The sequence below is a fragment of the Cyclobacteriaceae bacterium genome (genome assembly GCA_013141055.1).
Lineage (GTDB): Bacteria > Bacteroidota > Bacteroidia > Cytophagales > Cyclobacteriaceae > ELB16-189.
In genome coordinates this window covers 346,029-461,371 of sequence record JABFRS010000001.1, presented here as the reverse complement: position 1 = coordinate 461,371, position 115,343 = coordinate 346,029, and the positions used below count along the sequence as shown (strand labels likewise).

Genomic DNA, 115,343 nt, shown 5'->3' with positions numbered 1-115,343 from the left:
CTCTGCCCGGCGTCACCGTTGTTGAAAAAGGAACTACCAATGGAACGGTTACCGACGTCGACGGAAAATTTACACTCATGGTCTCAGAAGGAGCAACGCTCTCTTTAACATTTATCGGGATGAAAGCCCAGGAGATCTCCATCGGAACACAAACATCCATTAACGTCAATATGGAATCGGACGTCACTCAGCTGAACGACGTCGTTGTCGTTGGATATGGTGTTGTAGAGCGTAAAGATCTCACAACCTCTGTTTCTTCAGTAGGCGCCAAGCAGCTGGTAGACATTCCTATTAATAACACAGGGCAGGCACTCGCCGGAAGGTTAGCAGGGGTGCAGGTCGTTACCAATGAAGGATCTCCCAATGCTCAGGTACAGATTCGTGTACGGGGTGGTGGATCTATCACTCAGGATAATAACCCGATCTATGTTGTGGATGGTATCCAGGTTGAAAATGCTCTCAACGTAATTGCTCCTCAGGATATTCAATCAATCGATGTACTAAAAGATGCTTCTGCAACTGCAATTTATGGAGCGCGTGGTGCAAACGGTGTTGTGATCATTACCACCAAAGGAGGTCGTGAGCAAAAAATGCAGGTTAGCTACAGCGGATTGGTAGGAGTGAGGACACTCGCAAACAAACTGGAGGTCATGAATCCATATGACTTTGTCTTTTATCAATATGAAAGAAGCAGAGGTAACTCCACCAGCGAAGGAACATTCCGCAGAAATTATGGAAACTTCAGTGATATCGATCTTTACAAACAAGTTCCTTTTACCGATTGGCAGGATGAAACATTTGGAAGAAGCGCTGTCATGCAGACACATAATATTTCTGTAAGCGGCGGGTCAACCAAAACACAATATAATGTCAGTCTTACTTCCAACACTGAACAGGGTATCCAGCTTGGATCTGACTTTGACAGAAAGCTCATCACTACCCGACTCGATCATAAATTCACCAACTGGCTAAAGGTGGGTGCTAACGTTCGGTATAATTATACAGTCGTGAATGGAGCAGGAACTTCTACAGCCGGCTCGTCTTCTACCAATCGCCTTCGTCAAAGTGTTCGTTACAGACCTTTCCTTTTCCCTGGTCAGACCACTGAAACTTACGATCCTGAGTATGCACAGGCAACGAATTCAAACAGCCTTGCACTTGTCAATCCTATTTTGCTGGCACAGGCTGAATATCAAAAGAACACCTCAGATGTCATTAACGTGAACGGATATGTTGTGGTAGATCCAACACCATACCTTTCTATCCGATCAACGCTTGGATATGATTATACCAACGGACATGTTGATATTTTCAGCGATACCATCACCAACTCTGCCAAGCAGAATGGACAGGGTCTTGCCATCGCATCTATCAATACTTCAAAAATCGGAATTCTCAATAATTCAAATGTTGCAACACTTTCATTTCATAAACTGAATGAAAACTTTGCAAAGCATAACAAGCTCGATATCATGGCGGGCCACGAATTGCTTCAGAAAGTCACCAACACCACATATCAGGAGAGTCATGGCTTCCCACGAGGAACAACGTCTTCACAGGCCCTGGCTAATATGACTACACTCGGAACCAACTATATAAATCCGAGTTTTGCTCCAACGTATGAAGTGACAGAACGATTGGTATCCTTCTTTGGTAGAGCAACTTTCTCTAGGGATGATAAATACATGGCCGTATTTTCAATGCGTGCAGACGGGTCTTCAAAGTTTGCAGAAGGCCACAAGTGGGGATACTTCCCATCAGCATCGTTAGCGTGGAGAATTTCAAACGAAAGTTTCTTTGAAGGAGCCAGGTCAACTCTCAAGCTCAGCGACTTTAAACTAAGATTGAGTTACGGTCAATCCGGTAACAATCGTATCAATGACTTTTTATATCTGCCACAGTTTGAGCAATATCCTCCTTATGATCTGAATAACGTTTCTGTTATCGGATGGGGTGTTAAGCGCGATGGAGGAAATCCCGCACTTGCCAACAACAATCTTAAATGGGAAACTACTATCACTCAGAATCTTGGTATTGACATCGGCTTCCTTGAAGGAAAGTTCCAGGCTTCAGTTGATATCTACCACAACAGAACTCAGGAGTTGATTGTAAACACACCGGTTCCTACATCCTCAGGATATGCAAATCAGTTACAGAATGTTGGTAACACAACCAATACAGGGGTAGAGGTTCAGATCACAGCCACTCCAATTCGTACCAATGCATTTAGCTGGAAATCTACTTTCAACATTTCATTCAATAAAAACAACATTGAAACACTTGGAAAGCAAAGCTTCTTCCTGGTGAATTCAGGATGGAATAACAACTCGCCGTTTGATTACAATGTGATTGCTGGAAAAGCAACCGGTACGATCTGGGGACTTGTTTCTGATGGTTATTATCAGATTGATGATTTTAATTATAGCGGTGGTGTCTACACCTTGAAACCTGAAATTGCAAGCAATCAGACGATCACGGCGCTCGTTCCAAAACCAGGTGTTATCAAGTTCAAGGATCTGGATGGAAACGGTACCATCAACGATGGTGATCGTACAGCGCTCGGTAATGCGAATCCCGATTTCTTTGGTGGATGGAATAACCAGTTTACTTATAAGAACTGGGATTTGAGCGTGTTCATCAACTTTCAGTATGGCAACAAAGTGCTGAATGCAAACAAGCTTGAATTCACAAGCGGATTCACACAGGATGCCAATTTACTGGCCATCATGAACAATCGTTTCAGAAACGTTAATGATGAAGGGCAGGTTGTCACCGATCCGGATGCGTTGCGCGCTCTGAATGTCAATGCAACATTATGGACACCGTTGGTTAGCGCCAGTTCATTCTATGTGAATTCATGGGCGGTTGAAGACGGATCATTTATCCGTATCAATAACATCACCCTGGGTTACACACTTCCAAATACGTTCCTTCAGAAATTCAAGCTGACCAGATTCAGAGTGTATGGAACGGTTAACAACCTCGCAGTATTCACCAACTATTCAGGATATGATCCGGATGTGAATACACGTCGTGGTACACCATTGACTCCAGGGGTTGACTATTCAGCTTATCCACGCAGTCATGCTTACATTTTTGGTGTCAATCTTACTTTCTAAGCCCCAAAGAAATACGACTATGAAAACAAATAATATAACCCGATACTTTTTGACATTGATCTTTACAGTGGGAGTGATTACCTCTTGTAAAGATTATCTTGAAATTCAACCGGTCTCTTCATTCGGTCCGGACGCTGTCTTTAGCGATGTAGAGAATACAACAAAAGCTCTAATAGGTGTCTATTCATCCCTGGGTGGAGATAACGGATATGGAATCCGTATCAGCATGTACTATGCTTATGATAATGATGAGATGATGGGACAGGGTGCAACACCTTATCCTGATAATGAAAGACGCGACATTGCTCATTATAGTGTTCAACCAAGTAATACTCAGCTGGCGGCTCCCTTCAATCAGCTTTATGCGGGTATAGAGAAAGCCAACATCTGTATTAAATACATTCCTGAAATGGATATGTATAAGAACGGAACAACTTCCCAGCAAACTGATCTTAAACGTCTTTATGGTGAAGCCCTTACTTTAAGAGCGCAATACTATTATGAACTTGTTCGCAACTGGGGTGATGTACCTGCACAATTTGTGCCGTCCAGTGATCAGGGAGATCTTTTCAAAGGGCGTGAAGACAGAAATGTTATTCTCGATAAGATTTTAACAGATCTTGAATTGGCATCAACACTGGTTCCATGGAGAAGTGAAGTGCCAGCAGATGAGCGCATCACACAGGGAGCCGTTCGTGGCTTGCGTGCACGTATTGCTTTGGCAAGAGGCGGATATTCCTTACGTGGAAAAGTAATGTTGCGCTCTGCTGATTTCCTTGATTATTATAAGATCGCAAGAGATGAATGTCTTGCAGTCATGCAATCAAATCAGCATAGCCTGAACCCAAGCTACAAGTCAGTCTTCAAAGATGCCATCGCTGCTCATGCATTGGAACCTAATGGAGAAATTATGTGGGAGGTGGCTATGACAGGTGGAACGAGTGCAACCGGAGACAGTAAGCTAGGTTATTATAATGGCCCGCGTGTAAACGGAAATGGAAACGGAGCACTCACAATATTGCCTACCTACTTCTATTTGTTTGAAGCAAATGATACAAGACGTGATGTCACCTGTGCGCCGTATGACGTGAACCTTAACACTACGTTTGCGGGTCGTCCTCTTACAACGATGGTGGATGGAAAATTCAGAAGAGACTGGATGACCAATCCTGCTCCATCGCCTACGTCAACACAACAGTATTTCGGTTTGAACTGGCCTGTGATCCGCTATTCAGATGTTCTCTTAATGTATGCTGAGGCAGAGAATGAAATTAACAACGGCCCAACTCCGCAGGGAATTGCGGCTTTTGAGCAAGTTAGAAAGAGAGCTTATGGGGCTAACCCGATAGGAACTACTCCACTGCTCAAAGCAGAGTTTTTCAATGCACTTTTAATTGAACGTTCATTAGAGTTGGGTGGCGAGGGAATCCGGAAGTATGATCTTCTTCGCTGGAATCTGTTAACAGCGAAGCTGGATGAAGCAAAGGCACAAATGAATGCGATGGCTTTGGGAACTGGAACTTACACAGTGGGTTCATTGCCTTCAACAACCCAGTCAATTGCTAACATTCCTGTGACCATGTACTATCAGACAACAGCTACAACTTCTACAGGTTTGATCTGGCTGAATTCATTTTATGCGCCAACGCCAGGAGTTGCGCCTGCAAATTCGACCGCGGTTTTATGGAGAGGTAATCTTGTTGGAGCACCGTCAAATGCTACAACAATCCCTTCAACGTTGCTTACATATTTCGCAATCTCTTTTACCCCTGGAAAAAGTGAATTGCTTCCGTTGGCTTCCAGTGTGATTGACTCGAATCCTGGCTTAGGACAGAATGATGGTTTTTAATTCAATGACAAACGAATACAGAAAAGACATGAAGAATATAAAACAATACGGAAACTGGTTGATGGTAGTTTGCCTGACGCTGGTAATTGTTGTGAGCTGTAAGAAAGACAGCGATGAGCTTTCATTGAAACGTCAATTCTCTCCTTCATTGGTCACAAGCAAGAATGGAGAAACTTCTGTTGAATTGACATGGGCAGCATCGCTGTTTACAATCTCTGGTGATGTTGAATATGTGGTGGAAGTATCACCTGATCCTGCCTTTGGAGCAGTAGAGTATTCGGTTACCACTCCGAATCTGACAACAACGATCTCGGATGATAAGCTGACCATTAAGAAAGATTATTATGCACGGATCAAGGCCGTTGGTAAAAATGGCGCGACGGATAGCAATTGGCTTGTAAGTTCTGCATTCAGGATCACAGGAGAGCAATTCCTCATTGCCATTAACTCCACAACGGTGACCGATGTTGCTGTTCAGCTTACATGGAGACTTAATCCCGACTTGAATAAACTCGTCTTCACACCTCCGGTAGGAGCACCTGTGGAATACACCTTAACAGCTGGTGAGAAAGCAGCCGGGTTAAAGGTGATCACGGGCCTGACTCAAAGCACTACGTACTCTGCCGAAATATTTCAGGATACCAAGAGCAAAGGATTGATCAGCTTCAAAACAAAAGCATCGATCACCGGAAATATTGTTGACCTGACCGGTACTACCGGAGATCCTAACGCATTAATAACTGCACTTGGAACAGCAGCAAGCGGTAGTATTATCGTTTTAAGAAGAGGAGAGACTTACAAATTCACAAGCTTCACTTTCACCGGCGGAAAATCAGTTAGCATCGTTACTGCACTCGGTTTTGGTACAGACTACGCCATCATACGATCTACAGGAAGCTTTACAATCGCTGCCTCCACAACAACAGATTCACTGGTGTTCCGTGATTTGATAATCAAAGGACAGAATGTTGCTACTGCACCTCTGAGCTATGATAATCACTATCTCTTCAATGTTGGAAATACCAATGTGAATGTCACGAAGATGCGATTTGACAATTGTAACATAAGGATCCTTAGAGGACTGGTAAGAGGTCAGGCGGGAACACCAGCTTCACCAGTTACAAATCCTCCAACGGTACCGTCTTTAGTAGTTACCAACTACATCATCAACAATTGCGTGATGGACAGCATACGAGAGTATGGTATAGCCAGTACATTCAATACTTCTGGCAGCTCATTTAAGAATATCACGGTTACGAATTCCACATTCTCACATTTCAGAAAATTCATCGATCACCGTGTGTATGGAAACTTATCGATCAATATTTCCAACTGTACGTTCTTTGACGTCGTTGCCGGCGCAGCTGCTCCAGCAAATGCCTTTATCGATTTCCAGACGGTAGGAGCAGGTATTGTTAATATTTCGAATTGTATTTTTGGAAGAACCTGGAATGAAACCGGAGCAGGGACTTTAGTATGGGGATTCCGTGCCTCCACTGGCTCGCCAGGAGGTGCAGGATCGTATGGTACATCAGATTTCGTAAATGATAACTTGCCGATTTCCGTAACAAGCTATGCTGGTACATCACTCTCATTGTTTACAGATCCTGTTAATGATAATTTCAAGATCAAAGACGTAACATTTGTCGGAAGAAGTATTGCAGGAGATCCTCGCTGGAGAATTAATTAAAACTTGAATCAAAATAAAAAAGTGTGATCAATCCTCACACTTTTTTATTTTATAAACAGATCGTATGAGATTGTTTGGATTAAGATTGGGAATGGTGCTGCTCGCAGTCGTGTTGGTATCTTTCATTTCAACGCCTTCAAAAATTACCATTTATCTGATTGGTGATTCAACCATTGCCAATAAAGAGATCAAGGCTTATCCTGAAACAGGGTGGGGAATGCCCTTCACTTATTTCTTCGACTCTACCGTTACAGTTGACAACCGCGCCAAAAACGGACGAAGTACCCGCACCTTTATTTCGGAAGACCGATGGAGACCTATCTCTGAAAATCTCAAAGAGGGTGACTATGTTTTCATGCAGTTTGGTCACAACGACGAATCAAAGGAAAAGACCGATCGCTACACTTCTCCTGAAGATTATAAAAAGAACCTTACAATGTTTATCCGGGAGACCCGTGCTAAAAAAGCAATCCCGGTTGTTCTTACTCCCGTTACGCGAAGGAAATTTAAAGATGGCGTAATTCAGGAAACTCATGTGGAGTATTCTGCTCTTGCCGCTTCCGTTGCAAAGGAACAGAATGTAGCATTCATTGACCTCGATAAAAAGAGCCGCGATTTCCTTCAGCAGTTTGGTGAAGAGAATTCCAAGTTGCTGTTCATGCAGCTTGAGCCAGGAGAACATCCTAACTATCCCGCGGGTAGGAATGATAACACTCACTTTACAGAACTGGGTGCACGCAAAATAGCGCAGATCATTCTTGCCGAGATCAAGGCACAGAATCTTCCTCTTGCCGACAGAATTGTAAAGGGCAACGGTAAATAATTTCAGTGATGAAGCGGTTGAAAAGATCTGGATTCGGAATTTCAGCTGGAATAATTATTCTTCTTTCATTTTTTATAAACAGTCAGGCTCAGCAATTAGCGTTTCCCGGAGCAGAGGGCGGCGGAAGATTCGCAGTGGGTGGAAGAGGTGGCTCAGTGTATGAGGTAACCAACCTCAATGACTCCGGGCCAGGAAGTTTAAGAGATGGCATCAGCGTTGCCAACCGCACAATTGTATTCCGTGTTTCAGGGATCATTCGGCTGAACAGCACGCTAAGGTTCACAAAGGATAACATTACTGTCGCAGGTCAGACAGCGCCCGGAGATGGAATTTGCATTTCAGGTTATACAATATCGGTTCAGGCAAGCAACATCATCATCCGGCATATTCGCTCACGACTAACCGACGCTACCCTCATTGAAGATGATGCGATGCATAGCTTCTCAGGAAATTATCAGAATATCATTATTGATCATTGTTCGTTAAGCTGGTCAGTCGATGAGACCGGTACTTTTTATGATATCAAGAACTTTACCCTTCAATGGTGTATTCTCAGTGAGAGTCTATATCACTCGGTACATGATAAGGGAGATCATGGTTACGCCGGGATCTGGGGTGGAAACAATGCATCCTTTCACCACAATCTATTGGCACACCACACCAGTCGGAATCCCCGTTTTGGCGGAAGCCGCTATACAGGCAAGCCGGATGAAGAGCTGGTTGACTTCAGGAATAATGTCCTCTACAACTGGGGAAATATTAACTCTGCCTATGGTGGGGAAGGCGGTAACTATAACATGGTTAACAATTATTATAAGCCCGGACCTGCCACTCCTGGCAACCTGAATACAAGTTCGGCAAGCAATAAGAGAAATCGCATCTTGAATTATACAAGCTATTACTATGCTTCGGATGCTGCAGTCTTTCCTGATACACTTTTTGGCGGAAAATTCTATATCGATGGAAACTTTGTTAAAGGTTATCCGGATGTTACGAGTGACAACTGGACCAATGGAGTTCAGAAGGATAGTTATAAGAGAGCCGCTCAGTTGATATCAGCGGCGCGTCAGAATGCTCCCTTTGCAACTGCACCTGTCTCTACTCAAACGGCAGAAGCAGCATACGTTTCTGTTCTCAATGGCGTGGGAGCAACTCTTCCGGTCCGTGATGTGGTAGATAAACGAATCATCAACGAAACGAAAACAGGAACTGCTACTTTTGAAGGGGCGACCTACGCAACAATAAACGCCACCGGAATCTCTCATCCTTCCGGAATAATTGATACGCAAGGGGATGTCGGCGGTCTGCCCGTTTACAATTCAACAGCTGCACCATCTGACTCTGATCATGATGGGATGCCCGATGCATGGGAGGTTACCAACTCATTAAATCCAAACGATGCAAATGATGGAAACATAATCGCATCAGGAGGATATACTAATCTGGAGAATTATCTCAACTCACTAACCGTAGTCCAGCCTTCGATCAATGTAATCGGAAGTGTAAGTAGCTTCTCTCAGTTGACAGGTTCACCGTCATCAGTGCAAACCTATTCTGTATATGGCACAGCTCTTTCGAATGATATTCTCATAACGCCACCGGAAGGTTTTGAGATATCTTCAGATGGAGGAACAACCTGGAATACTCACTCGTCACCTTTGACGCTGACGCAAGTCAACGGAGTTATTTCGGAAACGGTTTTGCGCATTCGCCTGAATGCTGCAATTACAGGATCTTATTCAGGCAATATTATTCATTCCAGTACAGGAGCTTCACAACTTGATTTACCCATCACGGGAATCGTAATATCCGCTATTACCGCACCGGCCGGAACATCAGTAACAGTGGCAAAAGATGGTTCCGGAAACTATACTACTGTACAAGCCGCTATTGATGCTGCTCCCACAGGAAGATCAGCGCCTTACATTATATTTATCAAGAGTGGTATTTATAAGGAGAAGATCACAGTGCCTTCCAATAAACCATTTCTTCAATTAGTAGGAGAAAGGGTAAGTACTACCATCCTGACCTATGATGATTATTCCGGAAAGGCAATGCCAGGTGGTGGAACATATGGAACTTCCAATTCGGCTTCAGTGACAATCAATGCCGCCGACTTCAGTGCAATCAATGTCACTTTTGAAAACACAACAGGTGATGCACCCCAGGCGTTGGCGATCAATGTGAATGCCGATCGCGCGGCTTTTAATAATTGCAGATTCCTGGGTGGTCAGGATACCGTGCTGGCGAATGGAAGCGGCAACAAACAATACTTCAGGCATTGTTATATTGATGGAGTGGTGGATTTCATCTTTGGAAATTCAAGAGCTGTCTTTGATTCGTGCTTTGTTTATGCGAAGAGCAGAGTTGATGGATTGAATGGAAGCTATATCACTGCTGCCAATACTCAATCCAATCAATCGTATGGTTATGTCTTTAGAAACTGTGTCTTTCCATCCAATACCGGTGTTACAAAGTATGTGCTGGGCAGACCCTGGCAAAACTCTACAGGTTCGGTTCCTCTATCTTTTCCAAGGGTTGTTTTACTGAATACCACTATGGGCTTTAATCAGATCAAGCCTGAAGGCTGGGCGATCTGGGATGCAGGAACAGTAACCAGCTCCATTTACTATGCCGAATATAAAAGCAGAAAGTTCAATGGCGATCCGGTAAACATCAGCAGTCGTGTCAATTGGTCATTTCAACTGAGTGATCCTGAAGCAGCGGTATACACGAATGCAACTCTTTTCGGAAGCTGGGATCCTTGTGCGTTTGCTACGGGCTTTTGTGACAATACTCTATCTTCTGTTGCAGTTTCAAATTTCAAAGGCAAGAAGGGGGCTACTACTTCTTCACTTACGTGGAATATCAGCTGGCCCATGAAGAACATTAAGTATGAATTATTCAGAAGCAGTGATAAGGTATCTTTTTCTAAAATCAATGAACAGGTTTCATTAAGCGACACCACTGTTAATTTTAATTATACCGATGCCGTGCCTTCCGCTGGAAGTACATTCTATTATTTTATAATTGCTTCTAAGGCAGGCAGAGATCCTCACAAAACTGAACTGGTTGAAATTTCCAGCACACCCACCATCACAACAACCGGCGCTCTCAATAATTTTTCCCAGGGACTTGGATTGCCATCCGCTATTCAGGCATACACAATATCCGGTGCTAATCTGACGAATGATGTTACGATCACGCCTCCCATCGGATATGAAATTTCCCTCAATGGAACTTCATGGACTGGCAATGCAAATCCATTGGTTCTGACACAAAGCGGTTCAAGTATTCCAACGACAACCATTTCAGTAAGATTAAACAGCCCGACAACAGGCTCATTCCCAGGAAAGATATCTCACAGAAGTGCCGGTGCGACGACTGTCGATGTGAACGTAACAGGTGATGTGCAAACAGATCCTCTTGCAGTTGCAAAGACCATTCAATACTGGCCATTGACGGTCAATGCTCTGGATGATGATCCGTCACGTGACTTAGGATTATTGACAACTCAACCAACGTTCAAGAAACTATCGCTTTCCAATGGAACGACAGTTGTTAGTATCCCTGCGTATTCAACAGGGTCGGGGCAGGCATTTGGTGCCGGTACGATCGGAGATGGTTTGTGGTCGGCGGCCAACGGTGGGCCGGGAGGAAATCTGAACCGTGGTATTTATCAACAGTTTACGGTGAAAGCTGCTTCGAATTATTCTGTGCATGTGGATTCTATATTATTGAAATCTTCATTCTACAACACGTCCTCCAATACAAAGCTTGCAATCGTTTATTCAAGATCTGGTTTTACAACTGCAGACTCCACAAGTATATCCGGCGGTGTAGGACCTGATGGAATGCCTTTACTCAGCACAGCGAACGGCGCTTTCGCAACACCCGTGCTATTGACGAATGAAACAGCAGGAACAACCAAACAGTATCGCTTTGCTTTCGCAGGTTCTGCTGGTGTCGACATTCCGCCGGGAGGGACCCTGACCATTCGTTTATACTTTAGTTGTGGAAGCACCAGTACAGGTCGCTATGGAAAGCTGAAAGATGTTTATATAAAAGGCTCTTCTTCGCTGGTTCCTGTTGTGAATACAATCGGTACACTAAGTGCCTTTACGCAAATTGTTGGAACTCCGTCTGCAACGAAAACATACTCAGTTTCAGGCAGCAATCTGAGAGGTCCGATTACCATCACGCCGCCTGCGAATTTTGAGATCTCATCCAATGGTGGAACCACCTGGAATAAAACCTCCTCACCACTTGTTCTTTCCCCTGTAAGTGGTTCTGTTGCATCGACACCAATCCTTGTCAGATTGAATGCTTCTGTAAAAGGATCGTATACCGGAAATATAACCCACGCGACCATCGGGCTAGGCAATGTTAACGTGTCAGTTAGTGGAGCATCAGCAGATCCTGTTACAGGATTGGAGGAAAACGCTTCATTAAATATTACCCTCAGTCCGAATCCCGCAAAGGAATCAGTAACTATTTATCATCCCGTATCTTCTCAGTCAAATGGACTCGTGATCCTTACCAGCACCGGTATCCGGGTCATGACTTCAGCAACAGGAACAAACGAATCCTCAACAGTCATCGATGTTTCATCTTTAAGCGCAGGATTCTATATAATGGAATTAAAAATAGATGAGAAGAATATAGTTCGGAGGTTTATTAAATTGTAGTGCCAATCGGTTTGCCATGCTAAAAATGAATTCAATGAAAGTGCTTTTTATAGTCTTATTAATAGTTAACATTTCATTTACATCGACTGCATCTCCCATTAAAGAGAAGAGAATAACAGTCGATCAGAGTGGAAAAGGAGATTATAAAACTGTTCAGCAGGCGTTTGATGCCGTGCCATCAGGAAATAAAAACCCGATAATCATTTTTGTTAAGAAGGGCATTTATAAAGAACGTTTGACTCTCGATACCCGAAAGGATTTTGTGACATTGGTTGGTGAAGACAAAAACGCTACAATCCTTACGTACAACAATCATACAGGAACCATCTTACCCAATGGAGACACCGTCAATACATGGACGTCTGCAAGTTTCTTCATCTATGCGAATGACTTCAAGGCAGAGAATATAACCTTTGAGAATAATGCAGGCTTCACAGCAGGTCAGGCAGTTGCCGTATTTGCCCATGGTGACCGCTTAGCGTTTACCAATTGTCGCTTTGTTGGATTTCAGGATGTGCTTTTTTGCAGTGGCCCCGGTGTCAAACAATTCTATAAAGACTGTTACATAGAAGGCACCACCGATTTTATCTTCGGACCTTCTACCGCTGTTTTCCAGAATTGCCATATCCATAGTAAAAAGAAATCCCATGTAACCGCAGCATCTACTCCGCGCGAAATAAAGTTTGGCTTTGTCTTTCTGGATTGTAAGCTCACAGGTGATTCAACGTTGCAAGGTGTTTCATTGGGAAGGCCCTGGACACCTTACGCAAGTGTTGCTTATCTCCGTTGTGATATCGGATCGCACATCGGTCCGGAGGGATGGAACAACTGGAGAAATCCTGCCAATGAACAAACAGCGCGTTACTCCGAATATAAATGCACCGGAGAGGGAGCGAAAAAAGAGGGAAGAGTGAAGTGGGTGAAAGAATTGACTGATGAAGAATCAAGTAAGTATACATTGAAGAACATCTTCGGTGAATGGAATCCATTAAAATGAAATGAGGTTAGGAACAGGATTCTTATTCTGGTTTACTTTCACCCTTGCAATTGAAAGCATCGGGCAATCTGTCTCTGATAAAACAGTATCGGAAACCTGGGTCGCGGATAGAGGCGATGGAACCTATAAAAATCCAATCTTACATGCTGATTATTCTGACCCTGATGTCTGCAGAGTTGGTGATGATTTCTTTTTAGTGTCTTCCAGCTTTGATGCTGTTCCCGGGTTGCCCATTCTCCAATCGAAAGATCTTGTTAACTGGAAACTTGTCGGTCATGCTTTAAAGCGTCAGCCTCCGATAGAAATCTATGAAAAGACTCAGCATGGCAATGGTGTCTGGGCACCCTCTATTCGTTACCATAACAATGAGTTTTATATCTACTATCCTGATCCCGACTTTGGTATTTATTTAACAAAGGCAAAGAACGCAACAGGACCCTGGAGCGAACCGGTTCTTGTTCAATCAGGAAAAGGATTGATCGATCCATGTCCTTTGTGGGATGATGATGGTTCTGCATATCTCGTGCATGCCTATGCAGGAAGTCGAGCAGGCATAAAGAGTATTCTTGTCGTGAAGCGAATGAATGCAAACGGGACAGCCATTGTCGATGCCGGTACAATCGTTTATGATGGACATGAAACTGATCCAACCATTGAAGGCCCAAAATTATATAAGAGAAATGGATACTATTACATCTTTGCTCCGGCAGGTGGCGTATCAACAGGATGGCAATGTGTATTAAGATCAAAGAATATTTATGGTCCTTACGAAAGAAGGGTCGTCATGGATCAGGGCTCAACAATCATCAATGGTCCGCATCAGGGTGCCTGGGTAGATACTCAAACGGGTGAAGATTGGTTTATTCATTTTCAGGACAAGAAAGCATTTGGAAGGGTTGTTCATCTTCAGCCCATGAAGTGGATCAACGACTGGCCGGTCATCGGGCTTGCCGGTAAGAACAATAAAGGCGAGCCTGTACTTTCTTATAAGAAACCCAACGTAGGAAGATCTTTTCCGGTTGCTTCCCCCGATGAAAGTGATGAATTCTCAACTTCAATAGGATTACAATGGCAGTGGCAGGCTAATCATGGTGCGACCTGGTCATTTATCAATCAAACAGAAGGAGCATTAAGGTTATATGCACAGAAGGTCCCTGAGCAGGCAAAGAACTATTGGGATGTTCCCAACATCCTGCTGCAAAAGTTTCCATCCGAAGAGTTTGTGGTCACAACCAAAATGACATTTCATCCCAATCAAAAACTGGAAGATGAGAGGGCGGGACTTATTGTAATGGGACAGAGTTATGCGGGTGTTTCCCTGCGAAGTAAAAAAGATGGCACTTATCTTGTTTATTCAGTGTGCAAGGATGCTGTTAAAGGGAATGCTGAACGTGAAATAAATGTTCTGAAGGTGACCACGCAGGTGATTTACTTCAGGGTTAAAATATCCAGAAATGAAATGTGTGTCTTTGGCTACAGCCTTGATGGAAAAAAGTTTGTGGATTTTGATGACACCTTTCAGGCCGAGCCCGGAAAATGGATAGGGGCGAAGGTAGGTTTGTTTTGCACCCAGACAACAGGGAGCAATGATGCTGGCTATGCAGATTTTGATTGGTTTAGAATTTCGAAATTGTAAATGAGAGCTTATGAATTATAAATTAAGATCATTCATCATTCTATCCCTTCTTTGTTCAGCGATCATTGCTAACGCACAGACAGCAACCATTCATTTTGACTTCACCGTATCAAAAGATGATAAAGCTGATTTTAAAACAGTACAAGAAGCGATCAATGCCGTTCCCGACTTCAGAAAAAATGTCACGACCATCAGAATCAAAAATGGTATCTATAAAGAGAAGCTTACCCTGCCCGCCACAAAAACAAATGTCAGACTCGTAGGTGAAGATCCTCTCAGGACGATTCTCACCTACGATGATTTCTACACAAGAAAGAATCGCTTTGGTGAAGATATTGGAACAACGGGATCCAGCAGCTTCTTCATTTTTGGCGATGGATTCACAGCAGAGAACATAACGTTTGAGAATTCCGCCGGTCCTGTTGGGCAGGCAGTTGCTGTCCGTGTGGATGGTGACCGGCAAACTTTTATCAATTGCCGCTTTATTGGAAATCAGGATACCTTATATCCCCATGCTGAAAAGAGCAGACAATACTATAAGGATTGCTACATTGAAGGTACAGTCGATTTTATCTTTGGACCTTCTACCTGTATTTTTGAGAATTGCACCATCTTCTGCAAGAAAGAAGGCTTTGCGACAGCAGCTTCAACCATTGAGGGTACTCCTTATGGATATGTGTTTCTAAACTGCAGGATCACCGGCGACGCGGCACAGAATTCATTCTTTCTTGGAAGACCCTGGAGACCTTTTGCAAAAACGGTTTTTGTGAATTGCTTCCTTGACAAGCATATCAAACCGGAAGGATGGAATAACTGGAATAAGCCGGATGCTGAAAAGACTTCATTCTATGCCGAATATAAATCCACCGGCCCTGGAGCAAGCCCTAATACAAGAGTTGCCTGGTCACACCAACTTACGGATGACGAGGCGAAGCTTTATACAGTGAAAAGTATTTTTGTGGATTGGGAACCGGGCAAGTAACTCTTTTAGCAAGCTCATTTAGGATCCTCAAATTCTCAATTCAATTCTGCCGTCTGACCGGCCTATTCTACCAATCTAAGAAAAGCGGTGTCTGAGATCAGGGCTTATGTATAATTTAAGTTTCGAACTTGATTCTTAAACCAAGCCCAAATGAAAAATCTTTACTATTCAGCATGCATCCTTCTGTTGCTTACTTCAGCATCAGGAATTGTCCTTGCTCAGGAAAACTCAGGTCTGGATCCATCCAATCCTTTTTACACTCAAAGCACCTTGCCATTACAGGCACCTGCATTCAATAAGATCAAGAATAATCACTTCGGACCTGCTATAGAGGAAGGAATGAAGCAGCAATTAAAAGAGGTTGAAAAAATTGCCGGCAATACATCCGCTGCATCGTTTGATAATACATTGATTCCAATGGAAAAAAGCGGAAGACTTCTCAGCAGGGTCAATGCCGTGTTAAGTGTCTATACCGGTGCTAATACAAATCCTGAGTTGCAGAAAGTAGAGCAAGACATGGCTCCAAAGCTTGCCGCGAATCGCGATGCTATCTATCTGAACTCAAAATTATTCAAAAGAGTAGAGTCACTCTATCAGAAACGCGATCAGCTGAAGCTTGATGATGAACAAAAAAGACTGGTAGAGATCTACTATCAGAATTTTGTGCTTGCCGGAGCTCAGCTTTCAGATCCCGACAAGGAAATATTGAAAAAATTAAACCAGGAAGAAGCTTCCCTGCGTGCAAAGTTTGGTAGTCAGTTACTGGCAGGCACCAAAGCAGGTGCGTTGGTAGTTACCGATAAAGCTGAATTGGCAGGAATGTCTGATGCGGCGATTGAAGCTGCAGCACAGAATGCCATTAAGAATAACATGCCCGGCAAATGGATGATCACACTCCAGAATACAACCAATCAGCCTGAGATGCAGGTGCTCACCAATCGTGCTACACGCCAGAAACTGTTTGAAGCATCCTGGATACGGACAGAAAAGAATGACGCTAATGATACGCGCCCAACCATTTCAAGGATCGCACAGATCAGAGCACAAAAAGCAAAACTTCTTGGATTCAAAAGCTTTGCAGAATGGAAACTTCAGAATCAGATGGCAAAGACTCCTGAGATCGTGCAGACATTCCTTGATAAGATGACTCCTGCAGCTGTTGCGAAAGCCAATATGGAAATTGCCGATGTGCAGACATTAATTGATCAGCAGAATGGCGGATTCAAACTTGAATCATGGGACTGGAGCTTTTATGGCGAGCAGTTGCGTAAAGCAAAGTTTGATCTGGATGAAAATGAGGTCAAGCCATATTTCGAAATAGATAACGTTCTCCAAAAGGGAGTTTTCTATTGCGCCAATCTTCTTTACGGATTGACTTTTAAAGAACGTAAGGATCTTCCCGTATATCATGAAGACGTGCGTGTGTTTGATGTCTTTGATAAGGATGGCAAACAGCTCGCATTGTTCTATTGCGATTACTACAAGCGCGATAACAAAAGGGGAGGTGCCTGGATGAGCAACATGGTGGGACAATCAAAGTTACTGGGAACCAAACCTGTAATTTATAATGTCTGCAATTTTCCTAAACCTGCTGCCGGTGAACCACAACTCATTACATCAGGTGCCATGCGTACCATGTTTCATGAATTTGGTCATGCCCTTCATGGGATGTTCTCCAACCAGACCTATCCTATGTTATCAGGTACTGCGACCGCAAGAGACTTTGTTGAGTTCCCTTCTCAGTTCAATGCACATTGGGCAACAGATCCAAAAGTGATCCGCAACTTTGCTGTTCACTATAAGACCGGAGAACCTATTCCTCAGGCCCTTATTGATAAGATGGAAAAAGCAGAAGGCTTCAACCGCGGATACTCTTTAATTGAAGCATTGTCTGCCGATAATATTGATCTTCAGTGGCATAATCTCGGCCCTGATACTCCTTTGCAAGATGTTGATAAATTCGAAGCGGAAGCGTTAAAGAAAACTGGGCTTGACTTACCTCAGATCAGACCACGTTACCGCTCTACTTATTTCTCTCACATCTGGGGAAGTGGATACGCTGCCGGATACTATGCTTATCTGTGGACAGAAATGCTTGCTTATGATTCCTACTCATGGTGCAAACAAAACGGAGGACTCACACGCGAGAACGGTGAGCGTTACAGGAACATGGTGCTCTCAAGAGGAAACTCCATTGAACTCTCAAAGATGTTCAGGGATTACAGAGGCCAGGATCCTGACAGCGGACCAATGTTGGGCAACATGGGATTGACACCTAAGTAGTTTAAAATAGAATGTAAATCATGAATTGATCTCAGAGTTGCGATACTCTGAGATCAATTTTTTGTTTTAGAGAGAGACTCCTCTCTTCCATGGAATAAAGTCATCCTGATTTAAATCTACAGCCTTAGCGGTAGCTCTTCCGCTGGCGATCTCAACAATAAAATCAAGGATATCTTCACCTACCTTTTCTATTGTCTTTTCTCCTGAAATGATGGAACCTGTATTAAAGTCGATGATATCCGGCATCTTCTGGGCAAGCTTTGTATTGGAAGATACTTTCACCACCTGGGAAATAGGATTGCCTGTCGGTGTACCTAATCCGGTAGTGAAGAGAATGATTTGAGCGCCGGATCCTGTTGTACCGGTTGTACTCTCGACATCATTACCCGGTGTGCACAATAAGTTAAGTCCAGGCTTCTTGATATACTCAGCGTAATTCAAAACATCCGCAACAGGAGCAGTGCCGCCTTTCTTTGCTGCACCGGCAGACTTGATAGCGTCTGTGATGAGGCCGTCCTTGATATTTCCGGGAGATGGATTCATATCAAAACCGGAACCCACTGCTTCCGCCGCACTGGAGTATGAACGCATCAGGTTCATGAACAGCTCTGCAGAATCATTGCTCACACACCGGTTGATGATCTCCTGTTCTACACCACACAATTCCGGAAACTCAGAGAGGATCGTGCTGCCACCCAGCGTAACCAGTAGATCGGAAGTATGACCAATGGCAGGGTTGGCAGAGATACCGGAGAAACCATCCGATCCACCGCATTTCAATCCAACAACAAGTTTGTTTAAAGGTGCCGGCTTGCGTTCCTGCTTGTTGGCTTCCATCAGTCCGACAAAAGTTTTCTGTATCGCGAGCGTAAGCAATGCTTGTTCTGTTCCTGCTTGCTGCTGATCAAGAATGAAGACTGGTTTGGAAGATGTCGGATCGAGTTCAGCGAACTTCTTCTGAAGGATTTCAATTTGTGCATTCTGACATCCAAGACTTAGTACCGTTGCACCGGCAACATTCGGATGATGAATATATCCCGCCAGCAATTTGCACAGCGTTTCTGAATCCTGACGTGTACCACCACATCCGCCTTCATGCAAAAGCATTTTAACACCGTCGATGTTCTTAAAGGTTTTTGATTGACCGTTGGGCTTGCTCTCCTGAAGTGAAAGGGAAGCAATCGCATCCGCCTTGCCATCATTGTATAGCTTTACCAGCTCATTCACATAATTCTTATAGGGATCAGGTTTGCTGAATCCTAGTCCTTCTTCAAATGCTTGCCGGATAACATTCACATTTCTGTTCTCACAGAATACTAATGGGATAACCAGCCAGTAGTTGGCAGTTCCTACCTGACCATCGGCACGATGAAATCCCATGAACGTTCTGTCTTTCCACTTTGAAACATCCGGTGGCGTCCATGAATGACTCTTCGTCTTTCCTGAATAGGGGGAAGCCTTGTGCTTAACATTATGTGTTCCGATTACGCCACCCTTCTTGATAGGCTGAGTTGCCTTACCTACAAGGATACCATACATGATCACTTCCTCATCCGGTGCCAGGTCTTTTTCTACAAACTTATGCTTGGCAGGAATATCATTTACCAGCGTAATGGATTGACCATTATGAGTGACTGATTCGCCACTTTTCAAGTCAGTTAAGGCTACCAGAACGTTATCCGATGGATGGATTTTTAAAATTTTATTTGACATATGAAGAAATCAAGTATATTGCGCAATCGATTGCGCATGCAAGGTATTAATTTTATCATTATTTAACAGAAAAAATTGCTTTATGAATCCCGGGGATGTTATCGAAAAAATGAGCTCCACAGGCCTCATCGCCGCCTGCCACCCCGGCAACGAAGCATCTATCCTTAATATCATAAAAGCCTCTTATAAGGGCGGCCTGCGCGTTTTTGAGATGAAACATCACCGCGAAGATCGTTCATTTTACCTGTTTAAAAGGATCCAGGAGGAGACAAAAAACCTCCATCTTCTCTGCCTTGGTGCAGGGGGTGTTCCCGATGCAGCTTCCGCAGAAATTTACTTGCAGAATGGTGCGCATTTTATCCTTTCTCCCTTCCTCAACAAAGACATGGCAGCCCTTTGTTCCGACCATGGAAAACTCTGGGTACCCGGTTGTGCCAGCCTCAAAGAGGTTGAAACCGCCGTCAACATGGGAGCACAGGTCGTCAAGATCCAGACTGCCAATCTCCTCGGCCTGAGTTTTTTTAAAGAGGTCAATCATTACTTTCCTGACTTGCATCTCATACCTTCAGGAAGTATTTCCGACAAGGAATCTGAATTGCTCAGCTGGTATCGAGCAGATACGCTGTGTGTGCAGATCACCCACGAACTCTTCAATAAAGAAAGCGTCGGTCTGAAAGACTGGGCAGGAATAGAGTTCCGTGTATTTAGCTTTATGCAACGCATCAAAAGAATAAGATCTTCCATGAATACTTTTGACAAATCAATAAGAACTGAGTTAACCTTTAAATCAATAAATAGTTAAGAAATGGTAGTAACATTTGGTGAAATTATGCTCCGCCTTGCAACACCAGGATATCTGCGTTTTGCACAGGCAACAGAATTGGAAGCAACGTATGGCGGCGGTGAAGCAAACGTCGCTGTATCATTGGCGAACTATGGCATCGACGCCAGCTTCGTCAGCAGCTTACCCAACAATGATATCGGCGATGCCGCGATCGCTTCATTAAGAACACACAACGTAAAAACTTCTCATATTCTTCGTGCCGGAGACCGTGTCGGAATATACTTTCTTGAATCCGGTGCCGTCAGCAGAGGAAGCAAGGTTATTTATGATCGCGCCAACAGCTCTTTCGCAAAATTGAAGAAGGGATCGATCGACTGGAATAAAGTGTTTGAAGGTGTTACCTGGTTTCACTGGACAGGCATTACACCCGCCGTTTCAGAAGGCGCCGCCGACGTGTGCCTCGAGGCATGTGAAGCTGCTTCAAAGAAAGGCATCACCATATCAACCGACTTGAACTACCGCAACAAACTCTGGAAGTGGGGCAAGACCGCCGGTGATGTAATGACTCAACTGGTCAATCACTGCGACATTATATTAGGCAATGAAGAAGATGCAGACATGGTATTCGGGATCAAACCTGAAGGAGTGGATGTCACCTCAGGTCATGTGGAAGGTGCAGCCTTTGAATCTGTAGGCAAGCAGCTCATGAAGAAATTTCCGAAGGCAAAGAAAGTGATCATTACATTAAGAGGTTCTATCAGCGCCAGTCATAACTCATGGTCAGGTGTTCTTTGGGATGGTAAGAAATTATTCGAAGCTCCAACCTATCAGATCACACACATTGTTGATCGTGTAGGAGGGGGAGACTCTTTCATGGGTGGATTGATCTATGGATTGATCACCTATCCAAAGGACGATCAGAAAGCATTGAACTTCGCTGTAGCGGCTTCCTGTTTGAAGCATACCATCAAAGGTGACTTTAACCTCGTTACTGTAGATGAAGTTGAAAAGCTGATGAAGGGCGATGGTTCAGGGCGTGTTTCAAGATAATTAACTGATAATGAAGACTTTTACCAGTGATGCAATACAACAGACCATGCGCTCTTCGGGCATGGTTCCTCTCTTTACTCACGAAGATCCGGGTGTAGCAAGAGACGTAGTGGAAGCTGCCTATCTCGGTGGTGTTCGGGTGTTTGAATTCACGAACCGTAAGAAGAATGCTTACGACGTGTTCGTTGAAATGCTGAAGTACTTTGAAAAGTATCCCGACCTTATGCTGGGTATCGGGACGATCATGGATGCCGCCACCACCAAAAAATTTGTCGATGCCGGTGCGCATTTCATCATCTCGCCAATCGTAAAACTTGAGATGGCAGAGTACTGTCTCAAAAATGATCGCCCATGGATTCCGGGATGTGCGACCCTAACAGAAATTGTTCTGGCAAAAGATAATGGCGCGAAAGTGATCAAGGTATTTCCAGGTTCTGTATTGGGACCAGGCTTTGTATCTTCCATCATGCCGGTTGTTCCCGATCTTCAATTGATGATTACAGGTGGTGTTGAACCAACCGAACAGAACCTCTCATCCTGGTTCAAGGCAGGTGCAATGTGTGTCGGAATGGGCTCACAGCTTTTTACCAAAGAAATCGTTGATACAAAAAACTGGATGCTGCTTCAGAAGAAAGTAACGGATTCTCTGGCGATCATTCAAAAAGTTAAAAAGTAAATCCTCCCCATGGAAAACAAAGCCAATGCTATAGGAAATTATCGCTGGACTATTTGCAGCCTTGTTTTTTTCGCTACGACTATCAACTATCTTGACCGTGCTGTTATCAGCTTATTGAAATCGCCTCTGTCCGTTGAGTTCAACTGGAATGATGGTGACTATGCTAACATAGAAATTGCTTTCAAGCTTGCCTATGCTCTTGGAATGCTGGGAGCCGGAAGACTCATCGATAAGCTTGGAACAAAGATCGGATATCTGCTGGCTACCTTTCTGTGGAGTGTAGCAGCCGTCGCGCATTCTCTTGTGAGTAGTACATTGGGTTTTATCGTTGTTCGCTCTGCACTCGGGGTAACAGAGTCAGGAAATTTTCCTGCGGCCATCAAAACAACAGCAGAGTGGTTTCCTAAGAGGGAACGGGCTTTGGCAACGGGTATCTTTAACTCGGGCGCAAACATCGGAGCCATTGTTGCTCCGTTAAGTGTTCCGTTCATTGCAGAAGCCTGGGGATGGAAGTGGGCATTCATCATCACCGGTTCTCTTGGTTTCATCTGGATGATACTCTGGTTTTTGGTTTATGAAGTTCCTGCCCGTCACAAAAAACTTCAGGAAGCCGAGTTTAAATACATTCACAGCGATGCAGAAGAAGTCGCGGAAGATGATGGCCCTCGTGTTTCCTGGTTTAAGCTTCTGAGCTTTAAACAGACATGGGCATTTGTATTGGGCAAGTTCCTTACTGATCCGATCTGGTGGTTTTATATTTTCTGGCTACCGGATTTTCTGGAAAGTCAGTATGGATTGAAAGGCACCGAGGTAGCATTGCCCGTTGCATCGGTCTACATGCTTTCAACATTCGGAAGTGTGGGTGGGGGATGGTTGCCCTTTGCATTTATTAATAGTGGAAAGCCTGTATTTCAGGCCCGCAAGACTTCCATGCTGATCTATGCATTTTTTGTTTTGCCTATTGTCTTCGCCCAGATCGCTGGAGAAGTCAACATGTGGCTGGCCGTTGTTGTTATTGGTATAGCTGCTGCCGCCCATCAGGCGTGGAGCGCGAATATCTTCACGACCGTATCAGATATGTTTCCTAAAAAATCAGTGGGCTCCGTAACCGGTATCGGCGGAATGTTTGGAGCATTGGGAGGGATTGTACTTTCACTCTTTGTTCAGAAGAACATGTTTGTTTACTACCGTGGTATCGGACAGATTGAAACAGCGTACTACATTATGTTCTTCATCTGTGGTGCTGCCTACCTTCTCGCATGGCTGGTAATGCATATCCTCGTTCCGAGAATGGAGCGGATTAAGTTGTAGTATAATATATTGTTAGCCGATTTGCTTTGTTGTTCTGGTGCGACGGCTCCGCCATGTGCTACTGTAAACCAATTCATACCCTCACAGTTTCGCCAGAAAGCCCTGGGCTGAAAAATAATCTGAACTAAGGTTTACCGTTCATCATATCCGCCTAGTCAATGTTTCTGGATTAGTGTAATCTTATTATACCCTAGTAATTCAGAACCTCCCTAAGTAGTTTGTTCATGCGAAGCATTTTGTGGGCCCAAATCGGGGTCGTCTTACTTTTATTATGCTCTGTCCTTTGCTTTGGACAAGACACAAAGATCGTCCCACCATCGCGATCCAAGGGAGACGTGGTCAATATTGTGAATAAATTTGCAACAGAAAACGGATGGGCAACAAGAGAGAAGTATAATATTCAGATAGCAAAAGATGCAAATAGTAATGTATTAAGTAACACGTTAGATTTTAAGAAAAAAAATGGAACGATTGTATCAGTCCATATGATAAATATGAATCAGAATGATGCAAGTGCTAGAAGATTTCGTACTGATAAAGCCTTCATTCCAACTATTTCCCCTCTTTTAAAAACGAAAAAATGAAAAATATGTTGAGTTTATATTTTAAAATTGGCGTTCTAACGTTTCTCTGTACGAACTGTAGGGGCCAGGATGTATTACATAAGAAAGCGATGTCCTATATAGAAAAAGATACTGTTGCTTTAAAATACATGTCCGAAATAATTAAGAGTGAACCCTGTGTAATTACTGGTAGAGGAGAAGCATATACTGGGCCAAAGAATGATAAAATTGTGCTATCAGAAAGAGTTATTTTGAATTCCCCTTATTCATGCTTGTGCGACATTTTACAAAAAAAGTATGGATTCACTGGAAAGTGCACAGAAGAAATTGGATTAGACGGCAAATTGGCAACGAGTGTAAGTGATTCTATTAATTTTGAGTATAGAGATTATCAGTTTTTGCCCAAGGGAAAACAAATAGAATTTGTTAATCAGTTCGTTCTGGAATTTTCTAGTGTATATAAAAACACAATATTGGCAAATCTTATGTTTGTTTGTTCTTCTAAATCTATTGGTACGTCAATAAGTTTCTATTTCATATTTGACAGTAGTAATCATATAAGTCAGGTCTATCATGGAAAGATATACAAACATTGATAAGTCATCATCATTGGGACTGGCTGAAGCATAATATTTACTTAAATAGCGAATGTTGCCAGCTAGTCAGGATATGCTTTTATCCCGCTATCTCCCGCTAGACCGCTGGTCGGGATTTGCAATTCCCACTAGTCCGGATCTGCCGCCGGTCGGGTTGTGTAAACCCGATCTTACTATTGAACACATTGTCGCCGAAGCCTGGATCTGTGATGCGCCCAATCTTTACTTTAACTACGCTCGGCATGAGTTGATAAGTCGTTGGGTAAAACTGATCTCCACTTTGTCTGTTTTGGGTTAATGCCAACAATGGCGGGGTTGAAGAAGATTTGTTATATTGAATAGTGGGCTTCGTATGCCGGGCATTCTAAATTTTAAGTTTAGGAGCGATCCCAAATGATCGGCATGCGAAAAGCCGTCACCCCAGGGTACAACGACATGTCCCTGAAGCTTTTTTATTCTCTTTTCTATTCTTAGCTTTTGCTTAGAATAACAATAAGATCATTTCCAGTGAGTAAAATTTTCTACACCATCGCATTTCTGACATGCTGGACCAATTTAGCATACGCTCAGCCACCCAGGCCCGTAACATTTACTTCGTCCAATCTCCCAATCATAGTAATCAACACTTCCAATCAGGAAATTCTTGACGAACCCAAGATCACCGCTGACATGGGGATCATTTATAATGGAGTAGGTGTAAGAAATAATGTGAATGATCCCTTCAACAACTTCTCCGGAAAGATCGGAATCGAAAGACGTGGATCTACCTCTCAAACCTTATTCCCTAAAAAGCAATACGGCATCGAGCTCCGTGATAACGCCGGCGAGGGTATCGATGCTCCTCTGCTCGGCCTTCCAAAGAAAGATGACTGGGTGCTCTTTGCGCCTTACAATGATAAGAGTCTCATGCGTGATGTGCTTGCCTACAAGCTGGGTCGTGACATGGGTGACTATGCATCGCGGTCGCGCTACTGCGAACTAGTATTGAACAATGTCTATCAGGGGGTCTATGTTCTCCTTGAAAAAGTAAAACGGGATAAGAACCGTGTTAACATTGACAAGCTTGATCCTGCTGAAATATCAGGCGACAATCTTACCGGTGGATACATCGTCAAGATCGATAAGACCACCGGCAGTGGGGGCGATGGCTGGTCCTCAACCTTTCCGCCCATTCACAGAAGCGGAAATCAAACTACCTTCTTTCAATATGATTACCCCAAGCAGGAAGACATTGCTCCCGAACAGAAAGCATACATTAAAAATTACTTTGCCTCTTTTGAGACAGCTTTAGCAGGTGAGAATTTCAAAGATCCTGCCAACGGATACAGGAAATACATCGACGTAAACTCCTTCGTTGACTATTTCATTGCGAATGAACTGTCGCGCAATCCTGATGCCTATCGCCTCAGTACCTACCTGCATAAGAAGAAAGATTCTGATGGCGGAAAGATCTTTATGGGGCCTATCTGGGATTTCAATCTCGGCTTCGGCAACGTAGACTTTTGTATCAAAGGCGGAACGGAAGGTTTTGTCATCGACTACAACTACACATGTCCCACCGACGGATGGCTGACTCCGTTCTGGTGGAACAGACTGTTTAAAGACGAAGCCTTCAAAGCCCAGGTCGTTGCGAGATGGAGTGACTTGCGGGCCGGTCCGTTCCAGACTTCAAAGGTGATGACCTACATTGATTCGGTTGCTACCGTACTCAACGTTGAATCTCAGCAACGGAACTTTCAGGCATGGCCCGTCCTGGGTGCTTATGTGTGGCCTAATTCATTCGTCGGCAATACCTACCAATCAGAAGTTAATTTCTTAAAGGACTGGACCACCAAGCGTCTTCAATGGCTGGATGCAAGTATCCCGGGTATCACGACTGGAGTCGAAGAATTCAATACTTCAAAAAGTTTAAGAGTTGCCGCCTTTCCAAATCCTTTCTCAAGTCAGCTTCAGGTAGAGTATGAGCTAAGCGTTGCCGGAACAGTAGGGGCAGAGATCCTCGACCTTGCAGGAAGGAAACTTTATGAGGAAAGCCAATTTCGTGAAGAAGGAAAACATCAGGTCACATTCTCCCAGACGCATCTTCCTTCAGGGATTTACTTCCTCAAAGTAAAATTCGGGCAGGAAGTGCAAGTGATTAAAGTGCTGCGTCAATAAACAAATGAGGAAGGCATGAGCCTTTACCCATGAACTCTTAACGTGAGTTGATTAAGTCGTCATTGTTGAGTCTGACTGAAACATAATAATTATCTTGAATAGCGAACGTTGTTCGATAGCCGTGGCGCGTGGACGTCCACGAACGGAGCGGCGTAAAGCGACGTAACAAGTGATCAGAACAATTGCAAATCGATCATCGATGCGCAGCGTTCGTGGAGCCCTTTCTTTTGCCTTACTTTTCTTTGGGCAAGCAAAGAAAAGTAAGAAGAGTTAATGTTGGGAACTGGATGGAAGCTTGTGGTTGCTATCAGGGTGAATGAACTATCTATAACTTCGGTGAGATTACTATTGAAGATTTGTTACATTGAATAGTTGTGATCTGGAATGACAGCACTCAATAAACAAATGAGGAAGGCATGAGCTTTCACTCATGACCTTCCTCATTTAAGCTAGCTCCCTAAGATCCACAGGCACCACGCGTGAGATACCTTTCTCAACCATGGTAATTCCGTAGATCACATCCGTAGTGGTCATTGTACGTTTGTTGTGTGTCACAATGATGAATTGTGAATCCTTGCTGAAGCTTCGGATAATATTATTGAACTTATCAATGTTGGCGTCATCCAATGGAGCATCCACCTCATCAAAAATACAGAACGGTGCAGGCTTCAACAGATACATCGAGAACAACAGCGCAGTAGCCGTTAAGGTCTTTTCTCCTCCGCTCAGCTGGTTGATTCCCAACGGACGTTTTCCCTTTGGCTTTGCAATGATCTCAATTTCCGATTCCAGTGGTCTTGAAGGATCGCTAAGCTTGATATCGCAATCATCACCCTCGTTGAACAGGGATCTGAATACTCGTACAAAGTGCTCCTTGATGCGCTGGAATGCATCGTTAAATGTCTGACTGGCAACACCTTCTATCTCGCTGATCGTATTGAAGAGCGATTCCTTTGCCTTGATAAGATCATCTTTTTGTGTAATGATAAAGTCATTGCGCTCCTTGATCTCATTATATGCTTCCATGGCCATCGGATTGATTGGTCCCATGTTGTCAAGCTTTTCACGGATCTTGCTTACTTCATTGCGAAGCTTCTCTTCGTTGGTCCCTGACAGCTGTGCGTTCTCTTCTTCTGTGATCTGTGTGATCACATCGTCCATCACCACATTGAACTCCACGGAAAGTCTTTCCTTAACGGAATTGAGTTCCATCTTGCTTTCATTCAGCTCATTCTGAAGCTGCATCAGCATGGCATCAATTCCTTCACGCATGTGCTGAATGCTTCTCAGGTCTTTCTCTACCTGGTCGATCTCTCCACGTGCTGCATAGTAATCTTTCTCCGCTTCATTGAGTCCACGCTCCATTTCATCTTTCTGAGCGTAAAGCTTGATCAGCTCTTCGTCTCCGGATTGTGTGCTCTCGAAAATCGTGCGGATCTCATCTTCGTTGTGCTTCAACTCGGAAGAATTGGCCGTAACACGTTGTATACTTTGCTCAACAGCTTCCTGCTTGAAGCGTATCTCTTGTTCTAAACTCTTTACCCGGTTGGATTGCTGATGGAAGAAGATGTTCTGCTCATTGAATGCATTTGCCTTTTGCTCCAGCAGATCATTCTGTGTGAATAGCTCATCCGCCAGTTGCTTCACTCTTCCTTCAAACTCTTCCAGCTGACTGAAGATGAACTGTGCCTTCGGTTGAAGCTCTTCCAGCTCTCTTACCAGCACATCGATCTTCTCAAGAATGTCTTCCTTGCGCAGGTCGGCATTGTTGATCATTTCAGCAAACTGCTCTTTCTTGGTCTTTACAGAGATGTACTCATCATTCACCTGCTTGGCAGCATTCTGAGCTTCTTCAATAGCAACCTTGAAATTGTTATTTCTTAAGTGTTCCAGCTCACGCTGACGGTCCAGCAATGAATGACGAACTTCTTCCAGTTTCTTATTGAGTTCTCCGATCTCCTTGTTGAGCTTCTCAAGATTCTTGGCACGACCGATCTTCTTTCCTTCAAATAATCCTACAGAACCTCCTGAAAGACTAAAACGACGGCGTGTGTACTTGCCACTCTTCGTGATGAATGTATTATTATCATCCGCTTCAACTTGCTTCAGATCTCCTTCGTAGAAGTAAACCCTGTCAAGGATAAATGACATCAGCTTGCCGTACTTCGGATCAAACTCAATGATCTGTGTAGCCGGGTATGCGTTCTGATAGATCTGGGTAGGATGGGAGACAAATCTCTCGAATGCATCCAGGATGAAGAAGTTGGCCTTACCCTTGCTTGCATCGCTCAGAATATTGATCGCATCGTAAGCTTCCGCTTCGTGATCAACAATATAATAATTGAGGTATGGCTCCAGATAGTTTTCAATGGCTACCCTGTATTCTTCAGGACAGGTAAGGATGTCGGAAAGGAGTGGAGCATTCTTTGTCCATTCAACTTTCTTCTTCAGAAACTTGATCGCTTCTGGAAATCCTTCAAGATTCTCTACAAGTGATTTCGTTAACTGATATTCGTTCTGACGGGCGTCGAGCTTTCTACCGGTCTCGGTAAGCTCCTCGCGGATCATCTCAATGGTCTTCTCCAATGAGCTGATGCGTGCCAGTCCCTCGTTCTCTTCATACTTGATCTTGTCAAGCTGAGCAGTCTTCTCCTGGATCTCCTCCTGTAATAAGATGAGCTTGTTCTCAAATTCAACCAGACTTGCACTTCTCTGTGAAGTATCAGTTGTAGCGCGATCAATCTCCTGTTTCAGTGAAGTGATCTGTATTTCACGGATCTCAAGATCCTTGTTGGTCTGAAAATGTTCTTCCTGCTTTGCGCGATGAACCTGGCGTAATGAATCTACATCAACCTGCAACTGTGAAGTAGCAGACTTCTGTGATTCGTACTCCGACTTGATCGTATCCGCTTTGGAAGCGATGTCATCGAGGATCGTTTGTGAAGAAAGTTGCTCTGTCTGAAGACTGTCAATGGCGAAATGTCCACGTTCGGCACTCTTCTTGTCCTGATCGATCTGATCTCTCAGGCTGGAAGCACGATCATTGAGGAAACGAAGACGTTCATTGTTGATCTGCTTCTCACTTTCATGATGACGGATGTTCGTCACATGATCATTGATCGCTTTTTGTCTTGTAGAGAGAGTCTTTTCCTTTGTGATCAGACCTGTCTTCTCATTCTCAATCAACGCTTCTTTCTCAGCGATCTCTGCTGTAAACTTCAGCTTCTTGTCATTCTCCTCTTCGATCAGCTGATTGACATGATTGAATTTTTCCTTCTGCTTGTTGACGACAACTTTCGCCAGCAAAATGCTTTTCTCTTTATAATCTTCCTTGGCTTTGTAATACGTCTCTGTCTGCTTCGCCTGTTTCTCCAGGCTCTTCATGTTCTTTTCAATCTCAAAAAGAAGATCGTCGACGCGCTCTAAGTCGGCATCAGTATCTTCCAGCTTCTTGAGGGTTTCCTTCTTGCGCTTTTTGAATTTTGAAATCCCAGCGGCTTCTTCAAACAACGTGCGACGTGAATTGTCGCGGTCATTCAAAAGATCATCCACCATTCCCAACTCGATGATCGCATAACTGTTGGATGCAACACCGGTATCGAGGAACAGGTTGGAGATATCTTTCAGACGGCAGGTCACTCCATTAAGGAGATACTCACTTTCACCTGAGCGGTACAGGCGGCGGGTGATCGTGATCTGAGCGTATTCTGTAGGAAGTAGATTCTTGGTATTGTTGATCGTCAGAGACACTTCAGCCATCTGCAGGGGAGAGCGTGATTGCGTACCATTGAAGATGATATTTTCCATCTTCTCAGAGCGTAATGCGCTGGTTTTCTGCTCGCCCAGCACCCACCGTATCGAATCCACAACGTTAGACTTGCCGCAACCGTTTGGCCCTACAATTCCCGTGATTCCCTCGTCAAAATTTATTACAATTTTATCGGCAAAGCTCTTGAACCCTTTGATCTCTAATTTAGCTAACTGCATTCTCTGAAAAGTGGTTATTCTTAATAATAAAGTTGGCAAAGATAGAAGGAAATATGAATCGCAATGGGTGTTTTTTTTGCCCTTAAACCATTGCTTTAATCAGTAAAAAACAGGGTTAATAAACTGATTAATTTGATACCTTTGGAAACACATGGATGAGTTAAAAATCTTAGTCTGGATCGTCATAGGCATCGTATATCTTTTTGCCCGCAAAAGGAAGAAGGACGCTGAGGCAGCACAGCCGAAAAGAAGGCCGGTAGAATCTGACTACGAAACTGAAACTCCCCCCGTCAGCAAGCCCGTTACGTTTGAAGATCTGCTCCGTGAAATAGAAGGCTCCAAAAAAGCACAGCGCCTTCCTGAGCCTGTGCCCGAATACGTCGAAGAGGAGAAAACCGACTGGAAGCCGTACGACTACGAAGAAGAAGTCGTCGAGAAGAAGAAACCCATTGAAGATACCAACTACGACTACCGTAAGCACGACAAGATTTACGAGACGTATGAGAACGCAACGAAGTATGCTTTCGTAAAGCCCTCGCTTGAAGAGACGATGAAGTTGGAAGACACTGTTGTTCGCTTCAACCAGTTTAAAAATTATCAGCCTGAACCAAAGTCGCGCATCCGCGAAGAGATCCTCAGAGATCTTAAAGATCCCAGAAGCTTTAAGAAGGCATTTATTCTGAGCGAGATACTTCAGAAGAGGTTCTAGACATCCTAAACTTTCCTGTTTAACCTTCTGCGGCCACTACCTGGCTTCAGATCCTTTAACTTTTTCATCCCTTCCCTGACATCGTCTGATCACTTTACAAGAAAAGCTATTCAGTATAGTGACAGGCAGCATTGTGAATGATATTTAAAGGTTTCTTAATTGAAGGATAATTGGAATATCTCTATTACTTAACTGATACCTATTAAGAACCTAGGTATAACCTAAGTAGAACCTAATTGGAACCTAGTTAGAACCTAATTAGAACCTAATTAAACTCCGAAAAGTGTACGCTAAGTATCTGATTTACAATAGATAAGCGATAATCATAGATGCAAAATGTGGGTTTAAGCGCTGAAAATGACCTTTTTCTTCCGATTCAAAGATGATCTTTAAGCTGAATCGTGAGTGTTCTTCGAGAGCCTTGGCGGGTTGGTACTCTTAAATCTGAGAAGAGTATGAACAGGCGGGCCTGTTTTAATTATCCACTGTACTGTGCTCTGTATATAATTGGGACTGACTGAAACATAATCTTCAACCTGAACACCGAACGTTCTCCGTTAGCCGTGGCGGGCGGGCGTCCACGAATGGCGCGGCGCAAGACGATGCACTAATGATCAGAAGAAAGGCAACATAATCATCGTCGCGCAGCATTCGTGGGGCCTTTTCTTTTGCCTTACTTTTCTTTGGGCAAGCAAAGAAAAGTAAGAAGAGTTAATGTGGGTTACTCTCAAAATCCTTTATGAATACTACCAAGGACCTGATCGAATCCTCAATGAATGATTCTTTAACAGGTTAAAATGACTTTAGAAACCTCATTGTATCCACTCCATCAGCATAGTCATTAACCTGAGGGAACTGTGCCGTTCCAAACGGAATACTCTTTTCAAACCATCCCTGTGCCGATGTGATCACCTGGAGCTTGTCGCGATGCTGTTCGATCTTCTTTTTAACTTCCTCCTGGGTTTTGTATTTCTCAAAGAAGATCACAGAAATAGGAGAGACGAGTGCTTCACTTTCTTTCAACAGATAAAACCCACTGTCCCAGAACACTTCCTGATTCAACAGCAGTATCGATTTCTGATAGGTGTAGTTGTTGGCGAACTTATGATGATTCGAAATATCCTGAAATGATTCCCAGCTCTTCATCAACGTTGCCAGATCAAACTCTTCAGGAATATAGATCTTGGAGACATTGCGGCATCCCAACCCGAAATAGGAGAACACATCGTTACCCAGAAGTTCAAACTCTTCTTTTGGCTCTTCTCCAAGTATAATGGCGCACGATGCACGATTCTTCCGGATGATGTGCGGCACCTTTCTGAAATAATATTCAAAGTATCGTGACGTGTTGTCGCTTCCCGTAGCAATCATCGCATCCACTCCGTTTAGTTTCTCTTCTATTAATATGCTTTCTGCAAAGTCAGGCTCTATCGTCAATAGCTTTTCAATGATAAACTTCATAAGAACAGTATCCTGAGAGCTGAGCTTTGCTCTGAGTTTGTGACCCGACAAGAGCACGCAGAGGAAATCATGAAATCCAACAGCAGGAATGTTGCCTGCCATCGCCACACCCACAGCCTTTGCGGTAGCAGGCTCCGGCGAATAGGAGTTAACCCATGTTGTGAGCTTGTCTTTCTCCAGCAGCACTTCAATTCCTTTAAGCGAAAGCAATACACTCTCTTCGGTAAACCACTGGTTCTGATATTTAACTCTTTCAGCAAGTGCTTTACGATCGTTCAGCTCCATCTCACGTATACTATTGCCTAAGCTGCAAAAGGCATTCAATCTTTGGGATAACTTCATGGTCGGCTAAACTTTCAGGGCGGGAGTTGTGTTTTGACAATAATTCAAAGGGTGGTATTTTTGCAGCAAAATTACAGGAAACCAGTAAAGAATGGCGATTAAGATCACAGAGGAGTGTATTAACTGCGGAGCATGTGAGCCGGAATGCCCAAATACTGCCATTTACGAGGGTGGCAGGGAATGGAATTGGGCCGGCGGTACAAAGCTGGTCGACCTGGTGGACGTAGGCGATGGTTCCAAAGTAGAAGCTAAATCCTTACAGGAGCCTGTCTCAAATGAGTTCTATTATATCGTTTCCGGGAAATGCACGGAATGTACCGGCTTTCACGAAGAGCCACAGTGTGCAGCAGTTTGTCCGGTGGATTGCTGTGTTCCTGATCCTGATCATGTAGAAACCAAGGAAGCCCTTTCATTGAAGAAGTCCTGGTTGCATCAGGAGGAACTTCAGGCATAGTCCTGAAAGTACCCGGTATCTAAACTTATTTCATTTTGGAGCGCTTGAGCAGATAGGTCTGCAACACAGTAAAGTAATCGGTCTGTGTATTGGCAGAGATAAAATCGATCTTCAGCTGATTGCACTTCAACTTCAGATTTCTGTGAAACTCGTCCAGTGATCTGGTATAATTTACTTTGATCTCCGCCGGATTGAGCTTCAGCTTTTCTCCACTCTCGAGATCCACAAACTCATAGGGTCTTTCCTCAAAGTTAAAATCAAGTTCTGTCTCATGATCACTTACGTGAAACAGAAGGACCTCATGCTTGTTGTGCTTCAGATGCTGAAGTGACTTAAATACATCTTCCGGATCTTCCGCGCCATCAAACATATCGCTGAAGAGGATGACGAGCGATCTCTTATGAATTTTCTCAGCGATGCCATGCAGCACTTCCGATACCCGCGTGGCTTTCTGGGGTTGCACACCTGACTCCAGTGTTTTTTCCAGCAAGCCAAACACCTTTTCAAGGTTTGAAGCAGTGGATTTTATGGGAGTGAGCTCATCGATCTTATCGGAGAACAGGCAAAGGCCTACAGCATCACGTTGCTTGTGCAGTAGATAGGCGAGGGCCGAAGCGGCGTTGACGCTAAAGCGAAGTTTGGCCAGCGTCTTCGATGGATAATACATGGACGAAGAACAATCCAGAGCGATGAGGCATCGGAGATTGGTCTCTTCTTCATATTGCTTGGTATAGAGCCGGTCTGTTCTTGCAAAAACCTTCCAGTCGATGTGACGTGTGCTCTGACCTTCGTTGTATAAACGGTGCTCTGCAAACTCAACAGAAAAGCCGTGGTAAGGAGACTTGTGAAGGCCGGTTATAAAGCCTTCCACCAGCTGTTTTGCCAATAATTCCAGGCTTCCTGTCTTTCGAATGTTGTTTAAATTAGAGGCCACGGGCTTTGAAAAGTGTAATTATAAGCTTTATTTGAAGGTTGTGGATCAAAAGTAACGCAACAGCGCCGGATTTTATTGGCATGTGTTTGCTATAATTTTTGAAACCATTATCTTCGAATATACCTTGACCCAAACAAACCTAAACCTAGCGATCTGTGGAAGAGAATAAGAATGGAAGAGATGAGATTTACTCCGAAAAAGTAAAGGCAGGAAAGCGAACCTATTTCTTTGATGTGAAGTCGACACGCTCAAACGATTATTATCTTACAATCACCGAAAGTAAGAAGCGGTACAACAAAGATGATGAAGGTTTTACCTACGAAAAGCACAAGATTTTTTTATATAAAGAGGACTTTAACAAGTTCATGGATGCTTTGAATAATACTGTTAATCACGTCAAGAATGAACTCATGCCAGGAGTTGATTTTACACAGTTCGACCATGCAAGGGAAGAACGGGAAGAGACCGTGGTGGCAGAAAATGCAGAGTCCAAAATCGTTACAGTTGATACTGAACTGAAATGGGATTGAACTGAAGTAACTATACCTAGTACCTAAACCTAAAAACCCTGGAGCGATCCGGGGTTTTTTATTGCAGGCCGTCAGAAGTAGGGGGAAACTTCGGAATTTTGATCTCTGAACATAGAACTTATCTCTATATTTGCGCCCTGATTTAAAGAATTATGGGTTTAAAATGTGGAATCGTAGGTCTGCCAAACGTAGGAAAGTCTACTCTTTTCAATGCTCTTTCAAATAACAAAGCAGAGGCTGCCAATTTTCCTTTCTGCACAATAGAACCAAACGTAGGTGTGATCTCCGTTCCTGATGAACGCCTGAATATCCTTGCCGAACTCGTCCATCCTAACAAGCTTGTGCCAACCTCTTTTGAGTTTGTGGACATCGCCGGTCTTGTGAAAGGCGCTTCAAAAGGTGAGGGGCTGGGCAATCAATTCCTCGCCAACATCCGGGAAGTGAATGCCATTGCACACGTCGTAAGATGTTTTGAGAATGATAATATCATCCACGTTGACGGACGCGTGAATCCTGTTGCCGATAAAGAGATCATCGACACAGAACTTCAGCTGCGCGACCTGGATTCAGTAGATAAGAAGATCAATAAAGTTGAACGTACGGCCAAAAGCGGAGATGTAAAGGCAAAGAAGGAACTCTCTGTTCTTCAGTTGTTTCAGACTGCCCTGTCATCCGGTAAGAATGCCAGAACAGTCATTACGGATGCAGAGGATCGCAAGGCCATTGAAGATCTACAGTTGCTCACTGACAAGCCTGTGATCTATGTTGCTAATGTTGAACAGGCTGCTGTTCACACAGGCAATAAGCATGTGGAGGCTCTGAAAAATCTTGTAAAAGACGAAGGGGCAGAAGTTGTGGTTGTGTGTGCTGCCATAGAAGCGGAGATTGCTGAAATGGAGAGCCTCGAGGATCGTGAGACATTCCTTGCCGAGTATGGCCTGAAAGAATCAGGATTGTCAAAGTTGATCCAGGCAGCGTATCACCTGCTCGACCTTATCACCTATTTCACTGCGGGTGTGCAGGAGGTAAGAGCATGGACCATCCACAAAGGCTGGAAAGCTCCGCAGGCTGCGGGTGTTATCCACACCGACTTTGAAAAAGGATTCATTCGGGCGGAGGTGATCAAGATACCTGATTATCAAAAGTATAAGACAGAAGCTTCCATCAAAGAGGCGGGTAAACTGGCAGTCGAAGGGAAGGAATATGTTGTGCAAGACGGGGATGTCATGCATTTTCGATTCAATGTTTAATATTTATAGTAATTGTTAAGTTGGTCATTTTCAGTATTTTATATTGAAATTGAAATATTCCTGTTGCGCTCACTTTCATAGCGCCTGATTTTTAGTACTTTAGCTACTCGCACATTCAATTTTTTGCGACTACTGGACTAAGATTTTTTTCCTTTTATACATATTCTGTGAGAATCAGGATCGTTTTTTCGCTTAAGAACAAGGGTGCTTTTGTCCCCTTCCATCATCAGTTTTTACTGGCACAAACAGTGAAGGGATTGATCGTTGCAGGAAAGGATCCGCTCTATCAGCAGTTCACTCATTTCAATTTCTCAGGTCTCAAAGGACAGACGAAGATCAGTCGTAAAGGACTGCACTTCTATTCATCCCGTGTGACGCTGGTATTCTCCACTTCTGATAAGGGATTTCTGGATTACTTCCTGAAGATATTATTCGAGCACAAAGAGATCATGATCGGAACACTGCAGCTTTCACCGGAGGCAATCGAACATGAAGAGCCGGTAGCAGTATCAGACAGCGTTAAGTTCCTGTGCATCTCACCAATCGTTCTGATGGGTGCAGCATTTAATGATGAATCAGGAAAGCGCTTTATTCCTCCTGAAACGGATGAGTTTTCAGATCTTCTGTATGACTCTACCATTGCGCAGATGCAAAGCTCTGGTAAGTTCACCCCGGAACAGATCACTGGGTTTTATAAGTTCCAGCTTGTTCCCGATAAGGATTACCTGAACAGAATACAGTCTACTCACAAGAAGTTCGCACGTATCTATCCTCTCTATGATTCCGATATCAAGTATGAGGTGAGAGGATACACTTTCCCGTTTACGCTGTTTGCTCCGCCGACTGTTCAGCAGTTTGTGTATGAGCATGGCCTTGGGCAATTCTCACACAAGGGTTTTGGTATGCTTGACATGGCCAATCATAACCCTATCCGCAAGGAAGCAGACCTTGAGTTGGTCTACGCCTGATCATCCTTCAATATCCTATTAGAGATTTACCGTGCGTTAGCGCGCATTAAAAGGAATGGCATAATATCCAACCAGCAGATCTGCGTTTGGCTGAAAAGGTCTGTAGTACACGAAGACCTCGTAGACATTTTCTGTCTGAAAGTAGTTTCCTTCTACCTGGTTTGGATTCTTATCTGAAGAATCTACAAAGTACTGATAGTTGTAGAAGCCCTGCTTCAGGAGCATCCGGCTGGTATAGAAACCATCTTTATACTGCATCCTGTTTTCATCATTCCGGGCCCATCCATTGAATGCACCGATGACGTAGACATTTCCTTTCAGCTGAGGCGACTTCAAACCGAAGTTCACATAGAGATAGTTGCCGCTGATCCAGGGCTCCTGCTGATAGTCTTTGTTATCAGGATCAAAATTTCCATTCATGTCGGGGTATTGGGTGTACGACTGTGATCCACGCGGCATATCAGGGTTTACAAACAGGTCGTAAGGTTTACGGGCCTTATCCAGCTTCATTGTATTCTGTCCCGGATAGAGGAGGGATCTGAAGTCAACGAACCTGAACTCGTTGCCGCCTTCAAAAGTCTTGTCAACATCAAAAAAACGAAACTCCATCTGGCTTTTATCTTCTCTCAGGAAGCTAGGTTTCACATCCACTTTTGCATTGTCCCATCGCTGATTCTGCCGCACCACTACATGAATGCTGCCCATGGGATTGATCACCTCGGTGCGTCCGTAGTTGATGACAAAATTCAAAGGCTGGTTAGTGTTGCGGATATTTCCGAGACCTGAGATCGTCTCATCCTGTGCGAGGTCGAAGCGTGGCTCAAAGATGGATATCCTTCTGGAAAGGATCAGGTCTTTTTTATCTCCATCCCTGTAAATAATCACGACATAATTTCCCGGCAGTTTGACGGGAGGGATGGGCATTCGATAATGAACATAGGGAACATGAGTGTTGAGTGAGAACGCATAGTCGTTGATGATCTGCTCGTTGTAATCCCGCATGAAGTCAAGGTCCATTAACGTTGATTTACTCCAATCGAAGTTGCAATGGATCAACCGTATGTAATAGTTGTTGCGATTTTCCGCGAGGTCGTCAAACTCCAGCATCAGATTTTGCCTGCCGATGGATGCGACTGCGGGAAGGAGATAACTCCCGGGTGTATTGGTGTTTAAATAGCATTGAACAGACTTTATTTGTTGTTCGTAAATTTGGTCCTGAAGAACAAGCTCTTTCTGGCACCAGCCGGAGAAAGGGATCAGAAGAAGTATCAGAAGGGCAAACCGCATCGTTTAAATAACGTTAAAATTCGTTGAATTCGTATTCCAACCAAATGATGAAGAGCTGTGTCTAACCGGTATATCGTCGGAATGATAAGCGATGAAGCACTCATTAAGGGCTGCGTTAAGAATGACAAGGCCTGTCAACAGGCTTTGTATGCGCGCTATTCCCGGAAAATGATGATGATCTGCCAACGTTATACGCGCAACACGGAAGATGCGGAGGATATCCTTCAGGAAGGCTTCGTAAAGTTGTTCACGCATATCAGTTCATTCAAAGGTGACTCCAAACTGGAGACCTGGATGACCAGGATCTTCATCAATTCGGCGCTTAATCATCAAAGACAAAAACTGTACCTCTTTCCAATGGTGGATGTATATGAGACGGATATCTCCCAATCAGAAGATGTAAGTCTCAATGATTTTCATGTGGAGGAATTACTGACGATTGTAAAGTCGCTGCCTGATGGTTGCAGGGTAGTCTTCAATCTTTTTGCCATTGAAGGATATCCTCACAAAGAAATTGCCTCCATGCTGGATATCAGTGAAGGAACTTCCAAGTCGCAATACAACCGCGCAAAGATGTTATTAAGAACACGTTTATCAGAGTATCAAACCAATTATGAAAAACTCGGAAAGACAACCCTTTGAGGAGCAATGGCAGCAGGCCTTCCAGGGCGCCGAAGCAGCGGCTCCTTCTGAAGAGGTGTGGCTTTCCATTGATCAGACCCTGACGCAGGCAGAGAATGCAGGCAATAAGAAGAGAGTGATCTTCTATCAAAGACTTGCTGCTTCATTGCTGATCGTCGCGGCATCGTCAGCATTCATTGCTTACTGGAAATGGGAAGATGCTTCTGAATTACAAACCAAGGTGCCGGCAGTAGAAACACCGGATTCGCAATCACTAAATTCAAAGTCAATTAATTCAAAGTCGCTGAATTCAGAGTCACTGACTTCAAATCCGAAATCATCAGTATCGGATAACGCAATTGCTTCATCAGAGAATGATAATGATCCTGGCTCAGAGAATTCCAGCAATGTCTTAAAGGATGAAAGCAGAAATAAGAGCAACGGCAATTCTAAAAAATCAAAAAGAGTTTCTGCAAGAAGGGGAGGTGTTTTTCCTGTAGCTGAGAATTCAAAAGATGAACAAGCTGTAAAAGATTTTGCTTCTGCGGATAAAGAGGAAGTCAGATCATTGGCGGATTCATCAAATCTAAAAGGAGCTTTGATAGCAGAGCAGACAAAGGTTCTGACACCGGAAGAAGAAAAGGAACTTATTAAAAAACTGAAAGGCGACATTGAAGAAGATCAGCCTGAAGAGAAGAAATCAGTGAAGGCAACGTGGGCGGCACTTAGCTTTGGAGGTGGCAGTTTCTCTTCTTCTAATCTTCAGTATCCTTCATCCTTTGGTGTTCTGGACAATGTTATGGCGCAGGGTCTATCGCCTGCTCCACCGAATCAGAAAGCAGTGGATAAGCCTTCTTCGGGAGTTTCTTATTCTGTTGGGGTGCTCTTTGGAAAACAGCTGGCGAAGCGATGGATCATTCAGACAGGACTGACGTATCGGAAACAGGAATCTGATATGGAGTCGAATATTATTCAGTTTACAGGAACGGAAGCATTAAGTGCGGAATACACCGCTGCTGATAACAGTCTTTACTCTTTTGCGTCACCCTATACGATTCACAGATCAACAGAGTTTATTTCGATACCAGTTCAGATTGGTTATGTTATTGTTGACCGGAAGTTCGGCTGGATGGTGAACACCGGTGCATCCTCCGATCTGTTTATACACACCACACTTTCTGATAAGAGTGGGCAGTATAAAGATAATTCGGAAGGATCCTCTTATCGTCCGGTTTCATGGTCGGGTTTGCTGAACACTGAATTGAGCTTAAAATTAAACGAACACTATCGTTTTGCTTTGGTTCCTGGTGTTCGGTATTCTATAACCAATCCAAATAAAAATGATTCCGGCCCAAATCCTTTGGTCTGGGATATTGGATTGAGGTTCCGTTACATTTTCAAGTAACTATTGACTAAAGGCGGTTACAAATTCTTCCGCAAGAAGATCAATGTCCAAATTGAAATGTTATGCAGGCTTTAAATTCAGCTGTGAAAAAGCGCATCGCACGTTACCTGGACGCTATTTTATTCATCTCCGCTTTACTGCTCGTAAGCTCAATACTTGAAGTGATCAGGATTTAGATTCGAGCTCTTCCATTTCGAGGACAAGCTTCTCCCATTGATTATTTAAGTCATCAATCTGATCAGTGATCTTTTTCAACTGTATCTGGTGCTTGTTCAGATTTTCAAATTTTGAGTACACTTCCGGCTTTGTCAGCTCAAGCTCTACATCGATCTTTTCCTTTTGAAGCTTCTCTATCTTCTCTTCAGCAGCCTTCAACTCCTTTGATAGTTTTTTGAGTGCCTGATCCTGAACAGGAGTGTTCTCATTCTTCTTCATCGCTGGTTTAGGCTTGGAAGGTTCGGCTTTTACAGAAGACGACGCATTGGCCTCATTGGTTTTGCGCCAGTACTCATACTCATCGTACGTGCCTGGATACTCCTTGATCTGATGATTGTCGATATACCAGATCTTATTGGCGATCTGACTGATGAAATAACGATTGTGAGAAACTACCACGAAGGTTCCTGCATATTGATTCAATGCCTGTATGAGGATGTTTTCTGAAATGAAGTCCAGGTGATTGGTAGGCTCATCGAGTAAAAGGAAATTCGCTTCCGAGATCAACGTCTTTGCCAACGCTACCCTGGATTTTTCTCCTCCTGAAAGCACTTTGATCTTTTTGAACTGATCATCATCTGAAAAGAGGAAGCAACCCAGTATTCCTCTCAGCTCTTGTTCTGTCTTACCGCTGCCAGCCTGCTTGAGTTCTTCCAGGATCTCATTCTCTACGTGCAATGCTTCAAGCTGATGCTGTGCGTAAAATCCCTGAATGACATTGAAGCCCAGTGTGCGTTCACCTTCCACAGGCTCTGAGCCGGATACAATCCTGAGTAAAGTAGATTTACCTTTTCCGTTGGCACCGATCAATGCAATTTTATCGCCTCGTTCAATGATGGCATTGGTGTTCTTTAATATCTGAACAGGACCATAAGCCTTCGATACATTTTCAAGCGTCACCACATTCCTGCCGGAAGGCTGCTTGAATTTGAATTTGAAATTGACTGCTGCACTATCATCCACGACTTCTTCAACAAGATCCATTCTGTCCAGTGCCTTCACACGGGACTGAACCTGCTTTGCTTTGCTGGCCTTTGCTTTAAACCGTTCTATGAATCGTTCCGTCTGACGGATCTTTGCCTGTTGATTTTCGAAAGCTCCCTGCTGGATGGTTTCCCTCAGTTCTTTCTCTTTGAGATAGAAGCTGTAGTTCCCTTCATAGGTAACTAATTGCTGCTGCGTAACATCGACAGTCTTCGTTACAACATTATCAATGAACTGACGATCGTGAGAAACGACGATCACGGCTCCATCATAATTTCTGAGATAGTTCTCCACCCACTCAATCGAAGGAAGATCCAGGTGATTGGTAGGCTCATCGAGCATGAGGAGGGAAGGCTTTTCAAGAAGGAGCTGAGCGAGCATCACACGCATGCGCCACCCTCCGGAGAATTCCCGTAAAGGGCGATGCAAGTCGGCGGTATTAAATCCGATTCCTTCCAGCACCTCTTCCGCTTTCGACTGCATGGTGTATCCATCGAGTTGTTCAAACTTTTCCTGGAGCTTGGTGAGCTTATCGACGAGATCTTCTGAGTATTCGGTTTCGAGCTTGTGTAAGATCTTTTCTATCTGACGTTGCGTGTCCACAGCGTCTTTAAATGCCGCCATCGCCACGGTGAGGATGGCGTCGTCACTCTGGAATGAAAGCAGATCCTGGTTCAGGAATCCGATGGTGCACTCTTTGGCTTTGCTGATGCTTCCTTCATCCAGCTTCATTTCGCCCACGATGAGCTTGAGCAAGGTGGACTTTCCACGGCCATTAAGACCGATCAGTCCGATTTTATCGTTGGGCTTGATAAACATCGAAGCATTGAGATAAAGTGGTCTGCCACCGATGTAGTAAGAGATATTTGAAATAGAGATCATGAATTTCCTTGAAAAATGCCACAAAGATACTATTTAAGTGGGCAAAAAAACCGATGGGAGGCATCATTGCTTGAGGTTCTTGCCCTAGCTTTGTAAATGAAATCTATGATGATGAAAACAACCCGGATTATACCATTGATTGCTTTGCTGGCTTTGTGCTGCAACAGCACGCCAAAAGAAAATACAGAAGGAACGGATACACCTGTGACAACAGATCAGGGTGGATCTCCTGCCATTACGGATGCCAGCGCTGCACTCCCTTTAAATACCCTCAAGCTGCCGGAAGGTTTTAAGATTGAAATATATGCTGAGGTTGAGAATGCCCGTTCTATGGTGATGAGCCCTTCCGGAACCTTGTTCATCGGAAACAGGAGTGAAGACAAAGTGTATGCGGTTAAAGATACCGATGGAGATTTCAAGGCTGATAAGAAATGGGTGATTGCATCAGGCTTAAACATGCCGAATGGTGTGGCTTTCAAAGATGGTGATCTGTACGTTGCTGAGGTAAGCAAGATCTCAAAGTTCCCGGGCATCGAATCCAAGCTTGCCAATCCTCCTGCAGCCGTTAATGTTTATGACAAGTTCCCAACGGAGACTCACCATGGATGGAAATACATTGCCTTTGGTCCTGATGGAAAGTTGTATGTGCCAGTAGGCGCACCTTGTAATATCTGCGAATCAAAAGAACCGATCTATGCGAGCATTACAAGAATGAATGCAGATGGTACAGGTCTTGAAGTTTTTGCAAGCGGCGTTCGTAATACAGTTGGATTTACCTGGCACCCGGAAACAAAAGATATCTGGTTCACTGACAACGGCCGTGATATGTTAGGAAATGATATGCCTCCATGTGAATTGAATACAGCACCAAAGGCCGGAATGCATTTTGGATATCCATATTGCCATGGTGGAACGATCAAGGATCCTGAATTCGGTAACAAGCGCCCTTGCAGTGACTTTACCGTGCCCGCACAGAACCTGGGAGCACACGTAGCGCCGCTTGGGTTGAAGTTCTATACTGGATCTATGTTTCCTTCACAGTATAAGAATCAGCTTTTCATTGCTGAGCATGGATCATGGAACCGCGACAAGAAAAGTGGTTATAAGGTAAGCCTTGTTAAAGTTGACAAGGGAGCCGGAACCAGCTATGAGACGTTTGCAAGCGGTTGGATGGATGAAGCAACTCAGAAAGCCTGGGGACGTCCTGTGGATGTATTGCTTTTACCGGATGGATCAATGCTGGTGAGTGATGATCAGGCAGGTGTGATCTACCGCATTTCCTACAAGTCTTAAAAATCGTTAGCGATATCGTCGATCTTTTTGCCCTTATCTACCAACATCATCTTGAGAACAGGATAATAGCGGTAGGTAAGGCGAAGTTCGCTTTTGGAATGATCTTTAAAGGTCAGGCTTAAGCTGTCCGTTTTCCAGTTGTAGGTATCTGTCGGAATAATGTAGACAGGCTTGCCAAAAGATTTTTCAAGTCCTTTCATGAGTCTGGAATCTTTTGCTGTGATCACATCGATCTCGTAGACGAAATCTTTATAGGTTTTGATCTCAACCTTCTTAACCTTCACTTCTCCGATGGACTTATACTCGTTGTTTGAAACGGAGTAGAGCTTTACAGGGAACTCATTCTTTTCCTTTAAGTCTTTCTTAAATGAAGTTACCTTGACGCTATCCAGGTGTGATCCCAACTTGAGATCTTTAAAGCCCTTGCGACGGGCAAGTTCAGCCAGATCCTGACCAAATGCTGAGGTAATAGAAAGTAAGAAAAGTAGGAGGTAGGAGAGTTTCATATTTTGGGTTCGAGGAATTGCACAGGGATAACAACTTTCGTTTTATCCCAGCTCATAATTAATTCAGCTTTATCATTTCTCTGATTGATAGTAATGGTAAAGGCATCATAAACGATATCGGTAATAGGTTGTGTTGGCACATCGAATCTTATAACGTCAGACTTGGTTGTATAATTATAGGATCCCCATAATCCGAGATCCGAATTCAGGATAATGGTCCATGAATTTTCCTTTGGAATGGAGAATACAGAATAGGTACCCGCCTTAAGATCGAGTCCATTGATTTTAAGATCACGGGTAAGAGTGATTTCAGTAGCTTCATTGGCACCGGTTCTCCAGACCTCATTGAAGGGAACCAGCTTTCCGAATATCTCTCTGTTATGTTTCTGCGGCTGGCTGTAAGTGATCTTCAGGTATGTGTCTTTATAGTGAGTAGAGACGACTGCCAAAGGGCTTGGGCGAAGCTTCAGTGCTTCCTGGGCAAAGGAGGAAACCGTTAAGAGAAAGAGTAAAAAGGTGAAAAATTGCTTCATTGTGGAAGTTTCAAAAAACAAAATTAAGAATTTTGTTTCCATTCTTTACTTTGCAGGATGATGCGACCCGCCTTTGATGATATTTATATGGAGCTGGCAGTGAATCTGGCCAAGAGATCACACTGCATCAAGCGGCATGTAGGGGCGGTGCTGACGAAGGATACGCGCATCATTTCTATCGGGTATAATGGCCCACCGTCAGGCACACACAATTGTGATGAGGAGTGGCCCCAGGCTGGTTGTCCCCGTGATTCAAAGGGCGGCTGTTCGCTCGCTATTCACGCCGAGCAGAATGCCATTTTATATGCGGTGAAGAACAGTACTTCTGTTGAGGGTACTACTTTATATGTAACACTATCGCCATGCCTTGCCTGCGCGCGCATCATTTACAGCACCGGAATCAAGAAGGTGATCTATCTGAATTCGTATGCTGAGCATAAAGGACTACCCACCGATGAGGGCGTAGACTTCCTTAATAAGTTTGGAGTAGAATGTATTCAATACAGAGGGACGTTGACCAACGTCACTCACATGAATTAAGCATCAGCTTTCAGAGCTTTCTCAAGATCAGCAACCAGTTTTGCAGTTACTCCCTTTGTCTTTTTCGATAGCTCAGCTTTGAAGATGATCAATGAACGTTCAACCATTTGATAGAGTCCGATAGGATTCTGATCATTCTGGAAGCTTCCAAGGCACCAGTTTATCTCTGATTGAAGTTCGTGCTCGATGTTTAATTCGTTCAGCTTGGTAAGTGATACTTCGCATGCTTTTACGATCAATTCAATAGGAGAGCCGGCTTTTTTAGGTGCTGGTGTCTTTTTAGCAGTCGCTGCAGGAGCTTTTGAAGGTGCTTTGGCCATAATTGTAAGGTTTGAAGATGCAAACTTAGAGATATGTTCACTCCGTAACCAAGGACTTTGATACAATATTTTACGCAACCGTTGGCGAGATTTTGATGAATCGGGCTTTTATGGCTGTTTTCTGTTATTCGGTTAGAGGGAGCTGGTTGATAAAGCAGATGCAGATAATCATCATTGATTCAATCTTGCAAGCAACGAACAGCGGGTATTGAACAACTATTGATTGTAAAAGCAAAGAGGGAGTCAATCCTTGATTGCTCCCTCTTTAGAAGTTAGGTGTTACCCTAATTACTTCTTTTTCTTAGCTGCTTTCTTTTTCTTCTTAGCAGCCTTCTTAGCTTTTTTTGCCATAGCGTTTTAATTTTTAAGTTAATTAATCATTAAACGTATTTCGAAGGTATAATAAAATAGTTATGATCAAAAGGTTTTCGCACTTTTTTTTAAAGTATGAAAAGTTTTGTTAGAGTCAATGACATTGATTTATCATCGATGATGAGATATGTTTATCACTCAAATGATATTCACTTCAGTATGAATCGTGATATCGAATTTTTCTTTCACTGATGATTGAATTTTCATCGCGAGTTGAAAAATTTCTTCGCCTTTTGCATCATCATAGTTCACCAACACCAATGCTTGTTGCGGATGAACGCCCATGTTTCCAAATCTCTTTCCTTTCCATCCGCATTGTTCTATCAACCATCCAGCAGGTATTTTAACTTTTTGATTATCAGCAGGATAGGAGGGTATTGAGGGATACTGCGCCTTCAATGTTTCAAACTGACTGACATCAATGGTTGGATTCTTGAAGAAGCTACCTGCATTACCAATGATCAATGGATCTGGCAACTTGCTTCTTCTGATTTCAATCACCGCATTGCTTACATCCTCTATCGTTGGTTGATCAATATGTTGTTGTTGCAGCACATCTTTGATTGCTCCGTACTGAATGTTGAGTTGATGGTTTTTTCTGCTCAACCTTAAAGTAATACTTGAAATAAAATATTTTTCCTTCAACTCCTGTTTGAAGACACTTTCACGGTAGTTGAAGCGACAATCAGAGTTGCTGAAGACCTTCGGTTGACCGGTTAGTAAGTCTATTGCTTCAACACTTTCGATCACATCTTTTATTTCCACACCATATGCGCCAATGTTTTGAATGGGTGATGCACCCACTGTGCCCGGTATCAATGAAAGGTTTTCAATTCCTCCATAGTTATGCTTGATGCAATGCATCACAAGACTATGCCAGTTCTCACCGGATGCAGCATGGACCAATACGTGGTCATCATCCTGCTCTTCTGCTTTAATTCCCGTAATGGAAGACTTAATGACAAGTCCGTCAAAGTCCTTTGTAAACAGAATATTGCTGCCTCCACCAAGAATCAGATGGCGTTGTTCTTTGTAAACAGGATGTGCAATGACTTCCTGGAGCTGCTCTCTTGTGGTTACTTCCACAAATTTCTTTGCTCTTGCTTCAATACCGAATGTATTGAGATGTTTTAAAGATATATTATCCCTGATGCTGATCATTTCAGTATCTAAGGAATAAAAAAATACTTCAATTAGAAAATCGGATGGATTGGCTCACTTCTTTATGGAGCCACTCAAGGTCTCCTTTGAAAGTTTGAACAGACAAATACGCGGGAAGCGACCTGCTACATAGGTAGTGCCACATACTGCCAATCCTGCGTCTGCTGTTGCAACGATGTTGGTTACTTCAAAAGGATTTGAGAACCCCAGATAATGACTACCGGCAAAAGCTCCGGTGGTCTTATCATAGAAATACAAAGCGATCTGCCTGCTTCGCGTGTTGCTTGCATACACAAGCACTTCCTTGCCGGATATGGTTGTTTTAATGATCCTTACGGGAGCATCCCCAACAAGTTCCGGGAAACTATTCCCACCCAGCTTGTCAATTCCGCTCAACCCTGAAGTATTGATGGTGACATTGGGAAGAATGTAGTTATCACCGAAGTTAAAACGGGCGGCCGCGAAAGTATTTCCTTCCAGTGGCAGCAACTGACTAAACCCACCATTGTCCAGATAGCCGTTTGCTGTACCCATCGGTGTATCACTGTTCAAGTCGGTGAACACGAGGCTGAGGGTATAGTTATAAAATCCGTTATAGAAGTACTTTCCATCACCCGACTTGCCCACCTGGTAGGGAAGCTGCTTGCCAGTTCTCAGGAAATGATTCTTGATCGACTTCTCGACCTCATCGCGTGCTTCAATAACGAAGCCTCTTGACTTTTGAATATTCCCGTTGGGTGTAATGATGGAAACCAGGCTTTTCTTATTAGCGACGTCATAACCCAGCAGCAGAAAATTGCCATTGTCCATCGCGGAAGCACAAGGATACGTGCCTCCGATATTAAGAGTATTCGTGATGGTACCGGAATGATCCACGACCATCAGTTGTGTTTGAAAGTTCTTCATGCAGAAGAAATGGAACAAGCCATTCTGTTCAAGCAGTGGCCCGATCGGCCCGATCATGGATTTATCCAACTCAGTGTCTGAAATGAATTTCCCCCATTCGTCTACCTTCATAAGATAAACGCCAGGCAGATCATCACCTGGATCTACGTCACTGAGTCTTCTTCCTCCTAGGATGAGATAGCCGCCGTCACTGGTCTGGCGAACGTCGATAGGGAAGTAGGATGAATTGAATCTTGTGTTGTCATAGATCCTGACGAATTCTGATTTATCGATAGCAGGATCAGAATCATTTGAGCATGAGAATACAGCGAAGGCAATAAAAAGGAGAGTGAATATTTTCTTCATGCTATTATCGATCTAATGTTTTGAAACCGGTACCTAAAAAGCGCATCGGGAAAAGACAGCCAACGGAAATAACGATGTTGTTGAGCTTCATATCATCCATGGCATCACCAATACCATTGAGGCGGTCGTTGCTGAACCGGTTGGTAGTGTTGGTCACATTGCTCATTCCCATACGGTAAGTAACATCCAGCACTAACCTCACATTACCGAGGTTGTAATCTGCTCCTGCGCCTCCAATAAGTCCCCAGTAGCCTTTGTAGTAGAGATCCGTAGCTCCGACAATGAGCGGTTCGTTGGAGAATGTGTTTGTGCCACCGGATGCAACATCAGTTCCTTCTACGGTAACTGATTTCGTAGCGTTGATTATCGATGAATAGAATACACCTGCTTGAACATACGGCCTGAGTTTGGTCTTCGTGAGATCGTATTTAACGATCAACGGCAGATCGAGGTAATCAACTTTGTTCTCCTGCTTGTAGTTCAAGATGAGATGATAGTTTGGATTGCTGGTGTCTTCCCATTCAAACTGGTTGGAATAGGTAAAGCTTGAATGACGATAGGTTGGCTGAAAGCTGAAAGAGAATCCTTTCATGTAGAAAGTAATTTCCACTGAAGCCTGACTGCCGGCCTTGCCAAAGCCTTCATAAACTTTATCAAGCTGCCCGACAGGATAGTTCGTTGTTCCGGATAAAACACTGTATCGCTGACCCGGTACTGCTTCCGTAAGATTCAGTCCGCCCTTAAGACCAATCCACCATTGCTTCTGGAGGAATTCATCCTGTCTTCTGTTCTTGGTGTCCTGATTCTTGAATTTCTGTTTCCGCTGGCCCTGGGCAAGAAGCTCAGCGGAAATTAACAATGCTATCAACAACGTAGAGGTTCTGATCATATCAGGGAGTGATTACGAGTTTCTTCGATTCTTTTAAAAGTCCGGACTTGATGTGATAAATGTATAATCCGGGTTTAAGGTCGGACAGGTCGGAGGTGATCCAATGTTCTCCGGCATCACGTCCCTCATCCATCAGATTTTTTACAACTCTTCCGGTGTTATCAAGTATTGACAGCGACACCTGGCGTGTTGAGTTGATCCTGAATCCAAAGGATGCAGAATTTTTTGCCGGATTCGGATAACAATCCATGAGTGCAAAGCGATCGCTGATAAACGATTCTGAAACTCCGTTGATAACCTGTGTGGCAAGCGGAAGCGGTTCATAGTTTCCACCACCTTCTTCTCTTGGTCCATTCAGGAAATCCTTGAAGAAGATATCGTTGTTGATCTTTGATTCTTCTACGAGCATCCAGTCTCTAAGCAGATTAGCATATACCTGACGGTAATCGTACTGCATCTCTACATTATCCTTGGTCATATCCGGCACCTTTCCGATAACACCCGGCTGCACACCCTTTCCGAATATAAACATCGGACCACCGGTACCATGATCTGTTCCATAGCTTCCGTTGGAATGAATTCTTCTTCCAAACTCTGAAGTAGTTACTGTAAGCACGCGATCTTCCAATCCTCTGGCACGCAGGTCTTCCTGAAAAGCTTTCATGGCGGAAGTAATGTGATACATCAATGCTGCATGTTGCCCCATGGTAGGATCATATGACTCAACCTGCTCGGCATGTGTATCAAAGCCACCGATTTTTACCAGGAATACTTTTGTCTTTACTCCCTGACCAGCGCCACCGCCGTCGAGTAGTCTGGCCACAAGCTTTAACTGAGGAGTCAGTCCGTTGTGATAGCTTCCTTTTGGTGCATGATAAGGATACGTTTCCGGATACACGACCGATGAAGGAGAGGAGCGTTCATAAACAGCAGCGAGACGATCTGCATAATTTTCTGATTTCTGCTCAAGACCCAGGATCCAGTTAAGTTCTTTTCCGTAAGGTGAATTATCCAGTGCTACGGGAGGCTTTCCGCGTGGATCAATGCCCTGATCCTGGAAGCCTTCCAGTGAATCTACCAATCGAGCAAATGATTCGGGATCATTCAGTGATATGGAAGTTGGAATATTTCCCTGCTGATGAAAGATAAGAGACACATCACTGCCCATTTCGATGGCTAATGGATCCAGCATATCCGGATTTGGAAAATCTGCAGGGTACACTTTCGGTGCAAACTCCTGCTGAAGATACCGGCCTACCCATCCAGATGAAAAGTAATCATCGAAGCTTCCACCCATGAAGGAGATATCACGTCCACGAAAGTGGGAGCCGTTGTTATTTTTATAGGAAACACCCTGAACAATACACATGCGTGCCTGATCATACATGGCTTTCATCGATAACATGTCAGGATGCAATCCAACCTGCGCATCGGACTTTAATGTGCTGTCGAGTTGAATCATTTTGCGCACGCTGTTCTTTGAAGGGATGGCAATGTTTGGCCGAACGCTGTAATACTGCTCATACTTATCCACGGGGATAATAGCATTCATACCATCATTACCACCATGCATCTGCAGAATGACGAGTACGCGGTCATTGGTACTCTGTTGTGCCATCCGTGTGAATGCGTTTTCCGCCAGCGTTCGTATGGGAATTCCACCCAACGTTAACGGTATGGCAGCCATCGATAATTTCTGGAGGAAGCTTCTTCTTTTCATTCTTTATCTCTTTTATCGGGCTTTCAGAACAACTGATATTCAGGTGACTGCATCATGGCATTGAAAAGACTTTCCAATTGACGTGTCACTACTTCGGGATCAACAGGATTATTCCATCGGAACGTCCATGCTCCTTCAGGATCAGCGTCAATTTGTGGTGACTTCAGAAAAGCAGTAAGGAAATAGTTCATTCGTTCTGCAGTAAGACCTGATGAATCATCAAGTGCAGGATTATACGTCAGATTTTCATTGACAGGAAGCAGGTACTTTGCCAGTTCAATGATCAGGTCTTTGGCATTGGAGGCAGTAGCATTGGAGATTTTGATCCTTACAAAATTGACTACATCTATCTTCTGTGCCATCATCGGATTTTCAGATACCAGTTGCCTGATAAAATCATATCGGTTGGTGAGATAGTTGGTAGAGATCCAGCTTCGATGATAGATCGGATACTGGTGATAGGCATCATAACCTGCTACATCGAAGGGTTCGTAGAAGTGCATGCCCATAGACGTAAGATCATTGACCATGCTGCTGGTCTTTTCATACAGTTGACTGGCGGAAGTCTGCGGATCAGGAACACTCTTCTCAAAGAACCTCATGGTTCCGATCATGAGATCAAGGGGTGATTTGATGATGCCGCCGAAATTATCATCGTTGACCCCGGCAGCAGCGTCATAGAAGTGCTGACTTTGAAACAGATCTTCCAGTACGGATTGAATTTTAAATCCGCTGGTGCGGAAAGTATCAGCCATCACTGAAATGATTGCCGTGTCCAGGGCAGGAGTTATGTCATGATAAACATAATGGCGATAGACCCTCCGGCAAATGTTCAACGCAGTTTCAGGCTTTGCATAGATCTGTTCTACCAGCTGACTGATCTCGTCCAATGCGCTGGCTTCTGTTGCATTGCCTCCGTTCAGCAGTGTTGGATTGGGTTGAATAACGGCATTGGCAAAACGATCGCTGAATTGTTTGATGGTATTGTCGTGACCGGAAGCATTGGTGGTGGAGCCTCTTACTTTTCCGCGGGGCAAAAGTGTATCCGGGTCGATGGTTGTAAAGGTTGCATCAATGTCCCAGCCACCCAGAACTTTCGCGGCAGCCTGTACATCCGTTTCGCGGTATAGAAAATAATCACCTGGATCAGTAATGGGAGGAAGCGTTCCTTCCAGTCCGCGACCAATGGTATAGAGTTCATGGAATTCGCGCGCGTAATTTTCGTTTGGACTTCCTTTGACGTTCAGGTTTCCATCCAGAAGTCGAAGCATGGCATTGTCAACACAGATCTTTTTGGAGAGCTCTTTAAAATTGAACCTCGCGCCGGCGGTTCGGTCAAAGGCGAACATTCTGAAAAGCTGATTCTGAAAATAGAGAGATCTGCTGTTGTCAACTTTGGTTTGAATGGTAGTGAAGACTGTATGAAGAAAGAAGACGATCTTTTCCCTTACGGAATAAGGCATTGTTAAGCCCGGAGTTACACCCTGACTAAGCATCTGAGCCAAATACCATCCTTTAAAGAATTCCTGTAGGTCGCTGTCGCCGCTGTTGGCACCTGTCACCCCGGTGGTCATCCATTCAGTTCCGGTTTCGGGATCGATGGGTGGAAGCGGAGTGGGTAACGGAAGTTGAAACAATTGCGATACAGCCTGAGCAGCAGTAAGTCCTGCGAAAGAATCAATCTCATCCTTGTTAGGTCCGAAGGAAGCGCGGCGTAGTAAATGCGCAGCTCGTTTGGGTCCTAAGGTTCCGGCAAAGGGGGGCAGCGGCATAATCTTAAGTCTATTTGGTGCAATTAATCCCAGAAGTTGATGCCTGCAGGTGTATTTTCAGTTGAATCGACATTAACAACGATCTATTGTATGAATTTCTCCACAGTATAAGTTTACCAGAACATTAATCTTTGATTCTTTTTTGAATTCGTTGCTGAAAATATTCACACATAAATTTTGTTTTAATGAGATAACTATCATTTACCTCCAGAGCAGGATGCTGAATTGAAGTTATATTTGGGATACTTAGTAGCTTTAATTATGAAAATCATTGAGTGTCCAAGAGATGCAATGCAGGGAATGGAGAAATTCATTCCTACCTCAGAGAAAGTACGCTATCTCAATCAGTTGATGAAGGTAGGATTCGACACCATCGATGCAGGAAGCTTTGTATCGCCGAAAGCCATTCCGCAGATGAAGGACAGTGCAGAGGTTTTTGAGAAAATAGAATTCGGAAGCAGCAAGTCAAAACTTCTTGCCATTGTTGCCAATGTGAGAGGAGCGGAAGAAGCGAGTCGTCATTCCAATATTACATATTTGGGATTTCCGCTGTCCATATCCGAGACTTTCCAGAAGCGCAATACTAATAAGTCCATAGCGGAAGCACTTGAAACGCTGAACGATATCCAGGAGGTTTGTGTCAAGACCGGAAAGGTGCTGGTGACTTACATCAGCATGGGGTTTGGCAATCCATATAATGACCCTTATGATATTTCAGTGGTAGGAAAGTTTGTGGACATCCTTTCAACACTTGAAATAGAAATTGTTTCACTGGCAGATACCATTGGTGTTTCCAAACCGGATCAGATCAAATACCTGGTGACCAATCTGACTACAGAGTTTCCTTTTATTGAATTCGGAGTACATCTTCACTCCAATCCGGCGACAGCGATTGAAAAGATCCAGGCGGCAGTGGATGCGGGGTGCAAGCGTTTTGATGGAGCGATCAATGGCTTCGGTGGTTGTCCCATGGCAGAGGATGAGTTGGTAGGGAACCTCGCTACGGAGACGATACTTTCCTATCTGGATTCAAAGAACATTCCAACAGGACTGGATCAGAATGAGTTTGTCAAATCAATGCAGATCGCTGCCGGGATATTCTGATCTTCGTTCCTTCTATTTTGCTCTGTAGAGTTTTCCCGGAAGGGAGATGACCATATTCTTGAATTCAAGGGATAGCAAATGGGAGGCAAGCAATCCCTGACCGAGTCCGGTAAGAAAACTTAATTCATCCATAGCAACAGATGTTCTTTTCTGAATCAGGATCGTCAGAACTGCCTGCTCATGTGGTTCAAGCAATGACAGATCCAGGCTTAATTGCTGAGAGGTACTTTCATTTTCTGTATTCCAGTTCATGATGTACTCAAGATCTTTGACGGACATGAACAGGTTTGCTTTATTGATCTTGATCAGCTTATTACATCCTTCGGAAAAGGTGTTTGTCAGGTTTCCAGGAATTGCGAATACATCTTTATTATAGCTATTGGCAATTTCTGCCGTGATCAGCGCGCCACCTTTGGCAGCTGCTTCCACAACGACGAGAGCATCGCACATACCGGCAATGATCCTGTTGCGGGCCGGGAAATTATGTGCGTCAGGCTTGGTGCCAAACGGATTCTCAGTTACAAGTCCACCCTGATTGATCATCTTCTTTGCAGTTTCCCTGTGTGCAGAAGGGTAGATGACGTCAATGCCGCTACCCATTACACCGATCGTAGAGAGGCCATATCGAAGTGCCAGTTTATGCGCGTGAATGTCGATGCCGTAGGCAAGTCCGCTGATGATCAGTGCCTGATGAGGGACGAGGTCTTCAATGATCTTTTCAACTTGTTCCTTTCCGTAGTCTGTTGCCTGACGTGAGCCAACGATGGCAACGGTTTTGAGTGGATTGAGATTGATGTTGCCCTTTACATATAAGAGAGGGGGAGCGTCTTCAATACTTTTGAGTCTGGCGGGGTATGATTTATCTGTGAAGAAAAGTATGCGGGTGTCTTCACGTTCTGCTTTACGAAATTCTTTTTCAGCATTATGACGTGCTTTGCCTTCATGGATAGCGTTGGCGGTGACTTCGCCGATGCCGGGTATTTTTAGAAGCTTTCCTTTTGATTGCCGGAACACCTGCTGAGCGGAACCGCAGTAGCTTATCAATTGCTTTATTAAGAAGTCGCCAACGCCGGGTACTAAATGCAACGCCATAAGAGAGATTCTTTCCTGATCCATGGAGAATGAAATACGGGGAATGAATAACGCAGCGCAATCCGGAAAACATTACAGAATTTAACTGGAGGGCAACAAAAAAGGGTCCGATTTCTCAAACCCTCTTTCGTATTTAGGTATTAGGTAAAGCTATTGGATCTTGTCCCGCACCTCAGTGAGGAACTTTCTGATCTTTCTAAGAGAGTCGATGACCTCCATTTTGTCTTTCACTGCTACAGAATCCTGTTTCAGCATTTCTTTCGCACCATTGAGGGTAAATCCTTTCTCTTTTACAAGGTGATAGATCAAACGTATCTGATCGATATCTTCCTTTGTAAACTGACGATTTCCTTTACGGTTTTTCTTTGGTTGAAGAATGTCGAATTCGGTTTCCCAAAAACGAATCAGCGAAGGGGCTACATTAAACTGCTCGGCAACTTCACCGATAGAGTAATATAATTTTTCTATTTCTTTTTCTCTGTAGGCCATGGGGTCAATTAGCCGTGATTTTTTACAATCACATCATGCAAAGTAGCAATTCTTTTAGCTTCCAAGCAATGAAGTCAAATTTATTTCATCTACAAGATTTCAACATCAATTTGTGGATTTCCTAACCCACCCATCATTGCCTATGGTAATGGTAGATTCAGGAAAATCTTCCTTTGAAAGCTCCTGAATGCGATGGAGTACCCTTTTTTCAGTATCTATCTTCACCTTTTGCCGGGCACTCTGGTCAGTAGAGGTGATATGTGCTTTGTAAAATTCACCTTTTGGATTAGTATACACTTTAATTATCGGCGCCAGTCCATTCACGCCGGTAATGTTCATACCATAGGTACAAAAGTTACCCAAGCTATAAGCGATGAAGCGATTTTTGTAAACTTCCACACCGCGAGTGTGGTGAGGGCCATGTCCTAATACGATATCCGCTCCGGCATCAATCACCTGATGAGCAAATTGATAGACATTTCCGCGGTTTTCTCCATGAAACAATTCCGTCTTGCGAAGCACATGCTGATATTGAGGTCCTTCAGCTCCACCGTGAAATGAAACGATCACGATATCAGTCAATGAATCAAGGTGCGCGACCCATTTCTTTGCATTGGCAATGTCATTCAGCGGCACTGTATTGCTGTTCGGTGCAAAGGCAATGAATCCATACTTTATTCCTCCTCTTTCAAACATTACCCAGGGCTTTTGCAGCTGACCGGCATATTCAATACCCGCATCCGCAAGGGTAGACATACTGCTTTTTCTTCCGAGGTCACCAAAATCGCCTGCGTGATTGTTGGCAATGCTCATTACATCGAAGCCAGCCTTTGTAAGATTCTGAACATACTTCACCGGGGTGCGAAACACATAACATACACTCGGGTCCTTGCAGGTTTTTGCAACACCTCCCTCGTTTAACAATACCCCTTCAAGATTTCCCATGGTGATATCTGCGTTGGCAAGGATGCTTTCAACATCCGCCATCAGTCCGGCGCCGCTATCCGGAGGCAACATGCCAGTTCCATGGTTGCTTCCCATCATGATGTCACCTACACCGATAACCGTTACGGTATCTTTTTTAAGAGCGGTGGAGTCAGCAGGAGCTTGTGCGCTGGAAAGGACAGAGATCAACAAAAAGACAATCGATACTGGAATAAACTTCATAGGTGGAAATGGATAAGCTGCAAAGAAAGGAAAAGAAAAGAAGTGGTGCGGTGAAGAATGAAGGAAGTGAAGAATCTTTTGATGGTAAAGCAAATTCATAACCCATCTTTCCTAACTCATAATTCTTTATTTTTGCCCTTTGATCGCTATTTCAACATGGATTCTGCTACAATACGAAGGAAGTTTCTCGAGTTTTTTGAAAGTAAAGGACACCAGATCGTGCCATCCGCACCGCTGGTGCTTAAGAACGACCCATCTCTTCTTTTCACCAATTCCGGTATGGTGCAGTTCAAGGATTTCTTCCTTGGCAACAGCGTCTCCAAATACAAGAGAATAGCAGACACACAGAAATGTCTTCGCGTAAGCGGAAAGCACAACGACCTGGAAGATGTAGGTCTCGATACCTACCATCATACCATGTTTGAAATGCTTGGTAACTGGTCCTTTGGAGATTACTTCAAGAAGGAGGCTATCTCATGGGCGTGGGAGTTACTCACGGAAGTATACCAGCTTCCTAAAGAGAGATTATATGTAACGGTTTTTGGCGGAGACAAAGGTGATAACCTTCCCGTTGATGAGGAAGCCAAAGAACTCTGGAAGCAGTTTATCGCTGAAGAGAGAATCCTTCATGGCAATAAGAAGGACAACTTCTGGGAAATGGGAGAGGCCGGCCCTTGCGGACCGTGTTCTGAAATACATATTGACCTTCGTTCAGAAGAAGAGGTTAAAAAGACGCCAGGAAAAGAACTGGTAAATAACGATCACCCACAGGTGGTGGAAATATGGAACCTGGTCTTCATTCAGTTTAACAGACTTGCTTCCGGAGCATTGGAATCATTGCCCGACAAGCATGTTGATACCGGTATGGGTTTCGAACGACTGTGCATGGCGATCCAGGCAAAGAAGTCGAACTATGATACCGATGTGTTCAGACCGTTGATGGATTTCATTGCGCTTCACGCAAACGTGAAGTACGGTGCTGATAATAAAACAGATATTGCTATTCGTGTAATGGCCGATCACATTCGTGCCGTGGCTTTTGCTATTTCAGACGGACAACTTCCTTCCAATACTGGAGCGGGTTATGTGATTAGAAGAATTCTGAGAAGAGCTGTGCGCTATGGATATTCTTATCTGAACTTCAAGGAAGCATTCATGTATCGCCTGGTGCCATTACTGGCTTTGCAGTTCAAAGATGTCTTTCAGGAATTACACAAGCAGCAGGATTATGTCAGCAATGTGGTTCATGAAGAAGAAAAATCTTTTCTGAGAACGTTAGAGAAAGGTTTGAAGAGAATAGAATCATTAAAGACGATCAGCGGTGAACAGTCTTTTGAACTTTTCGACACGTTTGGATTCCCGTTTGATCTTACATCCCTCATCGCACGCGAGCGTGGACTTACGATTGATGAAAAGGGATTTCAGTCAGAGATGGAGAAACAGAAATCCCGATCCAAAGCTGCTGCGGTTAAAGAAACCGGAGACTGGGTTCTTGTTGGAGAGGATAGCAAGTCAGAATTTATAGGATATGATCATCTGACGTCAACATCGCGAATTGTTAAGTTCAGAAAGATCAAGCAAAAGAATAAAGAGCTGTTTCAGCTGGTATTGGATAAGACTCCTTTCTATGCCGAAAGCGGCGGTCAGGTAGGGGATACTGGTATCATTGAATCAGCGAATGAGAAAGTATGGATCATTGATACCAAAAAGGAGAATGATCTGATCATTCATTTAACGGAGGCGCTTCCTGACAAGCTGGAGGGTGAGTTCTATGCTTCTGTCAATGAGAGTAAGCGCAGACTTACGATGAGCAATCACTCAGCCACGCACTTACTGCACGCTGCCCTTCGCCAGGTGCTGGGAAAACATGTTGAGCAAAAGGGTTCGCTGGTGAATGAAAAGATCCTACGCTTCGACTTCTCCCATTTTGCCGCGATGACCGATACCGAGATCGCAAAAGTTGAAGCTATCGTCAATGAAAAGATCCGTGAGAACATTCAATTGAATGAAAGGAGAGGTGTGCCGATCGCTGATGCGAAATCGCTAGGCGCGATGGCATTGTTTGGTGAAAAGTATGGCGAGTTTGTAAGGGTCATAACATTTGATCCCAATTTCTCAGTAGAACTTTGTGGAGGAACTCATATTCCTGCTACAGGAAACATTGGAATGTTCAAGATCGTTTCTGAAAGTTCGGTTGCTGCAGGCGTAAGAAGAATCGAAGCAGTCACGGCAGAAGGGGCGCAAGAGTTTGTCAACGGATCGCTGGCAGTGTTGAATGAGGTAAAGACTCTTCTGAAGAACCCCAAGGATCTGTCAGCGTCTATCCAGACACTGATTGAAGAAAAACATAGTCTTGAAAAGAAGCTTGAAGCATTTAATCAGCAACTGGCAAATCAGATAAAGGAAGAGCTTGTAAAGAAAGCCGTGAAATCAAATGGTCATACATTGATCCTTGAAAGAGTTTCGGTTCCCAATGCCGATGCGTTGAAGAACATTGCTTATGGATTGAGGAACCAGTTTGATGACCTTCTCATGGTGCTGGCTGCGGACATTGAAAGCAAGCCCCAGGTAGCGGTGATGATCGGAGAGAAGCTGGAGGCTAGCAAGAAGTTCCACGCCGGCAATATGGTTAAAGAGCTTGCAAAGGAAATCGATGGAGGTGGCGGCGGTCAGCCTTTCTTTGCAACGGCTGGAGGAAAGAATCTGGAAGGACTTAATGCGGTGCTGACGAAAGCCAGGACATTGATTGGATGAGTCATTCAAAATACACCACCATCATCGGTCTGGAAGTGCATGCTCAGCTTTCCACCAAAAGCAAGATTTATAACTCCGATTCGGCGGTGTATGGTCAGGCACCCAATACAAACCTGAGTGTCATTACCCTCGCTCACCCCGGAACATTACCAAAACTCAATAAGCGCGTAGTCGAGTATGCCGCTAAAATGGGCCTGGCATGCCATTCTTCTATCTCCAGGGTTCAGATTTTCGACCGGAAGAACTATTTCTATCCTGATCTTCCTAAAGGATATCAGCTCACACAGGACCGCACACCAATTTGTGTGGGAGGATATATTACCATCAATTCAAAGGATGGTGAGAAGAACATCAGTCTCAACCGGATTCATATTGAGGAAGATGCAGGTAAGTCGATACACCTTGCCAATGAGGCCGATACACTGGTCGATTTTAACCGGTCGGGTGTTCCGTTGATTGAGATCGTAACGAATCCTGAGATAAAAAGCTCAGAGGATGCGTATGCATTGTTAACAGAGATCAGGAAACTGGTGAGATACCTTGAGATCTGTGATGGCAACATGGAGGAAGGATCCCTTCGATGTGATGCCAATGTATCGATCATGCTGAACGATGCAACTGAATTAGGAAAGAAGGTTGAAGTAAAGAATATGAACTCGATCCGGAATGTGCAGCGTGCGATCGATCATGAGGTAGAGCGTCAGATACTTCTGGCGGAAAAAGGAGAGGCGATCATTTCTGAGACCCGGACTTTTGATGCCAACACAGGAAAGACGCATAGCATGCGGACGAAGGAAGAGCTGAATGACTACCGTTATTTCCCGGATCCTGACCTCAGCACTCTGGAGATCTCTGAAAACTGGCTTGATGAAATAGAATCAAGCATGCCGGCATTGCCACGTGAGCTTCATCAGCGATTTGTTACTGAATATAAACTCTCAGACTATGATGCCCAGGTGCTGACAGATACCAAAGAGATAGCATTGTATTTTGAAGAGATATGTCGTCATACTCAGAATCATAAGGCTGCTGCTAACTGGATCATGGGTCCGGTGAAGTCCTATCTGAATGAGCAGAATAAAGAGATGAATTTGTTTCCCTTGAAGGCAGTTCAAATGGCGGAGATGATTGCATTAATTGATGCCGGAAAGGTTAATTTTGCCATTGCCTCGCAGAAGATCTTCCCGGTGCTGTTGACCGCACCCGATAAATCATGTCTGGCTATTGCTCAGGAAATGAATCTGATTCAGGATAGCAATGTGGATTCTATCCTTCCGATCATTGCAGAGGTTATTAAGGAGTTTCCGCTGAAAGTGGAGGAATATAAGAACGGTAAAAAATCAATCGTCACCATGTTTATGGGTGAAGTGATGAAAAGAAGCAAGGGAAAGGCTGACCCTAAAGTGGCCACTCAATTATTGGAAAAAAAACTAAGTGAACAATGAAAAATTATAAGCTCGTATTTATTCTGGCATCTGTGATGCTGCTAGTGATCAACTGTTCTCCAAAGAAAGAAGAGGCTGCCGGAAGCAGAAGTATCACTGTTAAGGGTAAAGTGCAATCTCCGCAATCCGGAATCATTACACTCACTGAGATCCGTCAGGATGATCAGAAACCTAAGGAAGACACGATCAAGTTGAACACTGATAACACCTACGAGAAGACGGTAACAATCGTGGAGCCGGGATATTACAGAATGAATTTCTATGGCAGACAGTTTGTGAATGTCATTCTTGACAGAAGCAATCTTGAAGTCAATGTTGACGGAAATGACTCCAATGGATTCTCAGAAGTAAAGGGTTCGCCCGATATGGATATGATGATGAAGGTTCAGACCATGACGCAGGCGGCACAAACATCTGAGGAAGCTCAGAGAATTCAGGCTGACTTTCAGCTTGCAGTAGGTCAGAATGATGAGAAGAAAATCACGGAGCTTCAGCAGGAATATCAAAAGATACTGGATCATGCCAATCAGCAGCTTGCGGATACCATCAACAATCAGCCGGCATCTCTTGGTTTGATCAACCTGCTTCAATTCAACAATCCATTGGATAAGGACAAGTTCTTTTCAGTGTACACAAATGCTGCTGCCAAGTTCACAGGAGAATGGGAGAAGAATTATTATGGAAAGGGATTTGTGAGCTTTGTGGAGAACATCAAGAGAACGGCAATTGGTCAACCTGCTCCTGAGATCTCTCTTCCGGATCCGGACGGAAAGGTCATTTCACTTTCATCGTTGAAAGGAAAGTTTATCCTGATAGATTTTTGGGCAAAGTGGTGCGGACCCTGCCGTATGGAAAATCCCAACGTTGTGAAAGCTTACAATACCTATAAAGACAAAGGATTTGATATTCTAAGTGTTTCGTTGGACAAGACAAAGGAAGATTGGGTAAAAGCAATCAAGGAAGATGGCCTGGTGTGGAACCACGTTTCTGATCTGAAGTATTTTGAATCGCAGGCAGCAAAAGATTATAACATTACAGCAATACCATTTTCAATTTTGGTGGATCCTAATGGAATCATCATTGCAAAGAACCTTCGCGGTCCCGGCTTGCAAATCAAGTTGATGGAAGTGCTGGATAAGAAGTAATTGAGATTTTAACTAGTCCCATAGCAATGGCATGGGACTAGTTACCATTAAATGAATAGGAGATAATGTTGGCTCCCATCTGAAGAGCTTCCAGTCGTTTGGCTTCCGGGTCATTATGAATGCGCGGGTCTTCCCATCCGTTGCCGAGATCACATTCAAAAGAATAGAAGACCACCAGTCTGCCTTCATACAGCAAACCAAAACCCTGTGCAGGTTTGCCATCATGTTCATGGATCTTAGGAAGTCCTTTCGGGAAATTGAATTTCTGATGATAGATGGCGTGATTGAACGGAAGTTCCACGAGCTCCAGTTCGGGAAACACTTTCTTCAATTCAATGCGTATGAATTTATCCAGTCCGTAATTATCGTCAATGTGAAGAAAGCCACCAGCAACAAGATAGTTGCGCAGGTTCTGAGCTTCCTCTGTTGAGAACACCACATTGCCGTGGCCTGTCATGTACAAATATGGGTAGGAGAAGAGATCCCTGCTTCCGACTTCAACGGCATCTTCTTCTGCTGACAAATTCATACCGAACTGTTCGTTGCAGAATTTGATCAGGTTGGGAAGCGCTGTTTTATTGGCATACCAGTCGCCGCCACCGCCATATTTGAGCTTGGCGATCTTGATCTGACCGAGACAGATGTTCTGGGTTACCAGCACCACCGCCAGAATCATTAAACCATTGTAGATGTAAGGAATCCCTGTTTTCTTCATGATTAGCAGCTTTTTAAATTATTTCTTTGTACCCATTAAACCTTGAATGATGGGGGACATCTAAACTCCAAAACAAACGAAAACTGACCACAAAACTATGAAAAACTCATTCTCACTTAAGGGCCTGACATACCTCGCGATGGCGTTTGTCATGTTCTTAGCTTCTTGTAAGGATAATGATAAGATCGACTTTACAAGTAACGATGCCTCTAACGTAGAGGGCGAAACAACCGCTGATGCATTCTCCAATGATGCAACAGATGTGTCAACAGATGCGGTGAATGGTATCTCAGATACTGACTTTGGTAGCCGTAAGGTTATCTCTTTTGCAGCAAATGACCGCCTTAAATGTGCAGAAGTTACAGTAATTCCTTCTCCAAACTCTACTGTTGACATACCTTCTGGTGTGATCACAATTGTTTATCCTTCGAATGGTTCATGCACCGATGCAAGAGGTGTTGTTCGTAAAGGAACGATTACAATTACTTATAGCGGTAAGAGATTTGTTGCAGGCTCAACGCTGATCACAACATTTACAGATTATACTGTTGGCGGTATTAAAATTGAGGGAACTCACACCATTACCGCTCTTGCTCCAAGCAGTGCAGGTAACCTGAGATTCAATGTGAAGATCGCTGGTGGAAAAGTTACATTCCTTGGAGGTAAGACCATCACACGTGAGCAGGACTTCACACGCGAATGGCAACGTGCTGCTAATCCATTACAGGATAAATGGGTATTGTTGAAAGGAAGCTCTGCACTTGGAACCACCCGTAACAGCACAACCTATGTTATGGAAGTTACAGAAGACATAGTTCATTCACGCGCTTGCTGGATCTCTGACAAAGTTTTCATAGCAGTGTCTGGTGAAAAGAAGTTTGTCACTGAAAACAAACTGGTGACGATCAATTTCGGAACAGGAACATGCGATAACACAGTGACTATTTCGATCAACGGTAGGTCAAAAGAAGTGAATATCGCCGGAGACGGAAATTAATAATAGTGGAACAAGGATTTGAAAACCTGTCTGGTAAACGGACAGGTTTTTTTATGACTTTTTTGTCTTTTCGTTCTTAGAAACAGTGGTAATAATTTGCGAAGTTTGATTTCTGAATGAGAGATAGATGAAGCAGTTTCTGGACCTGGAAAGACATATTTTGGAAAATGGTACGCAGAAGACAGACCGTACGGGTACTGGCACTCTTTCTGTTTTTGGATATCAGATGCGCTTCAATCTTCAGGATGGCTTTCCAATGGTGACAACCAAAAAGCTCCACCTGAAATCAATTATTTACGAACTACTATGGTTTCTCAATGGAGATACCAATATCAAATATCTCAAGGATCATGGGGTTTCAATCTGGGATGAATGGGCAGATGAGAATGGTGAGCTGGGACCTGTTTATGGATCGCAGTGGAGAAGCTGGCCTGCACCAAATGGTGAGCATATAGATCAGATCACCAAGCTGATGGATCAATTGAAATCCAAGCCAGACTCCAGACGTCATATTGTTTCAGCGTGGAATCCGGCGGAAGTTGATAAGATGGCATTGCCTCCCTGTCATGCATTGTTTCAGTTCTATGTTGCTGATGGAAAACTATCCTGTCAATTATATCAGCGATCCTGCGATACATTTCTGGGATTGCCATTCAACATTGCAAGCTATGCATTGCTGACGCACATGATCGCACAGCAGTGTGATCTTGAAGTAGGAGATTTTGTCTGGACGGGAGGAGACACACATCTTTATAGTAATCACCTTGAGCAGGTTAACCTTCAGTTGTCACGTACACCTTTTCCATTGCCAACTTTGAGTATCAAGCGCAAGCCTGCATCAATCTTCGATTATCAGTTTGAGGATTTTGAGATCCTTAACTACCAGGCGCATCCAGGCATCAAGGCTCCGATTGCAGTCTAATCCGTAGAATTTTATACGCAGGTTGAAGTGAGCGCTTCCCAGATGCCTCTCAAGGACATCCCCATGTCTTTACTATGTCTTTCCAGTTAAAACAGGGGGGTGACCACTGGGTAGCCACTGGGTGGCCAGTGGTCGGCCACTCTTATTGGCATTTTTCTGCGAATTGATGCTGGAAACGCTGGTGCACGCTCAAAAAAGTGTGCAATTGAGCAAATTATTAGGTTTTATAACTTTCAATTTGCCCGTCCCGGTGAGTCCTGATCGCTATTCTGGCGTCCCGGAAGGCTAATATAATCTCCAAACGAGGCTATTGTAACGTTGAGCCAATTAAAAAGATGACAAGAAATCTATTGTGAGATAAGGCTGAATCAGTCATTTCGCTGGCATGCTAATTATACCATTCTGTATAAACACAGTGAATATGAACATCAAGAGAATATTTGGCTCAATTCTGACTTTACTCGGTATTGTCGGATTGATCTATGGAGCAGTCCTGTTTGTCAATATGAACAATGGCAACAAGGATATCAGAGCACTCGTGATTTATGGTATTCTTGGACTTGTGTTTCTGTTCTCGGGAATCAGTCTTGTCAGAACAGTCAAAGACGAAGCTTAGCTATAAAAACTTCAGGTAAGTCTTGCTTTTCCTGCAAAGCGTTCTACTGCTTCATCAACGATCATATCCGCTTCTGTAATTTTTGTCCGTAAGGAAATTCCTTCCAGTGTCTTGCATCTACTAAGTGCGACATAAAGCTGACCGTGAGCGAATGCTCCCTTTCCCATATCAATAATTACCTTTTCGAAAGTAAGTCCCTGACTTTTGTGAATGGTGATTGCCCAGGCAAGCCTGATTGGAAATTGAGTGTAAGTTCCCTGCACCACAGAAGTAATGGTGTTGGTAAGCTTATCCCATGTGTATTTTTTATTCTCCCAGGCAACGGGTTCTATCTTATGAATAGTACCGTCTGAAAATCTCACCACTATTTCTTCCGGGGTAACAAATTCAATTTTACCTATGCTGCCGTTGACCCATTTTCCTTTTACATCATTCTTAACCATCATAACCTGAGCACCAGCTTTTAATTTCAAAAGCGGAGGGGCAGGGTAGAGTCGTTCGTTAAAAACACCTTCTGTCTTTGCCTCGAATGCAAAGGAAGGGCTGATCAGGTTCATGAGCTTCAGTTGATTTACTGTATCTGCAATGTTGTTTACGGAAGTCAGTGTGATGGCGAAATCATTATCATGGTCAGTGTCGGGATCAAGTCTTTTGTTCAGCTCTTCGAGTTCATCCTTGCCGGCCAGACCCATCCTGATTCTGTTAAGCAGGTATATAAAGTCATCGTTCTGCTGGCGGTATATTTTAGTTAGTTCGATGATAGCAGGTCTGCAGGAACGATACGCATCCGAGCTGAAGAAGTATGGATCGGAATAATCTGCATCTTCTATGAACTGATAGTCCTGCTGGTTAATCACCGGTGAAAGCTGAAACACATCACCGATCAGAATCACTTGCTTGCCGCCGAAAGGAAGATCGTTTTCCAGATTGAGGCGAAGGGATTGATCGATGCCGTCCAGAAGATCAGCACGGACCATAGATATCTCATCAATGATCAGGGTATCGAGCTTTTTGAGAATTCGCAGTCGCGGATGTCCCTTGCTCCATTTGATGATCTCAGGATCATGTTTCATAAGAGTTCTCAGCGGGAATCCAAAGAAGGAGTGAATGGTGCTTCCGCCTACCTGCAAAGCTGCAAGACCTGTAGGAGCGAGGACAACATGTTTCTTTACGGTATTCTTTCTGAAGTAATTCAGTAGTGTCGATTTGCCGGTGCCCGCACGACCGGTGAGGAAAAGTGAATCACTTGTAAACTCCATTTGACGGTATGCAAAGGAGAGATCATCATCAAATTGAAATCCGGGAGGAATAATGATGGCATCTTTTTCTGCTTCTCCCTGTGACGATTTGATCATGTTTCAAACTATCTATAATAAACAGATAATGAAAGAATGAAGGAATTAAAAAATGAAAGAGTTGACAATGTGAGTTATCTTCGCAGAAATGTCATTGTTTATCACATCGCTGAATTCGGGAAGTAACGGCAATTGCTATTATGTTGGCAATGAGAAAGAAGCGGTGCTCATTGATGCGGGTATATCGTGCAGAGAGACAGAGAGAAGACTGCTTCGTCTGGAACTATCCATTAAGAAGATAAAAGGGATTTTTATCACCCATGAACACTCGGATCATATCTATGGAGTTTCACGATTGTCACGCAGGCATGAGATTCCGGTATACATCACGCCCACTACCATGGCGCGTGGAAGGATCCACTTAAAGGATCATCTGATGAAGGCTTTTCGTCCTTATCAAACCATTTCGATTGGTGACCTGGTGATCACGGGTTTTCCAAAACTTCACGATGCTGTTGATCCGCACAGTTTTATGGTAAGCTGCAGGGGAATCAACGTGGGAGTGTTTACGGATATTGGAAGATCGTGCAAGCATGTGGCAAAGCATTTTGAGCAGTGTCATGCCGCCTTTCTGGAATCCAATTACGACGTAGAGATGCTGGATAAGGGGTCGTATCCTATTGCTTTGAAGAACAGGATTCGTGATGGCCGTGGACACTTATCCAATATGGAAGCGTTGCATTTGTTTGTCAACCACCGTCCTGCCTTCATGACTCACTTATTGCTTTCGCATCTTTCTGAGAATAACAATAAGCCACAGATCGTTGAAGAACTTTTCAACAGAATGGCGGGGAGAACGGAGATTATCATTGCTTCCCGCGATAACGAAACTCCGGTATACTCAATCACCAGTGAGGATCTTCAGCGAATTCGCTTAACGCCCAAGCCGGTTGCGGCTCCTTCACAGATGCAGCTGCCGTTATTCCAATAATCAGGAAAACCATTAAAATAACAATCAGGTTAAAAAGTAGCGCAATCCGACGTTCATTCGTCAAGAAGTTCTATTTTTGCGGAGATTTTAAGGAATTGTGTAATACCTACATCCTTTTAGGGTGATTTTCCGTATTCAAGCCGTATGCCTGAGAAAAGCAGTGTTTTTGATATGATTGGTCCTGTCATGATTGGCCCATCCAGCTCTCACACGGCAGGCGTCGTCCGCATTGGACTGGCGGCATACAAAGTACTGGGTGACACACCCGACGAAGCAGAAATCACCTTTTATAATTCCTTTGCCAGAACCTATGAAGGTCACGGCAGCGACCGGGCCATCCTGGGTGGTCTCATGGGATTCAAAACTGACGATAAGAGATTAAAAGATTCGGTTGCTCTTGCTCCTGAGCAGGGTCTTACCTTTCATTTTAAGTCCGTTGGAAATGCATCAACGCTTCATCCCAATTCCGTAAGGGTAAAAATCCGCAAAGGAGAGAAGACCGTTGAGATCCTGGGCGAAAGTCTGGGTGGCGGCGTTATCAATATTGCCGAAGTGAATGGATTTAAGGCAGATTTTTCAGCCAATTTACATACCGTGATTATCACAGCAGAAGATGTAAAGGGAAGTGTGGCATTCATCGCCAACGTGCTGGCACATGATGATTGCAATATTGCTACCATGTCGGTTTCCCGACGCGGTAAATTTGATCTGGCTTGTCTCGTACTGGAAATGGATTCTGGCATCAAGGCTGTAACATTAGAGTACCTGAAGAGTCTTAGCTGGGTAAAGGAGATTATATATATACCACAAATCTGAAGTTTGTTATGAGAAGAGTTTTACTATTGATCGTTGTTCTTTTGAGTGCATGGACGTTGACCTTTGGTCAGGGTGCGAAAAAGACAATGAAGGAATGTGTGGATATCGCACTGGAGAATAACCTGAGAATTAAAAGAAGCGTCTATAACGTTGAAACATTCCGCGCCAATCTGATGCAGGCGAAAGGAGCATTTCTTCCTTCGATCAATGCCAACGGATCGTACGGAGAAAACTACGGTCGTTCTTTGAACCCTGTAACCAACAGTTTCATTACCCGTGATGCGAGCAGCATTAACGTTCAGCTTAACAGCAGCATTACAGTTTTTAACGGACTTCGTATCCAGAATACATTCCGCCAGAACAAACGTGATGTTGAATCTGCTGATCAGGATCTTCTCAAAGCAAAGAATGATGTAATTCTGAATGTGGTGACTTTGTATACCAATGTGATCTTCAATCAGGAGCTTTTTGAGAATGCCAAATATCAGTTGAATTCAAGTCAGCAATTGCTGGACCGTATTACAAAGCAAGTAAATGCAGGTTCACTGGCGATGACCAATCAGCTTAATCAGGAGGCACAGGTTGCTACGAATGAATTGAATGCGATCAATCAGGAAAATGCCCTTAACCTTTCTATTCTACAATTGAAACAGGCGATGCAGCTTCCTGCATCAGAGCCTTTGGAAGTTGTGGTTCCTGATCTTCCGTTAGAAGATCTTGTGCTCGAGCAGAATGCTGAGGCAGTTTATCAGATAGCCCTTAACAACATGCCTGAAATCAAGAGTGCCATGCTCAAAATGGAAAGTGCTGAGATGGCATTGAAAGCTAACCGCGGAAGTTACATGCCGAGATTAACTTTTAACGCAGCGGCAACTTCGAATTATTCCAGCCTCGTTAATAAAGACAGATCAATAGACAACGGAGTTTTTACATCAGCGCCTTTCGCATACTTTGGACCAGCGCCGGATTTGAATAATCCTCCTGGGAATAATGTGTATCTGATCTCTCAGGGAAAGACAACCATTCCTGAAAAGTATACAACAGGAGATCAGTTGTCGGACAACTTGTTTAAGAATTTAAGTGTACAGCTTACCATTCCTATTTTGAATGGATTTGCGACAAGAGCTGCCGTTCAGCGGTCTATCATCAATCGCGAGATTGCCAACATCACTATTAAGGAAACACAGAATACATTACGTCAAAGCATTGAGACTGCTTATAATGATGCCAATGCGGCGTCACGTTCTTATGGATCCTCGTTGAAGGCAGTAAATGCTCAACAGGAAGCTTATAGAATGAATCAGCAGCGCTTTGAAGTAGGAGCATTGAATATCATCGAATATCAGATATCCGGTAATGATCTGTTTCGTGCCAAGTCAGATCTGACGCGCGCGAAGTACAATTTTATTTTTAAGAAAAAGATCCTTGACTTCTATCAGGGAAAACCAATTGATTACTAACCCTAACTATTAATTTTCTTTACGAATGGCAAAGCAACAAACAAAGAATTCAGGCCGATTGATGTATTATCTGATAGGGGGATTAGTCTTCCTGATCGCCTTACTCTTTATCGGTAAAAACCAGGGATGGATTGGTAAATCTAAAGAGCTTGAAGTCGAACTGGCAAAAGCGAAAAAAGTTAACATTGTTGAAAAGGTAAGTGCTTCAGGAACGGTTCAGCCTGTGATTGAAGTTAAGCTTGCGCCTGAAGTATCCGGTGAAATTATAGAGCTTAATGTTGAGGATGGTGATTCAGTGTATCTGGGTAAGTCCCTTATCAAGATCCGTCCTGACACCTGGTTGAGCCAGTTGGAAAGATCAGAAGCTTCTCTGAGCCAGCAACGCGCCAACCTTGAATCTTCTAAAGCGAATCTTAGTCGTGCGGAAGCACAGTTTACAAGAGCAGATCTTGATTACAAACGCCAGGAGAAATTGTGGAATCAGAAAGTGATCTCTGAATCTGACTGGCAATTGGCAAAACAGAATTATGAAGTATCAAAAAATGATTTTTCAGCATCCAAACAATCTGTAGAAGCAGCAAAGTTCATTGTGAACAGCACAGAAGCTTCTGTTCGTGAGTCCCGTGAGAATGTTCGCAAGACAGCGGTAGTGGCTCCTCTTACAGGAATTGTTTCAAAGCTGAGTGTTAAGAAAGGTGAGCGCGTGGTAGGAACTGCTACTATGAGTGGAACTGAAATGATGCGTATCGCAGATCTTAATAAAATGGAAGTGCGTGTGAATGTAAATGAAAATGATATCGTTCGGGTTCATTTGAATGATTCAGTTTTGATTGATGTGGATGCATATCAGAATATAGGAAAGCAATTCAAGGGAATTGTTACCAATATTGCGAACACTGCAAAAGACAAACTTTCAGCTGATGCGATTACGGAGTTTGAAGTGAGAATTCAAATTTTGAGATTCTCTTATGAAGATCTTATTAAGAAAGGAAATCGTTATCCTTTCCGTCCTGGAATGACTGCAAGCGTTGAAGTTCTTACCAATCGCAAGAGCGGTATTCTCTCTGTGCCATTGGCTTCTGTAACCACCCGTAACCCGGATGGTAAGGAAGAAGTAAATAACAACAATAATGGCGGCGGTGGCGGCCCTGGTGGTGGTAACAATAGCAACCGTGCTGTTGTGGATGCCAGCAAGAAAGTCGAAGTCAAGAAGGACAAGATTGTTGTCTTTGTAAATGAGAAAGGCAAGGCTAAGATGATCGAAGTGAAAACGGGTATCAGTGATTACGATAACATCGAAATCCTGTCTGGTCTGGAAGAGGGTCAGGAGGTAGTGATAGGTCCATTCCTGGCAGTGTCAAAGCGCCTGAAGGATGGAGAGGCCATCAAGCAGGCCGAGAAGAAAAAGGAAGAGAAGAAAGATGATTCAAAATAAAAGAGACCCCGCACCAGCGGGGTTCTTTATTATTACCTTTATCGTATGATAAAACATCCCTGGCATGAAGCGCCCATTGGTCGTAAGGTGCCTGAATTTGTAAATGGAATTATAGAGATATCTACTGGCATGCGTGCCAAGTATGAGGTAGACAAGGAAACAGGCTTATTGAAGCTTGATCGTGTTCTCTATTCATCCGTGTATTATCCTGCCAATTATGGATTTATACCACAGACACTGGGTGAGGACATGGATCCATTGGACATCATGATCCTTTCACTGGTTCCTATTCAACCTTTATGCCTTGTTCCCGCGCGCGTCATTGGTGTTATGCTGATGGTGGATCAGGGATTGGCAGATGAGAAGATCATTGCTGTGGCTGAACAGGATCAAAGTGTTGGGCATTTGAACGATGTCAGCGAGATGCCTCCGCATTTCACAAAAGAACTGAAAGAGTTTTTCGAGAGTTATAAGAAGCTCGAGAATAAAGTAGTAACAGTTCCGGATTTTCAGGGTAAAGAGACGGCGATGAAGATCATTGAGAAGTCAATTGTCTACTACGATCAAAAAATAAAGGGAAAAACCGCCTGACCGCCTGTCGGCATGAAGCAACCTGAGTCAGTACTGATCATTCAAACAGCATTCATTGGCGATGTGATTCTTGCCACTGCGCTTCTGGAATCCTTACATCATAAATTTCCTGAAGCCAAAATTGATTTCGTTGTTCGAAAAGGCAATGAAGCATTGCTTCAGGGGCATCCGTTTATCCGAGAACTTTTTGTATTTGATAAAAAGAACAAGTTCCGGAACCTCATCGGACTCATTGGGAAGATCCGTAAAAAGAAGTACGACTATGTGATCAATGTCCAGCGTTTTGCTACGACAGGTATCATGACGGTTCTTTCAGGTGCAAAGGTGACAGTGGGATTTGATAAAAATCCTTTGTCGTTCTTGTTTTCAAAAAAGATCACCCATCAGCAGGAAGGCCTTCATGAAGTTGAACGTAACAACAGACTCATTGAATTCCTTACCGGCTCTAAAGAGAAAAGCAAACCAAGATTATATCCTACTCCTGATCAATTTGAGAAGGTGAAGGAATTTACTAAGGATCGGTATATAACGGTTTCTCCTGCATCGGTCTGGTTTACAAAGCAGTTCCCGGTTGAGAAGTGGATTGAGTTTGTTTCTGAAGTTCCGGATCATTTCAGAATATTTATCCTGGGTGCGCCATCTGATAAGGAATTAGGAGAGGAGATCATCAGGTCCGTTCCTTCAAGAGATATTGTTAACCTTGCTGGCAAATTATCTTTATTGGAGTCAGCTGCTCTGATGAAAAACTCGGAGATGAATTACGTCAATGATTCTGCTCCAATGCATTTATCATCTGCTTTGAATGCACCAGTATCTGCAGTTTATTGTTCTACGGTAACGGATTTTGGATTTGGTCCTTTGTCGGATAAATCATTTGTCATCGAAATTATAGAGGATCTTGATTGCCGGCCATGCGGGCTTCATGGTCACAGGGAGTGTCCGATGGGGCATTTTAAATGTGCATTGAATATTCAGAAGGAGCAATTGCTCGCCACCATCATAAGACAGGAGCCGTCTATTTAATTTCTATTCTCAGAATTTTAATAGATGGGAGTACACCTTATGCATCGGCATACCCATCACTGTAAAATACGAACCGTTTATTTTTTCTATTCCTACCATCCCCAGCCAATCCTGTGCCCCATAAGCTCCTGCTTTATCAAAAGGTTTATAGTGATCAACATAATATTCAATCTCTTCTTTGGTGAGTTTTACGAAAGTCACTTTCGTGCGATCATCGAAGAGATCCATTTTTTCCTTTGAAAGCAGACAGACCGCTGTGATTACCAGATGTGTTTTTCCGGATAGGGATGACAGCATACTGATCGCTTCAGCTCGGTCGGCAGGCTTGTTCATGATCTTATCTTTAAGAATCACGACCGTATCAGAGGCCACAACAATCTCATCGGTAAGTTTTTCCTGAAATGTTTTGGCTTTCTTGGCTGCCAGGAACATTGGCACTTCTTCCAAAGCCATAGTATCAGGGAAGTCTTCGTCACCTTCAGGTTTTTCTATTGTGAATTCAAAGCCAGCTTCTTTCATCAGAAATTGTCTCCGTGGAGAAGTGGAAGCGAGTATCAGAGGTCGTTTGAATTCCATTTCTAAAAAGGAGAGTAGGGTGGGGTTTTGAATTCGTCTTCCTGGATCGATCCAAAAAGAAAACCGCAAATCACTTTTGGATAAAAATAGGTTGACTTCTGCGGCATTGTATGTCCGCTTTGACAAACACGTTTTACATCTTCAATAGATACTTCCTGCGTGATAATTGCCATCTGTGCCTCTTTCCGGTTCACACGGGCAAGGCAATCCGAAAAACTTCTGTCAAAGTCGAGATAGTTTGATTCGCGTTGTTCTTTTCCCGTAATGCCCAATGCTTTTTCTATTATAAAATAGTGCATCACCGTCAGATCAAGTTTTTTGATAAGGTCAGGGAACGGCCAGTGAAAATCAAAGAAAGCTTCTGGCTGCAATCTTATTTTGTAAGCATTCTCTCCAAACAATAATCCGAATGTCCAGGGCTTGCCATGAATAATTTCATATACCGATTCGGGATCTTCTACCGGCTTGATGGAAAAGTATAGTGCCAGCTTTCTCAATACTTTCTCTTCCGTGAAATCAGGGAGATTCTTGATCACACGATGTGTTGGTAAGATGCGAAGGTCATCTGTCTCGGTATTGGATAAAAACATCATGTGAAAATTATATCCTTCATCTCCTGTAGCCTCTGCTGCTTCCCTGAGTTTTTTATGCTTGAGAATCAGGGAGCTTTCATAGCGATGGTGTCCGTCAGCAAGAATGATCGTCTTGTGCTTAAGATTGTTTATGATCTTATTAATCACTGCAGCATCCTGAATGATGGCAAGCACATCCCGAACACCCTGATAATCTTCAGTTTCATAAATTGGATTCAGGATAGCCTGATCCATATATCCTTCTATTTCATATGTTGGATCGGTGTAGAGTCCGTGAGTAGGACTTGCATGCAGCATCGTTTTTTCCAACAACTCTTCGCGATCGTTTACCGCTTTAGGAATTGTATTCTCATGGCGAAGAATGACTTTCTGATCCCAATCGTCTGCGCGGATATTACAGATGATGCCCTTGCGGCAAAACTCTTTTGCGGAGCCAGCAAATTTGAAGTATTGGAAGTAGACATAAATTCCGGGAAGATGATCCTGTATAATGATCCCTTCGTCCTTCCACTTTTGTAAAGTTTTTGCTGCGCGGTCGGCCGGATCAGGTTCAAGCGGGACCGATAAGTGGATGCTGTTAAATGGATTTTTATAAAGTGCCTGTCGCTGTTTCTCAGAAACGACATCAAAAGGGGGTGAGGTCAACTCATCGATTGATGCTCCAAGCTTGTTATTATATCTCCATGCACGGAGGGGCTTTATTTCGGCCATTGCGGAAATTAAGAATGAATAAAACTGAATTACTTGCGATTGGTCACCCATTGACCTGGTCGTGTTGACGAAACAGTGCCGTCGTTTGTGATTTTTTGCCCTGAATCTTCCATGATCTTTGAAGCCAGTGCCGCAGCAAGCATGATGGCATCAGGATCGGAGTCTACGCGATTCAGAACTTCCGGCTTGAAGTATTGTTCAACGAACTTTGTATCAAAGTTACCGGAACGGAATGCTTCATGATTCATTACAAACCTACAGAAGCCCAATGTTGTTTCTACGCCTGTGATCTGATATTCATCAATCGCACGGATCGTCTTATGAATCGCTTCCATGCGAGTATCCGCGTGGCAGATCATCTTTGCAATCATTGGATCATAGTAGAACGGAATGGTCATGCCTTCCTCAAAACCATCGTCAACACGGATGCCATGTCCTTGTGGACGGCGGTAAGTTTTCAATGTGCCAATGTCAGGCAAAAAGTTGTTGGCGGGATCCTCTGCGTATACGCGGACTTCAACAGCGTGGCCATTGATCTTTAAGTCTTCCTGTTTGAATGGGATTTTCTCACCCTCCGCAATTTTGATCTGAAGTTTTACAAGGTCAATGCCGGTGATCTGCTCCGTTACAGGATGTTCAACCTGGAGACGGGTATTCATTTCAAGAAAATAGAAATTCAGTTTCTCATCGAGAATGAATTCAACTGTTCCTGCATTGAAGTATCCGCAGGAGCGGGCAACATTCACAGCCGCTTCACCCATTTTCGCGCGAAGCTCAGGAGTCAATACAGAAGATGGCGCTTCTTCCACTACCTTCTGATGTCTCCGCTGAATTGAACATTCCCGTTCAAACAGATGGACAACATTTCCGTGCTGATCGCCGAAGATCTGAAATTCAATGTGACGTGGTTTGGTAACATATTTTTCAATGAAGACAGAGCCATCTCCAAAGGAAGAGATCGCTTCGCTGACAGCGCGTTCCATTTGTTCAGAAAACTCTTCTTCGTTTTCTACAATCCGCATTCCTTTTCCACCACCACCTGCGCTGGCCTTGATAAGAATTGGATAACCTATTTCTTTCGAGAGCTTCTTTGCTTTGACAATATCTGTGATGGGTTCGGCGGTTCCGGGAACGAGCGGTACTTTAAAATTGGCAGCAGCATTTTTTGCAGCAAGCTTGCTCCCCATAATTTCAATGGCCTTTGGCGGTGGGCCAACGAAAATAATTCCGGCATTGATCACCTCCTGACAGAAATCTTCATTCTCAGAAAGAAATCCATAACCTGGGTGGATCGCATCAGCTCCTGTCTGCTTTGCAGCTGCGATAATCTTTTCCATTCTCAGGTATGATTCGGAAGAGGCGGGAGGTCCGATACAAACTGCTTCATCTGCAAATCGCACGTGCAGAGCATTGCGATCAGCTTCACTATAAACTGCTACGGTTTTAATGCCAAGTTCTCTGGCACTTCGCATTACACGAAGAGCAATTTCTCCGCGATTGGCAACGAGCAGCTTGGTGATTTTACGAGGTGTGATCATCGGACAATTTTAATGTATTTCCGGGAGATTTAATGCATCGTCTGAGATGAGTGGGGCTTTCTGTACAGAGTTATGGAGAGTAATTTTAACTGTAAAAATCGGAGACTATGATTTATCGGGATACCGCACGAATCGATTCTGCGAGGTGCTTCCTCCATGAACGGAACTTAAGGTCCTTGTAAATCGTGCCAATGAAAACCTTAACACCGTAAGAATAGTACATTCCATCAAAGTCTGCATTGATATCATAGGTTTGGAGTGACTTTCGATAACCAATAGAGCCACCCAGACCAACCCACCGAATGGGAATCAATACTAATTCTACACCCGCACCAGAAGGGATGAATAAACCATCTTTGTGGACCAGCACTCTTGTCTCGGCTTCATTCTTAATGGTATAATCAATCATTCCGAAACCAATAGCAAGCTCGGCACCGGCCTGAATCCATTTCTTGTTGAGAAAGATGTAGCGGAAGTTGGGCATCGCAAAGTACATATCAAGCTCGCGATTGGTAATCACATCATCTCCTGATACTGAGGTTTTCTTGGAGGACTTAAAAGTCTGATAGGGCGCAATCACCCGATATAGTCCAAGACCGTATCTGAATTTCCCATTGACGAGGATTGCAGGGTTAAGTCCCTCAATAGAGATCGCCTGATTTCTGATGAATGAATTTCTATTGTCAAATTGAAAGTCGAATGAGACTCTCTTCTTGCTGTATAATCTTAAGGAATCAAGGTGGAACTGATCCTTCAGAATACGAATAAGACTATCCTGATTTTGTGCCTTACCTGAATACCAGGATATCAGGAGGATAAGAAGACACAGTTTTTTCACGAAGCAGGATTAGGGGATGAAGGTAATCTCAAAATTCTGTGATTAGACTAAAGTAAAGTGCCTGGGTTTATTCATCGAGTGAGGAGTGCCTGGGTTTTTAGGATGAGGGTATTTTTTTCTATTTTTGCCCCAAATTGAAACAAAAACTGCGAAAATGGTTGATTTATTCGATAAGCTAAAGATGGAAGCAGGGCCATTGGCCAAATATTCACACCTGCCAGATGACTATTTTTTCTTTCCAAAACTAGAGGGCGATATCGGCCCCAGGATGAATTTTCAGGGACGGCCAGTCCTGAACTGGAGTTTGAACAACTATTTAGGTCTTGCCAATCATCCTGAAGTTCGCAAGGCTGACGCAGATGCTGCCACAAGATATGGTCTTGCCAGCCCGATGGGTGCACGCATGATGTCAGGTAATTCTGACCTTCACATGGAATTTGAAAAGCAGTTGGCAACGTTCGTTCAGAAAGAAGACGCAATGCTTTTGAACTTCGGCTACCAGGGAGTTGTGTCGATCATTGACGCGCTGGTAGATCGTAAGGATATTATTGTTTACGATTCAGAGTCTCACGCTTGTATTATTGATGGAGTTCGTCTCCACATGGGAAAACGTTTTGTATTCCCTCACAATAACATGGAGAACTTTGAGAAGCAGCTTCAGAGGGCTACCAAACTGGCGGAAGAAACTGGCGGTGGTATTCTTGTTATCACTGAGGGTGTATTTGGTATGTCGGGTGACATGGGTAACCTGAAAGACATTGTAGCCTTCAAGAAGAAGTATAATTTCAGATTGTTTGTAGACGATGCTCACGGTTTTGGAACCATGGGCAAGACAGGTGCAGGCGTGGGTGAGGAGCAAGGTGTTCAGGATGACATTGATCTTTATTTCTCAACCTTCGCGAAGTCAATGGCGAGCATTGGAGCCTTCGTAGCGGGTCATAAGCATATTATTAAGTTCTTACGTTACAGTACCCGTTCCCAGATTTTCGCAAAATCCCTGCCTTTGCCACTGGTTGTGGGGGGCATGAAGAGATTGGAGCTTTTGAGGACAAAACCCGAAATGAAGGCCAATCTTTGGAAGATTGTGAACGCTTTGCAGGCCGGTTTGAAGGAAAGAGGCTTCTATATGGGGGCTACCCAATCCCCGGTTACACCGGTCCTTTTTAAGGGGGGTGTCGGAGAGGCAGCCAATATGGCTATGGACCTCAGGGAGAACTTCCATATTTTCTGCTCTGTGATCATCTATCCTGTTGTGCCTAAGGGAGTTATCATATTCAGAATCATCCCTACCGCTGCCCATACCATGGCAGACGTGGAGGAGACTTTAACGGCCTTTTCCAAGCTAAAACACAAGCTGGATGAGGGCTTTTACCGCAAGGAAGAATTGGTCTCAGTAACGAAGAATATGTAAAAAATAGGGTTTTCTACTTGTTTTTAAGCCATTTTACATACCTTTGAGTTATAAATCCTTTGTTTCAACCAAACACTAAATAGCAATGAAAAAATTTGAAGAATTAAAAACCCTTATTGCCGCAATCGAAATGGATGCTGACAAGTTCTATAACAAGGGCAACAGCGCCGCAGGTACTCGCGTACGCAAAGGAATGCAGGACCTTAAGAACCTTGCACAATCTATCCGTTCTGAAGTGCAAGAACTGAAAAACAAAGAAACAAAGTAGTATTTACTTAAGGCATAAAGCCTAACAATAGGGGACAGCGATTATCGTTGTCCCTTTTTTGTTGCTGTATAAGCAGATCTGATTTTTGAAGAAAGCTTCTCACTGGCTTTCAATAGCGGTAAACGCACAAATGGTCTACAGATTCCCATTTCTGTCATCAATTGTTTCACACCCACAGGATTTCCTTCTTCATACATAAGTGGATTAATGTCCACCAGTTTGAATAGTTCTTTCTGTGCTTTTGAATAATCATTTTTAGAAGCGAACTCTTTCAATCGTTTGAACTCAACGGGAAGGGCATTTGCCAGAACGCTGATCACTCCTTCAGCACCGAATGCATACATCGGAAGCGTAAGCATATCGTCACCTGAAATCAACAGGAATGCTTCTGGCTTGTCTTTGGCAATCTTCATGCATTGTTCCAGATTACCTGATGCCTCCTTGACTCCGATAATATTCTTGTGTCTGGCCAGCCTGAGGGTGGTCTCTGCTGAAATGTTGGAAGCGGTTCTGCCTGGAACATTATAAAGGATGATCGGCAGAGTGCTCGCGTCTGCTACAGCAGTAAAATGCTGAAATATGCCTTCCTGAGTAGGTTTGTTATAAAAAGGACTAACAGAAAGGATGGCTGTTACCTGGCTCAGATCTGTCTCATGGATATCGTCAATTACCGCCGCCGTGTTGTTTCCACCAATTCCATAAACGATTGGCAGCTTTTTAACATTATTCTTAATGACAAACGACAAGACCTGTTTTTTCTCTTCTTTGGATATGGTGGCAGCTTCACCAGTGCTTCCCATCACAACATAATAATCTACACCCTTCGCAGTGTGAGCCAATACATTCTTCAATGCAGGAAAATCAATGCTGCCGTCTTTATCAAATGGGGTAACCAGGGCAACGCCTGTGCCGTGTAATTTTTTCATTTCCTATCGAAGTTGTTTGGTGTATTTGTACATGTTCTCAATGAGTCCTCTGGTGGTGCCATTACTTTCAATCATGAATTCAAAGTAATCAAGATTTTCATTGTCGTGCTTGCCAACGCGGCATTGTGCCTTGCTTTCCGCAAGCATATTCAAGATTAAAGGATTGTGTTCGTTATCAATATAAAAAAGATAGTCAAAGGGTGTCTGACTGAAGCCTGTCACTTTGGGATTATTGATCTTACCCCAGAAGTTTAGATCCTCAATGGTGAAGAAATCAAACAGGAATTCATAATTGTCTTTCTTCTTGGGAAGAAATTCCATCACTTTCACCTGCTTGCCATCCTGTTCGAGGTGTTTGATAAACTCCTTGATATCATCATGCTTCTGTTTGTCTTCAACACTGAAAACAATACCGATAGCATTTGATTTTTTATATGCTGTGCTGGTACGAAGGCTTTTGTTCTTACGCAAAGCCGATTGTGTACGCCATTTTAGAAAAGTCTGTTTCAATACCTGGGGTGTTAAGCGACGGCTAAATTATCGGAAATTTCTTCAATCGCATCAGCCTTTCAGCATCTTTTGAAATTCATCCTCTGAAATGATCTTCACGTTAAGCTTTTCAGCCTTCTCACGTTTGGCAGGTCCCATGTTTTCACCCGCTACCAGATAATCCAGCTTGGCTGAAACACCAGATAGTACTTTACCTCCATTTGCAATGATGACGTCCTTGATAGCATCCCGTTCGTAATTGACGAAAGTGCCAGAGACAACAAATGATTTACCTCCAAGTGAATTGCTTTCAAGTTCGACTTCTTTCTCAGAAGACACAAAATCCAGACCTGCCTTCCTTAACCGGTCAATCTCTTTCAGGTTGTCGCGTACCTTAAAAAAGGCAACAACACTTTCGGCAATCTTTTCACCCACTTCAGGGGCATTTAACAATTCATCATAAGTAGCTTTCTGAAGATTGTCCATATTCTTGAAATACCGGGCAAGTTTTTCCGCAACGGTCTTTCCAACGAAGCGAATGCCATTGGCAAATAATACCGACTCAAATGGGGTGGATTTTGAATTTTCTATCCCTGCCAGTAGATTTCTTGTTGATACTTCTTTAAAGCCCTCCAGTTTCATGACAGATTCTTTTGTCAGGTCATAGAGATCCGCAGGACTTTTTACAATGCCGAGTTCATACAACTGGCTGATGGTCTTTTCCCCCAATGAATCGATGTTCATTGCTTTGCGCTGAATGAAGTGCTCGATCTTTCCCTTGATCTGAGGAGGACAGCCTTTTTCATTAGGACAATAATGGTTTGCTTCACCTTCTTTGCGGACCAGTCCGGCTCCGCATTCAGGGCATTTGGTTATATAGTTAACAGGTTTCGTTCCTGATTTTCTTTTAGCAATATCTACACTGGTCACTTTAGGAATGATCTCGCCGCCCTTTTCTACAAACACATAATCACCGATGCGAAGATCAAGACGGGCAATCTCATTGGCGTTGTGAAGGGAGGCGCGCTTAACCGTAGTGCCTGCGAGTAGTACCGGTTCCAGTTCGGCGACAGGAGTGATGGCACCTGTTCTTCCTACCTGATAGGTAATGCCATTGAGTCGTGTGCTGAGGCTTTCGGATTTGTATTTAAAGGCAATTGCCCACCTTGGACTCTTTGCAGTAAGACCAAGTTGTCTTTGCTGCTCGAGATTGTTGACCTTTATAACAACGCCATCCGTGTCCAATGGAAGGCTTTGACGTCGGCTATCCCAGTGATTGATATATTCCAGAACTTCTTTAATGTTCTTACATTTTTTATATGTTGGAGAAACACTAAAGCCCATGGCTTCGAGTTTTTTGATCCCTTCCTCATGTGTTTCAATTTTGTTATCTGCTCCAAGAAGATAGTAGGTAAAACAATCCAGTTTTCGTTGAGCGACAGTTTTGGAATCCTGCATCTTCAGTGTTCCTGAAGCGGTGTTGCGGGCGTTGGCATATTTCTCTTCACCAATATCCTCCTGCTCTTTGTTCAGTTTTTCAAATACTTTCTTTGGAAGAAAGACCTCGCCGCGCACTTCAAAAGAGGGTGGGAAGTTCTTTCCTTTTGCCCGGAGGGGTATAGAATGAATTGTTTTCACATTAGCAGTAACATCATCACCCCGGACACCATCACCCCGTGTGATGCCACGCTTCAGCATTCCCTCTTCATAGATGAGACTAATGGAAACGCCATCAAACTTCAATTCGCAAAAATATTCGTAGGGATCGCCATCCAGCCCTTTTGCAACTCGCCCGTCAAAGTCCTCGAGCTCTTCCTGAGAATATGTATTGCCCAGTGAAAGCATTGGATATTTATGAACCACTGTTTCAAATTCCTTGGTAATGGTTCCACCGACACGCTGGGTAGGAGAGTCAGAAAGTTTGAGTTGAGGAAACTGATTTTCAATTGCCAGTAGCTGTTCTAAAAGCTTGTCAAATTCGAGATCGCTGATCTCAGTTTTACTCTTTTGATAATAGAGCTCGCTGTGATGATTGATTTGCTCAGTGAGCTTTGTGATTTGCTTTTTAGCCTCAGAAATAGTCATGACGCTAAAGTAATTTGAAAATCTGTAAATCTGAAGATTGATTCTGTGAAGAAAAGTGCTTCACGAAATCAGGGTTACTGATTCAGTAGATTGAGTGTCATTAAGGCTGCGAGTCCGGCGGTTTCTGTCCGGAGGCGGGAAGGGCCAAGACTTACTTTTTTAAATCCTGAGGCGATGGCGAGTGATAGTTCTTCTTTGGTAAAATCTCCTTCAGGGCCAATGGTAATCAGGTAATCTGATCCGGACATTGCAAGATTCTTCAACTGATCCGGGTTCTCATGATCAACGTAGGCAATGAATCTTTGAGACTCTTTTGCGTCAGCGACGAACTTTTCAAAAGGGATCATGTAGGATAACATCGGCAACCAGGCTTTCTGTGATTGCTTCATGGCGCTGATCACAAGCTTTTCGAGTCGCTCAATATTGATGCTCTTACGCTCCGATGTTCTGCATTGGATGAATGATATTTTTTCGATACCTATCTCCACAGCCTTTTCAACCATCCATTCGATTCGGTCTGCATTTTTGGTGGGAGCGATGGCGAGGTGAATGGAAAAGTTCCGCGGAGGGATGATGCTGATTTTTATAATGCTGAATCCGCATTCGTGAGGATCCGCCGTTGTAATCTTGCCAAGATAGAAACCACCTTTTCCATCCGTCAATTCAATCTCAGTTCCTTGCTCCAACCGCAAGACCCTGATAGCATGCTTCGACTCTTCTGCCAGCAGATGTCCCAGGGTGATGTCAGGTTGATAAAAGAGATGCATCTGATCTCAGGTAATTGATGAGTGAATTCTATTTATACTCTTTCTCCAGTCTTGCAACGAGATCCACATAATCCTGCATTGCCTGGTCTTTAGTTTTACCCTTGATCGCTGCCCAGGCATCGTATTTGGCGATAGCTTTGAAATCAAATCCTCCCGGGCGATCGCCCGTCACATCCCCATCCGTTGCCTGCTTGAATAATGAATAGATGCTTAGTAGTTCTTCGTTGGAAGGACGTTTTGTAAAATCCTTGGAGCGTGATGCTGCGGATTGGAAGTCTTCTTGTAGTGCCATGGTTTTTCGGTTGATAGGAAATAAAAAACAGTTGACAAAGTTTGTTCAATCGAACGGCTTTGTCAACTGCCTTCTGTTTAATAATGGATGTATTTATCGCTTGGCGATTTCTACATAAGGACGCAATTTCTGTCCAGTGTAGATCTGTCTTGGACGCCCGATAGGTTCCTTATTCTCACGCATTTCTTTCCATTGTGCGATCCATCCTGGAAGACGTCCCATGGCAAACATGACGGTAAACATGTCTACCGGAATGCCTAACGCGCGGTAAATGATACCGGAATAGAAATCCACATTAGGATAGAGTTTGCGTTCTACGAAGTAAGGATCTTTCAATGCGGCCTCTTCAAGCTTCATGGCGATTTCGAGAACCGGATCATTAACACCCAGTTTCTTTAATACGTCATCGGCAGCTTTCTTGATGATCTTGGCACGTGGATCAAAGTTTTTATAAACGCGATGACCAAAGCCCATTAGGCGGAAGCCACTATTCTTATCTTTTGCTTTGTTAATCCACTTCTCAGTATCGCCACCATCTTTCTTGATCTCTTCAAGCATCAGGATCACTTCCTGATTGGCGCCACCATGCAGTGGTCCCCAAAGTGCATTGATACCCGCTGAAATGGAAGAGTAGATGCTGGCCTTTGATGATCCCACCATACGTACGGTAGAAGTAGAGCAATTCTGTTCGTGATCAGCATGAAGGATCAGAAGCTTATCAAGAGCACCTGCTACCACTGGATCAACTTCATATTGTTCTGCCGGTAAAGCATATAACATCTTCAGGAAACGTGCACAATAGTCGAGCGAATTGTCGGGATAGTTAACAGGATGTCCGACTGCATTTTTGTATGCCCATGCCGCGAACGTTGGCATTTTAGCCAAAGAACGAACGATGCTTAGATAAACTCCTTCGACCGAACGATTTGGATCGAGTGACTCTGGATAGAAAGCTGTTTGTGCACAGAACATAGATGCCAACACACCCATAGGATGGGAAGTGGAAGGGAATCCGTCAAGTATTTTTTTGATATCCTCGTGAACCAGAGTATGCGTCTTGATGTCATTGGAGAATTTACCCAGTTCTTCTTTCTTAGGCAGTTCACCAAAGATAAGGAGGTAGGCAACTTCCAGGAAGCTGGATTTGTCAGCAAGGTCTTCAATAGAATATCCGCGGTAGCGAAGAATGCCTTTGTCTCCATCAAGGAAAGTAATTGCACTTTTTGTAGCGCCTGTATTCTTATAGCCAGGATCCAGTGTTACGGCACCTGCTTTTTCTAAAAGATCACCAATCTGAATACCCTGTTCATTTTCTGTGCCTTCAAATACGGGAAGTTCATATGTTTTTCCGTCCAAAATCAATTGCGCTGTCTTTGCCATGATAAGTCTATTTTGCTCTAAAGTAAATCGGGGTTTTTGTAGTTGGAAGTCCTTTGGGTTAATTATTTCCTAAAATCAAAGGCATTCCATCCTTACCTGATCCTATAATCACCACTTTTGAATTGGGAGATTTAGAAAGCTCCAAAGTTGCCTCTATACCTCTCATTTTCAATAATTTGTCAGACAAGCTGTTATTGATAATGTTATTGGCCCGTGATTCACCTTCAGCGGCAATTCTCTTTCTTTCTGCTTCGCTCTTTTCCTTATCAAGGCGGAATTGGTAAGCCAATGCCTCTTGTTCCTGTTGGAGCTTGTTTTCAATAGCACCTTTTATTTGCTCAGGAAGGACGATGGATCGGATAAGGACAGCAGTTGCGGTGACGAAGTTTGCGGTGAGAATCTTTTCAGTTTCATTTTTGATCGCTCCTTCAACTTCAGGGCGTTTCGTTGAGTAAATCTCCTCCGCTGTGTAACGGCCCATGACCTGTCTCACTGTAGAGCGAACCTCAGGAATTACAAGTACATCCACATATGACTGAGTGAACTTCTGATGCACATATCCGATTTGTTCGGGGATTGGAAAATAACGAACGGTGATGTCCACGTGAATGGAGAGGCCATTTTTATCAAGAATGTCCATGTTCTCATCAGAGGATTGCTCATTGACCTTATAGATATAGATCTTGTTCCAGGGTGCTTTCCAATGAATACCCTGATCAATTACATTTTCCTTGTCAAGTCCAATGGTAAAAGGGTAGAACATGACTGCTCTTTCGGTTGATTCAATGGTAAAGAATAAGCTTGAGGATACTGACATCAGAATTATGATGCCTACCACTCCGGCAATGATAATGGGTAATCTGCGGTTATTCATATTGATTAGTTAATTCCAGGTTAGAGGAGCGTTAAAGTTAGTAAAATTGATCGTTCAGAATAAGGAGACTTTGCCCTGGATCCTCAGGATTCTTTGGATTCTTCCTGACGGGGCAGGCCTAAAAGACGGCCGATGATGAGCATTCCATAGATGTTTCCCCAGACTGCTTCAATTGTGCTGATATTACGGATAAGACGTGTTGGCTCCAACCCTGGGTCAACACCTCCCAAAATGCAGAAGCTATAAGTAACACATTCAGAGTAGTTGGGAAGTCCAAGTTCAATGTCAGCGCCAAGAGAGCCAGGATTAATGATGGTAAGAAGATCGTAAAGGCTTCCGAAAGAGATTCCTATCATAAGAAAAATAGAGGCCGCTCCCCAGAGTTTATCGCCGGACATAAAGCCGCCGGAGAAGATGTCCCGGATGGCAAATGAAATGACAGTGACTTCAATTGGAAAGAGGAGACTATGGATGGTCAGAAGATACGCCTGGCGATTGGCAATGTGTATGGTTTGATAGTATGGGAATTCAACCAGCGATCCAACGACGACAATTCCCAGTAAAACAAAAAAGATCGTGCGGATGAGCGTCTTGTTGGTGGTGAAGTCTCTTAAAAGATCCCATAGTAGAAAAGCATAGGTGGCACCGAAGAAGGAGAAGACAGCAATGATGAATTTAGATGCATCACTTTTTGAATCGGTGAGAAGCGGTTCTGAAAGCGTGAGACCGAATACTATAATGAGGATCTGGATCAGAACGATGTTACGGTAGTCTTTTGTCTTTTCGCGCTGCAGCTCGCGTTTGGAAAGAACCCGGTCAAGAGAAAAATTAAACATAGGAAAGGATGTAGTGCAAGGTAGGTTTTTTTGACTATTTTTTTCTGCTGGCGGGAATGGAAAACGCGGCACGAAACCGGTTCCTGAAATATGGAATAAATGAAAAAAGCGACCTTATGGATCGCTCTTTTATGGTTATTAAAAGGAGTTACTTATCCTTTGGTGTATCCATCATTGAAATCCAGCTTTGCTTGCTCTACTGAATTTTCAACTGCAGTTTTAACTTCTGATGCTTTATCAACAACGGCAGTTTTCACTTGACCAGCCTTTGCAATCACATTCTTCTTAACAGACTTTGCTTTTTGAGTAACCGCTTTCTTAACAGTCCCTGCTTTTTTCACTACTGCTTTTTTAACTCCGGCAGCTTTCTTTGTTACTGCTTTCTTGATCGATTTCGCTTTCGCGCCGAGCTTTCTTGCAATAGATTTCTTTGCTTTTTTCACAGCCTTTTTAGCCGCTTTTTTCACAATCTTCTTCGCTTTTTTCTTTGCCATAGCAACTGATTTTTAATGGTTGTTTTCTGATTTAGTGCATCAGAATTTCTGATGTGGGTATAAAGTTACATAACTGTTTATTTCTAAAGTTATGATCTCTGATTTTTTTATACAACTTTAGGTGCTTATACCTATGCAACGAAAATACGTCGTACTCATTCTCCTCTCGGTGCTGTCGGTAATTACCTTCCTCGATCGTAACGCAATCTCCCTTGCCGGACAACGGATCACAGAAGAGCTTCAACTAACCGATGGTCAGTTTGGATGGATATTAAGCGCTTTTACCATTGCTTATGGTGTCTTCGAAATCCCAACAGGTCTTATGGGAGATCGGTTTGGTGCTAAACGCATCTTGATAAGGGTTGTATTATGGTGGTCATTCTTCACAATCATTACCGGATTTGCAGGAGGTTTTGCTTCCCTGTTTATCATCAGGTTTATGTTCGGCGCAGGTGAAGCAGGAGCTTATCCCAACACTGCTATCGCCATTCGTGGCTGGTTTCCTGCTGTTGAACGTGCAAGAGCTCAGGCTCTCATCTGGATGTCTAGTCGTATCGGGGGAGCAATTGCACCGTTTCTTGTCATTCCATTGCAAATGCACTATGGCTGGAGAGTTTCTTTCTATGTTTTGGGAGCAGTGGGTGTGGTCTGGGTATTGATATGGACCATCATGTATCGTGATGCCGAAGAAAACCATGAGCCTGTAACGAAGTCAGAGGATGGAGTGTCATGGAAAGTATGGTTGTCCAATGGCAATTTCTGGTTACTGATGATGATGTATTTCTGTTATGCGGGGGGTGTATTCTTCTTTATATCCTGGCTTCCGAGATACTTGCAGAATGGCAGGGGCATCACTGAAGATCAGCTTGCCTACTCTGCATCGCTTCCATTTTTTCTGGCCGCTATTGGCTGTCTTGCCGGCGGATCGATCAGTGATTTGCTTGTAAAGAAGATCGGAATGAACTGGGGCAGGAGGCTGGTACCTTTAATCGGATTGATATTATCGGGATCCTCCATGCTAATGGTAGCCATGATCACTGATAATTCTGTAGCAATCATATTCCTTGCACTAGGGCTCGCATTTATGGATGTCACTGCGCCCGTCTCGTGGGCAGTTGCCACAAGCATGGGAGGTAAGAATAGTGGAGCGATCACTGGCGCTATGAATACAGCAGGTCTGCTTGCCGGAACGCTTATTTCGGTGGGGGTAGGATATGTGGTCACATCATTTCATAGTTATACAATTCCTGTTGTTGTGATCGGAGCTCTATTAATTTTTGGAGGATTCCTCTGGCTTTTCATTGATGCCGATCGCAAGCTCTAAACCCATCGGTCCATTATAAAAGATTTGCATTATCTTTTCGCTATGGAAAAATGTCAATGCAGTCAGTGTGGGTCAACTGATTTCACAAAAGAAGATAATGAATTTCTTAGATGCAATCATTGTCATAGTTTGTTCCGCATGTTGAATCCTCCCTCGAATGCCAAACTGATAATCAATAAAGGAGCAAATGTCATTTTTGGAAAGACATCCAACGTAGTCATCAAAGGGGGAGTGGAGATCAAGGAAGGAGCCAACGTGGAATTTCTTGGCAAGCTTGAAATCATCACGAAATCTTCCGATGAAGAAATTGAAAAAGCAAAGCACCACCTCGCTCTTGTAAAAGAGAAAAAATGAGCTTTGCTCTAAGTTGATTCTATTTCTTTAAATCAATCTTTTCTTTCTTTCCGAACTTACCTCCAAAGAAATCATTTGGATTCCAGGAAGGGCGCGTCGTTTCCTGATTGATGAAATGCCCGATGAGGAAATTTACCTTAACGTGCATGGCTGCTGCATTGAAATCAAATGCCTGGCTCATATCATCCTGAGGTGTGTGATAGATTGTGCTTCGCCACGCCAGATCAGATTTTGAACGGTCGACTTTGTCTTCCGGAACGGTCATAAAGCCGCTCTTTATGAATAGTGCGGGAATTCCTTTCTTAATAAAACTATAGTGATCACTACGTACAAATACAACCTGCTCTGGAAATGGATCAGGACTGATCTTTAGATTGAGATAGGTTGCAGCTTTTTCTACCTGTTTTGAAAGACTGGAGTGCTGAGCACCATAAGGGACTATATCAAGAACAGGATGGAAGAAGAAAGGCATGTCGATGGCAAGATTAGCGACAATGCTTTCAGGTTTGATCGATGGATTGTTGATAAAATAATCTGATCCCAATAATCCATACTCTTCTCCCGTCACTACGGCAAAAATGATAGAGCGTGCTGGAGGTTTTGGATAATTTCGAAATGCCTGAGCGATGCCCAGGAGAATAGATACCCCCGAAGCGTTATCATGAGCACCATTGTAAATGGAATCTCCTTTAACTGGCGCTCCTTTTCCAAAGTGATCAAGGTGGGCAGCATAGACAATGTATTCGTCTTTTAGTTTTGGATCAGAACCGGGAAGTACGCCTACAAGATTTGATCCCTGAACAAAACTATGAGCGGTCTTTACTTTAATGGATGCTTCTGCATTCAGGGAGAATGACCCGGGCTTATCTGATTTTGCATTAAGCAATACAGTTTCAAGTGTTTTACCGGAACCCGTGAAAAGCCTGGAAGCAAATTCAGGATTAAAACTGACAGAAGCTTTTAGCTCATCAGCAGCATTAGCAGGTTTACCTTCCTTGTTCAGCCATTTGAATGATCCTTGTTTCGTTCTTCTTACCATTGCCTCCCATGAACTTCTGTTATCAGTGGGTGTGCTGAAAGAAATGACTCCAACAGCCCCGCGCATAATAGCCTCTGTTAATTTCGATGCAGAAGAAAAGTACGCTCTCTCGTTGGATGGAAATCCCGAAGGTGCTCCATTGAGATAGACGACAATCTTTCCTTTAACATCAACTCCCTTATAATCATCATATGATAATTCTGGTGCTGAAACTCCAAAGCCAACGAAGACCAGAGCTGCCTTGACTTCTGATTCTGTTTGAGGAAAGTATGGATTGACGATAAAATCTTTTCCAAGTGTCAGTGTCTCCTGCTTGCCTTTGATCGTTAATACAAAGCTGCTTCCGGCTTCATCAACAATGCCTTTGCGAAAGGGTACAGGCTGGAGGTAAGAAACGCCATCGACTCCGGGTTGCAGTCCAAGTGAAATAAACTGTGTTTCGATATATTTTGAAGCAATGGAAAATCCTTTTGTTCCAGGTTGACGTCCTTCAATGAGATCGTCGGCGAGGAAAGTCATATGGCCTTTAATCGCATTTGCATTAACATCGGTCAGTGTTTTTTCAAGATCCTGATCAGCCTGAGAAAATGAACTGCTGAAATGTAAGGTGAGGAGCGAGGCAAGGAAAAGTATGATCTTTTTATTCATGATAAGATAAGATTAAAGTGATACGATATTTAATTGCATCCAAAGTTGCCGGAAATTTTTCTGTTGATGTTCTTTTTGGTTTGGATATCCATCAAAGCTATGTCATTGAATGTGACTTTAAATTTTCCAGACACATTTTTTAATATCACAACTTGTCCTGAAAGTGCGTTGTAATTTTTACCATCAAATAACTCGCCGTTGACATGGATTAAGACCTGCCCTTTACCAATCGGTTCTTCAAAAACTGTGGTGTATGTGCCGCTGACAGGTTCCGGGGTATTAAACTGGATCTGACACATACTGGCGGAAACTGTGTTGAAAGCGGCGATGGAGAGACTTTTTCCATCGGAACTTAAGTCGGTAGAGCATTGAGTGTCGTCAATTTTAATTCCATTCTCGCCGTAGCTCAGTATGGGCATTGTTTGCATCAGGTTGTCTCTGGACTTGAAACCAGGAAGAGTTGCACTTAAAGCAAATAGAAATACCAATATCGATCTTCTTACTTTTTGCATTTATGAAGGTCCGCTTTGTTTTTTTAAAGATAATTAAAATGGTGTCTTATTGGATTCGCAATATAAACGCGGTTGTTATTGCCAATGACCGGCTGTATTTGGCAGATCACCGATAGCACCCTACCAAATAACGAATCGATCCATCCTTGATTAATGAACTTAAATAAATTATTTACCTTTGTAAAACAAACCAACATTCTATGAAAAAAATCTTATTAATGCTATTTGCAGTGTTGACTGTTTCGGCAGCATCTGCTCAAATTGAAAAAGGAACTGTGCTGGTGGGAGTTAATTCAGCGTTTTCGGTTACACGAAGCATTCCTAGTACAGGTTCGGGTTCGACAGATTACAATCTTAATCTCAAGGGCGGTTATTTTCTTGCTGAGAATTTTGTGTTAGGTCTTAACCTCGGAGTATCGGGTTATAGCACCGATGCATCAAGCGGAAGTTCAACTTTGGTGGGTGTATTCGGACGTTACTATTTCAACGGAAAGATATTTTTAGGTGCAGGTGTTAACTCTTCTTCAAGTGGTGGCTCCAGCTCAACCTCAATTCCTTTGGAAGTAGGCTATGCAGCATTTATCAATAAATTTATAGCTGTTGAGCCAGCAATAAGATTTGTGAAGTATGACAATGGCAGTACCATCGGTCTGGGTGTCGGATTTACTTTCTATCTGAACAGGGGAGAGTAATGGTTTAAAAGATAAAACCCGATGAGCGCATCAGCATTCATCGGGTTTTTTATTGGTATGAACTTCTGATTTCTAGTTAATAGCTTCGCCCTTCTCAAGTTTTTTCACCATAACGTCAATTGCAGTTTTAACCTGAGGATTTGTTTCAGCTTTGAAAGCATCCTGCATAAACTTCAATGCTTTTTTATTATCCCCATTTGCAGAATAACCACGCGCCATACCCGTCAGCGCATTTGCATTACCTGGATTGCGTTTGAGATTTGTCTCAAAAACTACCATCGCATCCTTGGGTCTTTTCTGAGTGATCAACGTCCGGCCATAATTTGATATTTGACCCGGAGTAGCATCTGGCAAGTTGATAGCTTCTTTCATCACGGCATCAGCTTCAGCTTGTTTCCCCTGCGCTGCCAGAACATTTGCTTTTGAATTATAGATCGGGAAATAGCGAATGTTACGGTCGATCAGACTTTGGTCCCAGGCAAGAGCTTCGTCAAGATTTAGTTTTTTGCCGGCAAAGAAGTTTGTTGCGGCAACCACATTCAGCCAGTTGAATCCTTTAGGGCCACTTAACTCCTCACGGATCTTCTTTACATATAAGTCATCTCCGTTTGGTACACTGATCTTGAAGGGAACGGCAATTTTCTCCCACTTTAATCGTGCTGTCGTACTGTTCTGCTGGCGATCAGAGAAATCATAAGTGAGCCACTCTGTAAACTCGCTTGCGGCTGGCTTTACATTTATCCGTAATACATCTTCAGAAGGAATATAGAAAAAACTTCCCCATGCTCCGGCGTTGCTTGAGAATATGATGATCCATTCATCCGTTCCTGGTGCCATGTGCAATCCATACGTTCCTGCTTTCAAAGGTTTGCCTTCAACTTCCACATCCGTAGTGAAAGTTATGGTTGTGTTTTCATTTGCACCGGCTCTCCATGGAGAGGGATTTGTATCAGAACTTCTGAATCCGCCAAGATTGGTCATGCCATAGGGAACAAGCTTGCCCCAGATCTCCCGACCGGCTACATCAGGACTGCTATACACAATGGTAACTTTAGATAAGCCCATGTATTGAGTCACTTCACTTTTTTGATTGTTTCCGCTCGGTGGCAAAGTCATCTGGGACCATGCGACGCTGACGACCAGGAAGCACAGAGCAACAAGCGAGAGTAATTTCTGTTTCATTTTTAAGAGGAGTTTATTTGATATTAAAGATATGGATGCTTCTTTTTTCGATGAGTAGAATTTATATGAATCGTGACATTAAGATTACTAATGGAATGAGCAACGGCAATATCCCATCAGGTGGGTTAGATTTATTAATCGATTGTCTTTCCTGAAAAAGCTTTATTAGCTTTCTCTTTTCCATGTTCGGTCCTTTTGTCAAGGAGCTTTTTGTTAGCTACCAGTTCGTCCCCCATAACTTCCGGGTCAGGTTGGATCAGAACAAATTTGAATTCCCTTAAAATATCCTGTGGTAGTCTCGATTGAGATTCAAAGTCATACGCTTTGATAGGTAGATTGATATTAGCTTCCCTTAGCTGGGCAAGAATGTCATTGATCTTCAGAAACCATTCAGAATCATTATTGGTGATCTCGTTTTGAGATATGCTGACAACAGACCGCAGTGCGATCTCGGCCATGTTGTAATTCTTTAATTTTTCCGGATCGACTGAATCTACTTTTGTGCTGCAGCAATTGACGATGATGATTGTATATTCTGAGGCAGCATCAAGTTTGATATCTTTAATTGCATCGCCAAGCGGAACTACTGTGCGAATGCCACCATCGACTGTATTACTAATAACGGTTCCGTTTTTAGTGGTGATCTTTTCAACGGGTTTCCAGATGATTGGCATCGAAGCAGACGCCAGGATTGCATTTTGAAAATCCTCATCTGTTGAAAAATCTTCAGCCCCAAAGGATTGATATTTACCCTGATCGTTGAGGGTTGCCAACCCACATTTAAAATTGGTCTTCACAGCTGCTCTTGTTACAGTGTCCTTAAGCTTCTGATGCAGGGGAGCTATGTCGGCTAGAGCCTTGGTTTCCTTTATCAGCTTTTTTATTTTGAAGAGCAAGATGATCTGTTTCCAGAAGGAGAATTTTCGAAACTCCAGCTTATCCGATTGTGATTTTGTATCAATGTATTCAGAGGTGAAAACCTCTTCTGCGCCGTTGTCAGACAACTTCTGCCAGAACTTTTCCAGTTCCTCAAACCTTTCCGATGCAACGAAGACCCCATTCAGCGCGCCGACGGAAATCCCTGTTACAATATCAAACTTCATAGGTGTACTATACGTGGGAAATATCTCTGCCCAGTGAGTGTTCATGTATTGCAGTGCACCCATTTGAAAGGCTCCGTTAAATGCTCCGCCACTCAGCACGAGCGCGATTTTTTTTGCTCCCATAAAGTTAAGTTGAGTTAAAAATTTTAAACGAACCCTTTAATTTACCCTATAATTTCTTTATTATCACGTCTCTGACCTCCCATTAGCACTTTTTTCTATCCGGTTTCATAAATCAAAAGAGCAAACCTATGTCTGCTGAGAAAGCAATTGTTTGGTATTCTTACTCGATTGTCGCCTTTTGTGTAGTCGGAGTAACATTTGTTCATATTCCTCCGGCGATGGGATATGACTGGTCATCGTATAAAATATTTTGTGATTCATGGGTCTGGGGAAGTCTTGTTATTCATTTTTTTGAAACACCTGTTATATTTTTTAATCTCTACGTTGCCTACTTCGGTCTCAAGAAGCTGACACCGGAGACCCGCGAAAATTATCTCTCCTTACTGAGCAGTTCATTCACCACGAACTTTGGTTTTTTTACGATCGAGTGCGTCCAGCTCTTTTTCAGCTTTCCGAATCACGCTGCCGGCTGGGAAAAGACTACCTACGTTTCAATTGTAGTGCTGATGCTTGGAGCACTGATCTTCCTGCTTTATGTGAAAAACCTTCTGCTCAACCAGAAAACGGGTTTTGGATTGGAAGTTCACATGGATGGATTTTATCATCCTTCTACTGAGGAAGAGATCGTTTATCTTGTAAAAGAGGCCGCCACCAGAAATGTTAAGATCCGGTGCAGAGGTGCTGCGCATTCACTATCTCACGCCATCTATGCAGGTCCATTGGACTATCCAAATAAAGTCTCTCTACCTCATCCATCCAGGTCAGAGCATATTAATATCATGCTGGATCGATATAAAAAATTCAGGTGGCTGGATGATAAGACCGGAGTTGTAGAAGTGGAAGCCGGTATTCATTTAGGTGATGATCCCAATGATGATCCTGGACAATCCAGCTTTGAGAATGGATTGCTGTATCAGATCAAGGCGAAGAACTTTACGCTGGAAGATCTTGGTGGCATCATTCACCAGACATTATCAGGATTTCTGATGACAGGAAGTTCAGGTGGATCTTTGCAATACAACATTATTGATAATATCGAAGCCTTCTCCATGATTGATGGTGAAGGAAATGTTGAGTGGTTTTATAAAGGTGAGGATCATTTCAATGCGCTTCTCACTTCATTGGGTGTTCAGGGGATCATGAGCAAGATCCGATTAAAGCTCAGCCCGATGTTTATCATTGAAGGTGAAGAGAAGACGGTTGCAATGAAGGAATGTGAAGTTGATCTGTTCGATGAAAAGACTTTGGACAAGAAAGTTCCTCTGATGGACTTCTTTAAAAAGAACGCCTATGCAAGATTGCTCTGGTGGCCGCAACCCAAAGTAGAGAGAGTTGTTATCTGGAAAGCAGATCGCCCACAAGACCCACCAGAAGATAACTTTGAGCGGCAGCCTTATAGTTCGTTGAGCAAGTATCCGTTCACGGCGCTTTTTCTTCAGACAGGAGGTTGCGTGATCTTCACCATGCTGAAGAACAGGTATTTTTTTAAGGCCTGGAAAAAACTTCTGCCTGTATTCATGGCCTATAAAAACAGTGTCTATCAGATATGGGGAAGCACCTTTACAGCATGGGTAGCAGCATGGATCGTAGTGTATTTATTGATGATCGTTTGCTTCGCGATTTCTATTTTATTCTTTATTGTAAAAATCTTCGAACCCAAATCCAATCCATGGCTTCCAACATGGGTTGTAAAGATGTTCCAGGGAATAACGAAAAAAGGTCAAACGAGAACGTTCTCAGATTATCCATGGGGAAGTCTGGCAATGGATAATGAGATCAACGACACAATTCTGGCAACTGAGTTTACGGAGATGTGGGTGCCGATTGAAGAGGCAAGTAAGGCAATGAACTTCATGAGAAGAAAATATGAAGAGAACCGATATAAGGCCTGTGGTTATTATGCCACTGAATTATATGCTACTGAGGAGAGTGACATTTGGTTAAGTCCTTCCTATGGAACCAAGGTCTTAAGAATCGATCTCTTTTGGTTTACGCACAATGAGGGTGACCCATCCGCTGAAACAAAAGGGGAGGATGGCTTCTTCAATCAATTCTGGGATGACATGAAAACTGAAGGAATCACGTTCAGATTGCATTGGGGGAAATTTCTACCGGGTCATAAAATAGCTGGAAGCACACAAACTACCTATCCTGAATGGGCCACTTATCTTAGCAAGCAGTATCCAAGATGGGATGACTTTATGAAATTGAGAGCGAAGCGCGATCCGAAGAATATCTTCATGACAGATTACTGGTCTCTTCATTTGTTTGGTAAATAATGAAATTAAGAGATCTTTTTTATTGTCTTGTACTGGTCATCACTTGTCTGGGGCAATCGTATGGACAGGTAAAGATCACTGATCCTACAGTGTTGTATGACAATTCAAAAGGACTCCAATATTGTCTTTCCAAAGGAGCAAAGAGCATTCAGCTTGATACTTCGGATTTTGTTTCAAATGTTCCTTCGCTAACAGAGAAGCTTAATAATATTATATGGGTGAAGGGCAGTTTCACTAATGTTACTCAGGAGAAGACTGTCCTGGGGGTATTGAATGCCACAATCGATAGTCTTATAGTTTATATCAAAGAGAATAACTCCCTTCGTGAACTTGCCATTACAGGAGATCGGTTTCCTTTTTATGACAGGAAGTACAAGACTGAGTGCTTTATGGTGGATATGCCTGCTTCTGACAGTGTGCAGACATTCTATCTGAAGATCAAGGTAAAAGAGCTGACGGAAATTCCTGTTTTTTTAGGTAGTCAGGATGCTTTTAAAGAGCGTTTCCATACTACTGATATAGGAGTAGCAATTTTTCTGGGAGCCATCCTTATCCTGATCATTTACAATCTCTTCATTTGCATTGCGACCAAGGAGTTGAACTACCTCATCTATGCAATGGCCAACTCTTTTGCCTTGCTACTCATCCTTACGTTGGATGGATATTCGTTTCATTACTTCTGGCCATCGTCGCCTGCACTGAATGACTTCGTTCCATCGATAGCGGCATTGAACAGTGCTTTGTATTGCCTGTTCTTTATATCATTCACCAATCTTAAGACGTATGAACCGAAATGGAGAACATATTTCGTCTGTGTTATCCTGTTCTTTGTTTCTCTCGTTCCGTTGAATCTCTTTTCTTACAATTATCTCGCCGCCTATTTGTATCAGGTATGCGCAATACCGTATATTTTTATTCAGTTGTATGTTGTGCGTAAAGTAATTCAGAAAGGATATACACCTGCCAGATATTTCTTCTGGGGCTCCTGTCTTTATTCATCTGGCGGCTTGATGTTCATCATGTATAATCTTAACATCCTTCCATTGGATTTTCCCGTTGGACTTTACCTGAAAGTCTCTCTTCTGCTGGAAGCCTGTCTTTTGAGCTTCGCCCTTGCCGATAAGCTTAACTTCCTTAAAAATGAAAATATCAGGATCACATCCGAATCCAATTCAAATCTTAAAGTAAGCAACACCAAGCTCAAGGATGCTCTCGAATCTCTGGATCTGTTTACCTACCGCTCTGCACATGATATACGTGGACCATTGATGAGACTCAAAGGATTGATTAATCTTTTGTCAACGGATCAACAGTATTTTGATACGTATGCTGATAAGCTGAAGCGCACCGCAGATAACATGGAGGCTATTCTGGACAAGCATATCATATTGAATACCCTCAAGAATTATAAGATCAGACTGTCGGATGTAAAAGCAAAGAAGATTATCGAAAGAATCGGAGTGGATTTGAATCTGCCACTTGACTCCATTTCATTTGAAGAAAAGGAGGATATTACTTTTTATTCTGATGAGTATCTGCTTTCTCTCATCTTCAAGGAAATGATTTCCAACAGTAAATTATTCGCACAGGAAAACGTTCCGTTAAGGATCAAAATAAGAGCAGCAAAGGAACGGGATAAAATACTTTTTCATTATTCTGATAATGGAAGCGGAGTAGAGGAAGCCAGCAGAGGGAAGATCTTTGAAATATTTTTCCGGGGATCCCAGGTATCTCAGGGGTCCGGAATCGGACTTAATATCGTCAGTGAGGCGGTCAGTCTTCTCAATGGAATGATCATTCTGAAGGAAAGCAAGATGGGATTAACCGTCTTCGAAATACGAATCCCGTACTCTGTAAATATCAGTGTTGGATATGCTTCCCGCGGCAGCGTTGAATCAACATCATAAATTCTATCATAATCTTAAATTCTGATGAAGATGAAATTAATTTTTACACTCTTGCTCATTTCAACTCTCTCAATTACTGGCTCTGCGCAACATCATTTCAAAGCGCCTGGAAATAAGATGCTGGTGGTAAGCGGTGGTGGTGCAAGAGGAGCGTGGGGCGTAGGACTTATCTCGGAGCTTTATAAAAAGAATGGTGGATATAAAATTGTATATGGTACCAGTACGGGAAGTCTGATGGCTCCTTTTGTATTGTTACAGAAATTTGATACCCTCAAGGAAGCTTACAGCAAGGTAAATCAGCATACAATTTTCAACATAAGTCCATTTAAGGTTAAGTATAATCCCACCACCAAAACGGTCACAACGAAGCTTCGTGTCCTCAATGGATTGTATCGCGGAATTTTTAAAAAGACGCTTGGAACAACTGATAATCTTAAGGAACTGATCGAGGATTGGTTTACAAAAAAACGTTATGACAGCCTGATTGATTTTTACAAAAGCAATAATATGATGCTGGCAGTGGCAGTTACGAATATGCGAACCGGTGCGCTTGAGATAAAGACGGATTCATCCTACAGCAAGTCGAAGGAACACTATGAGGAAATGGTAAACTGGATCTGGGCTTCTTCCAATGAGCCGTTATTTATGTCGTATGTTGAAATGAACGATCCTGCAGGAAAGAAATCATATTATGTTGATGGTGGGCTCAGGAGGGTGATACCCGTAGAGGAAGCTCTTCGCTATGCGATCAACCATAATATTGATACGATTGATGTGGTAATCAACAATTCAAAGATCCCTGAGAAGCAAAACTGGGATAAGGAGAAGGAGAGTCTCATGGGAGGATTGCTGAGGATATTGAGTATTTATAATTCAGGAACGGTCACATACAATGTCAACTATGCTGATCTTCTAAGAAATTATATTAATGACTGCGGCAAATTTCCACCACCACCTCCCAAGCATCTGAATGTATCGATATTGGCATCTGATGGTGTTGCATCTTTAGCAAATGCTGAGGAACGTGAAAGGCAGATCGTCATGAAATTTTACTGGATGGCCGATGATGTTGCAGCAAGATATCCTGACGAGCTCGGTTTTATTGAGGAAGCCATGATCGATTTAATAAGGGAAGGGGAGATCGCAGCTAAATCCAAAGACAATCGCATGGAGTTTATTATCAAGGAGAAGTCTGTGAGAGAAGTGATCAACAATACTCTCAAGTAAGCATTGACAATCTTATGGCTTCGTGCTCCAGTGTGTCAATCCTTCCTTTCTACCCTCTGTATGATCCTTTGCCAGTGTCCTGTTGATTTTTCCTGAACCGTCACTGATCCACTTCTCAGTGAATACTTTCTCATCGATTCCCGATCCTACATGTGGATGTATCCGATGCCGTATGTGCTCATCGCCCTGGTAGCTGGCATAGTAATCAATGGTTGCCTCTTCATGCTCCAGACTTATGACTGCATATCCGTTGTAACCAATATCCAGATCTTTGCCACAGATTGCACCTGGTTTCTTTAGAAAAGTGTCGGCAGTTCGTTTATCATATATCTCAAGATTTCTTGACTTCGCTAATTTCTCATCAAGATATCTTCTCTTGGAATGCTCATCAGGCATGCCGCCATTACCTATGCATCTTGCATATGTCGAGATTGAAGTTTCAGAATGGCTGAACTTTCCATACATGGAGAATCGATGTTCATGACCCCATATCCAGATGACCTCACGACCGGGTAAAAGTTCATGCAATTGACTTGCAGGATTTTTAAACTCATGCTCACCATGGAAAGCGCTACTGTTAGGATGGTGGGTGAGAACAATAATGCCTCGCTTGTTTGACTTTATGTTTACTTTTTTGATGAGCCAATCGATAACAGATTGTTTTAGCTCCAGATTTAGTTTATCCGGGTGAATATGAATGGGGATCAATCCATGTTTTAAAGAATCATATCCCGTATCAAGACCGAGTATGCACCAATGTTCTGTCTGCAGACAAAAGACGGGTTCATGACCCTGATTATTTATGCCAAGGTTCCTGTTGGTTGCTTTGATCAGATTATAGTAAGGCCGGCCCGATGAGAACATCTCATGATTTCCAGCAAGAACGAAAGTCCCTTTGCTGCCACGCGGCCATATTCCATCATCAGAATTACCTCTTCCAAAGCAGGCAGCAAGCTCTTCATCTGATCCGCAGTAATAAGTATCACCAAGATGGATGGTATAATCAGGTGCGGTTTTGTTTGGACCTTTTTCCCTGATACAATTCCCAATGAATTCTGATTGCGAAGTATTGTTAGCCCAGTCAGCGGCAATAGCAATCGTGATGGGATTGCCAGAACTGCTCTGCAACAAAGCAGGAGGATTGTCAATTGAAGAGGGATACTCATAAGATTTATGAACCCAGAAATCTTTCAGCCACAGGATGCTGTTGCGGAAATACCGTTCAATGGTCTTGCCTGCCTTGGTAAGTGCAGAAAGATCTTCTTTGACTTCGCTCGATTTTGATGGGTCTTTTGGAATTTCGTATGGATTCGCCCGGGTAGCTCTTTCGTTGGCGTAGGTCGACCTTGAAATTTGAAAGTATTGTTTCAGATTACGCTTAGCCATAAACGATGATATTCTTCAAGTTATCGAAAAGCGTTAACAAAAAGAATATCAGCAGAGCTGAAAGACTGTCAAATTGAGAATTTTATTTTGTGATTCTCCAGTACAGATTAGTGATTCGTATTTCCTGTGCTTTTCAAAGCCCAGTAGACAAGAACGGGCTGAAAGAATAATCGCAGGAATCTCTTCCGATCAGTATCGAGACCAAAGCCATCTCTCTTTTGTGTGTATTGAGAGATGTTACCTGGAAAGACAGTAATGAAAAAAGCAGCTGCTATTTTTCCAATGCTTTTTCTATGCTTTTGATTTGAAAAAGCAATAGCACTACCAAGCGCAATTTCTGCCATGCCGGAATACACAACGGTGTCATCCTTTTTTAATGGAACCCAATCCGGAACCTGTGCCTGAAATTCTTTTCTGGCAAAGGTAAGGTGACTGATGCCTGCCAGTATCAGACCCGCACCCAACAGGATGCGTGCTGCATTTTTTGTATTCTTTTCCATAATGATCGGGATACAAATACTATTCCATAGGGTGCCGCAGAGTCTGTTGAGACCCTGCGGTTAAACACTATGAACACACCCCAATTATAAAACCATGCTCACCGAAAAATTCATCGCGCCAAATTTCCATTGATCATCTCCAAGTCCATTGACCTCAACGCGGGTATTCAATTGCTGATAAATGATCTGCAGATCCACGGCCTTCGTTTTGTTTTTGAAAGGTGTCAATGAATATCCTGCACCAATGCTTGCTCCAAATCCTATTCCGAACTGATGAAAGAAACTCTGCTCACCTTCAGTGTTGGTGAAACGATTCTTGGTGAGCACCGATGCCAATCCTGCATCTCCTTTAAAGAACAGATTATTCTTCTCAAAGGGATAATATTTAACTGCTGGTCCCGCCGTAATGAAATTGAAAAAGTATCCTTCTTCATATCCACCCTGAGCCGGTTGTGATCCTGTTTGAGAGTTGCGCACCATTGCACCCAGCATAAGTCCTTTGATTCTTCTCAAAGGCTTATAAAATCCTACATGAAATGAGATGCCGCTCAGCGCTGGATATTTTCCAACACTCTTGCGATCTCCATTTGGGTTCCGGAAGTAGCTTAAACCCTGAGTTCTTAAATTTTCAGAACGCAACAGTTCCTGTCCACTCATTAAAGAGGGGATAGTAAATCCAAATCCTACCTCTGCCTGGGTAGTTTGTGATAAAGGATTTTGCGCAAGCAAAGAATGAGTTGACAGGCACAGCAATACCGCTGTGGCTGCTTTTGAGATGTGATGTACCATGATTTTTTGTGTTTAATGTTGGTACAAATCTCCCGATCCGGCCAGCCGATTTCGTTCACATTTGTTAAGAAAGGAGTTCTTTAAACCTTAATTTGAGGCTTCTTTTCTAAGGCGGCTCAGGGACTGAGGCTTAATTCCGAGGTAGGATGCGATATAATACTGAGGTACCCGATTGACAATTTCCGGCTTCTCTTTCATCATCTTATAATAGCGATCTTTTGCATCCAGTTGAGCCAGGTCAGCGTTATGCTGGACAATGTCCGTGAATGATCTTTCAACAAAAAAGTTCTTGGCGACCATAAACTTTGGCTGCAGGGTAAAGAGTGCCATCAGATCTGAGTGGGATATGCAAATGAGGACACTATCTTCCAGCATCTTTATTCCCATATCCGATACCGACTGATTGGTAAAGCTCTTGAGATAGGTCACCCAGCCATTTTCAATCGTGAAATCACGTGCGACCTCATCGCCATTGATGGTTTGATAGTGCATGGCCAGTCCTTTCTCAATAAAGGCAAGGCTCTTGCTGACTTTTCCCTCTTCAAGAAAATTCTCTCCCCGCGATAAGCTCAGGCGATCCAGCTTTGACTGAAACAGATCTAAGTCTTCTGTTGAAAATTGATCAACCGACTGGAGGCTTTCAATGATCCTGTTAAACATCTCTAAAGAAATTGACTTGAATTTACCTAAAAAGTATTGTGTTAAGCCAATCTCTAAAGGCTCAAATAGTTTTTTAGTTCTTCACCACCCTGGAAAGGATTTCAGCTTTCTTTTCGCGGCTCATCGGTAGCCGTTTATTTCCGGCAATGACTTCGTTGCCATCGATGGAGGAGATTGCTTTCACAGAAACGATGAACGATTTGTGAATCCTTATAAAGTCTGACGAAGGCAACGTGTCTTCGACTGTTTTCATACGCAGTAATGTCACGTATTTCTGCTGAGTAGTGTGGATGACTACATAGTTTTCCATTCCTTCAATGTAGAGGATGTCGCTGAAGAATATTTTCTCATAGCGATGATCGCATTTTATAAAGAAGTAATTCTCTTTCGCACTCTCACCTGATGTAGCGCGGGAGGTAAGCTCAAAGAAATCACGGGCTTTGTTTGCTGCTTTTAAAAACCTGTCGAAAGGAAACGGCTTGACCAGGTAATCCAGCACATCCATCTCATATCCCTGAAGGGCAAAGTTGGGATAGGCTGTGGTCATGATCACCATTGGAGGGTTCTTCAATGATTTTAGAAAATCAATTCCGGTGAGCTTGGGCATCTGAATGTCCAGGAACATCAGGTCGACTGGTTGTGTTGCCAGAACCTTGTTCGCATCAAGGGCATCCTCACAGACATGCTGCACATCCAGAAAATCCACATCTTTTATATAGGCAAGCAGTCCCTCTCTTGCCAGTGGCTCGTCTTCAACAATTATGGTTTGTAATCGGATCATTCTATTTCCAATGTTAGCACTGCCTTGTATGTGTTCCCGGAGTCGGTCAGTTTTAATTCATGCTTATTCTGATAAAGAAGATCCAGACGGCGCTTTACATTTTTATGACCAATTCCTCCAACCTCATTCTTTATATTATGATCGGTGCTGTTGGTGAATGAGGCAGTAAAGATATTATTCTGCCGGTCGAGATGAATTTCTATTTGATTCAGATGATCGTTCTTAGTTGACACGTATTTAAAAGCATTCTCCAGAAACGGAATCAGCAGGAACGGTGCAATCTGGAACCCGGAAAGATTTCCTGTTAGTCTGAAGTCAACACTCACTTTTTCTCCTTTGCGGATCTTCTCAAGGGAGATAAAGTTCTGAAGATATTCAAGTTCCTTTTCGATGGCAATCTTTTCATCAGAGCAATCATATAGCTGAAAGCGAAGCAGATCCGAAAGCTTGATAAGCGTCTCTGCGGCAAGATTGGGATCTTTCTTGATCAGAAAGTAGACGCTATTGATAGCATTAAAAAGAAAGTGAGGATTAACCTGCGCCTTGAGATACTGCAGCTCGCTCTCCAGTCTTTGCTGATCCATCGTACGGTTATGGCGATCATATTTTATCCTGTCAAAGATCAGTTTACCACCGCTCATCAGTCCCGCAAGGGGTACAACTGAGATCAACGATAACTGAAACAGAAGCTGAAGGCTGGCCATTTCCTTTGGAATATAATCCCAGAAGAAGGCATAAAGGGTGGCAGTCAGCAAGACGCAAAGTGCAAGGAGAAGTATTCCCGAGAGCAGAAAGAACAGAATGTATTTATTCTTATTAAGGAATCGGGGGAACAGGAAGTACCCAATGATGTAGAACGCTGCAGCATTGAATACAAAGTAGATCGTGATGGCCATTAATAAAATGGCGGCGCTTGGATAATAATCTTTATAAAAGACAAAAAAGAAGGCATAGTACAACACCCACATCAGTATGTGATGGAATTTGTACTTATAGAGCCATTCCCGAAGCGTAAGACCTTTTATCATGGAGCTAAAATTACCACCCAGGTAACGACTTTAAAATTTCATTGACGAAACGTAGAATATTCTTGAGCAATGGTAAGATACTGTTTAATAGTTGAACGTTCAGGAACACTTATTGGATTGAATTCCTTAATTCCAGTGAAATTCTACAAATAGTTTTGTGAAAAAAACAGGATGCCTGTCCATGAATTGACCGAATCTGCAGTTGGTCATTTCTTATATGCAGGTAGTCAATAAAAGTTCTCCATCACCTCACCATTACCGTTCCTTTGAGTATGTCAAAACACAAAAGACAAACCATTATGAAAAAGATAGCAATTGTTTTGCTGGGTATTATCGTATCACTGATATCTCTGAACTATACAGCCAAAGCTCAGAGTTACTTCTCAGTGGAAGTAAAAGGTAAAGGAAAACCAATGATACTGATTCACGGCTTGTATTGTACAGGCGAGGTATGGAAGGAAACGGTGGACCGGTATCAGAAGAACTACCAATGTCACATTATTACTGTGGCTGGTTTCGGAGGAAGCAGTCCCAACCTGAATGATCACTTTCTGGAATCTGTAAAAGACGACCTGATCACTTATGTGAAGAATAATAAATTAAAGAAGCCGGTTCTTATCGGACATAGCATGGGTGGATTTATATCTCTCTGGGCTGCGGCAAGTGCTCCGGGTCTTTTTGATCGTGTGATCTCAGTGGATGGTGTTCCATTCATGCCTGCCCTGCAAATGGCTGGAGCTACTGCCGAAAGCTCACGTCCAATGGCGGAAAACATGCGTAAGGGTATCAGTAATGCAACGCCTGAGCAAACTCTTCAGAATTCAAGAAGCTATCTCCCGATGATGATGCGCGATAAGGAGCGGGTAGAACAGATCGCCCAGTCAGCGATGAAGTGCGATGTAAAGACTCAGGGTGAAGTTCTTTATGAAATGTTTACAACCGATCTTCGTGAAACAGTCGCAGCCATTGACTGTCCTGCTTATATCATGGGAGCGTGGATTGGCTATAAAGATTATGGCACCACCCGTGAAAGCGCTTTGAAGGGTTATCAGGACCAGGTAAAGGCTATTAAGAATTGCACCGTTGAAATCTCAGATACTGCCAAGCACTTTATATTCTATGATGAGCCTGCCTGGTTCTTCTCAACGATGGATTCATTTCTGAAGTAACAACGAAATAATAATTCAATCACTCTTTAATTCTACACCATGGAATTCTTACAACAACTAGCTAAAGAGAAAAAAGATTTTCTGATCCGTGCCAATGGAGGTATCGGTCTGCCTGCTGCTGGAACAGTTTACTGGGTTGCTCTTGCCATTGCAGGAACAAAGTTAACACCTCAGCAATGGTATCCTGTAGCAGCGGCTGCATCAGGCCTGATCTTTCCTCTTGGTATTCTATTAGCCAGGCCATTGAAGTCGGATGTGCTGGCAAAGTCTCCGCTGACATCACTCATGCTGCCTGCTCTGATCGGCATGTTGATGTTCTGGCCTTTGGCAATTGCAGGAGCATCAATTGATGTTAGCTTTTTTCCTCTGGCCCTGGCAGTAGGGATGGGAATGCATTGGCCAGTAGTAGGATGGATGTATGGTGGTAAGATATTTCTGTTTCATGGAATCGCACGGGCAGTAGGTTGTACATTCCTTTGGTTTGCTTTTCCGGATGAAAGGTTTGTATGGATACCGATCTACGTAGCAGTGATCTATTTCGTAACGATCCTTGGAATCAGGAGAGAAGTAAAAATAGCAATAGCCGAAACCAGTCAGCAATAAATTTATTACCGCAGTTGTCTCCTCAGACGCTGCGGTAATTCCATTAAAAATAGGATGGCCGGTAAGGGTGGTTTTGAGTTCAAGTCGTTAATTTGAACACTCAAAACCTAATTCTATGAAGAAATTTCTACCCTCTCTCGCGCTGGCAGCCGCATTGCTTCCGGGTATCGCCTTTGGGCAAAAGCCAGAAATGGTCGATACTACCATCGTTTCAAAAATCAAGAAAGAAGGACTCGATCGTTCTCAGATCATGGATATCATGTCTATGCTCACGGATGTCAACGGTCCACGTCTTACTAATTCAACAGGATATAAGAAAGCAGCAGAATATGCAAAGACTACTCTTACAGGATGGGGTTTGCAAAATGTGGTGTTCGACCAGTGGAGTGAAGAGTTTGGTCGCGGCTGGGACCTGAAGAAGTTCAGCCTGAGCAGTGTTGGTCCAGTCAATTTTCCAATCATCGCGTATCCAAAAGCATGGTCACCGGCAGTAAAAGGTACGATCACAACGGATGCTGTTTATCTTGATGTTAAAACAGAAGCTGATCTTGCCAAGTACACCGGCAAGCTTAAAGGAAAGATCGTTCTCTTCGGTGCACCCGTACCAGTAAAACCTGGATTCAAACCGGATGCTACCCGTTTCAATGATTCAACATTGTTAGTCTTATCAAATGCAGGAGTAACAGAACCTTTTGGTGGCAATCGTTTTCAAATGAATGCCGCTATGATTCAGCAACAGAAGCTCACGTATATGAAGTGGGATCTTTGTATGAAGGAAGGTGCGATCGCTGTGCTGGAGCCAAGTCCTGCAGCACGCCTTGAAGATGGTACCGTATTGGTTGGAGCTGCTACCGTTCCATATCCTGCAGAAGTTGCTCAGGACAAAAGAGAGCGTGCACAGAATCTTAAGACTGCTAAAATATTACCACAGGTGATCGTTGCAGATGAAACATACAACCGTCTTGTGCGTCAGATCCAGAAAGGTCTTGCTGTTAAACTTGAAATCACTCTGGATGCTGAATTCACTAAAGAATCAACACCTGGTTTCAATGTCATTGGAGAAATTCCCGGAACAGATCTTAAAGACGAAGTTGTTATGATCGGAGCTCATTTGGATTCATGGCACAGCGGCACGGGTGCTACTGATAATGCTTCGGGTTCAGCGGTGATGATGGAGGCAATGAGAATTATCAAATCATTGGGCATCAACCCAAGAAGAACGATTCGTATCGGTCTATGGGCAGGTGAGGAGCAGGGATTGATCGGATCACGCTCTTACGTGACACGCGTTCTTGGTGTTCGCAATGATAAACGTGCACCTTATGATTCAATTGTAAGAACCGCAGCAGGAGAAAAGCTTTCTGTCTACTTCAATATGGATAATGGATCAGGAAAGTATCGTGGCGTTTATTTACAGGGCAATGAAAACGTTCGCCCAATCTTCCGTGCATGGCTGAAGCCTTTTGCCAGGATGGGTGCCTCAACATTAACGTCTCAGAATACCGGAGCAACTGATCACGTATCTTTTGATAATGTTGGCATACCAGGATTTCAATTCATTCAGGACCCACTCGAGTATTCTTCACGCACCCACCATACCAGCATGGATGTGTATGATAAAGTTGTGGAAGCAGACCTTAAACAGAATGCTGTGATCACCGCCGCGTTTGCGTGGCTTGCCGCCAACCGCGATGCGATGCTTCCTAAAAAATAGATTTGTTGGATTGTTTTTTTAAAAGAGCCCCTCATTCAGGGGCTTTTTTAATCCCTAACCGGTCATCGGGCGGATATGCCTTTCAAATAATGAAACCCGGCCTTGGCCTTTGTTATCCCTGAATTTGCCCGGGATGTCTATACCTTAGCGCACCGTGATCAGCTTTCTGTGAGCATTATAAAATGGCATGCTTTTGGAAAGTAGATCATTCATCAAAACTCAAACAAACAAAACAATTTAAAACTATGAAAAAACAAGCCTTTTTATTGGCCGCTATCGCGCTTATTGCTGCTGTCAGCTTTACGACGGTTCAGGCTCAGGACTGGAAAATTGCAGATGGTTACTCCGTAAAATTTGATGGCGGCGATCCTTCAGGAGAATTCACTGGATTGAAAGGAACCATTAAGTTTGATGAGAAGAATCTTGCCGCATCCATGTTCAATGTAACCATCGATGTGAACACGATCAACACCGGCAATGGTATGAAGAATCAGCATGCAAAAGGTGCTGGTTGGTTTGATGCAGAGAAATATCCTACGATTGCATTCACTTCATCTGCTATCACTAAAACAAGCACTGGCTATGAGGCAAAAGGAACGCTTGATATGCACGGTGTGAAAAAGGAGATCACATTGCCATTCACTTTCATGAATAACATCTTTGCTGGGGGCTTTGAAGTAAACCGTATGGATTTCAACCTCGATGATGGCAAGCACGCCAAGATGGCGCCTACATTGAAAGTATCTATTACCGTTCCTGTTACAAAGTAATTGTGACCCGGACAGTTTTTATTCAATCTTTGGTTGCTGGAATATTGGCTGCGATCGCAGCCAATATTTACAACCAGATCTATTTCTTCGCTACACAGGTTGATTACTCTGCCATTATCAATCCGCTCAACCTGGTTCTGATGAACCTTGTAGTTTCACTACTGGCAGGATTGCTTTCTAGCGGACTCACAAAACTTTTCAATGCCAGAGGAGCGATTGCGTTCAACTTTATCTACAGCATCGTTTCATTCGCCTCGCTCATCATTCCGTTGGCTATCACACTTCCGCTTTCAACTCCGTTTCCTGAGTTGTTTCCGGGACTGACTGTACCCATGGTCTTCTTCCCGGTGATCTCCTGGATGACAATAGACCCTCTCTTTAAGAAGGCTTTTTCTTCAGGATCAGCGAGCTGACAAAAGCCACTACCAATCCGATCGGAAGTACTTCAGCATAGGAGATAAGAACTACAAAGAGCGGATTCTTATACATTTCTTTAAACTCTTTCATCTCTGTCGCCTTCTCTGCCAACTTAGCTGCATCAGCACCATTTCGGGTGGCTGAACTCATAACATGCACGGTGTACTTGTCAATAAAATCGGGAATGAAGAGATAATAGTAGAACAACCATGTGACGACATAGATGGTTGACCCAACGAGTGCAATCAGTGCACCGGTCTTAAATCCCTGTCCGATGGAGATCACTCCGTTAAGCTCTTTGTTTCGGTAATTTCTTATTCCGAAAAATGTCAAAGAGAATACCACTACCATCGCAGCATACCCTACGACATCGTTACCCTGAAAATCAGGATTGTGATAGACAAGGTCGATCATGTAAACCATGTGGACCGCCATGATGGTCCCCAGGATCAGTCCAAAAATTAATACGTTTCTTTTCATAGATTTTTTCTTCAAACGTAGCTTCCGCTGCAATGGGCTGGTTCATACTTAAGTACCGATTTTCGATGAGGGTAGTCTTTAGTACCAAAGTACACCCGCTCTAATGCGTGATTTTCAGTCGCTTGGCTTTTTCCAATGCCTGAGTCCTGTTCTTCACTTCCATCTTCACCAAAAGATTTGATACATGGGTCTTGATGGTGCTGAGCGACAGGAAAAGCTTGTCTGCGATTTCCGCATTCGTGCAGCCTTGTGCCAGCAGTGTGAGCACTTCATGCTCACGATTGGTAAGATTCAGATTCTTAATGGCAGCTTCATCAAGAGCGACTCCAGGTTGTGGGAGATAGATCTCTTTCTCAACTACAATGGTCTGCACTTTGGGTTTGATCAGCTGACTGGCTCCCCACAATCCCAGCCCGGTGAAAAAGACAGATATCAATCCAATATAGATATCAAGGGAATTATCTGTGATCAGAAATTTCCATTGTAGCACCTTCAGCACAAATACCAGAAGGGCCATGAATGCACCGTAGAAAAGAATATTCTGGGATCTTGTAAATATATTTTTTATGAACGCCATTGGTTGCTTACTCTTTCACACATATTATTAAATGCACTTATTTAAGTTTCTCACTGAAGAAATCAACCGTTCTTTTCCAGGCGAGTTCTGCAGCGGCCTTATCATAACGGGGCGTGGTATCATTGTGGAAGCCATGATTGACATCCGGATAAACGAATCCCTGATACTCTCTTTTATTTTCAATGAGAGCTTTCTCATAAGCGGGCCATCCTTCATTGATGCGTGTGTCAAGCCCTGCATAGTGAAGCAGGAGAGGTGCTTTGATGTTGGGAACATCTTCTGCTGTGGGTTGTCCGCCATAGAATGGAACAGATGCTGACAGGTCAGGAATCCGTACGGCCATCATATTCGCGATCCATCCTCCAAAGCAAAAGCCTACAACTCCGATCTTGCCATTGCAATCTTTATTTGTCTTGAGATAATCAAATGCCGCGATAAAATCCTGAAGCATCTCATCCCTGTTGCGCTTGCTTTGAAGTTCGCGACCAGCATCATCCGTTCCTGGATATCCTCCCAGCGGAGTCAATGCATCCGGTGCAATGGAAACGAAGCCAGCCAATGCAGCGCGTCTTGCAACATCTTCAATATGCGGATTCAGTCCACGGTTTTCATGCACCACAATAATACCGCCGAGCTTCTTTTTTGTATCCACTGGCTTTGACAGCAATGCCTTGATCGTACCTGCACCTTTCGGTGAAGAATAATTTATGTATTCAGATTGTAGTCTCGGATCATCGGCCTGAACCTGAACCGCACCTTTATAGTCAGGCATGAGAAAGCTCATCAAAGAGGTGACGGTAACTCCACCCACAGCATATGCTGACAACCTCTCCATAAAATCCCGCCGGTCAAGACGGTTATGAGCATAGTCATCATATAGGTCAAACACTTCCTGCCTGACATCTTCTTTCTTGATTTCTTTCATGATATATCTTTTATGGTGTTCAAATATAATTCAAGGTCAGGATGGCTGTACCGCTTCTGCTTTCTTTTTGATGAGCTTCAGAATTTCCATCCGGATCAAACCACTGAAGGGCCTGATGAAAAACCAGTAGAATGAAAATTTGCGATGGGCTTTTTTCCCAAGACACTTGACTCGTGTTTCGGTTTCAAGCTTTGTGATCTCATTGTTCTCAGAAGTAGCTTTGAAATTCCATGTGGCTTTTAAAAAACCATCTGTGTTAAAATGGTTGAATTCATCAGGCGTGAGCTTTTTAAGGTTACCCTGTGGCTTCCAGAATTGTCCGACAAGCCCCAGAATTATTTCAGAACCCACCTGCTGTTCCAGCACTGTGAAATTTCCGTTGAGAATACATTTTAAATCTTGTCGGCCAGAACCCAGACCGCGAAGTGAGAAAAGGAAATTGATCAACCATGACTCCCGGATGTCGATCGAATCAACGAGTGAAAATATTTTAGCGGGTGTCTGATGTATAGAAATACTGTGGGTTTCTGTGAAGTCAAACTCGGGCAGATATTTCTCCTGGAACATGTATAAATGTATTTAATTTATTTCTTACCCTACGGCACTTCACCGAAAATTCAGAAGTGAAATTCTCAGGTTACCAATTTGTCGTTATATTTAGAGATAGTGAATATTTGAATTGAATACTTAACATTGATCCAATGCCGGACATTCGACACGAACTGCTTATCGGTGCACCTGCCGAAAAGATCTACAATGCCATCACACATCAGGAGGGATTAGCCGCCTGGTGGACACCTGCAGCGACGGCACAACCCGAACTTAATACCATTGCCCGCTTTCCGTTCGGCCCTGATTATCATAAGGAGATGAAGGTCACAGAACTGAAACCCGGAAAGCTGTTAAAGTGGACTTGCATTGCCGGCGCAGAGGAGTGGGTAGGAACTCACATTTCTTTTGAATTGAAATCAGGTGATAAAGACTCCATGAAGGATTCTGATTCTGAACTCTCAGATCAGCTGAGCCAGCAGAAAGATCAAAAGATAACGCTCTTAAGCTTTCATCACGACGACTGGAAAGGCCATACTCCGATGTTTGCAGAGTGTAACTATACCTGGGCATTGTTTCTGAGGAGCTTGAAATTATTATGCGAAACCGGTAAGGGGAGACCCTGGCCAAATCAGCATCGTGTTGAATAATCATCAGGTGAGGATGAAACTCTAATTCTATCCATGACCCCGCAATCATTATATCAGATCACATGGTGGATAAGTCTCGGCATCCTGCCCGTATTCTTTATCATGGAGATCTATTGGTTTGTCAGGATGCACAGACGCATGAGTGACATCCCAAAGCTGTTACGCGGCTTCTTTCTTTATAACCTGCCTGTTATTCTGCTGATCATCTCCATGATGTTTCAATCCATTCCTGGCCTTACCTTCAGCTGGATCCGGTTGAGCACACTGTTGATCATTGTCATCAGCGACTTATATCTTCATTGGATTGATGACAAGAGCGGCGAGATAACAGGATTGCTCCATGCATACTTACTGCTTGGATTTGTACCTCTTCTTATAATTCAGGAGATCTGCGTCCGCTTTATTGGATAGCAGTCTGATTCACCGGAAATTTATTTTCAAGATACGCTGTCGGCGTGAAGCTGGTGAATGATTTGAACTCCCGGATGAAATGTGACTGATCGAAATAGCCGCAATCAAACGCAATGGAAGTCAATGGTGATTCATTCTTTGAAACCAGCCTGAGACTGCGTTGAAACCTGCTGATCTTATTGACAAATTTTGGTGAGAGTCCCGTGTGCTGAAAGATCAGCTTGTGCAGGTATCGTGTTGTTATTCCAAAATGATCCGCTACAGCGGTAAAGCCGTTTTCAGAAGAAGCTTTTTTAACACTGGTCAGGAGATCGGCAATCTTTTCGACTTTGTTGATTTTCTTTTTGCTGACCGACAGCCTATGGATAAGAAATGTCTCCACCAGTCTGATCCTCATCGTGGCATTCTGGCAATCCAGTAACTGATGATGCAATGATTTCACTTCATTGCCCATTACATCCGCCAGGTCAAAGATCTGATTATTGAAATTTTCAATCTTGTCATGAAGGAAATACACGGCAGAGTGAGGGAAAAATCTCACACCGAGCATGACATGCTTTCCTTTTGAACGGATCGGCAGTGGTCCTGTCACTTGTCCCCATAGCTCAAGGGGAGGAGTCCGTTTGAATTTAGCTTTGCTGGAAGATTCCCAAATGCCGGGGCCGAGATTAAAGATCATCTCCATAGTGCCGCTGGGAAATACAACGTCACTGAATTCAGAATCTTTATCTGATGTGAACAGATAAAAAGATTCGACATATGATTTTAATGCCGGTGAAGGAACAAACTGCCTGAATTCCATGATCGAAATTTAGTGATTGATCCGGTTACTGCTGAACGAATCGCGGAACATTTTCCAGCCTTCAGGGGTTTTCTTCCAAAGCACCAGAAATTTACCGTCGTCGAATAACTTTCCATTGACGTCGAAGGATTGCCAAAGACCTTCTTCGGTAACATATTCTTTTGCGTCACCATAGACTGCAGTGGTAATGAACTTGCCATTTCTCATCCCGTAATCGGCATAAGCAGCTTTAAAGAAATCGGCCGCAGCCTGTGGTCCGCACATCGCAGCACTGTTGGGTGCCATGATGCATGCATCTTTAGCATAGCGTGCAATAAAGATGGACGGATCATTCTTCACAAAGGATTGAAAGTAAATATCATTGCTGACAGCGATTGCCTTCTTAGCTTCTTCCAGTGCAGGATTATTCTGTGCGTATGAGTTAAATATTGCAACTGAACAAAAGAGTATTAAAGAGATGATATTTTTCATAGATGTAATTTTTTAAAACAGACTTTTGAAACTTTTGTCACTTAAGATTCGCTCAACAGAGGATTCCATTTGTTTATAGACGTTCCTGCTGAGGAATGGTCCCATGCTGATTCTTTTCACTCCGGCATTTTTCATTTCATTGAAATCAGGAAGATTGGGCATGCACATGACATTGATAGGTAGCTTCGATTTTTGACAAACCTTTCGCATGTCTTCAATGGCCGTGATGCAGGGAACGAACAATCCGTGTGCCTGTGTACTTTGGTATAACTCTATTCTTGAAAGAACTTCTTCCAGTGCATTGGGTAAGCCGAGGATAAATGGATCACAGCGAAGATTGATGAACATCTTTATGTTGCCCGCATTCAGAATGCTGATGACACGACTTATTTTCTCTGTGAATTTTTTAGCGTCTACGATAGATCGGTTTCCATCAACGATTTCAGAATCTTCAAGATTCACGCCACAGACTCCCGCTGCATGCAGCCTTTGTAAATTGGCGGCAATCCCTTCCGGAGTATCTGCATATCCTGATTCCAGATCTACCGATAACGGAAGCTTTGAATGATCGGCGATATGTTTGACAACGAACAGATATTCGTCAAAGCTCATTGCCTCGCCATCAGCATATCCGAGTGTCTCTGCTACAGATGCACTGGATGTGCCCAGCGCAGCGAATCCCTGCTTCTCAAATACGATTGCGCTCGGAACATCCCATACATTGCCGATCAGCAATGGTTCTGATTGTTGGTGCAGTGCAAGGAACTCTTCAAATCTGTGTTTCATGTTTCTTATTTTTTGATAATTATGCTGCCAATATACTTACACTATA

102 protein-coding genes (1 of these 102 only partly in view) are annotated in these 115,343 nt (G+C 43.4%); 53 read left to right on the top strand and 49 right to left on the bottom strand.

What is annotated here, in order from left to right; all coding sequences use genetic code 11:
* From HOP08_02095 to HOP08_02055, 9 genes are all read left to right on the top strand, one after another.
* On the top strand, positions 1-3,119 hold the 3' portion of the coding sequence (locus tag HOP08_02095) for a TonB-dependent receptor (protein ID NOT73691.1). The gene continues 118 nt to the left of window position 1, outside the view; only the last 3,119 of its 3,237 coding nucleotides appear in the window; its start codon lies beyond the left edge, outside the window; the stop codon is at positions 3,117-3,119.
* 19 nt (positions 3,120-3,138) lie between these two features.
* The gene (locus HOP08_02090) at positions 3,139-4,968 is read left to right on the top strand and encodes a RagB/SusD family nutrient uptake outer membrane protein (protein NOT73690.1); all 1,830 of its coding nucleotides are present in this window, start codon (positions 3,139-3,141) and stop codon (positions 4,966-4,968) included.
* 4 nt (positions 4,969-4,972) lie between these two features.
* A complete protein-coding gene (locus HOP08_02085) occupies positions 4,973-6,658 on the top strand; it encodes a fibronectin type III domain-containing protein (GenBank protein ID NOT73689.1) in 1,686 nt (561 codons plus the stop codon).
* A 64-nt stretch (positions 6,659-6,722) separates the two neighbouring features.
* A complete protein-coding gene (locus HOP08_02080; protein NOT73688.1) occupies positions 6,723-7,481 on the top strand; it encodes a rhamnogalacturonan acetylesterase in 759 nt (252 codons plus the stop codon).
* Between the two features lie 8 nt (positions 7,482-7,489).
* Positions 7,490-12,169 (top strand): T9SS type A sorting domain-containing protein, encoded by a 4,680-nt coding sequence (locus HOP08_02075; protein NOT73687.1) that lies wholly within the window; start codon positions 7,490-7,492, stop codon positions 12,167-12,169.
* 34 nt (positions 12,170-12,203) lie between these two features.
* Positions 12,204-13,166: a pectin esterase gene (locus tag HOP08_02070; GenBank protein ID NOT73686.1), complete on the top strand. Its 963-nt coding sequence runs from the start codon at positions 12,204-12,206 to the stop codon at positions 13,164-13,166.
* Between the two features lies 1 nt (position 13,167).
* Positions 13,168-14,802, top strand: coding sequence for a glycosyl hydrolase 43 family protein (locus tag HOP08_02065; GenBank protein ID NOT73685.1), 1,635 nt, complete (start codon positions 13,168-13,170; stop codon positions 14,800-14,802).
* Positions 14,803-14,812: 10 nt separating this feature from the next.
* On the top strand, positions 14,813-15,784 hold the full coding sequence (locus HOP08_02060) for a pectin esterase (protein ID NOT73684.1): 972 nt from the start codon (positions 14,813-14,815) through the stop codon (positions 15,782-15,784).
* A gap of 150 nt (positions 15,785-15,934) precedes the next feature.
* Positions 15,935-18,067 carry a M3 family metallopeptidase gene (locus tag HOP08_02055; protein ID NOT73683.1) on the top strand — a complete coding sequence of 711 codons (2,133 nt, stop codon included), beginning with the start codon at positions 15,935-15,937 and terminating at the stop codon, positions 18,065-18,067.
* 66 nt (positions 18,068-18,133) lie between these two features.
* Here HOP08_02055 and HOP08_02050 read toward each other — a convergent pair whose 3' ends face one another.
* Positions 18,134-19,780 carry an altronate dehydratase gene (locus HOP08_02050; GenBank protein NOT73682.1) on the bottom strand — a complete coding sequence of 549 codons (1,647 nt, stop codon included), beginning with the start codon at positions 19,778-19,780 and terminating at the stop codon, positions 18,134-18,136.
* A gap of 82 nt (positions 19,781-19,862) precedes the next feature.
* Here HOP08_02050 and HOP08_02045 point away from each other — a divergent pair, with 82 nt between their 5' ends.
* The 7 genes from HOP08_02045 (at position 19,863) to HOP08_02015 (ending at position 26,917) form a co-directional block, all read left to right on the top strand.
* The gene (locus HOP08_02045; protein ID NOT73681.1) at positions 19,863-20,582 is read left to right on the top strand and encodes a hypothetical protein; all 720 of its coding nucleotides are present in this window, start codon (positions 19,863-19,865) and stop codon (positions 20,580-20,582) included.
* A 3-nt stretch (positions 20,583-20,585) separates the two neighbouring features.
* Positions 20,586-21,614: a sugar kinase gene (locus HOP08_02040; GenBank protein ID NOT73680.1), complete on the top strand. Its 1,029-nt coding sequence runs from the start codon at positions 20,586-20,588 to the stop codon at positions 21,612-21,614.
* Between the two features lie 10 nt (positions 21,615-21,624).
* Positions 21,625-22,290 (top strand): bifunctional 4-hydroxy-2-oxoglutarate aldolase/2-dehydro-3-deoxy-phosphogluconate aldolase, encoded by a 666-nt coding sequence (locus tag HOP08_02035; protein ID NOT73679.1) that lies wholly within the window; start codon positions 21,625-21,627, stop codon positions 22,288-22,290.
* Between the two features lie 9 nt (positions 22,291-22,299).
* Positions 22,300-23,601 (top strand): MFS transporter, encoded by a 1,302-nt coding sequence (locus HOP08_02030; protein NOT73678.1) that lies wholly within the window; start codon positions 22,300-22,302, stop codon positions 23,599-23,601.
* A gap of 347 nt (positions 23,602-23,948) precedes the next feature.
* On the top strand, positions 23,949-24,185 hold the full coding sequence (locus tag HOP08_02025; GenBank protein ID NOT73677.1) for a hypothetical protein: 237 nt from the start codon (positions 23,949-23,951) through the stop codon (positions 24,183-24,185).
* A complete protein-coding gene (locus HOP08_02020) occupies positions 24,182-24,760 on the top strand; it encodes a hypothetical protein (GenBank protein NOT73676.1) in 579 nt (192 codons plus the stop codon). The genes HOP08_02025 and HOP08_02020 overlap by 4 nt, the downstream gene beginning before the upstream one ends.
* A gap of 507 nt (positions 24,761-25,267) precedes the next feature.
* Positions 25,268-26,917 carry a T9SS type A sorting domain-containing protein gene (locus HOP08_02015; protein NOT73675.1) on the top strand — a complete coding sequence of 550 codons (1,650 nt, stop codon included), beginning with the start codon at positions 25,268-25,270 and terminating at the stop codon, positions 26,915-26,917.
* A 444-nt stretch (positions 26,918-27,361) separates the two neighbouring features.
* Here HOP08_02015 and smc read toward each other — a convergent pair whose 3' ends face one another.
* On the bottom strand, positions 27,362-30,904 hold the full coding sequence (smc, locus tag HOP08_02010; GenBank protein NOT73674.1) for a chromosome segregation protein SMC: 3,543 nt from the start codon (positions 30,902-30,904) through the stop codon (positions 27,362-27,364).
* Positions 30,905-31,055: 151 nt separating this feature from the next.
* Here smc and HOP08_02005 point away from each other — a divergent pair, with 151 nt between their 5' ends.
* Complete coding sequence (locus HOP08_02005; GenBank protein ID NOT73673.1) at positions 31,056-31,613, top strand: hypothetical protein; 558 nt, start codon at positions 31,056-31,058, stop codon at positions 31,611-31,613.
* A gap of 792 nt (positions 31,614-32,405) precedes the next feature.
* Here the strand turns inward: HOP08_02005 and HOP08_02000 are convergent.
* Positions 32,406-33,416 (bottom strand): acyl-CoA reductase, encoded by a 1,011-nt coding sequence (locus HOP08_02000; protein ID NOT73672.1) that lies wholly within the window; start codon positions 33,414-33,416, stop codon positions 32,406-32,408.
* Positions 33,417-33,507: 91 nt separating this feature from the next.
* On the opposite strand from HOP08_02000, the gene HOP08_01995 reads away from it, so the two are divergent.
* On the top strand, positions 33,508-33,870 hold the full coding sequence (locus HOP08_01995; protein NOT73671.1) for a 4Fe-4S dicluster domain-containing protein: 363 nt from the start codon (positions 33,508-33,510) through the stop codon (positions 33,868-33,870).
* A gap of 25 nt (positions 33,871-33,895) precedes the next feature.
* On the opposite strand, the gene HOP08_01990 is transcribed toward HOP08_01995, so the two are convergent.
* A complete protein-coding gene (locus HOP08_01990) occupies positions 33,896-34,804 on the bottom strand; it encodes a DUF58 domain-containing protein (protein ID NOT73670.1) in 909 nt (302 codons plus the stop codon).
* 155 nt (positions 34,805-34,959) lie between these two features.
* Between HOP08_01990 and HOP08_01985 the strand changes: the two genes are divergently transcribed.
* The 3 genes from HOP08_01985 to HOP08_01975 all read left to right on the top strand — a co-directional run bounded on the left by HOP08_01985 (position 34,960) and on the right by HOP08_01975 (position 37,552).
* On the top strand, positions 34,960-35,334 hold the full coding sequence (locus HOP08_01985) for a DUF3276 family protein (GenBank protein ID NOT73669.1): 375 nt from the start codon (positions 34,960-34,962) through the stop codon (positions 35,332-35,334).
* A 152-nt stretch (positions 35,335-35,486) separates the two neighbouring features.
* Positions 35,487-36,584, top strand: a complete 1,098-nt coding sequence (gene ychF, locus HOP08_01980) for a redox-regulated ATPase YchF (protein NOT73668.1) — start codon at positions 35,487-35,489, stop codon at positions 36,582-36,584.
* A gap of 167 nt (positions 36,585-36,751) precedes the next feature.
* A complete protein-coding gene (locus tag HOP08_01975) occupies positions 36,752-37,552 on the top strand; it encodes a CRISPR-associated protein Cas6 (GenBank protein NOT73667.1) in 801 nt (266 codons plus the stop codon).
* A 36-nt stretch (positions 37,553-37,588) separates the two neighbouring features.
* On the opposite strand, the gene HOP08_01970 is transcribed toward HOP08_01975, so the two are convergent.
* Positions 37,589-38,839, bottom strand: coding sequence for a DUF5103 domain-containing protein (locus tag HOP08_01970; protein ID NOT73666.1), 1,251 nt, complete (start codon positions 38,837-38,839; stop codon positions 37,589-37,591).
* Between the two features lie 81 nt (positions 38,840-38,920).
* Between HOP08_01970 and HOP08_01965 the strand changes: the two genes are divergently transcribed.
* A complete protein-coding gene (locus HOP08_01965) occupies positions 38,921-39,481 on the top strand; it encodes a sigma-70 family RNA polymerase sigma factor (GenBank protein ID NOT73665.1) in 561 nt (186 codons plus the stop codon).
* Positions 39,453-40,865 carry a PorT family protein gene (locus tag HOP08_01960; GenBank protein ID NOT73664.1) on the top strand — a complete coding sequence of 471 codons (1,413 nt, stop codon included), beginning with the start codon at positions 39,453-39,455 and terminating at the stop codon, positions 40,863-40,865. Before HOP08_01965 ends, HOP08_01960 begins: the two co-directional genes overlap by 29 nt.
* 165 nt (positions 40,866-41,030) lie before the next feature.
* Here the strand turns inward: HOP08_01960 and HOP08_01955 are convergent, their stop codons facing one another.
* Complete coding sequence (locus HOP08_01955) at positions 41,031-42,947, bottom strand: ABC-F family ATP-binding cassette domain-containing protein (protein NOT73663.1); 1,917 nt, start codon at positions 42,945-42,947, stop codon at positions 41,031-41,033.
* Positions 42,948-43,058: 111 nt separating this feature from the next.
* On the opposite strand from HOP08_01955, the gene HOP08_01950 reads away from it, so the two are divergent.
* Positions 43,059-44,240 (top strand): sorbosone dehydrogenase family protein, encoded by a 1,182-nt coding sequence (locus tag HOP08_01950; protein NOT73662.1) that lies wholly within the window; start codon positions 43,059-43,061, stop codon positions 44,238-44,240.
* Here HOP08_01950 and HOP08_01945 read toward each other — a convergent pair.
* Both HOP08_01945 and HOP08_01940 read right to left on the bottom strand, forming a co-directional pair.
* Complete coding sequence (locus tag HOP08_01945; protein ID NOT73661.1) at positions 44,237-44,746, bottom strand: hypothetical protein; 510 nt, start codon at positions 44,744-44,746, stop codon at positions 44,237-44,239. The genes HOP08_01950 and HOP08_01945 overlap by 4 nt on opposite strands.
* A complete protein-coding gene (locus tag HOP08_01940) occupies positions 44,743-45,279 on the bottom strand; it encodes a DUF2911 domain-containing protein (GenBank protein NOT73660.1) in 537 nt (178 codons plus the stop codon). Before HOP08_01940 ends, HOP08_01945 begins: the two co-directional genes overlap by 4 nt.
* A 57-nt stretch (positions 45,280-45,336) precedes the next feature.
* Here HOP08_01940 and HOP08_01935 point away from each other — a divergent pair, with 57 nt between their 5' ends.
* A complete protein-coding gene (locus HOP08_01935; protein ID NOT73659.1) occupies positions 45,337-45,819 on the top strand; it encodes a dCMP deaminase family protein in 483 nt (160 codons plus the stop codon).
* Here the strand turns inward: HOP08_01935 and HOP08_01930 are convergent.
* The 6 genes from HOP08_01930 to HOP08_01905 form a co-directional block, all read right to left on the bottom strand.
* Entirely contained in the window at positions 45,816-46,139 is a 324-nt protein-coding gene (locus HOP08_01930) for a hypothetical protein (protein ID NOT73658.1), read from the bottom strand. The two genes, HOP08_01935 and HOP08_01930, sit on opposite strands and share 4 nt — an antisense overlap.
* A 510-nt stretch (positions 46,140-46,649) precedes the next feature.
* On the bottom strand, positions 46,650-47,672 hold the full coding sequence (gene murB / locus HOP08_01925) for a UDP-N-acetylmuramate dehydrogenase (GenBank protein ID NOT73657.1): 1,023 nt from the start codon (positions 47,670-47,672) through the stop codon (positions 46,650-46,652).
* 54 nt (positions 47,673-47,726) lie between these two features.
* Positions 47,727-48,923, bottom strand: a complete 1,197-nt coding sequence (locus HOP08_01920) for a hypothetical protein (GenBank protein ID NOT73656.1) — start codon at positions 48,921-48,923, stop codon at positions 47,727-47,729.
* 4 nt (positions 48,924-48,927) lie between these two features.
* Positions 48,928-49,812, bottom strand: coding sequence for a PorT family protein (locus tag HOP08_01915; GenBank protein ID NOT73655.1), 885 nt, complete (start codon positions 49,810-49,812; stop codon positions 48,928-48,930).
* A 1-nt stretch (position 49,813) separates the two neighbouring features.
* On the bottom strand, positions 49,814-51,532 hold the full coding sequence (locus tag HOP08_01910; GenBank protein NOT73654.1) for a DUF1501 domain-containing protein: 1,719 nt from the start codon (positions 51,530-51,532) through the stop codon (positions 49,814-49,816).
* A 23-nt stretch (positions 51,533-51,555) separates the two neighbouring features.
* A complete protein-coding gene (locus tag HOP08_01905; GenBank protein ID NOT73653.1) occupies positions 51,556-53,304 on the bottom strand; it encodes a DUF1800 family protein in 1,749 nt (582 codons plus the stop codon).
* Between the two features lie 261 nt (positions 53,305-53,565).
* Between HOP08_01905 and HOP08_01900 the strand changes: the two genes are divergently transcribed.
* Positions 53,566-54,408 (top strand): hydroxymethylglutaryl-CoA lyase, encoded by an 843-nt coding sequence (locus HOP08_01900; protein NOT73652.1) that lies wholly within the window; start codon positions 53,566-53,568, stop codon positions 54,406-54,408.
* A 12-nt stretch (positions 54,409-54,420) separates the two neighbouring features.
* Here the strand turns inward: HOP08_01900 and dprA are convergent, their stop codons facing one another.
* From dprA to HOP08_01885, 3 genes are all read right to left on the bottom strand, one after another.
* Positions 54,421-55,524 (bottom strand): DNA-protecting protein DprA, encoded by a 1,104-nt coding sequence (gene dprA, locus HOP08_01895; GenBank protein ID NOT73651.1) that lies wholly within the window; start codon positions 55,522-55,524, stop codon positions 54,421-54,423.
* Positions 55,525-55,650: 126 nt separating this feature from the next.
* A complete protein-coding gene (locus HOP08_01890; GenBank protein ID NOT73650.1) occupies positions 55,651-55,989 on the bottom strand; it encodes a MerR family transcriptional regulator in 339 nt (112 codons plus the stop codon).
* 105 nt (positions 55,990-56,094) lie between these two features.
* The gene (locus HOP08_01885; protein ID NOT73649.1) at positions 56,095-57,156 is read right to left on the bottom strand and encodes a CapA family protein; all 1,062 of its coding nucleotides are present in this window, start codon (positions 57,154-57,156) and stop codon (positions 56,095-56,097) included.
* Positions 57,157-57,312: 156 nt separating this feature from the next.
* Between HOP08_01885 and alaS the strand changes: the two genes are divergently transcribed.
* The 3 genes from alaS to HOP08_01870 are packed head-to-tail and all read left to right on the top strand — an operon-like array spanning position 57,313 to position 62,500.
* Positions 57,313-59,910 (top strand): alanine--tRNA ligase, encoded by a 2,598-nt coding sequence (gene alaS / locus HOP08_01880; GenBank protein ID NOT73648.1) that lies wholly within the window; start codon positions 57,313-57,315, stop codon positions 59,908-59,910.
* Positions 59,907-61,355, top strand: a complete 1,449-nt coding sequence (gene gatB / locus HOP08_01875) for an Asp-tRNA(Asn)/Glu-tRNA(Gln) amidotransferase subunit GatB (GenBank protein NOT73647.1) — start codon at positions 59,907-59,909, stop codon at positions 61,353-61,355. Before alaS ends, gatB begins: the two co-directional genes overlap by 4 nt.
* On the top strand, positions 61,352-62,500 hold the full coding sequence (locus tag HOP08_01870; protein NOT73646.1) for an AhpC/TSA family protein: 1,149 nt from the start codon (positions 61,352-61,354) through the stop codon (positions 62,498-62,500). The genes gatB and HOP08_01870 overlap by 4 nt, the downstream gene beginning before the upstream one ends.
* 37 nt (positions 62,501-62,537) lie before the next feature.
* On the opposite strand, the gene HOP08_01865 is transcribed toward HOP08_01870, so the two are convergent.
* Complete coding sequence (locus tag HOP08_01865; GenBank protein NOT73645.1) at positions 62,538-63,176, bottom strand: DUF4159 domain-containing protein; 639 nt, start codon at positions 63,174-63,176, stop codon at positions 62,538-62,540.
* A gap of 136 nt (positions 63,177-63,312) precedes the next feature.
* On the opposite strand from HOP08_01865, the gene HOP08_01860 reads away from it, so the two are divergent.
* From HOP08_01860 to HOP08_01850, 3 genes are all read left to right on the top strand, one after another.
* Complete coding sequence (locus HOP08_01860) at positions 63,313-64,212, top strand: hypothetical protein (protein NOT73644.1); 900 nt, start codon at positions 63,313-63,315, stop codon at positions 64,210-64,212.
* Positions 64,213-64,339: 127 nt separating this feature from the next.
* Positions 64,340-65,134, top strand: a complete 795-nt coding sequence (thyA, locus tag HOP08_01855) for a thymidylate synthase (protein NOT73643.1) — start codon at positions 64,340-64,342, stop codon at positions 65,132-65,134.
* A 421-nt stretch (positions 65,135-65,555) separates the two neighbouring features.
* A complete protein-coding gene (locus HOP08_01850; GenBank protein NOT73642.1) occupies positions 65,556-65,750 on the top strand; it encodes a hypothetical protein in 195 nt (64 codons plus the stop codon).
* 11 nt (positions 65,751-65,761) lie between these two features.
* Here the strand turns inward: HOP08_01850 and HOP08_01845 are convergent, their stop codons facing one another.
* Positions 65,762-67,009 (bottom strand): AAA family ATPase, encoded by a 1,248-nt coding sequence (locus HOP08_01845; protein ID NOT73641.1) that lies wholly within the window; start codon positions 67,007-67,009, stop codon positions 65,762-65,764.
* 184 nt (positions 67,010-67,193) lie between these two features.
* Between HOP08_01845 and HOP08_01840 the strand changes: the two genes are divergently transcribed.
* The 6 genes from HOP08_01840 to HOP08_01815 all read left to right on the top strand — a co-directional run bounded on the left by HOP08_01840 (position 67,194) and on the right by HOP08_01815 (position 73,361).
* Positions 67,194-68,036 (top strand): MBL fold metallo-hydrolase, encoded by an 843-nt coding sequence (locus HOP08_01840; GenBank protein NOT73640.1) that lies wholly within the window; start codon positions 67,194-67,196, stop codon positions 68,034-68,036.
* 144 nt (positions 68,037-68,180) lie between these two features.
* Entirely contained in the window at positions 68,181-68,852 is a 672-nt protein-coding gene (gene sdaAB / locus HOP08_01835) for an L-serine ammonia-lyase, iron-sulfur-dependent, subunit beta (protein ID NOT73639.1), read from the top strand.
* 8 nt (positions 68,853-68,860) lie between these two features.
* Positions 68,861-70,312, top strand: a complete 1,452-nt coding sequence (locus tag HOP08_01830; protein ID NOT73638.1) for a TolC family protein — start codon at positions 68,861-68,863, stop codon at positions 70,310-70,312.
* Positions 70,313-70,337: 25 nt separating this feature from the next.
* Positions 70,338-71,747, top strand: a complete 1,410-nt coding sequence (locus tag HOP08_01825; GenBank protein ID NOT73637.1) for an efflux RND transporter periplasmic adaptor subunit — start codon at positions 70,338-70,340, stop codon at positions 71,745-71,747.
* Between the two features lie 48 nt (positions 71,748-71,795).
* Positions 71,796-72,338: an inorganic diphosphatase gene (locus HOP08_01820; protein ID NOT73636.1), complete on the top strand. Its 543-nt coding sequence runs from the start codon at positions 71,796-71,798 to the stop codon at positions 72,336-72,338.
* Positions 72,339-72,350: 12 nt separating this feature from the next.
* A complete protein-coding gene (locus HOP08_01815; GenBank protein ID NOT73635.1) occupies positions 72,351-73,361 on the top strand; it encodes a glycosyltransferase family 9 protein in 1,011 nt (336 codons plus the stop codon).
* 9 nt (positions 73,362-73,370) lie between these two features.
* Here the strand turns inward: HOP08_01815 and maf are convergent, their stop codons facing one another.
* The 4 genes from maf to HOP08_01795 all read right to left on the bottom strand — a co-directional run bounded on the left by maf (position 73,371) and on the right by HOP08_01795 (position 77,617).
* Positions 73,371-73,937 (bottom strand): septum formation protein Maf, encoded by a 567-nt coding sequence (gene maf / locus HOP08_01810; GenBank protein NOT73634.1) that lies wholly within the window; start codon positions 73,935-73,937, stop codon positions 73,371-73,373.
* Positions 73,938-73,939: 2 nt separating this feature from the next.
* The gene (locus HOP08_01805) at positions 73,940-75,241 is read right to left on the bottom strand and encodes a DUF1015 domain-containing protein (protein NOT73633.1); all 1,302 of its coding nucleotides are present in this window, start codon (positions 75,239-75,241) and stop codon (positions 73,940-73,942) included.
* A gap of 29 nt (positions 75,242-75,270) precedes the next feature.
* On the bottom strand, positions 75,271-76,779 hold the full coding sequence (gene accC / locus HOP08_01800; protein ID NOT73632.1) for an acetyl-CoA carboxylase biotin carboxylase subunit: 1,509 nt from the start codon (positions 76,777-76,779) through the stop codon (positions 75,271-75,273).
* A gap of 112 nt (positions 76,780-76,891) precedes the next feature.
* Positions 76,892-77,617 (bottom strand): hypothetical protein, encoded by a 726-nt coding sequence (locus HOP08_01795; GenBank protein NOT73631.1) that lies wholly within the window; start codon positions 77,615-77,617, stop codon positions 76,892-76,894.
* 154 nt (positions 77,618-77,771) lie between these two features.
* On the opposite strand from HOP08_01795, the gene HOP08_01790 reads away from it, so the two are divergent.
* Both HOP08_01790 and HOP08_01785 read left to right on the top strand, forming a co-directional pair.
* The gene (locus HOP08_01790; GenBank protein ID NOT73630.1) at positions 77,772-79,028 is read left to right on the top strand and encodes a pyridoxal phosphate-dependent aminotransferase family protein; all 1,257 of its coding nucleotides are present in this window, start codon (positions 77,772-77,774) and stop codon (positions 79,026-79,028) included.
* An 85-nt stretch (positions 79,029-79,113) separates the two neighbouring features.
* Entirely contained in the window at positions 79,114-79,296 is a 183-nt protein-coding gene (locus tag HOP08_01785) for a histone H1 (protein NOT73629.1), read from the top strand.
* A gap of 41 nt (positions 79,297-79,337) precedes the next feature.
* Here HOP08_01785 and HOP08_01780 read toward each other — a convergent pair whose 3' ends face one another.
* The 9 genes from HOP08_01780 to HOP08_01740 form a co-directional block, all read right to left on the bottom strand.
* Positions 79,338-80,222, bottom strand: coding sequence for a 4-hydroxy-tetrahydrodipicolinate synthase (locus HOP08_01780; protein ID NOT73628.1), 885 nt, complete (start codon positions 80,220-80,222; stop codon positions 79,338-79,340).
* A gap of 3 nt (positions 80,223-80,225) precedes the next feature.
* Positions 80,226-80,732 carry a hypothetical protein gene (locus HOP08_01775; GenBank protein NOT73627.1) on the bottom strand — a complete coding sequence of 169 codons (507 nt, stop codon included), beginning with the start codon at positions 80,730-80,732 and terminating at the stop codon, positions 80,226-80,228.
* A 51-nt stretch (positions 80,733-80,783) separates the two neighbouring features.
* Positions 80,784-82,796 carry an NAD-dependent DNA ligase LigA gene (gene ligA, locus HOP08_01770; GenBank protein NOT73626.1) on the bottom strand — a complete coding sequence of 671 codons (2,013 nt, stop codon included), beginning with the start codon at positions 82,794-82,796 and terminating at the stop codon, positions 80,784-80,786.
* A gap of 74 nt (positions 82,797-82,870) precedes the next feature.
* Positions 82,871-83,563, bottom strand: coding sequence for a 16S rRNA (uracil(1498)-N(3))-methyltransferase (locus tag HOP08_01765; protein ID NOT73625.1), 693 nt, complete (start codon positions 83,561-83,563; stop codon positions 82,871-82,873).
* 28 nt (positions 83,564-83,591) lie between these two features.
* Positions 83,592-83,855: an acyl-CoA-binding protein gene (locus tag HOP08_01760; protein NOT73624.1), complete on the bottom strand. Its 264-nt coding sequence runs from the start codon at positions 83,853-83,855 to the stop codon at positions 83,592-83,594.
* Positions 83,856-83,948: 93 nt separating this feature from the next.
* Positions 83,949-85,235 (bottom strand): citrate synthase, encoded by a 1,287-nt coding sequence (locus HOP08_01755; protein NOT73623.1) that lies wholly within the window; start codon positions 85,233-85,235, stop codon positions 83,949-83,951.
* Between the two features lie 58 nt (positions 85,236-85,293).
* The gene (locus HOP08_01750) at positions 85,294-86,109 is read right to left on the bottom strand and encodes a prohibitin family protein (GenBank protein NOT73622.1); all 816 of its coding nucleotides are present in this window, start codon (positions 86,107-86,109) and stop codon (positions 85,294-85,296) included.
* Positions 86,110-86,192: 83 nt separating this feature from the next.
* Positions 86,193-86,945: a hypothetical protein gene (locus HOP08_01745; GenBank protein NOT73621.1), complete on the bottom strand. Its 753-nt coding sequence runs from the start codon at positions 86,943-86,945 to the stop codon at positions 86,193-86,195.
* Between the two features lie 152 nt (positions 86,946-87,097).
* Positions 87,098-87,439: a hypothetical protein gene (locus HOP08_01740; GenBank protein ID NOT73620.1), complete on the bottom strand. Its 342-nt coding sequence runs from the start codon at positions 87,437-87,439 to the stop codon at positions 87,098-87,100.
* A 133-nt stretch (positions 87,440-87,572) separates the two neighbouring features.
* On the opposite strand from HOP08_01740, the gene HOP08_01735 reads away from it, so the two are divergent.
* Both HOP08_01735 and HOP08_01730 read left to right on the top strand, forming a co-directional pair.
* Positions 87,573-88,763, top strand: a complete 1,191-nt coding sequence (locus HOP08_01735; protein ID NOT73619.1) for an MFS transporter — start codon at positions 87,573-87,575, stop codon at positions 88,761-88,763.
* 138 nt (positions 88,764-88,901) lie between these two features.
* Positions 88,902-89,117, top strand: a complete 216-nt coding sequence (locus tag HOP08_01730; GenBank protein NOT73618.1) for a hypothetical protein — start codon at positions 88,902-88,904, stop codon at positions 89,115-89,117.
* Between the two features lie 19 nt (positions 89,118-89,136).
* On the opposite strand, the gene HOP08_01725 is transcribed toward HOP08_01730, so the two are convergent.
* Together HOP08_01725 and HOP08_01720 are read right to left on the bottom strand one after the other, a co-directional pair.
* A complete protein-coding gene (locus tag HOP08_01725) occupies positions 89,137-90,804 on the bottom strand; it encodes a M28 family peptidase (GenBank protein ID NOT73617.1) in 1,668 nt (555 codons plus the stop codon).
* A gap of 29 nt (positions 90,805-90,833) precedes the next feature.
* Entirely contained in the window at positions 90,834-91,316 is a 483-nt protein-coding gene (locus HOP08_01720) for a hypothetical protein (protein ID NOT73616.1), read from the bottom strand.
* A gap of 200 nt (positions 91,317-91,516) precedes the next feature.
* Here HOP08_01720 and HOP08_01715 point away from each other — a divergent pair, with 200 nt between their 5' ends.
* On the top strand, positions 91,517-92,008 hold the full coding sequence (locus HOP08_01715; GenBank protein ID NOT73615.1) for a hypothetical protein: 492 nt from the start codon (positions 91,517-91,519) through the stop codon (positions 92,006-92,008).
* A 72-nt stretch (positions 92,009-92,080) separates the two neighbouring features.
* Here the strand turns inward: HOP08_01715 and HOP08_01710 are convergent, their stop codons facing one another.
* On the bottom strand, positions 92,081-93,190 hold the full coding sequence (locus HOP08_01710; GenBank protein NOT73614.1) for a DUF2911 domain-containing protein: 1,110 nt from the start codon (positions 93,188-93,190) through the stop codon (positions 92,081-92,083).
* A 134-nt stretch (positions 93,191-93,324) separates the two neighbouring features.
* Positions 93,325-94,416 carry a patatin-like phospholipase family protein gene (locus HOP08_01705; protein ID NOT73613.1) on the bottom strand — a complete coding sequence of 364 codons (1,092 nt, stop codon included), beginning with the start codon at positions 94,414-94,416 and terminating at the stop codon, positions 93,325-93,327.
* A gap of 128 nt (positions 94,417-94,544) precedes the next feature.
* On the opposite strand from HOP08_01705, the gene HOP08_01700 reads away from it, so the two are divergent.
* Genes HOP08_01700 through HOP08_01690 form a run of 3 tightly spaced genes read left to right on the top strand, consistent with a single transcriptional unit; the run spans position 94,545 to position 99,829 of the window.
* Entirely contained in the window at positions 94,545-96,695 is a 2,151-nt protein-coding gene (locus HOP08_01700) for an FAD-binding protein (GenBank protein ID NOT73612.1), read from the top strand.
* The gene (locus HOP08_01695) at positions 96,695-98,602 is read left to right on the top strand and encodes a sensor histidine kinase (protein NOT73611.1); all 1,908 of its coding nucleotides are present in this window, start codon (positions 96,695-96,697) and stop codon (positions 98,600-98,602) included. Before HOP08_01700 ends, HOP08_01695 begins: the two co-directional genes overlap by 1 nt.
* 30 nt (positions 98,603-98,632) lie before the next feature.
* A complete protein-coding gene (locus HOP08_01690; protein ID NOT73610.1) occupies positions 98,633-99,829 on the top strand; it encodes a patatin-like phospholipase family protein in 1,197 nt (398 codons plus the stop codon).
* A gap of 12 nt (positions 99,830-99,841) precedes the next feature.
* Here the strand turns inward: HOP08_01690 and HOP08_01685 are convergent, their stop codons facing one another.
* The 6 genes from HOP08_01685 to HOP08_01660 all read right to left on the bottom strand — a co-directional run bounded on the left by HOP08_01685 (position 99,842) and on the right by HOP08_01660 (position 104,973).
* On the bottom strand, positions 99,842-101,215 hold the full coding sequence (locus HOP08_01685; GenBank protein NOT73609.1) for a metallophosphoesterase: 1,374 nt from the start codon (positions 101,213-101,215) through the stop codon (positions 99,842-99,844).
* Between the two features lie 107 nt (positions 101,216-101,322).
* On the bottom strand, positions 101,323-101,715 hold the full coding sequence (locus HOP08_01680) for a hypothetical protein (protein ID NOT73608.1): 393 nt from the start codon (positions 101,713-101,715) through the stop codon (positions 101,323-101,325).
* An 84-nt stretch (positions 101,716-101,799) separates the two neighbouring features.
* Positions 101,800-102,504: a hypothetical protein gene (locus HOP08_01675; protein NOT73607.1), complete on the bottom strand. Its 705-nt coding sequence runs from the start codon at positions 102,502-102,504 to the stop codon at positions 101,800-101,802.
* Between the two features lie 87 nt (positions 102,505-102,591).
* Positions 102,592-103,164 (bottom strand): Crp/Fnr family transcriptional regulator, encoded by a 573-nt coding sequence (locus HOP08_01670; GenBank protein ID NOT73606.1) that lies wholly within the window; start codon positions 103,162-103,164, stop codon positions 102,592-102,594.
* 73 nt (positions 103,165-103,237) lie between these two features.
* Entirely contained in the window at positions 103,238-103,945 is a 708-nt protein-coding gene (locus HOP08_01665; GenBank protein NOT73605.1) for a response regulator transcription factor, read from the bottom strand.
* The gene (locus tag HOP08_01660; GenBank protein ID NOT73604.1) at positions 103,942-104,973 is read right to left on the bottom strand and encodes a histidine kinase; all 1,032 of its coding nucleotides are present in this window, start codon (positions 104,971-104,973) and stop codon (positions 103,942-103,944) included. Before HOP08_01660 ends, HOP08_01665 begins: the two co-directional genes overlap by 4 nt.
* Positions 104,974-105,272: 299 nt before the next feature.
* Between HOP08_01660 and HOP08_01655 the strand changes: the two genes are divergently transcribed.
* The 5 genes from HOP08_01655 to HOP08_01635 all read left to right on the top strand — a co-directional run bounded on the left by HOP08_01655 (position 105,273) and on the right by HOP08_01635 (position 109,642).
* Complete coding sequence (locus HOP08_01655; GenBank protein ID NOT73603.1) at positions 105,273-106,142, top strand: alpha/beta hydrolase; 870 nt, start codon at positions 105,273-105,275, stop codon at positions 106,140-106,142.
* Positions 106,143-106,181: 39 nt separating this feature from the next.
* Positions 106,182-106,745, top strand: a complete 564-nt coding sequence (locus HOP08_01650; protein ID NOT73602.1) for a hypothetical protein — start codon at positions 106,182-106,184, stop codon at positions 106,743-106,745.
* Positions 106,746-106,860: 115 nt separating this feature from the next.
* Positions 106,861-108,459 carry a M20/M25/M40 family metallo-hydrolase gene (locus tag HOP08_01645; protein ID NOT73601.1) on the top strand — a complete coding sequence of 533 codons (1,599 nt, stop codon included), beginning with the start codon at positions 106,861-106,863 and terminating at the stop codon, positions 108,457-108,459.
* A gap of 245 nt (positions 108,460-108,704) precedes the next feature.
* On the top strand, positions 108,705-109,229 hold the full coding sequence (locus tag HOP08_01640) for a YceI family protein (protein ID NOT73600.1): 525 nt from the start codon (positions 108,705-108,707) through the stop codon (positions 109,227-109,229).
* 2 nt (positions 109,230-109,231) lie between these two features.
* Positions 109,232-109,642: a hypothetical protein gene (locus HOP08_01635; GenBank protein NOT73599.1), complete on the top strand. Its 411-nt coding sequence runs from the start codon at positions 109,232-109,234 to the stop codon at positions 109,640-109,642.
* Here the strand turns inward: HOP08_01635 and HOP08_01630 are convergent.
* The 4 genes from HOP08_01630 to HOP08_01615 form a co-directional block, all read right to left on the bottom strand.
* Positions 109,608-110,126: a DUF4199 domain-containing protein gene (locus tag HOP08_01630; protein NOT73598.1), complete on the bottom strand. Its 519-nt coding sequence runs from the start codon at positions 110,124-110,126 to the stop codon at positions 109,608-109,610. The two genes, HOP08_01635 and HOP08_01630, sit on opposite strands and share 35 nt — an antisense overlap.
* Before the next feature lie 100 nt (positions 110,127-110,226).
* A complete protein-coding gene (locus HOP08_01625; GenBank protein ID NOT73597.1) occupies positions 110,227-110,703 on the bottom strand; it encodes a response regulator transcription factor in 477 nt (158 codons plus the stop codon).
* A 37-nt stretch (positions 110,704-110,740) separates the two neighbouring features.
* Entirely contained in the window at positions 110,741-111,628 is an 888-nt protein-coding gene (locus HOP08_01620) for a dienelactone hydrolase family protein (protein ID NOT73596.1), read from the bottom strand.
* 36 nt (positions 111,629-111,664) lie between these two features.
* Positions 111,665-112,195, bottom strand: coding sequence for a hypothetical protein (locus HOP08_01615; protein NOT73595.1), 531 nt, complete (start codon positions 112,193-112,195; stop codon positions 111,665-111,667).
* Positions 112,196-112,329: 134 nt separating this feature from the next.
* Between HOP08_01615 and HOP08_01610 the strand changes: the two genes are divergently transcribed.
* Positions 112,330-112,827, top strand: coding sequence for an SRPBCC domain-containing protein (locus tag HOP08_01610; protein NOT73594.1), 498 nt, complete (start codon positions 112,330-112,332; stop codon positions 112,825-112,827).
* Positions 112,828-112,860: 33 nt separating this feature from the next.
* Positions 112,861-113,238 carry a hypothetical protein gene (locus HOP08_01605; GenBank protein NOT73593.1) on the top strand — a complete coding sequence of 126 codons (378 nt, stop codon included), beginning with the start codon at positions 112,861-112,863 and terminating at the stop codon, positions 113,236-113,238.
* On the opposite strand, the gene HOP08_01600 is transcribed toward HOP08_01605, so the two are convergent.
* The 3 genes from HOP08_01600 to HOP08_01590 are packed head-to-tail and all read right to left on the bottom strand — an operon-like array spanning position 113,228 to position 115,297.
* Positions 113,228-114,040 carry a helix-turn-helix transcriptional regulator gene (locus tag HOP08_01600; protein NOT73592.1) on the bottom strand — a complete coding sequence of 271 codons (813 nt, stop codon included), beginning with the start codon at positions 114,038-114,040 and terminating at the stop codon, positions 113,228-113,230. The genes HOP08_01605 and HOP08_01600 overlap by 11 nt on opposite strands.
* A 9-nt stretch (positions 114,041-114,049) precedes the next feature.
* Entirely contained in the window at positions 114,050-114,490 is a 441-nt protein-coding gene (locus HOP08_01595; protein ID NOT73591.1) for a nuclear transport factor 2 family protein, read from the bottom strand.
* 33 nt (positions 114,491-114,523) lie between these two features.
* Positions 114,524-115,297, bottom strand: coding sequence for an isocitrate lyase/phosphoenolpyruvate mutase family protein (locus HOP08_01590; protein NOT73590.1), 774 nt, complete (start codon positions 115,295-115,297; stop codon positions 114,524-114,526).
* Positions 115,298-115,343: the final 46 nt, after the last annotated feature.

Excerpts from the sequence above, each read along its gene's own strand:
- maf (NOT73634.1), bottom strand. The coding sequence starts at position 73,937 with ATGGAATTCAAACGACCTCTGATACTCGCTTCCACTTCTCCACGGAGA.
- HOP08_01640 (NOT73600.1), top strand. The coding sequence starts at position 108,705 with ATGAAAAAACAAGCCTTTTTATTGGCCGCTATCGCGCTTATTGCTGCT.
- HOP08_02055 (NOT73683.1), top strand. The coding sequence starts at position 15,935 with ATGAAAAATCTTTACTATTCAGCATGCATCCTTCTGTTGCTTACTTCA.
- HOP08_01670 (NOT73606.1), bottom strand. The coding sequence starts at position 103,164 with ATGTTTAACAGGATCATTGAAAGCCTCCAGTCGGTTGATCAATTTTCA.
- HOP08_02085 (NOT73689.1), top strand. The coding sequence starts at position 4,973 with ATGACAAACGAATACAGAAAAGACATGAAGAATATAAAACAATACGGA.
- HOP08_01850 (NOT73642.1), top strand. The coding sequence starts at position 65,556 with ATGAACATCAAGAGAATATTTGGCTCAATTCTGACTTTACTCGGTATT.
- HOP08_01590 (NOT73590.1), bottom strand. The coding sequence starts at position 115,297 with ATGAAACACAGATTTGAAGAGTTCCTTGCACTGCACCAACAATCAGAA.
- HOP08_01610 (NOT73594.1), top strand. The coding sequence starts at position 112,330 with ATGCCGGACATTCGACACGAACTGCTTATCGGTGCACCTGCCGAAAAG.
- HOP08_01675 (NOT73607.1), bottom strand. The coding sequence starts at position 102,504 with ATGGTACATCACATCTCAAAAGCAGCCACAGCGGTATTGCTGTGCCTG.
- HOP08_01885 (NOT73649.1), bottom strand. The coding sequence starts at position 57,156 with ATGAAGTTTATTCCAGTATCGATTGTCTTTTTGTTGATCTCTGTCCTT.
- HOP08_01915 (NOT73655.1), bottom strand. The coding sequence starts at position 49,812 with ATGATCAGAACCTCTACGTTGTTGATAGCATTGTTAATTTCCGCTGAG.
- HOP08_01665 (NOT73605.1), bottom strand. The coding sequence starts at position 103,945 with ATGATCCGATTACAAACCATAATTGTTGAAGACGAGCCACTGGCAAGA.
- HOP08_01695 (NOT73611.1), top strand. The coding sequence starts at position 96,695 with ATGAAATTAAGAGATCTTTTTTATTGTCTTGTACTGGTCATCACTTGT.
- HOP08_01730 (NOT73618.1), top strand. The coding sequence starts at position 88,902 with ATGTTGAATCCTCCCTCGAATGCCAAACTGATAATCAATAAAGGAGCA.
- HOP08_01660 (NOT73604.1), bottom strand. The coding sequence starts at position 104,973 with ATGATAAAAGGTCTTACGCTTCGGGAATGGCTCTATAAGTACAAATTC.
- HOP08_01720 (NOT73616.1), bottom strand. The coding sequence starts at position 91,316 with ATGCAAAAAGTAAGAAGATCGATATTGGTATTTCTATTTGCTTTAAGT.
- HOP08_01740 (NOT73620.1), bottom strand. The coding sequence starts at position 87,439 with ATGGCAAAGAAAAAAGCGAAGAAGATTGTGAAAAAAGCGGCTAAAAAG.
- thyA (NOT73643.1), top strand. The coding sequence starts at position 64,340 with ATGAAGCAGTTTCTGGACCTGGAAAGACATATTTTGGAAAATGGTACG.
- HOP08_01955 (NOT73663.1), bottom strand. The coding sequence starts at position 42,947 with ATGATCTCTATTTCAAATATCTCTTACTACATCGGTGGCAGACCACTT.
- HOP08_01620 (NOT73596.1), bottom strand. The coding sequence starts at position 111,628 with ATGAAAGAAATCAAGAAAGAAGATGTCAGGCAGGAAGTGTTTGACCTA.
- smc (NOT73674.1), bottom strand. The coding sequence starts at position 30,904 with ATGCAGTTAGCTAAATTAGAGATCAAAGGGTTCAAGAGCTTTGCCGAT.
- HOP08_01690 (NOT73610.1), top strand. The coding sequence starts at position 98,633 with ATGAAATTAATTTTTACACTCTTGCTCATTTCAACTCTCTCAATTACT.
- HOP08_02090 (NOT73690.1), top strand. The coding sequence starts at position 3,139 with ATGAAAACAAATAATATAACCCGATACTTTTTGACATTGATCTTTACA.
- HOP08_01940 (NOT73660.1), bottom strand. The coding sequence starts at position 45,279 with ATGAAGCAATTTTTCACCTTTTTACTCTTTCTCTTAACGGTTTCCTCC.
- HOP08_01900 (NOT73652.1), top strand. The coding sequence starts at position 53,566 with ATGAAAATCATTGAGTGTCCAAGAGATGCAATGCAGGGAATGGAGAAA.
- HOP08_01825 (NOT73637.1), top strand. The coding sequence starts at position 70,338 with ATGGCAAAGCAACAAACAAAGAATTCAGGCCGATTGATGTATTATCTG.
- HOP08_01710 (NOT73614.1), bottom strand. The coding sequence starts at position 93,190 with ATGAAACAGAAATTACTCTCGCTTGTTGCTCTGTGCTTCCTGGTCGTC.
- HOP08_01995 (NOT73671.1), top strand. The coding sequence starts at position 33,508 with ATGGCGATTAAGATCACAGAGGAGTGTATTAACTGCGGAGCATGTGAG.
- HOP08_01910 (NOT73654.1), bottom strand. The coding sequence starts at position 51,532 with ATGAAAAGAAGAAGCTTCCTCCAGAAATTATCGATGGCTGCCATACCG.
- dprA (NOT73651.1), bottom strand. The coding sequence starts at position 55,524 with ATGGATCAGGAAAGAATCTCTCTTATGGCGTTGCATTTAGTACCCGGC.
- HOP08_01735 (NOT73619.1), top strand. The coding sequence starts at position 87,573 with ATGCAACGAAAATACGTCGTACTCATTCTCCTCTCGGTGCTGTCGGTA.
- HOP08_01970 (NOT73666.1), bottom strand. The coding sequence starts at position 38,839 with ATGCGGTTTGCCCTTCTGATACTTCTTCTGATCCCTTTCTCCGGCTGG.
- HOP08_02080 (NOT73688.1), top strand. The coding sequence starts at position 6,723 with ATGAGATTGTTTGGATTAAGATTGGGAATGGTGCTGCTCGCAGTCGTG.
- HOP08_02045 (NOT73681.1), top strand. The coding sequence starts at position 19,863 with ATGAATCCCGGGGATGTTATCGAAAAAATGAGCTCCACAGGCCTCATC.
- HOP08_01625 (NOT73597.1), bottom strand. The coding sequence starts at position 110,703 with ATGGCGTTCATAAAAAATATATTTACAAGATCCCAGAATATTCTTTTC.
- HOP08_02035 (NOT73679.1), top strand. The coding sequence starts at position 21,625 with ATGAAGACTTTTACCAGTGATGCAATACAACAGACCATGCGCTCTTCG.
- HOP08_02050 (NOT73682.1), bottom strand. The coding sequence starts at position 19,780 with ATGTCAAATAAAATTTTAAAAATCCATCCATCGGATAACGTTCTGGTA.
- HOP08_01685 (NOT73609.1), bottom strand. The coding sequence starts at position 101,215 with ATGGCTAAGCGTAATCTGAAACAATACTTTCAAATTTCAAGGTCGACC.
- HOP08_01725 (NOT73617.1), bottom strand. The coding sequence starts at position 90,804 with ATGAATAAAAAGATCATACTTTTCCTTGCCTCGCTCCTCACCTTACAT.
- HOP08_01755 (NOT73623.1), bottom strand. The coding sequence starts at position 85,235 with ATGGCAAAGACAGCGCAATTGATTTTGGACGGAAAAACATATGAACTT.
- HOP08_01750 (NOT73622.1), bottom strand. The coding sequence starts at position 86,109 with ATGAATAACCGCAGATTACCCATTATCATTGCCGGAGTGGTAGGCATC.
- HOP08_01780 (NOT73628.1), bottom strand. The coding sequence starts at position 80,222 with ATGAAAAAATTACACGGCACAGGCGTTGCCCTGGTTACCCCATTTGAT.
- HOP08_02030 (NOT73678.1), top strand. The coding sequence starts at position 22,300 with ATGGAAAACAAAGCCAATGCTATAGGAAATTATCGCTGGACTATTTGC.
- sdaAB (NOT73639.1), top strand. The coding sequence starts at position 68,181 with ATGCCTGAGAAAAGCAGTGTTTTTGATATGATTGGTCCTGTCATGATT.
- HOP08_01700 (NOT73612.1), top strand. The coding sequence starts at position 94,545 with ATGTCTGCTGAGAAAGCAATTGTTTGGTATTCTTACTCGATTGTCGCC.
- gatB (NOT73647.1), top strand. The coding sequence starts at position 59,907 with ATGAGTCATTCAAAATACACCACCATCATCGGTCTGGAAGTGCATGCT.
- HOP08_01790 (NOT73630.1), top strand. The coding sequence starts at position 77,772 with ATGGTTGATTTATTCGATAAGCTAAAGATGGAAGCAGGGCCATTGGCC.
- ligA (NOT73626.1), bottom strand. The coding sequence starts at position 82,796 with ATGACTATTTCTGAGGCTAAAAAGCAAATCACAAAGCTCACTGAGCAA.
- HOP08_02075 (NOT73687.1), top strand. The coding sequence starts at position 7,490 with ATGAAGCGGTTGAAAAGATCTGGATTCGGAATTTCAGCTGGAATAATT.
- HOP08_01840 (NOT73640.1), top strand. The coding sequence starts at position 67,194 with ATGTCATTGTTTATCACATCGCTGAATTCGGGAAGTAACGGCAATTGC.
- HOP08_01965 (NOT73665.1), top strand. The coding sequence starts at position 38,921 with ATGATAAGCGATGAAGCACTCATTAAGGGCTGCGTTAAGAATGACAAG.
- accC (NOT73632.1), bottom strand. The coding sequence starts at position 76,779 with ATGATCACACCTCGTAAAATCACCAAGCTGCTCGTTGCCAATCGCGGA.
- HOP08_02005 (NOT73673.1), top strand. The coding sequence starts at position 31,056 with ATGGATGAGTTAAAAATCTTAGTCTGGATCGTCATAGGCATCGTATAT.
- HOP08_01785 (NOT73629.1), top strand. The coding sequence starts at position 79,114 with ATGAAAAAATTTGAAGAATTAAAAACCCTTATTGCCGCAATCGAAATG.
- HOP08_01765 (NOT73625.1), bottom strand. The coding sequence starts at position 83,563 with ATGCATCTCTTTTATCAACCTGACATCACCCTGGGACATCTGCTGGCA.
- HOP08_02020 (NOT73676.1), top strand. The coding sequence starts at position 24,182 with ATGAAAAATATGTTGAGTTTATATTTTAAAATTGGCGTTCTAACGTTT.
- HOP08_01805 (NOT73633.1), bottom strand. The coding sequence starts at position 75,241 with ATGGCCGAAATAAAGCCCCTCCGTGCATGGAGATATAATAACAAGCTT.
- HOP08_01745 (NOT73621.1), bottom strand. The coding sequence starts at position 86,945 with ATGTTTAATTTTTCTCTTGACCGGGTTCTTTCCAAACGCGAGCTGCAG.
- HOP08_01845 (NOT73641.1), bottom strand. The coding sequence starts at position 67,009 with ATGGAGTTTACAAGTGATTCACTTTTCCTCACCGGTCGTGCGGGCACC.
- HOP08_01830 (NOT73638.1), top strand. The coding sequence starts at position 68,861 with ATGAGAAGAGTTTTACTATTGATCGTTGTTCTTTTGAGTGCATGGACG.
- HOP08_02060 (NOT73684.1), top strand. The coding sequence starts at position 14,813 with ATGAATTATAAATTAAGATCATTCATCATTCTATCCCTTCTTTGTTCA.
- HOP08_01680 (NOT73608.1), bottom strand. The coding sequence starts at position 101,715 with ATGGAAAAGAATACAAAAAATGCAGCACGCATCCTGTTGGGTGCGGGT.
- HOP08_01920 (NOT73656.1), bottom strand. The coding sequence starts at position 48,923 with ATGAAGAAAATATTCACTCTCCTTTTTATTGCCTTCGCTGTATTCTCA.
- HOP08_01705 (NOT73613.1), bottom strand. The coding sequence starts at position 94,416 with ATGGGAGCAAAAAAAATCGCGCTCGTGCTGAGTGGCGGAGCATTTAAC.
- HOP08_01650 (NOT73602.1), top strand. The coding sequence starts at position 106,182 with ATGGAATTCTTACAACAACTAGCTAAAGAGAAAAAAGATTTTCTGATC.
- HOP08_02065 (NOT73685.1), top strand. The coding sequence starts at position 13,168 with ATGAGGTTAGGAACAGGATTCTTATTCTGGTTTACTTTCACCCTTGCA.
- HOP08_01600 (NOT73592.1), bottom strand. The coding sequence starts at position 114,040 with ATGGAATTCAGGCAGTTTGTTCCTTCACCGGCATTAAAATCATATGTC.
- HOP08_01860 (NOT73644.1), top strand. The coding sequence starts at position 63,313 with ATGAAAAACTCATTCTCACTTAAGGGCCTGACATACCTCGCGATGGCG.
- HOP08_02000 (NOT73672.1), bottom strand. The coding sequence starts at position 33,416 with ATGAAGTTATCCCAAAGATTGAATGCCTTTTGCAGCTTAGGCAATAGT.
- HOP08_01615 (NOT73595.1), bottom strand. The coding sequence starts at position 112,195 with ATGTTCCAGGAGAAATATCTGCCCGAGTTTGACTTCACAGAAACCCAC.
- HOP08_01930 (NOT73658.1), bottom strand. The coding sequence starts at position 46,139 with ATGGCCAAAGCACCTTCAAAAGCTCCTGCAGCGACTGCTAAAAAGACA.
- HOP08_02040 (NOT73680.1), top strand. The coding sequence starts at position 20,586 with ATGGTAGTAACATTTGGTGAAATTATGCTCCGCCTTGCAACACCAGGA.
- HOP08_01815 (NOT73635.1), top strand. The coding sequence starts at position 72,351 with ATGAAGCAACCTGAGTCAGTACTGATCATTCAAACAGCATTCATTGGC.
- HOP08_02070 (NOT73686.1), top strand. The coding sequence starts at position 12,204 with ATGAAAGTGCTTTTTATAGTCTTATTAATAGTTAACATTTCATTTACA.
- HOP08_01935 (NOT73659.1), top strand. The coding sequence starts at position 45,337 with ATGATGCGACCCGCCTTTGATGATATTTATATGGAGCTGGCAGTGAAT.
- HOP08_01905 (NOT73653.1), bottom strand. The coding sequence starts at position 53,304 with ATGCCGCTGCCCCCCTTTGCCGGAACCTTAGGACCCAAACGAGCTGCG.
- murB (NOT73657.1), bottom strand. The coding sequence starts at position 47,672 with ATGATCAGCATCAGGGATAATATATCTTTAAAACATCTCAATACATTC.
- HOP08_01760 (NOT73624.1), bottom strand. The coding sequence starts at position 83,855 with ATGGCACTACAAGAAGACTTCCAATCCGCAGCATCACGCTCCAAGGAT.
- HOP08_01865 (NOT73645.1), bottom strand. The coding sequence starts at position 63,176 with ATGATTCTGGCGGTGGTGCTGGTAACCCAGAACATCTGTCTCGGTCAG.
- alaS (NOT73648.1), top strand. The coding sequence starts at position 57,313 with ATGGATTCTGCTACAATACGAAGGAAGTTTCTCGAGTTTTTTGAAAGT.
- HOP08_01960 (NOT73664.1), top strand. The coding sequence starts at position 39,453 with ATGAAAAACTCGGAAAGACAACCCTTTGAGGAGCAATGGCAGCAGGCC.
- HOP08_01645 (NOT73601.1), top strand. The coding sequence starts at position 106,861 with ATGAAGAAATTTCTACCCTCTCTCGCGCTGGCAGCCGCATTGCTTCCG.
- HOP08_01870 (NOT73646.1), top strand. The coding sequence starts at position 61,352 with ATGAAAAATTATAAGCTCGTATTTATTCTGGCATCTGTGATGCTGCTA.
- ychF (NOT73668.1), top strand. The coding sequence starts at position 35,487 with ATGGGTTTAAAATGTGGAATCGTAGGTCTGCCAAACGTAGGAAAGTCT.
- HOP08_01890 (NOT73650.1), bottom strand. The coding sequence starts at position 55,989 with ATGGCCTACAGAGAAAAAGAAATAGAAAAATTATATTACTCTATCGGT.
- HOP08_01605 (NOT73593.1), top strand. The coding sequence starts at position 112,861 with ATGACCCCGCAATCATTATATCAGATCACATGGTGGATAAGTCTCGGC.
- HOP08_01715 (NOT73615.1), top strand. The coding sequence starts at position 91,517 with ATGAAAAAAATCTTATTAATGCTATTTGCAGTGTTGACTGTTTCGGCA.
- HOP08_01655 (NOT73603.1), top strand. The coding sequence starts at position 105,273 with ATGAAAAAGATAGCAATTGTTTTGCTGGGTATTATCGTATCACTGATA.
- HOP08_01950 (NOT73662.1), top strand. The coding sequence starts at position 43,059 with ATGAAAACAACCCGGATTATACCATTGATTGCTTTGCTGGCTTTGTGC.
- HOP08_01630 (NOT73598.1), bottom strand. The coding sequence starts at position 110,126 with ATGAAAAGAAACGTATTAATTTTTGGACTGATCCTGGGGACCATCATG.
- HOP08_01945 (NOT73661.1), bottom strand. The coding sequence starts at position 44,746 with ATGAAACTCTCCTACCTCCTACTTTTCTTACTTTCTATTACCTCAGCA.